Origin of the sequence: Aestuarium sp., assembly GCF_023253315.1 — a bacterium.
Lineage (GTDB): Bacteria > Pseudomonadota > Alphaproteobacteria > Rhodobacterales > Rhodobacteraceae > Marivivens > Marivivens donghaensis.
The window spans coordinates 1-106,767 of record NZ_JALRGW010000004.1; the positions used below are offsets into that span (position 1 = coordinate 1).

113 protein-coding genes, 2 tRNA genes, 1 other RNA gene and 1 pseudogene are annotated in these 106,767 nt (G+C 56.2%); 83 read left to right on the forward strand and 34 right to left on the reverse strand.

Features of this window, described 5'->3' with window-relative positions; genetic code table 11:
- Positions 1-32: 32 nt before the first annotated feature.
- Positions 33-632 carry a ferric reductase-like transmembrane domain-containing protein gene (locus AC1QQ2_RS03685; protein WP_479712125.1) on the reverse strand — a complete coding sequence of 200 codons (600 nt, stop codon included), beginning with the start codon at positions 630-632 and terminating at the stop codon, positions 33-35.
- Complete coding sequence (locus AC1QQ2_RS03690) at positions 629-856, reverse strand: FAD:protein FMN transferase (protein WP_479712126.1); 228 nt, start codon at positions 854-856, stop codon at positions 629-631. Before AC1QQ2_RS03690 ends, AC1QQ2_RS03685 begins: the two co-directional genes overlap by 4 nt.
- Positions 857-877: 21 nt before the next feature.
- Here AC1QQ2_RS03690 and AC1QQ2_RS03695 point away from each other — a divergent pair.
- The 5 genes and pseudogenes from AC1QQ2_RS03695 to AC1QQ2_RS03715 all read left to right on the forward strand — a co-directional run.
- Positions 878-1,972 (forward strand): annotated as a pseudogene (locus AC1QQ2_RS03695) (ribonuclease E/G); the annotation flags it as partial.
- A gap of 135 nt (positions 1,973-2,107) precedes the next feature.
- Entirely contained in the window at positions 2,108-2,872 is a 765-nt protein-coding gene (locus AC1QQ2_RS03700; protein WP_479712127.1) for a cytochrome c biogenesis CcdA family protein, read from the forward strand.
- Positions 2,873-2,929: 57 nt separating this feature from the next.
- Positions 2,930-4,171 carry a hypothetical protein gene (locus tag AC1QQ2_RS03705; RefSeq protein WP_479712128.1) on the forward strand — a complete coding sequence of 414 codons (1,242 nt, stop codon included), beginning with the start codon at positions 2,930-2,932 and terminating at the stop codon, positions 4,169-4,171.
- Entirely contained in the window at positions 4,168-5,520 is a 1,353-nt protein-coding gene (locus tag AC1QQ2_RS03710) for a cytochrome P450 (protein WP_479712129.1), read from the forward strand. Before AC1QQ2_RS03705 ends, AC1QQ2_RS03710 begins: the two co-directional genes overlap by 4 nt.
- A gap of 173 nt (positions 5,521-5,693) precedes the next feature.
- Positions 5,694-5,918 carry a hypothetical protein gene (locus AC1QQ2_RS03715; protein ID WP_438988053.1) on the forward strand — a complete coding sequence of 75 codons (225 nt, stop codon included), beginning with the start codon at positions 5,694-5,696 and terminating at the stop codon, positions 5,916-5,918.
- On the opposite strand, the gene AC1QQ2_RS03720 is transcribed toward AC1QQ2_RS03715, so the two are convergent.
- The 5 genes from AC1QQ2_RS03720 to chrA form a co-directional block, all read right to left on the reverse strand.
- A complete protein-coding gene (locus tag AC1QQ2_RS03720; protein ID WP_067545352.1) occupies positions 5,903-6,121 on the reverse strand; it encodes a ribbon-helix-helix domain-containing protein in 219 nt (72 codons plus the stop codon). The genes AC1QQ2_RS03715 and AC1QQ2_RS03720 overlap by 16 nt on opposite strands.
- Complete coding sequence (locus tag AC1QQ2_RS03725; RefSeq protein WP_479712130.1) at positions 6,118-6,297, reverse strand: DUF4169 family protein; 180 nt, start codon at positions 6,295-6,297, stop codon at positions 6,118-6,120. The genes AC1QQ2_RS03720 and AC1QQ2_RS03725 overlap by 4 nt, the downstream gene beginning before the upstream one ends.
- Positions 6,298-6,394: 97 nt before the next feature.
- The gene (gene fumC / locus AC1QQ2_RS03730) at positions 6,395-7,789 is read right to left on the reverse strand and encodes a class II fumarate hydratase (protein ID WP_249945645.1); all 1,395 of its coding nucleotides are present in this window, start codon (positions 7,787-7,789) and stop codon (positions 6,395-6,397) included.
- 118 nt (positions 7,790-7,907) lie between these two features.
- Positions 7,908-8,378, reverse strand: coding sequence for an SspB family protein (locus AC1QQ2_RS03735; RefSeq protein WP_197498061.1), 471 nt, complete (start codon positions 8,376-8,378; stop codon positions 7,908-7,910).
- 64 nt (positions 8,379-8,442) lie between these two features.
- The gene (gene chrA, locus AC1QQ2_RS03740) at positions 8,443-9,684 is read right to left on the reverse strand and encodes a chromate efflux transporter (protein WP_479712131.1); all 1,242 of its coding nucleotides are present in this window, start codon (positions 9,682-9,684) and stop codon (positions 8,443-8,445) included.
- Positions 9,685-9,823: 139 nt separating this feature from the next.
- On the opposite strand from chrA, the gene AC1QQ2_RS03745 reads away from it, so the two are divergent.
- A complete protein-coding gene (locus tag AC1QQ2_RS03745; RefSeq protein ID WP_479712132.1) occupies positions 9,824-10,207 on the forward strand; it encodes a hypothetical protein in 384 nt (127 codons plus the stop codon).
- A gap of 6 nt (positions 10,208-10,213) precedes the next feature.
- On the opposite strand, the gene ssrA is transcribed toward AC1QQ2_RS03745, so the two are convergent.
- Positions 10,214-10,567, reverse strand: a transfer-messenger RNA (tmRNA) gene (ssrA, locus tag AC1QQ2_RS03750).
- An 88-nt stretch (positions 10,568-10,655) separates the two neighbouring features.
- Here ssrA and acuI point away from each other — a divergent pair.
- The 9 genes from acuI (at position 10,656) to AC1QQ2_RS03795 (ending at position 20,306) form a co-directional block, all read left to right on the forward strand.
- Complete coding sequence (gene acuI, locus AC1QQ2_RS03755; protein WP_479712133.1) at positions 10,656-11,645, forward strand: acryloyl-CoA reductase; 990 nt, start codon at positions 10,656-10,658, stop codon at positions 11,643-11,645.
- Positions 11,646-11,695: 50 nt separating this feature from the next.
- Positions 11,696-13,117 (forward strand): cryptochrome/photolyase family protein, encoded by a 1,422-nt coding sequence (locus AC1QQ2_RS03760; protein WP_479712134.1) that lies wholly within the window; start codon positions 11,696-11,698, stop codon positions 13,115-13,117.
- A gap of 79 nt (positions 13,118-13,196) precedes the next feature.
- Positions 13,197-14,405: a class I SAM-dependent methyltransferase gene (locus tag AC1QQ2_RS03765; protein WP_479712135.1), complete on the forward strand. Its 1,209-nt coding sequence runs from the start codon at positions 13,197-13,199 to the stop codon at positions 14,403-14,405.
- Positions 14,406-14,445: 40 nt separating this feature from the next.
- A complete protein-coding gene (locus AC1QQ2_RS03770; protein ID WP_479712136.1) occupies positions 14,446-14,889 on the forward strand; it encodes a TrgA family protein in 444 nt (147 codons plus the stop codon).
- Positions 14,889-15,989, forward strand: a complete 1,101-nt coding sequence (locus AC1QQ2_RS03775) for an NUDIX domain-containing protein (RefSeq protein ID WP_479712137.1) — start codon at positions 14,889-14,891, stop codon at positions 15,987-15,989. The genes AC1QQ2_RS03770 and AC1QQ2_RS03775 overlap by 1 nt, the downstream gene beginning before the upstream one ends.
- Before the next feature lie 51 nt (positions 15,990-16,040).
- On the forward strand, positions 16,041-17,072 hold the full coding sequence (locus AC1QQ2_RS03780) for a cysteine synthase A (RefSeq protein ID WP_479712138.1): 1,032 nt from the start codon (positions 16,041-16,043) through the stop codon (positions 17,070-17,072).
- Positions 17,072-19,423 carry a DUF3772 domain-containing protein gene (locus tag AC1QQ2_RS03785; RefSeq protein WP_479712139.1) on the forward strand — a complete coding sequence of 784 codons (2,352 nt, stop codon included), beginning with the start codon at positions 17,072-17,074 and terminating at the stop codon, positions 19,421-19,423. The genes AC1QQ2_RS03780 and AC1QQ2_RS03785 overlap by 1 nt, the downstream gene beginning before the upstream one ends.
- 1 nt (position 19,424) lies before the next feature.
- Positions 19,425-20,141, forward strand: coding sequence for an alanyl-tRNA editing protein (locus AC1QQ2_RS03790; RefSeq protein WP_479712140.1), 717 nt, complete (start codon positions 19,425-19,427; stop codon positions 20,139-20,141).
- Positions 20,142-20,216: 75 nt separating this feature from the next.
- Positions 20,217-20,306: transfer RNA gene (locus AC1QQ2_RS03795), tRNA-Ser, on the forward strand.
- 29 nt (positions 20,307-20,335) lie between these two features.
- Here AC1QQ2_RS03795 and AC1QQ2_RS03800 read toward each other — a convergent pair.
- Positions 20,336-21,025, reverse strand: coding sequence for a TetR/AcrR family transcriptional regulator (locus tag AC1QQ2_RS03800; protein WP_479712141.1), 690 nt, complete (start codon positions 21,023-21,025; stop codon positions 20,336-20,338).
- Between the two features lie 78 nt (positions 21,026-21,103).
- Between AC1QQ2_RS03800 and AC1QQ2_RS03805 the strand changes: the two genes are divergently transcribed.
- From AC1QQ2_RS03805 to rnd, 10 genes are all read left to right on the forward strand, one after another.
- The gene (locus AC1QQ2_RS03805) at positions 21,104-21,835 is read left to right on the forward strand and encodes an SDR family NAD(P)-dependent oxidoreductase (RefSeq protein WP_479712142.1); all 732 of its coding nucleotides are present in this window, start codon (positions 21,104-21,106) and stop codon (positions 21,833-21,835) included.
- A 10-nt stretch (positions 21,836-21,845) separates the two neighbouring features.
- The gene (locus AC1QQ2_RS03810) at positions 21,846-23,054 is read left to right on the forward strand and encodes an acyl-CoA dehydrogenase family protein (RefSeq protein ID WP_479712143.1); all 1,209 of its coding nucleotides are present in this window, start codon (positions 21,846-21,848) and stop codon (positions 23,052-23,054) included.
- Positions 23,054-24,634, forward strand: coding sequence for an AMP-binding protein (locus AC1QQ2_RS03815; RefSeq protein ID WP_479712144.1), 1,581 nt, complete (start codon positions 23,054-23,056; stop codon positions 24,632-24,634). Before AC1QQ2_RS03810 ends, AC1QQ2_RS03815 begins: the two co-directional genes overlap by 1 nt.
- On the forward strand, positions 24,634-25,626 hold the full coding sequence (locus AC1QQ2_RS03820) for a phosphotransferase family protein (RefSeq protein WP_479712145.1): 993 nt from the start codon (positions 24,634-24,636) through the stop codon (positions 25,624-25,626). Before AC1QQ2_RS03815 ends, AC1QQ2_RS03820 begins: the two co-directional genes overlap by 1 nt.
- 154 nt (positions 25,627-25,780) lie before the next feature.
- Complete coding sequence (locus AC1QQ2_RS03825; RefSeq protein WP_479712146.1) at positions 25,781-26,719, forward strand: HlyD family secretion protein; 939 nt, start codon at positions 25,781-25,783, stop codon at positions 26,717-26,719.
- Positions 26,716-27,639: an ABC transporter ATP-binding protein gene (locus tag AC1QQ2_RS03830; RefSeq protein WP_479712147.1), complete on the forward strand. Its 924-nt coding sequence runs from the start codon at positions 26,716-26,718 to the stop codon at positions 27,637-27,639. Before AC1QQ2_RS03825 ends, AC1QQ2_RS03830 begins: the two co-directional genes overlap by 4 nt.
- Positions 27,636-28,760 (forward strand): ABC transporter permease, encoded by a 1,125-nt coding sequence (locus AC1QQ2_RS03835; protein ID WP_479712148.1) that lies wholly within the window; start codon positions 27,636-27,638, stop codon positions 28,758-28,760. The genes AC1QQ2_RS03830 and AC1QQ2_RS03835 overlap by 4 nt, the downstream gene beginning before the upstream one ends.
- A gap of 107 nt (positions 28,761-28,867) precedes the next feature.
- Positions 28,868-29,911 carry a phosphoribosylformylglycinamidine cyclo-ligase gene (purM, locus tag AC1QQ2_RS03840; protein ID WP_479712149.1) on the forward strand — a complete coding sequence of 348 codons (1,044 nt, stop codon included), beginning with the start codon at positions 28,868-28,870 and terminating at the stop codon, positions 29,909-29,911.
- Positions 29,908-30,504 carry a phosphoribosylglycinamide formyltransferase gene (purN, locus tag AC1QQ2_RS03845; RefSeq protein WP_479712150.1) on the forward strand — a complete coding sequence of 199 codons (597 nt, stop codon included), beginning with the start codon at positions 29,908-29,910 and terminating at the stop codon, positions 30,502-30,504. The genes purM and purN overlap by 4 nt, the downstream gene beginning before the upstream one ends.
- A gap of 60 nt (positions 30,505-30,564) precedes the next feature.
- Positions 30,565-31,722: a ribonuclease D gene (rnd, locus tag AC1QQ2_RS03850; RefSeq protein WP_479712151.1), complete on the forward strand. Its 1,158-nt coding sequence runs from the start codon at positions 30,565-30,567 to the stop codon at positions 31,720-31,722.
- Here rnd and AC1QQ2_RS03855 read toward each other — a convergent pair.
- Positions 31,719-32,207 carry a hypothetical protein gene (locus AC1QQ2_RS03855; RefSeq protein ID WP_479712152.1) on the reverse strand — a complete coding sequence of 163 codons (489 nt, stop codon included), beginning with the start codon at positions 32,205-32,207 and terminating at the stop codon, positions 31,719-31,721. The two genes, rnd and AC1QQ2_RS03855, sit on opposite strands and share 4 nt — an antisense overlap.
- Before the next feature lie 120 nt (positions 32,208-32,327).
- On the opposite strand from AC1QQ2_RS03855, the gene AC1QQ2_RS03860 reads away from it, so the two are divergent.
- A complete protein-coding gene (locus tag AC1QQ2_RS03860; protein ID WP_067545281.1) occupies positions 32,328-32,735 on the forward strand; it encodes a SufE family protein in 408 nt (135 codons plus the stop codon).
- A 54-nt stretch (positions 32,736-32,789) separates the two neighbouring features.
- Here AC1QQ2_RS03860 and ssb read toward each other — a convergent pair whose 3' ends face one another.
- A complete protein-coding gene (ssb, locus tag AC1QQ2_RS03865; protein WP_479712153.1) occupies positions 32,790-33,287 on the reverse strand; it encodes a single-stranded DNA-binding protein in 498 nt (165 codons plus the stop codon).
- Positions 33,288-33,521: 234 nt separating this feature from the next.
- Here ssb and AC1QQ2_RS03870 point away from each other — a divergent pair, with 234 nt between their 5' ends.
- From AC1QQ2_RS03870 to AC1QQ2_RS03885, 4 genes are all read left to right on the forward strand, one after another.
- On the forward strand, positions 33,522-33,767 hold the full coding sequence (locus tag AC1QQ2_RS03870; RefSeq protein WP_105235004.1) for a PepSY domain-containing protein: 246 nt from the start codon (positions 33,522-33,524) through the stop codon (positions 33,765-33,767).
- Positions 33,768-33,836: 69 nt separating this feature from the next.
- Entirely contained in the window at positions 33,837-34,364 is a 528-nt protein-coding gene (locus AC1QQ2_RS03875) for a cytochrome b/b6 domain-containing protein (protein WP_479712154.1), read from the forward strand.
- Between the two features lie 3 nt (positions 34,365-34,367).
- Positions 34,368-34,922: a helix-turn-helix transcriptional regulator gene (locus AC1QQ2_RS03880; protein WP_479712155.1), complete on the forward strand. Its 555-nt coding sequence runs from the start codon at positions 34,368-34,370 to the stop codon at positions 34,920-34,922.
- 44 nt (positions 34,923-34,966) lie between these two features.
- Positions 34,967-35,548 carry a lytic transglycosylase domain-containing protein gene (locus AC1QQ2_RS03885; protein WP_479712156.1) on the forward strand — a complete coding sequence of 194 codons (582 nt, stop codon included), beginning with the start codon at positions 34,967-34,969 and terminating at the stop codon, positions 35,546-35,548.
- Here the strand turns inward: AC1QQ2_RS03885 and AC1QQ2_RS03890 are convergent.
- Both AC1QQ2_RS03890 and miaA read right to left on the reverse strand, forming a co-directional pair.
- Complete coding sequence (locus tag AC1QQ2_RS03890; protein WP_479712157.1) at positions 35,545-36,330, reverse strand: helix-turn-helix domain-containing protein; 786 nt, start codon at positions 36,328-36,330, stop codon at positions 35,545-35,547. The genes AC1QQ2_RS03885 and AC1QQ2_RS03890 overlap by 4 nt on opposite strands.
- Positions 36,331-36,472: 142 nt before the next feature.
- The gene (gene miaA / locus AC1QQ2_RS03895) at positions 36,473-37,339 is read right to left on the reverse strand and encodes a tRNA (adenosine(37)-N6)-dimethylallyltransferase MiaA (RefSeq protein ID WP_479712243.1); all 867 of its coding nucleotides are present in this window, start codon (positions 37,337-37,339) and stop codon (positions 36,473-36,475) included.
- Between the two features lie 126 nt (positions 37,340-37,465).
- On the opposite strand from miaA, the gene pyrH reads away from it, so the two are divergent.
- The 14 genes from pyrH to AC1QQ2_RS03965 all read left to right on the forward strand — a co-directional run bounded on the left by pyrH (position 37,466) and on the right by AC1QQ2_RS03965 (position 49,855).
- On the forward strand, positions 37,466-38,191 hold the full coding sequence (pyrH, locus tag AC1QQ2_RS03900; protein ID WP_105235009.1) for a UMP kinase: 726 nt from the start codon (positions 37,466-37,468) through the stop codon (positions 38,189-38,191).
- Positions 38,192-38,240: 49 nt separating this feature from the next.
- Positions 38,241-38,801, forward strand: coding sequence for a ribosome recycling factor (gene frr / locus AC1QQ2_RS03905; RefSeq protein WP_067545256.1), 561 nt, complete (start codon positions 38,241-38,243; stop codon positions 38,799-38,801).
- Positions 38,802-38,828: 27 nt separating this feature from the next.
- A complete protein-coding gene (uppS, locus tag AC1QQ2_RS03910; protein WP_479712158.1) occupies positions 38,829-39,560 on the forward strand; it encodes a polyprenyl diphosphate synthase in 732 nt (243 codons plus the stop codon).
- A gap of 3 nt (positions 39,561-39,563) precedes the next feature.
- The gene (locus AC1QQ2_RS03915) at positions 39,564-40,349 is read left to right on the forward strand and encodes a phosphatidate cytidylyltransferase (RefSeq protein ID WP_479712159.1); all 786 of its coding nucleotides are present in this window, start codon (positions 39,564-39,566) and stop codon (positions 40,347-40,349) included.
- Entirely contained in the window at positions 40,346-41,515 is a 1,170-nt protein-coding gene (gene dxr / locus AC1QQ2_RS03920; protein ID WP_479712160.1) for a 1-deoxy-D-xylulose-5-phosphate reductoisomerase, read from the forward strand. Before AC1QQ2_RS03915 ends, dxr begins: the two co-directional genes overlap by 4 nt.
- Before the next feature lie 3 nt (positions 41,516-41,518).
- Positions 41,519-42,832 (forward strand): RIP metalloprotease RseP, encoded by a 1,314-nt coding sequence (gene rseP / locus AC1QQ2_RS03925; protein WP_479712161.1) that lies wholly within the window; start codon positions 41,519-41,521, stop codon positions 42,830-42,832.
- A gap of 75 nt (positions 42,833-42,907) precedes the next feature.
- The gene (locus AC1QQ2_RS03930) at positions 42,908-43,042 is read left to right on the forward strand and encodes a hypothetical protein (protein WP_479712162.1); all 135 of its coding nucleotides are present in this window, start codon (positions 42,908-42,910) and stop codon (positions 43,040-43,042) included.
- A gap of 125 nt (positions 43,043-43,167) precedes the next feature.
- On the forward strand, positions 43,168-45,492 hold the full coding sequence (gene bamA / locus AC1QQ2_RS03935) for an outer membrane protein assembly factor BamA (RefSeq protein ID WP_479712163.1): 2,325 nt from the start codon (positions 43,168-43,170) through the stop codon (positions 45,490-45,492).
- Complete coding sequence (locus tag AC1QQ2_RS03940) at positions 45,492-46,055, forward strand: OmpH/Skp family outer membrane protein (protein ID WP_479712164.1); 564 nt, start codon at positions 45,492-45,494, stop codon at positions 46,053-46,055. The genes bamA and AC1QQ2_RS03940 overlap by 1 nt, the downstream gene beginning before the upstream one ends.
- A gap of 77 nt (positions 46,056-46,132) precedes the next feature.
- Positions 46,133-46,594, forward strand: a complete 462-nt coding sequence (gene fabZ, locus AC1QQ2_RS03945; protein ID WP_479712165.1) for a 3-hydroxyacyl-ACP dehydratase FabZ — start codon at positions 46,133-46,135, stop codon at positions 46,592-46,594.
- Positions 46,594-47,379 (forward strand): acyl-ACP--UDP-N-acetylglucosamine O-acyltransferase, encoded by a 786-nt coding sequence (gene lpxA, locus AC1QQ2_RS03950; protein ID WP_479712166.1) that lies wholly within the window; start codon positions 46,594-46,596, stop codon positions 47,377-47,379. The genes fabZ and lpxA overlap by 1 nt, the downstream gene beginning before the upstream one ends.
- Entirely contained in the window at positions 47,379-48,290 is a 912-nt protein-coding gene (locus AC1QQ2_RS03955) for an LpxI family protein (RefSeq protein ID WP_479712167.1), read from the forward strand. Before lpxA ends, AC1QQ2_RS03955 begins: the two co-directional genes overlap by 1 nt.
- The gene (gene lpxB / locus AC1QQ2_RS03960; RefSeq protein WP_479712168.1) at positions 48,287-49,426 is read left to right on the forward strand and encodes a lipid-A-disaccharide synthase; all 1,140 of its coding nucleotides are present in this window, start codon (positions 48,287-48,289) and stop codon (positions 49,424-49,426) included. The genes AC1QQ2_RS03955 and lpxB overlap by 4 nt, the downstream gene beginning before the upstream one ends.
- Positions 49,427-49,855, forward strand: coding sequence for a YqaA family protein (locus AC1QQ2_RS03965; protein ID WP_479712169.1), 429 nt, complete (start codon positions 49,427-49,429; stop codon positions 49,853-49,855).
- 3 nt (positions 49,856-49,858) lie between these two features.
- Here AC1QQ2_RS03965 and mnmA read toward each other — a convergent pair whose 3' ends face one another.
- Entirely contained in the window at positions 49,859-50,998 is a 1,140-nt protein-coding gene (gene mnmA / locus AC1QQ2_RS03970) for a tRNA 2-thiouridine(34) synthase MnmA (RefSeq protein WP_479712170.1), read from the reverse strand.
- Positions 50,999-51,137: 139 nt separating this feature from the next.
- Here mnmA and sciP point away from each other — a divergent pair, with 139 nt between their 5' ends.
- The 5 genes from sciP to AC1QQ2_RS03995 all read left to right on the forward strand — a co-directional run bounded on the left by sciP (position 51,138) and on the right by AC1QQ2_RS03995 (position 56,882).
- Positions 51,138-51,416: a CtrA inhibitor SciP gene (sciP, locus tag AC1QQ2_RS03975; RefSeq protein ID WP_105236343.1), complete on the forward strand. Its 279-nt coding sequence runs from the start codon at positions 51,138-51,140 to the stop codon at positions 51,414-51,416.
- Positions 51,417-51,507: 91 nt separating this feature from the next.
- A complete protein-coding gene (gene ctrA / locus AC1QQ2_RS03980) occupies positions 51,508-52,221 on the forward strand; it encodes a response regulator transcription factor CtrA (RefSeq protein ID WP_479712171.1) in 714 nt (237 codons plus the stop codon).
- 90 nt (positions 52,222-52,311) lie between these two features.
- The gene (ligA, locus tag AC1QQ2_RS03985) at positions 52,312-54,564 is read left to right on the forward strand and encodes an NAD-dependent DNA ligase LigA (protein WP_479712172.1); all 2,253 of its coding nucleotides are present in this window, start codon (positions 52,312-52,314) and stop codon (positions 54,562-54,564) included.
- The gene (gene recG, locus AC1QQ2_RS03990) at positions 54,561-56,651 is read left to right on the forward strand and encodes an ATP-dependent DNA helicase RecG (protein WP_479712173.1); all 2,091 of its coding nucleotides are present in this window, start codon (positions 54,561-54,563) and stop codon (positions 56,649-56,651) included. Before ligA ends, recG begins: the two co-directional genes overlap by 4 nt.
- Positions 56,652-56,759: 108 nt before the next feature.
- Positions 56,760-56,882, forward strand: a complete 123-nt coding sequence (locus tag AC1QQ2_RS03995; protein WP_290245694.1) for a hypothetical protein — start codon at positions 56,760-56,762, stop codon at positions 56,880-56,882.
- 198 nt (positions 56,883-57,080) lie between these two features.
- Here the strand turns inward: AC1QQ2_RS03995 and AC1QQ2_RS04000 are convergent, their stop codons facing one another.
- Positions 57,081-58,490, reverse strand: coding sequence for a methyl-accepting chemotaxis protein (locus tag AC1QQ2_RS04000; RefSeq protein ID WP_479712174.1), 1,410 nt, complete (start codon positions 58,488-58,490; stop codon positions 57,081-57,083).
- Between the two features lie 44 nt (positions 58,491-58,534).
- A complete protein-coding gene (locus AC1QQ2_RS04005; RefSeq protein ID WP_479712175.1) occupies positions 58,535-58,984 on the reverse strand; it encodes an iron-sulfur cluster assembly scaffold protein in 450 nt (149 codons plus the stop codon).
- A gap of 71 nt (positions 58,985-59,055) precedes the next feature.
- On the opposite strand from AC1QQ2_RS04005, the gene hisI reads away from it, so the two are divergent.
- From hisI to AC1QQ2_RS04020, 3 genes are all read left to right on the forward strand, one after another.
- Positions 59,056-59,415, forward strand: a complete 360-nt coding sequence (hisI, locus tag AC1QQ2_RS04010) for a phosphoribosyl-AMP cyclohydrolase (protein ID WP_479712176.1) — start codon at positions 59,056-59,058, stop codon at positions 59,413-59,415.
- 100 nt (positions 59,416-59,515) lie between these two features.
- Positions 59,516-60,961, forward strand: a complete 1,446-nt coding sequence (gene guaB / locus AC1QQ2_RS04015; protein ID WP_105235029.1) for an IMP dehydrogenase — start codon at positions 59,516-59,518, stop codon at positions 60,959-60,961.
- Positions 60,961-62,109, forward strand: coding sequence for an RsmB/NOP family class I SAM-dependent RNA methyltransferase (locus AC1QQ2_RS04020; RefSeq protein WP_479712177.1), 1,149 nt, complete (start codon positions 60,961-60,963; stop codon positions 62,107-62,109). Before guaB ends, AC1QQ2_RS04020 begins: the two co-directional genes overlap by 1 nt.
- A gap of 49 nt (positions 62,110-62,158) precedes the next feature.
- Here the strand turns inward: AC1QQ2_RS04020 and AC1QQ2_RS04025 are convergent, their stop codons facing one another.
- On the reverse strand, positions 62,159-62,572 hold the full coding sequence (locus tag AC1QQ2_RS04025; RefSeq protein WP_479712178.1) for a hypothetical protein: 414 nt from the start codon (positions 62,570-62,572) through the stop codon (positions 62,159-62,161).
- On the opposite strand from AC1QQ2_RS04025, the gene AC1QQ2_RS04030 reads away from it, so the two are divergent.
- Positions 62,562-64,238, forward strand: coding sequence for an ATP-binding protein (locus AC1QQ2_RS04030; RefSeq protein WP_479712179.1), 1,677 nt, complete (start codon positions 62,562-62,564; stop codon positions 64,236-64,238). The genes AC1QQ2_RS04025 and AC1QQ2_RS04030 overlap by 11 nt on opposite strands.
- On the opposite strand, the gene AC1QQ2_RS04035 is transcribed toward AC1QQ2_RS04030, so the two are convergent.
- Together AC1QQ2_RS04035 and AC1QQ2_RS04040 are read right to left on the reverse strand one after the other, a co-directional pair.
- Complete coding sequence (locus AC1QQ2_RS04035) at positions 64,235-65,206, reverse strand: glucokinase (protein ID WP_479712180.1); 972 nt, start codon at positions 65,204-65,206, stop codon at positions 64,235-64,237. The two genes, AC1QQ2_RS04030 and AC1QQ2_RS04035, sit on opposite strands and share 4 nt — an antisense overlap.
- A gap of 89 nt (positions 65,207-65,295) precedes the next feature.
- Entirely contained in the window at positions 65,296-66,327 is a 1,032-nt protein-coding gene (locus AC1QQ2_RS04040) for a LacI family DNA-binding transcriptional regulator (protein ID WP_479712181.1), read from the reverse strand.
- Between the two features lie 254 nt (positions 66,328-66,581).
- Here AC1QQ2_RS04040 and AC1QQ2_RS04045 point away from each other — a divergent pair, with 254 nt between their 5' ends.
- The 5 genes from AC1QQ2_RS04045 to AC1QQ2_RS04065 all read left to right on the forward strand — a co-directional run bounded on the left by AC1QQ2_RS04045 (position 66,582) and on the right by AC1QQ2_RS04065 (position 73,345).
- Positions 66,582-67,934, forward strand: a complete 1,353-nt coding sequence (locus AC1QQ2_RS04045; protein ID WP_479712182.1) for an ABC transporter substrate-binding protein — start codon at positions 66,582-66,584, stop codon at positions 67,932-67,934.
- A gap of 76 nt (positions 67,935-68,010) precedes the next feature.
- Positions 68,011-69,255: a carbohydrate ABC transporter permease gene (locus AC1QQ2_RS04050; protein WP_479712183.1), complete on the forward strand. Its 1,245-nt coding sequence runs from the start codon at positions 68,011-68,013 to the stop codon at positions 69,253-69,255.
- Entirely contained in the window at positions 69,255-70,583 is a 1,329-nt protein-coding gene (locus AC1QQ2_RS04055) for a carbohydrate ABC transporter permease (protein ID WP_479712184.1), read from the forward strand. The genes AC1QQ2_RS04050 and AC1QQ2_RS04055 overlap by 1 nt, the downstream gene beginning before the upstream one ends.
- An 11-nt stretch (positions 70,584-70,594) precedes the next feature.
- A complete protein-coding gene (locus tag AC1QQ2_RS04060) occupies positions 70,595-72,238 on the forward strand; it encodes an alpha-glucosidase (RefSeq protein ID WP_479712185.1) in 1,644 nt (547 codons plus the stop codon).
- 15 nt (positions 72,239-72,253) lie between these two features.
- A complete protein-coding gene (locus AC1QQ2_RS04065; RefSeq protein WP_479712186.1) occupies positions 72,254-73,345 on the forward strand; it encodes an ABC transporter ATP-binding protein in 1,092 nt (363 codons plus the stop codon).
- Between the two features lie 52 nt (positions 73,346-73,397).
- Here the strand turns inward: AC1QQ2_RS04065 and AC1QQ2_RS04070 are convergent, their stop codons facing one another.
- From AC1QQ2_RS04070 to AC1QQ2_RS04080, 3 genes are read right to left on the reverse strand one after another with little or no spacing between them, the layout of a single operon-like run.
- A complete protein-coding gene (locus AC1QQ2_RS04070; protein ID WP_105235037.1) occupies positions 73,398-74,450 on the reverse strand; it encodes a methyltetrahydrofolate cobalamin methyltransferase in 1,053 nt (350 codons plus the stop codon).
- A gap of 11 nt (positions 74,451-74,461) precedes the next feature.
- Positions 74,462-75,388: a methylenetetrahydrofolate reductase gene (locus tag AC1QQ2_RS04075; RefSeq protein ID WP_479712187.1), complete on the reverse strand. Its 927-nt coding sequence runs from the start codon at positions 75,386-75,388 to the stop codon at positions 74,462-74,464.
- 26 nt (positions 75,389-75,414) lie between these two features.
- On the reverse strand, positions 75,415-75,711 hold the full coding sequence (locus AC1QQ2_RS04080) for a virulence factor (protein WP_249945698.1): 297 nt from the start codon (positions 75,709-75,711) through the stop codon (positions 75,415-75,417).
- A gap of 170 nt (positions 75,712-75,881) precedes the next feature.
- Here AC1QQ2_RS04080 and AC1QQ2_RS04085 point away from each other — a divergent pair, with 170 nt between their 5' ends.
- Both AC1QQ2_RS04085 and AC1QQ2_RS04090 read left to right on the forward strand, forming a co-directional pair.
- Entirely contained in the window at positions 75,882-76,994 is a 1,113-nt protein-coding gene (locus tag AC1QQ2_RS04085; protein WP_105235039.1) for a Ppx/GppA phosphatase family protein, read from the forward strand.
- A 37-nt stretch (positions 76,995-77,031) separates the two neighbouring features.
- Complete coding sequence (locus AC1QQ2_RS04090) at positions 77,032-77,790, forward strand: RlmE family RNA methyltransferase (RefSeq protein WP_438988004.1); 759 nt, start codon at positions 77,032-77,034, stop codon at positions 77,788-77,790.
- Positions 77,791-77,815: 25 nt separating this feature from the next.
- Here AC1QQ2_RS04090 and msrA read toward each other — a convergent pair whose 3' ends face one another.
- Complete coding sequence (msrA, locus tag AC1QQ2_RS04095; RefSeq protein ID WP_105235041.1) at positions 77,816-78,313, reverse strand: peptide-methionine (S)-S-oxide reductase MsrA; 498 nt, start codon at positions 78,311-78,313, stop codon at positions 77,816-77,818.
- Positions 78,313-78,759, reverse strand: coding sequence for a peptide-methionine (R)-S-oxide reductase MsrB (gene msrB / locus AC1QQ2_RS04100; protein ID WP_249945701.1), 447 nt, complete (start codon positions 78,757-78,759; stop codon positions 78,313-78,315). The genes msrA and msrB overlap by 1 nt, the downstream gene beginning before the upstream one ends.
- 145 nt (positions 78,760-78,904) lie before the next feature.
- Here msrB and AC1QQ2_RS04105 point away from each other — a divergent pair, with 145 nt between their 5' ends.
- The 6 genes from AC1QQ2_RS04105 to AC1QQ2_RS04130 all read left to right on the forward strand — a co-directional run bounded on the left by AC1QQ2_RS04105 (position 78,905) and on the right by AC1QQ2_RS04130 (position 84,680).
- Positions 78,905-79,612: an SH3 domain-containing protein gene (locus AC1QQ2_RS04105; RefSeq protein ID WP_479712188.1), complete on the forward strand. Its 708-nt coding sequence runs from the start codon at positions 78,905-78,907 to the stop codon at positions 79,610-79,612.
- A 224-nt stretch (positions 79,613-79,836) separates the two neighbouring features.
- Positions 79,837-81,120 (forward strand): tyrosine-type recombinase/integrase, encoded by a 1,284-nt coding sequence (locus AC1QQ2_RS04110; RefSeq protein WP_479712189.1) that lies wholly within the window; start codon positions 79,837-79,839, stop codon positions 81,118-81,120.
- Between the two features lie 83 nt (positions 81,121-81,203).
- Positions 81,204-81,521 (forward strand): hypothetical protein, encoded by a 318-nt coding sequence (locus AC1QQ2_RS04115; protein WP_479712190.1) that lies wholly within the window; start codon positions 81,204-81,206, stop codon positions 81,519-81,521.
- Between the two features lie 74 nt (positions 81,522-81,595).
- Positions 81,596-81,811, forward strand: a complete 216-nt coding sequence (locus AC1QQ2_RS04120) for a helix-turn-helix transcriptional regulator (protein WP_479712191.1) — start codon at positions 81,596-81,598, stop codon at positions 81,809-81,811.
- A complete protein-coding gene (locus AC1QQ2_RS04125; RefSeq protein WP_479712192.1) occupies positions 81,808-84,132 on the forward strand; it encodes a phage/plasmid primase, P4 family in 2,325 nt (774 codons plus the stop codon). The genes AC1QQ2_RS04120 and AC1QQ2_RS04125 overlap by 4 nt, the downstream gene beginning before the upstream one ends.
- A gap of 197 nt (positions 84,133-84,329) precedes the next feature.
- On the forward strand, positions 84,330-84,680 hold the full coding sequence (locus AC1QQ2_RS04130; RefSeq protein WP_479712193.1) for an SH3 domain-containing protein: 351 nt from the start codon (positions 84,330-84,332) through the stop codon (positions 84,678-84,680).
- 1,176 nt (positions 84,681-85,856) lie between these two features.
- Here the strand turns inward: AC1QQ2_RS04130 and AC1QQ2_RS04135 are convergent.
- A tRNA-Ser gene (locus AC1QQ2_RS04135) sits at positions 85,857-85,946 on the reverse strand.
- A 147-nt stretch (positions 85,947-86,093) separates the two neighbouring features.
- Here AC1QQ2_RS04135 and AC1QQ2_RS04140 point away from each other — a divergent pair.
- From AC1QQ2_RS04140 to AC1QQ2_RS04170, 7 genes are all read left to right on the forward strand, one after another.
- A complete protein-coding gene (locus AC1QQ2_RS04140) occupies positions 86,094-86,918 on the forward strand; it encodes a DUF2059 domain-containing protein (protein WP_479712194.1) in 825 nt (274 codons plus the stop codon).
- Positions 86,919-87,078: 160 nt separating this feature from the next.
- The gene (locus tag AC1QQ2_RS04145) at positions 87,079-87,666 is read left to right on the forward strand and encodes a 50S ribosomal protein L21 (protein WP_292250560.1); all 588 of its coding nucleotides are present in this window, start codon (positions 87,079-87,081) and stop codon (positions 87,664-87,666) included.
- Positions 87,667-87,686: 20 nt separating this feature from the next.
- On the forward strand, positions 87,687-87,956 hold the full coding sequence (rpmA, locus tag AC1QQ2_RS04150) for a 50S ribosomal protein L27 (protein WP_067545143.1): 270 nt from the start codon (positions 87,687-87,689) through the stop codon (positions 87,954-87,956).
- Positions 87,957-88,092: 136 nt separating this feature from the next.
- Complete coding sequence (locus tag AC1QQ2_RS04155) at positions 88,093-88,635, forward strand: GNAT family N-acetyltransferase (RefSeq protein ID WP_479712195.1); 543 nt, start codon at positions 88,093-88,095, stop codon at positions 88,633-88,635.
- An 82-nt stretch (positions 88,636-88,717) separates the two neighbouring features.
- On the forward strand, positions 88,718-89,755 hold the full coding sequence (gene obgE / locus AC1QQ2_RS04160) for a GTPase ObgE (protein ID WP_479712196.1): 1,038 nt from the start codon (positions 88,718-88,720) through the stop codon (positions 89,753-89,755).
- Positions 89,743-90,852 (forward strand): glutamate 5-kinase, encoded by a 1,110-nt coding sequence (gene proB / locus AC1QQ2_RS04165; RefSeq protein ID WP_479712197.1) that lies wholly within the window; start codon positions 89,743-89,745, stop codon positions 90,850-90,852. Before obgE ends, proB begins: the two co-directional genes overlap by 13 nt.
- A gap of 14 nt (positions 90,853-90,866) precedes the next feature.
- Positions 90,867-92,123 carry a glutamate-5-semialdehyde dehydrogenase gene (locus AC1QQ2_RS04170; protein WP_479712198.1) on the forward strand — a complete coding sequence of 419 codons (1,257 nt, stop codon included), beginning with the start codon at positions 90,867-90,869 and terminating at the stop codon, positions 92,121-92,123.
- On the opposite strand, the gene AC1QQ2_RS04175 is transcribed toward AC1QQ2_RS04170, so the two are convergent.
- Positions 92,120-92,701, reverse strand: coding sequence for a histidine phosphotransferase family protein (locus AC1QQ2_RS04175; protein ID WP_479712199.1), 582 nt, complete (start codon positions 92,699-92,701; stop codon positions 92,120-92,122). The two genes, AC1QQ2_RS04170 and AC1QQ2_RS04175, sit on opposite strands and share 4 nt — an antisense overlap.
- A gap of 20 nt (positions 92,702-92,721) precedes the next feature.
- Here AC1QQ2_RS04175 and AC1QQ2_RS04180 point away from each other — a divergent pair, with 20 nt between their 5' ends.
- From AC1QQ2_RS04180 to olsA, 3 genes are all read left to right on the forward strand, one after another.
- Positions 92,722-92,907 carry a DUF3553 domain-containing protein gene (locus AC1QQ2_RS04180; RefSeq protein ID WP_105235051.1) on the forward strand — a complete coding sequence of 62 codons (186 nt, stop codon included), beginning with the start codon at positions 92,722-92,724 and terminating at the stop codon, positions 92,905-92,907.
- A 111-nt stretch (positions 92,908-93,018) separates the two neighbouring features.
- Positions 93,019-93,786: an L-ornithine N(alpha)-acyltransferase gene (gene olsB, locus AC1QQ2_RS04185; protein ID WP_479712200.1), complete on the forward strand. Its 768-nt coding sequence runs from the start codon at positions 93,019-93,021 to the stop codon at positions 93,784-93,786.
- Positions 93,783-94,619 carry a lyso-ornithine lipid O-acyltransferase gene (olsA, locus tag AC1QQ2_RS04190; RefSeq protein WP_479712201.1) on the forward strand — a complete coding sequence of 279 codons (837 nt, stop codon included), beginning with the start codon at positions 93,783-93,785 and terminating at the stop codon, positions 94,617-94,619. Before olsB ends, olsA begins: the two co-directional genes overlap by 4 nt.
- A 1-nt stretch (position 94,620) precedes the next feature.
- On the opposite strand, the gene AC1QQ2_RS04195 is transcribed toward olsA, so the two are convergent.
- Positions 94,621-95,244, reverse strand: a complete 624-nt coding sequence (locus tag AC1QQ2_RS04195; RefSeq protein WP_479712202.1) for a thiamine phosphate synthase — start codon at positions 95,242-95,244, stop codon at positions 94,621-94,623.
- Between the two features lie 140 nt (positions 95,245-95,384).
- On the opposite strand from AC1QQ2_RS04195, the gene AC1QQ2_RS04200 reads away from it, so the two are divergent.
- From AC1QQ2_RS04200 to AC1QQ2_RS04210, 3 genes are read left to right on the forward strand one after another with little or no spacing between them, the layout of a single operon-like run.
- On the forward strand, positions 95,385-96,125 hold the full coding sequence (locus AC1QQ2_RS04200) for an RNA methyltransferase (RefSeq protein WP_479712203.1): 741 nt from the start codon (positions 95,385-95,387) through the stop codon (positions 96,123-96,125).
- A 57-nt stretch (positions 96,126-96,182) separates the two neighbouring features.
- The gene (gene ctaA, locus AC1QQ2_RS04205; RefSeq protein WP_479712204.1) at positions 96,183-97,337 is read left to right on the forward strand and encodes a heme A synthase; all 1,155 of its coding nucleotides are present in this window, start codon (positions 96,183-96,185) and stop codon (positions 97,335-97,337) included.
- 1 nt (position 97,338) lies between these two features.
- The gene (locus AC1QQ2_RS04210; protein WP_479712205.1) at positions 97,339-98,808 is read left to right on the forward strand and encodes a carboxypeptidase M32; all 1,470 of its coding nucleotides are present in this window, start codon (positions 97,339-97,341) and stop codon (positions 98,806-98,808) included.
- Here the strand turns inward: AC1QQ2_RS04210 and AC1QQ2_RS04215 are convergent.
- Positions 98,799-99,587 (reverse strand): enoyl-CoA hydratase, encoded by a 789-nt coding sequence (locus tag AC1QQ2_RS04215; protein ID WP_479712206.1) that lies wholly within the window; start codon positions 99,585-99,587, stop codon positions 98,799-98,801. The genes AC1QQ2_RS04210 and AC1QQ2_RS04215 overlap by 10 nt on opposite strands.
- A 57-nt stretch (positions 99,588-99,644) precedes the next feature.
- Here AC1QQ2_RS04215 and AC1QQ2_RS04220 point away from each other — a divergent pair, with 57 nt between their 5' ends.
- Complete coding sequence (locus tag AC1QQ2_RS04220) at positions 99,645-100,064, forward strand: PaaI family thioesterase (RefSeq protein ID WP_479712207.1); 420 nt, start codon at positions 99,645-99,647, stop codon at positions 100,062-100,064.
- Positions 100,065-100,109: 45 nt separating this feature from the next.
- Here AC1QQ2_RS04220 and AC1QQ2_RS04225 read toward each other — a convergent pair whose 3' ends face one another.
- Positions 100,110-100,337, reverse strand: a complete 228-nt coding sequence (locus AC1QQ2_RS04225) for a DUF1127 domain-containing protein (RefSeq protein WP_479712208.1) — start codon at positions 100,335-100,337, stop codon at positions 100,110-100,112.
- 90 nt (positions 100,338-100,427) lie between these two features.
- Between AC1QQ2_RS04225 and AC1QQ2_RS04230 the strand changes: the two genes are divergently transcribed.
- The 3 genes from AC1QQ2_RS04230 (at position 100,428) to rpsI (ending at position 102,896) form a co-directional block, all read left to right on the forward strand.
- Positions 100,428-101,804: an aminotransferase-like domain-containing protein gene (locus AC1QQ2_RS04230; protein WP_479712209.1), complete on the forward strand. Its 1,377-nt coding sequence runs from the start codon at positions 100,428-100,430 to the stop codon at positions 101,802-101,804.
- A 150-nt stretch (positions 101,805-101,954) separates the two neighbouring features.
- On the forward strand, positions 101,955-102,413 hold the full coding sequence (rplM, locus tag AC1QQ2_RS04235) for a 50S ribosomal protein L13 (RefSeq protein WP_067545108.1): 459 nt from the start codon (positions 101,955-101,957) through the stop codon (positions 102,411-102,413).
- A gap of 3 nt (positions 102,414-102,416) precedes the next feature.
- Entirely contained in the window at positions 102,417-102,896 is a 480-nt protein-coding gene (rpsI, locus tag AC1QQ2_RS04240) for a 30S ribosomal protein S9 (protein ID WP_067545105.1), read from the forward strand.
- A 56-nt stretch (positions 102,897-102,952) separates the two neighbouring features.
- Here rpsI and AC1QQ2_RS04245 read toward each other — a convergent pair whose 3' ends face one another.
- The 5 genes from AC1QQ2_RS04245 to AC1QQ2_RS04265 all read right to left on the reverse strand — a co-directional run.
- Complete coding sequence (locus tag AC1QQ2_RS04245) at positions 102,953-103,570, reverse strand: TetR/AcrR family transcriptional regulator (RefSeq protein WP_105235060.1); 618 nt, start codon at positions 103,568-103,570, stop codon at positions 102,953-102,955.
- On the reverse strand, positions 103,563-104,432 hold the full coding sequence (ppk2, locus tag AC1QQ2_RS04250; protein ID WP_479712210.1) for a polyphosphate kinase 2: 870 nt from the start codon (positions 104,430-104,432) through the stop codon (positions 103,563-103,565). The genes AC1QQ2_RS04245 and ppk2 overlap by 8 nt, the downstream gene beginning before the upstream one ends.
- An 89-nt stretch (positions 104,433-104,521) precedes the next feature.
- Positions 104,522-105,445, reverse strand: coding sequence for a homoserine O-succinyltransferase (locus tag AC1QQ2_RS04255; RefSeq protein WP_249943947.1), 924 nt, complete (start codon positions 105,443-105,445; stop codon positions 104,522-104,524).
- Between the two features lie 42 nt (positions 105,446-105,487).
- A complete protein-coding gene (locus AC1QQ2_RS04260) occupies positions 105,488-106,351 on the reverse strand; it encodes an ATPase (protein ID WP_479712211.1) in 864 nt (287 codons plus the stop codon).
- Positions 106,352-106,374: 23 nt separating this feature from the next.
- A partial coding sequence (locus AC1QQ2_RS04265; protein ID WP_479712212.1) for an EamA family transporter occupies positions 106,375-106,767 on the reverse strand: 393 nt, incomplete at its 5' end.

Here is a 106,767-nt window from a genome sequence, read left to right on the forward strand (position 1 = left end):
CTCACGGCTCAAGTATTACTCACGAGCACAAGTTATGCGTTCACACTTGCTTTAGGTTCAGTCGGAGTTGCAGGAGCAACCCGAGGCTTACGCGCTGCAGGTGGAACAAATGCACGGGCGAGCAACATGAACACAATCACGGCGCTACCAGCGATGAGAGCTGCAATCGACCACTGAGACATTGCATCCGTGCCAGCGAAGACGTAGTGGGCGGTGGCAAATGGCCAGGCAAAGTAGGCCATGAGGTGAGAGCGCTTGAAGAACACATTGCCCTTCTTGCCCAATTTCGTGCGAATCCGGCCAATGAGTGAGACAGGCAGCATGAGCCACAGCGAAATCGTTCCCAGTGCCACAGCGAATGGCTCCCAAGGTGCGGTGAACGGAATCAGGATCTGGGTCACGGAGAAGTGAACAACCGGGTCCACCAGCAGCGCGACAAGGTGAACAGCGAGTGCGCCCAGTGCTAGCGCACCCAACCAGCGGTGCATGTGTAAGAGTGCGACGGGACTTGCCTTTGATCCTAAGAGTTTGGTGCGCAGCAACAGACCCCAGACGATGACCGCGGTGAGCAATCCCCATGCGGTGACCCCACTGGCACGGATCAGTAACCAACTCCAAGCGATGTCGTTCATGCCGCACTCCCCACTAATTGATTCGAAACAAGCAAATGCTCAATGTTCATGGCGTCAAGAAACTGCTCGCCATCTCGGTGACCCAAGACCATGGCCGCGGTTGCAAGCGCTTCAGCTTTCCAGCCCGAGTCAGCAACGACAGTTGCCTGAATCAGGTCGGTTTCTGAGACCGTTCCGGTGCGGGGGTCGATCACGTGGTGCACTCCTGCCCAGCGCTTACGCATGACTGAACTTGTTGCCACGGCAAAGGTCTGCTGCGGTCGGATGATAACGTTGCACTGTCGATCCTGCGTCAGTTGGAAGAAGAGGGCGTTCGTGGCCGTTCCAAAGAGGTACTGGTCCGCGCACCGATTGCGATTGCAAACTATCTGATGAACCAGAAGCGCGAACACATCGCTGCGATTGAAGCCACCTACGGTATGGCTGTTCGCATCGAATGTGACCCGACGCTGGTTTCGCCTGATTTCGCGATTGAGAAGTTCAAGACCGCAACCCGTATCGTTCCTGAGGCCGCACCTGTTGTGTCCGCGTCGAGTGTTGTGATCGACGATCTTGAGGATGATATCGAAGATGCAGAAATCCTCGAAGAGGATGAAGCAGATGTGGACGCTTCCGATGCAGAAACTGCAGAGGGCGAAGGTGATGGCGATGATAAGCCGAAGAAACGCCGCCGCCGTCGTCGTCGTCGGAAGAAGCCTGGTCAGGGTGAGGGCGAGCAATCGACCGAGTCTGGTGACGAGGCCGAAGGTGGTGACGCGGATGCAGAGGGCAATGCGCCCGAGGCTGAGGCTGATGCTGCAGAAGCTGCTGCTGAGGTTGAGGCCGAAGCGCCTGTAGAGGCACCGAAACCGAAACGGACTCGTACGCGCCGCAAACCCGCCGCTGCTGCGGAGGCTGCTGAAGGTGAGGCTACTACGACCGAGGCTGAAGCGGCTGAGGCTCCTGCTGAGGAAGCGCCGAAACCGAAGCGCACTCGCACCCGTAAGAAACCCGCTGCGAAAGCTGAAGAGGGTGAAGCGGTAGAAGCGGCACCTGCGGAAGAGGCAGAGGAAGCACCGAAGCCGAAACGCGCACCTCGTGCTCGTAAGAAACCCGCTCCAAAGGCTGAGGCTGTTGAAGCACCTGCTGAGGTGGTCGCTGAACCTGTTGCAGAGGCGACGCCTGAGGCACCTGTTGAAGCAGCGATTGAGGTAGCAGCACCTGCACCTGAACCTGTGGCAGCGCCTGAACCTGCTCCGGTGGCGGAACCTGCGCCAGCGCCTGTAGCCCCAGCGGCTGAGGTCGAAGAGCCGAAAGACGATAAACCCAAACGCCGCGGTTGGTGGTCACTGGGTCGCTAAATTGATCAGGCCGTCCTTCGGGGCGGCCTTTTCTTTCAGCCCTTCGCTAAACTGTGACGATCAGCGCAGGACATCGGGGGTGACGCGCGCTATCTGGCACGGTATCGAAGGGCAAAGATCAAAGGGCCAGACGACATGGGCGAACTTCTCTCAACGCAGATTGTGATGGATGCAGGGCTTTTAACGGCCATGGGTGTTGCCCTGTTTGCGGGCTTTTTGTCGTTCCTCAGCCCCTGCGTGCTGCCTGTTGCGGCGCCGTATCTTGCTTATATGGGCGGGGTTACGGTTACTGATATGGATGGGTCCGCATCTGCGCGGGGCAGGGTGATCCTTGCGGCTGTGTTCTTTGTCCTCGGTCTGTCGACGGTTTTTGTGTTCCTTGGCTACGGGATGTCCACGATTGGGCGGCTTTACTGGTCGGTGATAGAGTGGGTGAACTACGTCGCAGGTGCGCTGGTGATCCTTTTTGGTCTGCATTTCATGGGCGTGTTCCGCATCCCGTTTCTGATGAAAGAAGCGCGGATCGAGGTGAAGGATCAGGGCGGCTCTGCCTTTGGAGCTTATCTCTTGGGCCTCGCTTTTGCCTTTGGGTGGACGCCGTGCTTAGGCCCGATCTTGTCGACAATCCTGACCCTCGCCGCCCAAGAAACCCAAGCCGCCCGTGGCGCGATCCTTCTTGGCACTTATGCAGCGGGGCTCGGGATACCATTTCTGCTTATCGCGATTTTCTTCCCGCGGCTCAAAGGGCCGATGGCGTGGATGAAACGCAATATGGGGGTGATTGAAAAGGTTTCGGGCGCGTTGCTGGTCGTGATTGGCCTTCTCCTGATCACAGGTCGGTTCGCTATGCTGTCGGGTTGGTTGTTGGATACCTTCCCCGTGCTTGGCACCATCGGCTAGGTCTTACTCTCGCCCAAATTCCGCGTTAGGCTGGTCGAAACAGTCGCGGAATAGCGCATGACGGAAACGACCCATGAACAGGTGAAACGGCGTCGGGTGTTTTACATCCCCGGCTACGACCCGATTCATCCGCGTCGCTATCGTGAACTTTACCGCAAAGAAAGCGCCGATCAGGCCCGCGTGTCGGGCTATGAGATCGCGCTCAAGCCCAAGACAACGGGTGGTGCCTATGGGTGGCACGTCACAGCGATCATCGACGGGCAGTGCGTGGACGCAGATGTCGATGTGCTGGTGTGGTCTGACATCGTGCGCAATTCTATGTCGCAGAGCATTCCCGCGACCTACGGTCAATTGGTGCGCACAGCGTGGGAATATATCTCGACTGGTGCGCTGTTCCGTTTGATGCGCCTGCGCAAGGGGCCCGTGATTGCTGCGCTTTATCCTGTCGGGATGCTCTTGTTGCAGTTGGCCGTGGCCGTGGGGATTGGGGCGTTACTGGGTAAGGCTGCCGTGTTCGGCGCTAGTTTGATCGGTTTGCCTGTGTGGATCGGAGCCGCGATTGGCTTGGCCATCGGTGCAGTCAGCGCGGTCCAATGCCTCCAATTCTTCAAATCCAAAGACGGGAAGCTCTTTGCCTATTACCTCATGCACGACTACGCCTATTCGGCCCGTTGGAAAGGCGCGAACCCGCCTGAGTTAGAGACGCGGATGGCGGAGTTTGGGGACCAGATCGCGGCCGCGTTTGGCGATGGCTACGACGAAGTTCTCGTGGTCGGTCATTCTTCTGGCGCGCACCTCGCTGTTTCGATCCTCTCCGACTTGATCCGTGACGGGCGAGTGCCTGAACAAGGGGCGAAACTGTCGTTCCTGTCGCTTGGTCAAGTCGTCCCTATGGTGAGCTTCCTGCGTGATGCGTGGCGGTTGCGTGCTGATTTGGCCTATCTGTCGACGCGGGATGAATTGACATGGGTGGATGTCACGGCACCTGGGGATGGCTGTGCTTTTGCGCTCTGTGATCCTGTTGGGGTGACGGGCGTGGCGCCCGAGGGTCAGAAATGGCCGCTGGTGATATCGGCGGCCTTCACGCAGTCCTTGTCGGCGGAACGGTGGAAAGAACTGCGGTGGCGGTTCTTTCGACTTCATTTCCAATATCTCTGCGCCTTTGATCGGCCCAAAGACTATGACTATTTCCAGATTACGGCGGGGCCGCTCACGCTCGGCGACCGATACGAGGGACGCCCGCCATCGCGGAGCCGTAAAACGGCCGCTGCATCGCGTTACAGATCGGTGGCCCCATGATCCCGCCCAAGCCCAAATCCCGCGCTGATAAAGTGTCTCTTTGGCGATATCTCAAACTCTTTCGCGAGGACATCCTGAGCGCGCAGCCCGCACGCCTCTATCGGGCGTGGATGGCAGAGTTTAAGACGCCGTTTTTCCGCAGCTACCTCTGCAATGATCCCGAACTCGTGCGGCAAGTTCTCAAAGAGCGGCCCGATGATTTCCCGAAAAGCGACCGCATTGGTGCGGGGCTACGACCGCTCCTTGGCAATTCAGTGTTTCTGACCAATGGTGAGACGTGGAAACGTCAGCGCCGCATCATTGATCCCGCATTTGAGGGCGGTCGTTTGCGCGACACCTATCCCGCGATGTGGGAGGCGGGCGAGGCCGCTGTCGCGCGCCTTTCGGCCCATGCTGATGGCATCCCGATAGAGATCGAGGCAGAGACGAGCCATGCTGCGGCCGATGTGATATTCCGCACGTTGTTTTCGATCCCGATCGAGCACGAGACCGCCTCGGCAGTGTTTTCAGAGTTCAAGGCTCATCAACGCAGCCAGCCGATCCTGAACCTCGCGGCGTTTATTCGCGGACCGAAATGGATGCCGCGGTTCTTTCGTGCGGAGACCAAACGCACGGCAGACGTCATTCGAAAGCTCATCGGTGATCTGACCACGGAACGTTTGGCGGCGATTGAGGCCGGCACCGCGCCAGATGATTTGGCGACCAAGATCATGACCACCACTGACCCCGAAACGGGGGATCAGTTCGATGTGGACGAGATGATCGATCAGGTCGCGATCTTTTTCCTCGCGGGGCATGAAACGAGTGCCTCTGCCTTGGCGTGGACATTATATCTGATGGCCACCAATCCAGAGTGGCAAGAGCGTGTAGCAGAGGAAGCCAGAGAGTTGAGTTCCGATTTCAGCTCTGTCTCACGTCTGAAACTGTCGCGGGATGTGTTCCGCGAGGCGCTACGCCTCTATCCACCTGTGCCGATGATGGTGCGCGAAACCACCTGTCCCGAAACCTTCCGTGGTCGCGATGTGAAAACTGGATCGCAGATCGTTTTGTCACCATGGCACCTCCATCGTCACGAACGGCTATGGGAGCGGCCTGATGAATTCGATCCGACGCGGTGGGGCACTGAGAATGGCAAACAGTGCCAGCGCGACGCCTACATCCCGTTTTCCGCAGGGAGCCGCGTTTGCACGGGCGCGGGCTTTGCCATGGTCGAAGGGCCGATGTTGCTATCGTTGATTCTGCGGAACTTTGTCATCGAGCCAGATGAGATTCGAAAACCCGTTCCAGTTGCGCACCTTACGGTTCGTTCATCTCAGGGCATATGGTTGCGTCTGCGAAAACGTGATTAGAGCGCAGAATTATCCGAACGGATAATAAAAATTTCTGAAATTTTATGTATATTTCTCAGTAAGTTAATTCGTAAATAACCCTATAGTTTAGTAGCTATTTTCACTTACAGCTAGCTGGTCAGATTTAAATATATACTAAAGGTCATCGGGGGCTAAGCCGAATGGGTGTCGGTATGGCTATGATTGACTTTTCTACTACTGACGGTGGGCTCCGTCAGTCTTTGGATCGGGTAAAGGGCTTGATGCTGCGGGGGCGTTTGTCGCGTCCTGTCCGTCAAACTCCGCAAGAGGTGCTGCGCGAACGTAAACGCGCGCCCTATGCGCAAATACTCGAATCCGAGCTTCGTGAATTGCAGGATCTCGCGCGGGTGCGTGCGTCGCTCTACGCGTCGGACTGAAGGCGTTTCAGGATCCAAACGCGGATTGCGGACGCGAGGCCAACGTCGCCACGGGCCTCGTCGATTTCAACGGCAAGTTCGTTGATCGCCTTGCCGTCCTCTTTGGCAGCTTTTGTGAAGGCTGCCCAAAACTCAGGTTCGAGAGACACCGATGTGCGGTGTCCCTGAAGTGTCAGGGAATGTTTTTCGGGCCGTGTGGTCATTCGTCCTCGAACTTCTGCTGATCGAGCCGCTGGCGCGCCTTTTCTTCCCGCGCTGCCGTTAACAAACGCTCCGCTTTGGTGCGGCCAAATTTAACAGCATTCGCATCAGCCTGCGCTTTTTCTTCGGCGCGTGTCTTTTGTTTACGGGCTTTGTTTAGGTTGATGATGTCACTCATCTTGCGACTCCAAATGTTGGAAGGTTGGAGTATCGCAAAGCGTGTATCCCTGCCAAGAGGGAAAGAAAAAGGCCGCCCCGAAGGGCGGCCCGTTTGATTAGCCTTTCGGGCCGATCATGTCTTCTGGACGCACAATCCGATCGAACGTCTCTGCATCCACAAAGCCGAGCGCGATGGCTTCTTCTTTGAGGGTGGTGCCATTCTTATGTGCGGTCTTCGCAACCTTGGTTGCGTTGTCGTAACCGATGGTTGGAGCCAGCGCTGTGACGAGCATCAGCGACTCTTTCATCAGTTTGTCGATGCGTGCGACGTTTGCCTGCGTGCCAACAACCATGTTGTCAGTGAAGGCCGAAGCCGCATCACCGAGCAGCTGCATGGACTGCAGAACGTTGTAGGACATCATCGGGTTGTAGACGTTGAGTTCGAAATGACCTTGCGAACCCGCGAAACCAATCGCCGCGTCGTTGCCCATGACGTGTGCGCAAACCATGGTCAGTGCTTCGGCTTGGGTCGGGTTCACTTTACCCGGCATGATCGACGAACCAGGTTCGTTTTCAGGTAGGATCAGTTCGCCCAGACCCGAACGCGGGCCAGAGCCCAAGAGACGCATGTCGTTTGCTATCTTGAAGAGCGAACCAGCAACGGTTTTCAACGCGCCCGAGAACATGACCATTGCGTCGTGTGCTGCCAGTGCTTCGAACTTGTTCGGCGCGGTGACGAAGGGCAGGCCAGTGATGTTCGCGATTTCTGCCGCGACCTTTTCAGCGAAGCCAACGCGAGTGTTCAGACCAGTGCCCACAGCGGTGCCGCCCTGTGCCAGTTCGTAGATGTCTGGCAGGCACATCTCAACGCGTTTGATGCCTTGGGCAACCTGATGCGCGTAGCCACCAAATTCCTGACCGAGGGTCAGAGGGGTCGCATCCTGAGTGTGGGTACGGCCAATTTTGATGATGTCTTTGAACTCTTCCGACTTCGCAGCCAGAGCAGCGTGCAGTTTCCGCAGGCCCGGAAGCAGAACGTCGCGTGTGTGCATGCCGATTGCGACGTGCATAGCAGTCGGGAAGGTGTCGTTCGACGACTGACCCATGTTGCAGTGGTCGTTCGGGTGAACAGGCGATTTCGATGCCAACTGACCGCCGAGGATTTCAATGGCGCGGTTCGAGATCACTTCGTTCGCGTTCATGTTCGACTGCGTGCCAGAGCCAGTCTGCCAAACAACGAGCGGGAAGTTGTCGTCGAATTTTCCTTCGATGACTTCGGTCGCGGCCTCTTGGATCGCTTTGGACAGGGTTGCGTCCAGATCGCCAAAGCCTTCGTTGACGATTGCTGCAGCTTTTTTGATCACGCCGAGTGCGCGGATCACCGGCACGGGCTGACGTTCCCAACCAATTGGGAAGTTCATGATCGAACGCTGGGTCTGTGCGCCCCAGTATTTGTCTGCGGGGACTTCAAGCGGGCCGAAGCTGTCGGTTTCGGTGCGGGTTGCGGTCATCTGGACTCTCCCTGTTACGACTTGGGGCTTGTCATACCCCATGCGCACGGGAAATCAATGCAGTATACCGATGCATACCGCGATGTTATCGCTACCAAGGGGAACGAATTGCCGCAGCTTACTTGCGGAATTGGTCCAGACTGACGACTTCGGCCTCTTTGCGGGGCTTCGGTTCTTCTTCGGCCATTTCGACCATTGGGGCTTCGTCGTCGTCATCCTCGTCGTCGAAATCGTCTTCTTGGGTTTCAAACCGAAGGCCGAATTCAACGGATGGATCCACAAAGGTGCGGATCGCATCGTAGGGGATGTAGATGGGTTCTGGATTGTCACCAAAGTTCAGCGTGACGCTGAACCCTTCGTCGGTGACGGTCAGGGCGTCAAACCAATGTTCCAACACGATCGTCATTTCGCCCGGATACCGATCCGACAGCCAATCGGCCAGTTCGACATCGGGGTGCATCGTGTCAAAGGTGATAAAGAAGTGGTGCTGTCCGGGCAGACCTTCGTCCGCGACGCGGGCCAATACTTTTTGAATGAGGCCACGCATGGCCTCGTGCATCAGATTGCCGTAGTCGATCTTCTGGCTCACGGTCGTTCCTTTCGCCCTGTTACCCCCAACATACGGGATTCGGAGCGGGATAAAAGAGGGATAGTCACGTTGCCGCTATGACAAATTGCACTAGCCAACTGGCACCGCCCGTGAGGCCAAGCACCATTGGCAAACCGTGGGATTTGCGGAGCAGTAAAAATCCCGCAAAGAGCGCAAGGCCGAGGGCAATTGGGTCGAGTGATGCAGCCTCGGGCAGGATGAAATGGGCTGGGCCAAAGGTGATGGTTTGCGCCGAGCCAAAGAATAAATGCAGCGCGAACCAGATGGACAAGTTTGCAATAACACCGACAATTGAGGCCGTAACGCCAGCGAGCGCCGCCGACAATCGAGGGCGCGAGGCGAGCCAGTCGATGAGCGGTGCCCCTGCGAAAATCCATATGAAGCAGGGTACAAACGTCACCCAGAGCGCCATTAACCCTGCCGCGACACCCGATAGCCCCGCGTTGGTGCCAGCAACGATGGCCACGAACTCGGTCACGAGGATCAGTGGGCCGGGTGTGGTTTCAGCAAGCCCCAAGGCATCCATCATTTGGTCCGTCGAAAGCCAGCCGTAATTCGCGACGACGTCCTGGGTCATATAGGCCAGAACGGCGTAGGCCCCGCCAAAGGTGACAACAGCGAGTTTGGAAAAGAACACGCCGATGTCGCGCAGCAGGCCGTCACCCACCAATAGGATCGGAAGGCCCCAGAGGATGCCTCCGATCAGGATGACTATGAGTGGAGTGCTCCAGTTGATGGAGACCTTGGGAGCGTCCTCTGATGTTGTGCAGAACGCGCCGCCAACTATCGCGGCTACGGCGATCACGAGCGGAAAGGGCAGGGCGAAGATGTAAAGGCTGACGAAGGCTCCGACTGCCAAGAGCCAATGCACCTTGAGTTTCAGCGCTTTCTTGGACAGGCGAAGGATGGCTTGGATCACGATCACGACGACCGTGGCTTTGACGCCGAGAAATACCGCCTGAACCCAGTTCAACGCACTATACTGCCCATAGAGCAGCGCCAGCGCCATGATCACAATTGCACCCGGCAGGACAAAGAGCCCGCCGCCGATTAATCCCCCGATGATGCCGCGTTGTTTCCAGCCTGCATAAGTGGCGAGCTGCATTGCTTCGGGGCCGGGAAGAAGCATGCAAAAGGACAAGGCGCGGAGGAATTCTGTTTCCGACAGCCAAGGGCGTTCTTCGACCAATTCACGGTGCATTAGGGCGATCTGCGCCGCGGGGCCACCAAAGGACAAAAGGCCAATGCGGCCAAAGATGCGGAAGAGGTCAGCGAACTGGGTCATGGGCGCAATTGGCCATTGTTTTATGCCCATTGCAATTCATTCCAACGGCTGTCGTTAAATCTTCATCCACTACAACTTTTCGTTTCAATGTCGTTATTTATAGGTATCCTGAGAAGAGACTATCATAAGGGGTCAGGGGATGGAAAAACTGTTAGGGGCCGTTGCGATCCTCGTGTTGTCCGTTTTGGGCTACATGGGCGCTAAATCATTGGGTCTCTTTGGTAATCCCGACCGGCAGGCAGTTGAGTTGCAATTGGCGCTTATTGATCAGGCAAAGCAGCTTGAGGCCGAAGGATATTTGCCGTGGGACTCCACCGATATTGTGGCGTCGACACGTGTGACGGGTATGAAGCTGTCCGTTGAAATTACGCATGTCGCCCCATCAGAAAGCATGGTGCAGGCAACGGTCTGCAATTACCGCCGTATGCGCCTTTTGATCCAGGGCGGCGCGACCATCGAGTTTATCTGGAAGCCAGAACCAAACGGCACTGTCATGGCGGTTTCAACGGTCAATAAATGCTAGGGATGAAGTGGAGGTTTCTGTTGCCAGGTACCTCCGAACCCCGCCTGAGGCTGCTAGGCGTCAGGACTTAATTTCGGCGACCCGAACTGCTTACGCAGCCAGAGCCATTGCCGGAGCACGATTGTCATTTGCAATTGTACAGTTTGAACCGATAACGGTGGTATCTCACCGAGACAAAGCATAACCCCTTTAGACGTTCGTCGATCCTATTTCGACCCCATGATCCCCAAATGAAGGATGTTTGGTGGAGTCGCCGGGTACCGCCCCCGGGTCCGATCCGCTTATTACGAGCGCGTTTATGTCCATAGTCCCCGAAGAGACATCTCGAATATAGGCGCGACCTTTGGCGAACTCAAGTGGCCTCGCACAAAAGGTCAGGATGAACGGGTTGCGTTTGACGGCGCGGCGCGTGCCGCTATCCTCAAGTGATACACATGAGGGAGAGAGCATGTTCAAGGCATTGATCGTCGACAAGGATGAAGCGGGTACTACCAGTGCATCGGTTCAGGATATCAGCACCGACCGTTTGCCAGAAGGCAATGTGACGGTCGCGGTGGAGTATTCGACTGTGAACTACAAAGACGGGCTGTGCCTTGGGTCAGGGGGCGGTCTTGTTCGGAATTATCCGCATGTGCCCGGTATCGATTTCGCTGGAACGGTCAAAGCTTCTGAAGATCCGCGCTATGCGGTGGGCGATAAGGTCGTTCTGACGGGCTGGCGCGTGGGCGAGGTACATTGGGGTGGTTATGCGCAAAAGGCGCGGGTCAACGGTGATTGGCTGGTGCCGCTGCCTGAGGGGCTAAGCACCCGACAGTCGATGGCGGTAGGGACCGCAGGGTTTACCGCAATGCTCGCCATTATGGCGCTTGAGGATCATGGCCTAACCCCAGAAAAAGGCGAGGTTTTGGTCACGGGCGCTGCGGGTGGCGTCGGGTCTGTTGCGACGGCGATTTTGGCGCATTTAGGGTATCAAGTGGCTGCCGTCACAGGGCGCCCAGAGACCGAAGGCTACCTGCGTGAACTCGGTGCGACCCGTATCGTTGCCCGCGAAGACATCGCTGAAACGGTCAAGCGTCCGCTTGAGGCGGAAACGTGGGCTGGCTGCGTTGACGCTGTTGGTGGCGCGATGTTGGCCCGTGTGTTGGGGCAAATGAAATATGGTGCAAGCGTCGCGGCGGTTGGTCTGGCGGGTGGTGCCGCCTTGCCCGCGACCGTTGTTCCGTTCCTGTTGCGGGGGGTGAACCTCTTGGGCATCGACAGCGTGATGCAACCCTACGACAACCGCGTTCGAGCATGGCAGCGGATCGCAACTGATCTGCCGATGGACAAGCTTGAAGCGATGGTTCAGCCCGCAACCCTGACTGATCTGCCGAAATTGGGGGCCGATATCCTAAAGGGGCAAGTCAAAGGGCGTGTTGTCGTTGATGTAAACGCTTGACCTTTAGTAACGGGCGCTAGTTTCGCTGCAATTGTTAAATAGGACTATGCATGACTGACCAGCGCCCTATCCTCCTTTGGTTCCGCCGTGACCTTCGGCTTGCCGATCACGAAGCACTCACCGCGGCCTGTGAGACGGGGCGTCCGATCATTCCTGTCTTCATTTGCGATGACATTGTGGACGGAACAGGTGCAGCGCCAAAGATGCGTTGGGGGCAATCTGTTGGGGCTTTGGCGGATAAGCTTGCTGAGATCGGGAGCCGCTTGATCCTGCGCCGTGGGGCCGCTTTGGACGTGCTTCAGCAATTGATCGCAGAGACGGGCGCTGGGGCGGTCTATTGGTCGCGTCTCTATGATCCCGCCTGCAAAGCGCGGGATACGGCGATCAAATCGACGCTAAAGGATCAAGGCATCGATGCGCAAAGTTTCGCGGGTCATCTGTTGTTCGAACCATGGACGGTCTCGACAAAGGATGGCGGGTATTACCGCGTCTATTCGCCGATGTGGAAAGCCGTTCGGGATCGCCCCGTTGCCCCGTGTCTGCCCGCGCCCGAAAACATGCTGGCACCAGTGGTTTGGCCAGCGTCGGATCGACTCGAGGACTGGAACCTCAGTGCTGCGATGCGTCGCGGAGCCGATGTTGTAACCACCCATCAAGCGATCGGCGAAAAGGCTGCTGCCGCGCGGTTGGATGATTTCATCGAACATCGGATCAATGATTACAAAACCAATCGGGATTTTCCTGCGGTCGAAGCGACCTCACGCCTGTCCGAAAACCTCACCTATGGCGAAATCGCGCCTCGGGCTCTGTGGCACGCTGGGTGGCGGGCGATGGAAGATGGTGCGGCGGGAGCCGAGCATTTCCTAAAGGAAGTCGTCTGGCGTGAGTTTGCATATCACTTGCTTCATCATACGCCTTATATTCTCGATGCGAATTGGCGGCCTGAATGGGATGCGTTCCCGTGGAATACTGATGAGGACACACCCGTGGTCATCGCATGGAAGCAGGGGCGCACAGGCGAGCCATTCGTTGATGCCGCAATGCGCGAAATGTATGTCACGGGCACGATGCATAATCGGTCTCGCATGATTGTGGCGTCCTATTTGACGAAACATTTGATGACCCACTGGAAGGTCGGCCAGAAATGGTTCGAGGACTGCCTTACCGATTGGGACCCTGCAGCGAATGCGATGGGATGGCAATGGACGGCAGGGTCGGGGCCAGATGCCGCACCCTATTTCCGTATCTTTAATCCCGAAACCCAGCTTGAGAAGTTCGATGGGGATCGCATCTACCGCAAACGCTGGATCGCGGAACGTTACGCCACGCCGACTGAAACGGCTCTGAGCTATTTCAATGCCGTCCCGTTAAGTTGGGGGCTGACACCTAATATGGACTACCCTGAACGAGTTGTTTCTTTGGAAGCGGGACGAGCGCGAGCGTTGGATGCATATTCTGCACGCGAAAAATAATCCACTCTGGTCAGATGTGCGTAACCCTACATAAGATAACAAATAATTCGGGCGAAGTTCCGTTGAAATGGGGAAATAAATGATACTGACCAGCACCAAAGGGCAATCCAATCTTCCGCGCTATTTTGGTCCGGTCTTCGACATCCTGTGCAATATTCCGCGTGGTCGGATCGATATCGAGCTCCCTGATGGCCGCGTGTTTCGTGCCGAAGGCAGATCTGCTGGCTATGTCACAGCGATCACCATTCACAACAAGGATATCTTTGCGCGTCTGATCCGCGAGGGCGACCTTGGGTTTATGGAATCCTATATGGAGGGTTGGTGGGATACGCCGGACCTGATGACCTTTATGGATTTCGTACACGACGCCGAAGATGAAGTTTTCGACGGGTTCCCTGGTCAGGGTTTGGTGCGCGCCTATGAAAAATTGCGGTTTTGGCTGCAGTCGAATTCGAAACGACAGGCCAAAAAGAACATCAGTTACCATTATGATTTAGGTAACGATTTCTATGGCTTATGGCTCGACGATACGATGACATACTCGTCGGCTTATTTCAAAACGGGTCAGGAAAGCCTCGAAGCGGCGCAAATTCAGAAGTACGCGGCGATGGTTGACGCAATGGGCGTGAGCGCTGGTGATCATGTGCTCGAAATCGGCTGTGGTTGGGGTGGTTTTGCTGAATACGCAGCCAAGGAGCGTGGTCTGCACGTAACGGGCCTTACCATCAGTAAGGAGCAGTTGAATTACGCGCGTGAGCGTATTGAAAAGGCAGGGCTTTCTGATCGCGTCACGCTAAAGATGCAGGACTATCGCGATGAGACGGGCACCTATGATGGCATCGCGAGCATTGAGATGTTCGAAGCGGTCGGTGAGAAATACTGGCCCGTTTATTTCGAAACGGTTCGCAAATGTCTGAAGCCGGGGGCAAAGGCGACGCTGCAGATCATCACTGTGCAGGATCGTCGGTTCGAGGTTTATCGCAAGGGTGTTGATTTCATTCAGAAATACATTTTCCCCGGTGGGATGCTACCGAGCCCCTCTGTACTGCGTAAAGAGGTTGAAAAGTCTGGTATGACCGTCGACGGCTCAATCGAATTTGGCGAAAGCTATAGCCAAACCCTGCGGCGCTGGTCGGATGTGTTCAATGACCGATGGGACCAAATCGCGGCGTTGGGGTTTGATGATCGTTTTCGGCGAATGTGGAATTTGTATCTCTCCTCTTGCGCGGGAACATTCCATAGCGGAAACTGCGACGTGACCCAGATAACGGTGTCGCGCCCGACCTGAGCGCGTGAGTAGGCACCGATGTTCAAAAGGACCGGTGTCTATGCCCACTTTTGCAAAACTCTTTGGCGCAGTTGGATTTGCGGCGCTCATTATTGGGGCGTCTTTCCTGATGGTGCCGTTGTTCCCGTTCGGCCTGACGCCTTGGTATTTCACAGAGTTCAACGGCGGGATCGCTTTGATCCTCGGTTGGCAGATCGCGGGTGGTCGTGCGGGTTTGGGCACCATGAGCGGGATCAGCAACGGTATTACGGCACTTGTAGCGATTGCGTTTTGCACCCTAGCGCTGCACGGCTTCACCCAGATGCTGCTACGGTCGGCGGAGTTGCGGTATAATGGTTTGATGCAAGCGATGATGTCGGGGATCGGGATTTCCTTCGATCTCGCCGTGGTACTGGCAAAGCCGACAGTCATTGCGGTTCTGTTGGCTGGATCGATTGTGATTGGGATCGTGACTGAATTTGTCGCTGATAAAATGGATTCCTAATGGATTTGTTTGTGTTCGGGTCGCTCCGCGATCCACGGTTGTTCCACCTGATCGCGGGCGAGGGTGGCACACCGACTGAAACGGTTTTGCCTGATTACCGCGTTGAACGGGTCGCAGGCACGACTGTGCCGATGTTGGTGCCTGCCGTGGGTGAACTGGCCAAAGGTGTGCTTTGGCGTGGGTTGTCTGAGGCGCAGATGGAGCGTCTGGACGCTTATGAACTGCCCTGGGACTACAGCCGTGGCTCTGTCGTGATCGACGAGATCGAAGCGGGCGTGTATTTTGCGGACCTTCCAAATGTTTCGAGTGGCGAGCTTTGGTCGCTAGAGACGTGGGAACGGGAAGATGGCGATGTGTCGCGTATGGCGGCCAAAGAAATCGCACTTCATTCACCGCCGCTCAGTGGTGAGGCCCTTCGTCAGCAATGGAAACCCTTGCGGGCAAGGGCGGCGGCTCATGTGCGGGCAGGGCGCGAAACAGGGCCGAACGAAGTGCGTCGTACAGCGGGGCATGCGGCAATTGTAAAGAACCGCGTGCTGTGCGGAGACTTTTATAAATTCCGTGGTGTCGACTTAGAGCGTGAGACGTTTAACGGCGTGATTGCGGAACCGATGGCAAGGGAAACCACAGTCGGTTTCGATGCGTCGCTGGTTTTGCCGTATGATCCTGTGCGTGATCGGGTGCTTTTGACGGAACAGTTCCGCACGGGACCGTTTTTCCGCAGAGACGGGAATCCGTGGATGCTAGAGCCAGTCGCGGGCATCGTAGACGACTACGAAACACCCGAGGACGCCGCGCGCCGCGAAGCCGTCGAAGAGGCGGGTTTGACCATTGGTGAGCTGCTCCCTGTGGCGAATGCTTACCCAACCCCAGGGAACTGCACGGAATTTTTCTACTGCTACGTCGGTATCTGCGATTTGCCCGATGATTTACCGCGTTTGGGCGGGCTAGACACAGAGGCGGAAGATATTCGTCTTCACCTTCTGGATCGCGAACGGGCGTTGGGTTTGGTGGACAGTGGCGAAATCACAGTTCTGCCTTTGATCATGATGTTATACTGGCTTGACCGAAACCGCTCTGGGATCACTGCACTGGCTTGAGTTATCGGCTCGTCGCCCCTACACAGGGATGACAGACAGAAAGGCCAAACCATGCAGTTCAAAGAAGACCTCGCCGCCGCAATCGGGAACACCCCACTGATCAAGCTTCGTGCCGCGTCAGAGGCAACTGGCTGCACCATCTTGGGCAAGGCTGAATTCATGAACCCCGGTCAGTCGGTCAAAGACCGTGCTGCGCTTTACATCATCAAGGACGCGATTGCGCGTGGTGATCTGAAACCAGGTGGCACGATTGTCGAAGGCACCGCAGGGAATACAGGCATTGGCCTCGCTCTGGTTGGGGCCTCGATGGGCTTTAAGACCGTGATTGTTATTCCTGAGACCCAGTCGCAGGAAAAGAAAGACATGCTGCGCCTCGCGGGTGCGGAATTGGTTCAGGTGCCTGCTGCGCCCTATAAGAACCCGAACAACTACGTGCGCTATTCTGGCCGTCTGGCCGAAGAGCTTGCGAAAACCACGCCAGAGGGTGTGATCTGGGCGAACCAGTTCGACAACACCGCAAACCGTCAGGCACATATCGAAACCACTGGGCCTGAGATTTGGGAACAGACGGGTGGTAAGGTTGACGGCTTTATCTGTGCGGTAGGGTCGGGCGGCACGCTCGCAGGCGTTGGTATGGCGCTCCAGCCTAAAGGCGTGAAGATCGGCCTTGCTGATCCAATGGGTGCTGCGCTGCACAGCTTCTACACCACGGGCGAATTGGCGTCCGAGGGCACCTCGATCACCGAAGGCATCGGTCAGGGCCGCATCACAGCGAACCTTGATGGCTTTACGCCCGATATGTCCTACCAGATCCCTGACGAAGAGGCGCTGCCTGTTGTCTTTGACATGCTCGAACACGAAGGGCTCTGCCTCGGTGGGTCGTCGGGTGTGAACGTCGCGGGTGCGATCCGTATGGCCAAAGAGATGGGTCCGGGCCACACGATCGTTACGATCCTGTGTGACTACGGCACGCGCTACCAGTCGAAACTCTTTAACCCTGATTTCCTCAAATCGAAGGGCCTTCCGGTTCCCGGATGGATGGAGCACGGACCGTCCTCAATCCCAGGCGTGTTCGAAGATTGATGTCAGCGCTTCGGGCTATTGTCGTAGCATTGGTGGCATGGTTGGCCGTTGTGCCAGCCCTGTCCTATGCTCAAGTCATTGGCCCGCAGCTTCCTGATACAATTGTCGAGGGTGCGCCAGATTACACCGCGTGGGACCGTGTTGCGACACGGGCAGAGCGGTCGTTGGAATCGGGCGCGGTATCAACCTTTGCATTGGACAGACTACGCGCTGAACTCGCGGGATGGCGCGATCAGTTTTTGGACGCGCAATCGCTGAATGCGTCGCGGATTGCGACGGTTCGTGCTCAGCTCGATGCGCTGGGTGCGGCTCCTGCGGATGGAGAGACAGAGCCGCTCGCCATTTCGACACGTCGGACCGAGTTGAACGGCCAGTTGAATCGGCTTCGGTCGCCTGTGATCCTCGCCCAAGAGGCACACACGCGGTCAAATGGTTTGATTGGTGAGATCGACGCCGTGATGCGCATGCGTGAAGCCGAACGTCTAACGACCCGCGGCGCAACGCCCGCCGACCCCGCGAACTGGTCGCTGGCGATCACTGCGATTTGGCAGGGTCTTTCGGCAGTGGTGGTAGAGAGCAAAGCCAAATTCGCCACCAGCTTTAAGAACGGCACCATTTGGAGCGATCTTTTCGGCGCGGCTGGCCTCATGATCCTTGTGTCGGTCGGATTGTTCTGGCGGTCGCGGTCATGGGTTATGGCTCTGAACCGTCAGGTGACAGAGCGGAACCTACGTGGCGCGGATGTTTGGAAATTCGTTGTATCGCTTGGCTTGATTGCGCTGCCCTATATCGCGGTTTTGCTGCTGACAGAGGCCCTCGCCGCGACGCAAATCTTAGGGTTTCGCGGGACGACGATTTTGTCGGCGCTTCCTAGTGCGGCAATGTATGTGATCGTTGGGCGCTGGCTGTCGATGCAGTTCTTTAGTGTGATCGAAGGCGAAAAAGGCCCTTTGTGCATGTCCGCCGACGACCGTCTGCGCGGCCGTCGTATCCTTCAACGGTTGTTCTGGGCATTGGCTATCGGTGCGGTCATGGTCGCTGTGGTCGGAGTGGGCGATACCACCGGATTGGCCGGCACTGTAGTCTTGTTCCCGATCGAACTCGTGGCCTCGGTTTTCCTGTTCCAATTCGGTCGACTGATCGTTCATCATTGCAAAGATGGAGACGATCCCGAGGTCTATCGCAATCGCATTATATCGGTGCTCGGTCAGGCAGTGACGATTGTCGCGGTTCTGTCGCCGCTCCTCGCTATTGCTGGCTATTCGAGCGGCGCACAGGCGCTGTTATATCCAACGGTGAACACGCTCGCTGTTCTAGCGGTGGTTCTATTGCTGCAGCGGTTGGTGCTCGACCTCTATGTGATGCTGACGGGTGCAGTAGATACCGCAGCCGAAGCCTTGATCCCTGTCCTAATCGGCTTTGCGCTACTTCTTCTCTCTGTTCCGCTCTTGGCTTTGATTTGGGGCGCGCGCGAGGCGGACCTTCTCGAAGTGTGGACCCGTTTCCGCGAGGGCTTTACCCTCGGTGATACGCGGATTTCACCGACAGACTTCTTAACTTTCGTTGTGATCTTTGGCGCGGGCTACGCGATGACGCGTTTTGTTCAGGGAACGCTGCGGTCCACAGTTCTGCCAAAAACAAAGCTGGATATCGGCGGGCAGAACGCTGTTGTCTCAGGGCTTGGGTATCTGGGTATCTTCCTCTCTGCCGTGATTGCGATCACGACTGCAGGCATTGACCTATCGAGCCTCGCGATCGTTGCTGGTGCGCTCTCTGTCGGTATCGGTTTTGGCCTGCAGACCATCGTGTCGAACTTTGTCTCTGGCATCATTCTTTTGATCGAACGTCCGATCTCTGAGGGGGATTGGATCGAAGTGAACGGCCAGATGGGTATCGTTCGAGACATCTCTGTGCGTGCAACGCGGATTGAGACCTTTGATCGTCAGGACGTCATTGTGCCAAACGCTGATCTCGTGAGCGGTCAGGTGACGAACTGGACCAGAGGGAGCCTAGCTGGTCGTATCACCGTAAGTGTCGGCGTGGCCTACGGCACGGATACCAAACGGGTTGAGGCGATCTTGCGCGAAATCGCAGAAGCCCATCCGATGGTTGTCATTTGCCCAGCCACCAATGTGTTGTTCGTAGGATTCGGGGCAGATAGCCTTGATTTCGAAATTCGGGCCGTGTTGCGGGACGTCTATTTCTCGGTCGTGACAAAATCCGAAATTCACCATGCGATCGCCGAACGCTTTGCCGCCGAAGGTATCGAAATTCCATTTGCGCAGCGCGACATCTGGCTGCGTAACCCCGAAGCCCTACATCCCCGATCGGACCAAGACCCGGAGACCTGATATGACCCAGCCGTTGTTTCGTGATGATGCCTATTGCCGTTCCACAACTGGGACCGTGACGTCATTGACCGAAGAAGGCGGGATCGTTCTGGATGCGACGATTTTCTATCCAACCGCGGGCGGTCAGCCGGGGGATAGCGGGCAGCTGACGTGGGATGGCGGTCAGATGAAGATCGCGACCACGATCAAAGGGGAGGGCGATGATATCGTTCTGGTTCCCGCAGAGCCTGCGCCATTGCCACCCGTTGGTACCACAGTCACGCAGGAAATTCAGTGGGACCGTCGGTATCGTCTGATGCGGGTTCACACAGCGTTGCACCTTTTATCTGTTGTGATTCCGCTCCCTGTGACGGGCGGGTCGATTGGCGTGGACAAAGGGCGGCTCGATTTCGATATGCCCGAAGCGCCGAGCGATAAAGAGGCGCTAGAGGCTGAGTTGAATGATCTGATCGCGGGGGATCATCGGGTAACGGACGAATACATCACAGATGCAGAACTCGACGCAAATCCTGAACTGGTCAAGACGATGTCGGTCCAGCCGCCGCGTGGGTCTGGGCGCATCCGATTGGTGCGGATCGGTGAGGGCGAACAGACCGTCGATTTGCAGCCCTGTGGCGGCACTCATGTTGCGTGGACCTCGGAAATCGGGGCCGTTCGGATCGGGAAAATCGAAAAGAAAGGCGCGCAGAACCGTCGCGTTTCCATTCACATCGAATAAGACGCCGATTCAGTGCGGAATTTTTGCAAGAGGCTCTTGCATTCCCTAATCCGTTGCGGCTAAACCCCGCGTCACGGACAGGTGGCCGAGTGGTCGAAGGCGCACGCCTGGAAAGTGTGTAGGCGGGAGACCGTCTCCAGGGTTCGAATCCCTGTCTGTCCGCCACTTCCCTTATATTTCAAATTGATGCGGTTTCAGGCCGTCAGTTTGGCGTGGATCATCGCCGTTACGCGCTCCGCATAGGCCTCTGGTATGAGCCCACGTTTGCGCCATTTGCCGCGTTTGACATACCAGTCTTGAAGCAGTGGTTTCAGCAGCGCCGCGTCGAGTTGCGCGTCGTCTGTTTGATAAATCCTGTCATTAGCTCCTTGTTCGATGACTTTCGCGAACACGGTTTCGGTTTCCGCCTCACTCTGAACCGCGCGGGCGCGTTGTTCGGGCGGAAACGATTTGGCCTCAAGGTAAGCGAAAACGAACCAGTCCGTCATAGCTTCGGTCATGAGGATGTGGCGATGAATAAGCCACGCTAGCTGGTCTTTGACAGGCAGGGCGGATGGTAGGATCAGTTGCGCGGTGGCCGTGGAAATCACGGTCTCTAGAACCATGGAGAGAAGCGTCTCTTTGCTGTCAAAATAGGCGTAAAGGCCGCCCATGCTCAGGCCGGTATCATTTGCGATGTCGCGCATGCTGGTGGCGTGAAATCCGTTGCGGTTCGATAGGCGCAGCACCGAATCCACAATCCGAGAAAGTTTCGCTGCGGCCACATCTGGTTTGCGAACCTTGATCGTGTCGGCATGCCGTTCCAGCATCAGCCGACAAAGGGCATCCATCGACAAATCGTCGGTGATGCGGGCGTCAGGGGTGGTCGATGTCCGTAGCGTCATGGGGTCTTTTCATAGGTGAAGTCTTGTGTATTGTAAATCTATCGAACGCTCGTTCGAAATATCTTTGGGGAGGAAGATATGCTGAAAGGACGCAAGGCGCTGGTCACTGGCGCATCAAGCGGGCTTGGCGCGCACTTCGCGCAAGTGCTCGCGGCGCAGGGGGCGGAAGTCACGCTGGGCGCACGTCGTTTGGCGGAATTGCAGGGCGTTTGTGAGAAGATCACCAACATTGGGGGCAGGGCCAAAGCCGTGCGGTTGGATGTCACCGATGCAGCTAGCGTTGCCGAAGTTTGCGCAGAGCCGTTCGATATTGTCGTGAATAACGCGGGCATTTCCGCAGCGGGGCCAGCGATGGACTATTCGGAAGCGGATTGGGACCGCACGATGGATATCAATCTCAAGGGTGCCTTCCTCGTGAGCCAAGCCGCTGCCCAAAAGATGAAAGACAACGGCGGCGGGTCGATTATCAACATCGCCTCTATCCTTGGCCTTCGGGTTGCTGGCGCGGTTGCGGCCTACGCCACGTCCAAGGCCGCATTGGTTCAATTGACCAAGGCCACCGCTCTTGAATGGGCGCGGTATGGCATCCGTGTGAATGCGCTGTGCCCTGGGTACATTGAGACGCCGTTGAATACCGATTTCTTTGCGACCGATGCAGGGCAAGCGTTGATCAAACGTATCCCGCAACGGCGGCTTGGTCGGTTGCAGGATTTAGATGGGCCGCTCTTGTTGCTCGCGTCAGATGCGGGGGCCTACATGACGGGGTCCGAGATAGCTGTGGACGGCGGGCATCTGGTTTCATCGCTTTAAGGAGGGACACATGGATTTCACGATTACAAAAGAGGTCGAAACCCTCCGCCAAGAGATCGCAGCGTTTGTGAATGATCGGATCATCCCGCTTGAGGGAGATCAGGCGAACTATGACGAACACGGCAATATCCATCCCGACCAGTTGGAGCGTTTGCGCGCCGAGGCCAAGGCTCAAGGTCTGTGGTGCCTCCAACTGCGCCCTGAAACGGGTGGGCGCGGTTTGGGTAAAATGGGCATGGCGGTGTGTTATGAGGAAATGAACCGTTCGATCTTTGGCCCCGTGGTGTTCAATTCCGCTGCACCCGATGACGGGAATATGATGGTGCTAGAGGCGCTTGGCACGCCTGAGCAAAAGGCCAAATGGCTTGCTCCTATTGTTGAGGGTAAGGTTCGCTCTGCCTTTGCGATGACCGAACCGCATCCGGGCGGTGGGTCTGATCCGGGGATGATGCTGACCTGCGCAGAACGGCAGGGCGATCACTATGTTGTTCATGGCCATAAGTGGTTCATAACAGGGGCCGAAGGGGCGGAGCACTTCATTCTCCTTGCTCGCACCTCTGACGATGCCCGCCGTGGCCACACAGCGTTTCTGTTCCACAAGGATCAACCCGGTTGGGAAATCACTCGCCGAATCCCGATCATGGGGCCAGAGGAACATGGTGGCCATTGCGAAATCCGCTTTGACGGTCTGAAAATCCCTGTTGAGGATGTTCTGATGGAGGAGGGTCGCGGGCTCAAAGTCACGCAAACCCGTCTGGGGCCTGCGCGTTTGACCCATTGTATGCGGTGGCTCGGTCTATCGAAACGGTGTCTTGAGATCGCGACCGAATACGCTGAGCGGCGTGAGGGGTTCGGGCAGCGGCTTATCGACCGCGAAAGCGTGCAGTTGATGCTCGGTGATCTCGCGATGCGGATCGAAGTGGGCCGTATGCTGGTGATGAAAGCAGCATGGGAGATTGATCGCGGGAACTTTGCCAAGAAAGAGATTTCGATGGCGAAGATTCAGGTGGCAAACATCCTCCATGACGCAGCGGACCGTGCGATCCAGATTAACGGTGCGCGTGGATATTCAAAGGATACCGTCCTCGAATGGATTTACCGCTACGCCCGTCAGGCGCGTTTGGTTGATGGTGCGGATGAGGTGCATAAGATGGTGCTGACCCGTGACCTGATCGCCAATGGTCGTGATTTCTGGAAATGGTCGGTGGAGGGCGAATGATGTTTTCGGCATCACACCTTAGACCATCGCAGGCGAACCATGTGCCGATGACGCCGCTCGATATGCTTGACCGAACGGTGGCAGAGCAGCCAGACGCCTTGGCCATCATTTGGGGCGAACAGCGGATCACGTGGGCAGAGTTCGACGCGATGGTGCAGCGCTTTGCAGGGCGGTTGTGTGATTTGGGCGTCGGCAAGGGCGACGTGGTATCGGTCATCGCGGGCAATATCCCCGAAATGCTGGCCGCGCATTTTGCAGTTCCGACCTTGGGCGCGGTTCTGAACGCGATCAACACGCGGCTCGATCCTGAAACGGTGCAATTCATCGTCCGTCATTGCGAGGCGAAGGTCCTGATCACGGACGCACCGCGTGCCGATCTGGGGCGCGCGTCGGACACGCCACCTGTTTATGTGTTTGGACAGGATTTTAACATCGCGTCAGGGTCATTGCCCGAACGGATCGATTGGCGCGGCGTCGTGACTGATGATTGGCAGCCGATAGCCTTGAATTACACGTCGGGCACGACGGGCAACCCCAAGGGTGTCGTTCTGCACCATCGGGGCGCTTATATGAGCGCGCTTGGTAATGCGGATGCCTTGGGGTTCGACCGCGATACGGTCTATCTATGGACGCTGCCCTTGTTCCATTGCAACGGATGGTGTCACGGTTGGGCTGTGACCTCTGCGGGCGGGACGCATGTGTGCCTTGATGGGGTAGACCCGTTTCAGGTCTACAGCGCGATTGAGGATCATGGCGTCACGAATTTCTTCTGCGCACCTGTTGTACTCTACATGCTGCTCGACCATCCAGATCGGGAAAAACGGTCGGCTGCGTCGCGTCCTGTTAAGGTCGGCACGGGTGGTGCAGCTCCGACCTCGTCGTTGATCGAACGGATGGATGCCTTGGCGTTCGATCTGTCTCACCTCTATGGGCTGACCGAGTGTTATGGCCCTGCGACCGTGAACCATTTGCCACATAAATTGCGTGAGGCAGAGGCGAGCGTTCGGGCTAAATACCTTGCCTCGCAAGGGAAGCGCCACACGACGGCCTGTATCCTCAAAGTCTTTGATGAGGCCGATCAAGAGGTTCCGCACGACGGTGAAACGACGGGTGAGATCGTTTTGCGCGGGAACACCCTCATGGCAGGTTATCTGAAAAATCCCGATGCGACGGCCGAGGCGTTGCGCGATGGTTGGTTCCGCACGGGCGACCTCGCCGTCGTGCTGCCAGATGGTCGCTTGATGATAAAAGACCGTGCAAAGGACATCATCATTACGGGTGGGGAAAACGTATCGTCGATTGAGGTCGAGGATGTTTTGCATCGCTGCGAGGCTGTTGCGCTGGCGGCAGTGGTCGCGGCGCCTCATGAAAAATGGGGCGAAACGCCTTGTGCGTTTATCGAATTGCGGAACGGTGGAACCATTGAAGAGGTCGAGGCGCATTGTCGCGAACACCTCGCAGGGTTCAAGCGGCCACGGTATTTTGTGCCGCGTTCGATCCCGAAAACAGCGACAGGCAAGGTTCAGAAGTTCATCTTGCGCCAAGAGGCCAAAGAGCGATTTGGCGGAGAGGACCTGTGATGGATCGGTCGACCTTACACGGATTTCTCGACGCCACATTTGGCTCTGCGGATTTGTCGGAACTGACCAAGATTTCAGGCGGCCAATCAAACCCGACATACTTTGTCACCCATGGCGACCGTCGCATGGTTTTGCGAAAGCAACCTGATGGCCCGATCCTAAAAGGCGCACATGCGATTGATCGTGAATATCGGGTGATGAATGCACTGGGCGCCCAAGGCGTGCCAGTGCCCAAAACGATCCTATTTCATGAGGACGCCGAAACGCTCGGTACACCGTTCTATTTGATGGAGCGTTTGGATGGGCGTGTGTTCGAGGATTGTAGCCTGCCTGACATGACGCCTGATGAACGCCGTGCGATCTATCTGGGCATGGCGGATGCGATGGCGAAAATGCATAGCGTTGTGCCGTCAGAGGCGGGTCTTGGCGATTATGGTCCGCCGGGAAATTACTTTGAACGGCAAGTGCGTCGGTGGTCGAAACAGCTCTTTGTATCGACTGGGGAGCCCATCCCTGATCTAGAGTTCCTCGCCAATTGGCTGACGGAAAACCAGCCCGACGATGACGGCGAACTGGCTGTGGCGCATGGGGATTTCCGTCTGGGGAACCTCATGTTCCATCCGGCAGAGCCACGGGTGATTGCGATCCTTGATTGGGAGCTGTCTACGCTTGGTCATCCGATGGCAGATTTGGGGTTCTGTTCGATGACATGGCATTCCGCGCCAGAGGAATACGGGGGGATCTTGGGCCTCGATTGGGCGGCTCAGGGCATTCCAACCAAAGAAGAGTTCGCTGCGCGGTATTATGAAACCGCGCGAACCTCATCGCGGTTGAACGATTTCCATGTAATATTTTCTTTGTTCCGCTTTGCCGTGATTTTTGTCGGTATTCGGGACCGCGTGGCCCAAGGTACGGCGACGGCGTCGAATGCCGCAGAGATGGCGCCTCTGGCGCGTGCATTCGCTAAGCGGGCGCGTGATTTGGTTGGTTAAACCCTAACGTAATATCAATTGGTTAAATGGCACCTTTAAACTGATCGAGGTCAAAGCGCCTCGGTCGGATGATGAATTAGGTCTTGCACATAAGCGACCTGAGGAGATCACTGGTCGTAGGGCTAACTGAGCCGCATTCCGAAAGGACGTCACCTTGAGCATTCTATGTAGTCTACCGATCATTGCTGGTTTGCTATCGGGCTGTAGCGACGGGGCGTCTTTCGCTACGGGTTATGTCGAAGGGGACTACACCCTTGTTGCGCCTGTGAGCGTGGCGCAGGTCCGCGAGATTACGGTCGCACGGGGTGATCACGTTGAGGCCGATACGGTGATGGTCGCGATGGAGCGCCACGATGCCGAGATTGCGTTGGCTGAGGCGCAGGCGAATGTGGCGCAGGCAGAGAGCCAGCTTGCCAACTTGCAAGAAGGCGCTCGGCCAGAGGAAATCGCGGTGATCGAGGCGAACCTTGCCTCGGCGACTTTGCAAGCGGACGAGGCGATCCGCGAACGGGATCGGTTAGAGCAGCTTTTCACCCGTGGCGTGATCACAGATGCCCAGCGCGACGATGCGATTACGGCGGCACAGGTTGCTGCGTCCAAAGTTGCTGTCGTTTCCGCTGAATTGGCGGTGGCGCGACTTCCCGCCCGTCCGCAAGCCATCGCGCAGGCGGAGGCAGTCGTGGCCGCGGCCAATGCGGCCTTGGATCGGGCCGAATGGCAGCTAGAGCAGCGCGAGTTGTCCTTGTCGGTGCCTGTCACCGTGGTCGATATTCTGCGCCAAGAGGGCGAGATCGCAGGCCCAACTGCGCCTGTGTTATCGGTGCTGCCACAGGGCGCCGTGAAGTTGCACCTCTACGTGCCTGAAACGTCGTATGCGCTGATTTCAGTCGGGGATACGCTCACGGTCGAATGTGATGGTTGCGCTGAGGGTCTGACCGCCACGATTAGCTATATCGCCAGCGATCCAGAGTTCACGCCGCCTGTCATCTACTCGATCGAGAACCGTCAAAAGCTGGTCTATTTGATCGAGGCTCGACCAACATCGGATCACGACCTCAATCCGGGGCAGATCGTGAATGTGCGGTTGCCATGAGTGACCTCGCCATATCTGTCAGTGGCCTGACCAAGCGGTTCGGTGAAAAGACCGTCGTTAACAACGTCAGCCTTGATGTTCGCAAGGGAGAGATCATGGGGTTCCTCGGCCCGAACGGGTCAGGCAAGACGACGACCATTCGGTTGATGTGTGGGCTGTTGGAGCCAGACAGTGGCGATGGCCGCGTTTTAGGCCATGATATCCGAACCGAGCGTCGCGCTATCAAACGCAAGGTCGGTTATATGACCCAAAGGTTTTCGTTTTACGAGGACCTGACGATTGCAGAAAACCTGAGCTTTGTCGCGGGGCTCTATGGGATGTCGCCCAAACGGCAAGTCGTGCGCGATACGATTGCCGATCTCGGTCTGACGGCGCGCAAGGATCAGCTGGCGGGGTCGCTCTCGGGTGGGTGGAAGCAACGGTTGGCTTTGGCGGCGTGTATCATGCACAAACCTGCGCTCTTGATGTTGGATGAACCGACGGCGGGCGTTGACCCAAAGGCGCGGCGCGAGTTTTGGGACGAAATCCATGCCTTGGCCCATGGTGGGCTGACCGTGTTGGTGTCGACCCACTACATGGACGAGGCGGAACGCTGTCACCGCATTTCCTACATCTCTTACGGTGATCTGATTGCCCAAGGCACCGTGCCAGAGGTCGTCCAAGGGGCGGCGCTCACCACCTATGTTGTGACGGGTGGCGACACGGCACAGGCCGCGCGGCTTTTGCGCGGCGCTGCTGGTGTCGATCAGGTGGCGCCTTTTGGCGCAACGCTGCACGTCGTTGGGCGGGATGCGATGGCCCTGAAAACCAGCGTGGATACGGTCGCGTCCCAAACAGGCAGCCTCGCTGAATTGTCCGACACCAGCCTTGAGGATGTGTTTATCCAACTCATGGGCGCGGCGCAGGACAATATGCAATGAACAGGTTTTTTTCGCTCCATCGGCTTGTCGCGCTTTTGATAAAGGAAATGATCCAGATGCGGCGGGATCGTGTGACCTTTGCGATGATGCTGGGTGTGCCGTTGATGCAGTTGATGCTCTTTGGCTTTGCGATCAATACCGATCCCAAGGCGCTTCCTGCCGCGCTCGTGTCGCCGACCCAAGACCGCTATACTCGCGCGATGGTCACGGCATTGGAACTGACGGGCTATTATCGCTTCGTCGCCCCAAATGCGACGGAGGGTGAGGCCGAGGATATGATATCCCGTGGCGAGGTCGCCTTTGTCGTGACGGTGCCGTCTGATTTCGGGCGTCGGATTGAGCGGGGCGACCATGCGAGCATTCTGATCGAGGCGGATGCGACGGATCCGTCGGTGGCCTCTGGTGCGATCTCAACACTTAGCACGGTCGCGAATTCGGCGCTCTTGCGGGAGGCAGGGCAGGGTCAGGCCTCGTCGAATGGGTTAGAGATCATAGTTCACCGCCGCTACAATCCCGAAGGCATCACGCAGTATAACATCGTCCCAGGATTGCTCGGGGTGATCCTGCAGTTGACGATGGTGATGATGACCGCGATGGCGCTGACGCGGGAGGTAGAGCGAGGCACGATGGAGAACCTCCTGTCCATGCCCGCAAACCCGCTCGAGATCATGTTGGGCAAGGTGGTTCCATATCTCATCGTAGGCGCGGTGCAGGTCGTCGTCGTGCTGGTGTCCGCGAAACTGGTGTTCAACGTGCCGTTCGTTGGATCGCTGTCACTCGTGCTTGCGGGGGTGTTGGTGTTCGTTTTGGCACTGGTGATCTTGGGGTATCTGTTGTCCACGGTGTCACGCACGCAGATGCAAGCGATGCAGCTTACCTTCTTTTTCTTCCTGCCATCGCTTTTGCTCTCTGGGTTCATGTTCCCATATCGTGGGATGCCAGATTGGGCGCAGGTGATAGGTGAGATATTCCCGCTCACTCATTTCTTGCGGCTTATTCGTGCGGTGATGCTTAAGGGTGCGGATTTTTCAGCCGTGGCGGGGCCGTTCTTTGCGTTGGTCCTCTTTGCCTTTGGTCTGGCCGTTCTGGCGCTCTTTAGGTTCCGCAAGACGCTCGACTGAGGATAAAACCCGCAGGCCAGTGTGATTAACCTAAATGGGGTGTTGATGGACGTTGCCCCCGTAGCCCGAATAAGCTATCGCAGCGGCAAGCTAGCTAGGGGACTCTCATGACCAAGAAAAACGGCCTGACTTACGCAGACGCGGGTGTAGATATCGACGCAGGCAATACGCTTGTTGAACGGATCAAACCCGCCGCGAAACGCACGGCCCGTTCGGGTGTTATGGCGGGTCTGGGCGGTTTTGGTGCTCTGTTCGACCTCAAGGGTGCGGGTTACGTGGATCCGATCCTCGTTGCGGCTACCGACGGGGTTGGCACGAAACTCCGCATCGCGATTGATACGGGCAACGTTGATACCGTTGGTATCGACCTCGTTGCGATGTGCGTGAACGACCTCGTGTGTCAGGGTGCAGAGCCTCTGTTCTTCCTCGACTATTTCGCGACGGGTAAACTGGACGTGGATAGCGCGACCCGCATCATCAACGGCATCGCTAAAGGCTGTGAAGACAGCGGTTGCGCGTTGATCGGTGGTGAAACCGCTGAAATGCCCGGCATGTATCATGATGGCGATTTCGACCTCGCTGGTTTTGCCGTTGGTGCGATGGAGCGTGGCGCTGATCTGCCCGCTGGCGTTCAGGTCGGTGACGTTCTGTTGGGTCTTGGCTCGAACGGTGTGCACTCGAACGGCTATTCCTTCGTGCGCAAGGTTGTTGAACTCTCTGGCCTCGGCTGGGACGCGGCGAGCCCGTTTTCTGACGGCACTCTGGGTGAGGCACTTCTCGCGCCGACCCGTCTCTATGTGAAACAAGCACTGGCGGCTGTGCGGGCAGGGGGCGTTCACGCTCTCGCTCACATCACAGGTGGTGGTCTGACTGAAAACCTGCCGCGCGTTCTGCCTGACGATATGGGTGCAACGATCGACCTGTCGTCGTGGGAGCTTCCTGCGGTGTTCCGTTGGTTGGCTGAAACCGCCAACATGGAAGAAAAAGAACTGCTGAAAACCTTCAACTCTGGCATCGGCATGATCGTTGTCGTTGCAGCAGACCGCGCGGACGATATCGCTGCGCTGCTGACTGCTGAAGGCGAAGCTGTGACCCGCATTGGTACCGTTACCAATCAGACTGGCGTGGCTTACACAGGCAAACTTCTGTGACCAAACGCGTTGCAATCCTGATTTCTGGCGGCGGCTCAAACATGGTGTCGCTGGTAAAGGATATGCAATCGGGCGATCACCCTGCGACGCCTGTTTTGGTTGTCTCAAACGTCGCTGATGCTGGCGGTCTGCAAAAGGCCGCTGATCTGGGCGTGGCGACCGCTGTCGTCGATCACAAACCATTCGGCAAAGACCGCGAGGCGTTCGAAGCTGAACTGACCCGCGTATTGGAAGAGGCCCAGCCCGACATCATTTGTTGTGCGGGCTTTATGCGTATCCTGACCGAAGGGTTCACGAGCCACTGGGGCGGACGGATGCTCAATATCCATCCGTCGCTTTTGCCGAAATACAAAGGTCTGCACACGCATCAACGCGCGCTTGAGGCGGGCGATACGGAACATGGCTGTTCCGTGCATGAGGTGACGGCAGAGCTGGATGGCGGTCCGATCCTTGGTCAGGCAAAGATCGCGATTGAGGCAGGCGACACCGCCGATACCCTCGCGTCACGTTTGCTGACATGGGAACACAAACTCTATCCCGCGGTCCTGCGTCGCTATGCGGTTGGGGATCGTACCCCTCTGTTTCTAGGGTAACTTTCCTTTGTTGGTGAATTGCCTTAAAGATATCGATCAAGAGCAGTTTACGGACCTAGAATGAAGACGATCACCACGACCGAGGCGCTGGCCGCCTTTTGCGCAGAAGCCGCCAAACGTCCCTATGTGACTGTCGATACAGAGTTTTTGCGTGAACGCACGTATTACTCCAAACTTTGCCTTCTGCAGATGGCCTATCAGGACGACGCCGGGTCGGATGCTGTGCTGGTCGATCCGCTGGTTGATGGTCTGTCGCTCGAACCCGTCTATGACCTTTTCCGTAATACGGATGTGGTGAAGGTGTTCCACGCGGCGCGTCAGGATCTCGAGATTTTCTTTGTCGAAGGTGGCGTGATCCCTGAGCCCCTGTTTGATACCCAAGTTGCTGCGATGGTTTGCGGCTACGGCGAACAGGTCGGGTATGAGACATTGGTGCGCAAGATCGCCAATGCATCGCTCGATAAATCGTCACGTTTCACCGATTGGTCGCGCCGTCCGCTGACCGATGCGCAGTTGACCTATGCGCTGGCCGACGTGACGCACTTGCGCGACATTTACGAGGTTCTGTCCAAACGCCTTGCCAAATCGGGACGTGAACGTTGGGTGTCCGAGGAAATGGCTGTCCTCAAGGACCCAGACACCTATCGCACCCATCCCGAAGATGCGTGGATGCGCGTCAAAACCCGCACCAATTCGGGCAAGTTCCTGTCGATCGTCAAGGAACTGGCACGTTTCCGCGAGGAATTCGCCCAGACCCGTAACATCCCGCGCAGTCGTGTGTATAAAGACGATGCGTTGGTGGAATTGGCCTCGACCAAACCCGAGAACGAAAAAGACCTCGCGCGGTCGCGTTTGTTGCTGCGCGAAGCTCGCAAGGGCGAGATTGCCGATGGTATCTTGGCCGCTGTGAAAGCGGGTATTGCGACCCCGCCCGAAAAGGCGCCAAAGCCCGATCTGACCCGTGAAAAGCTACAGGTGAACCCTGCGATCGCGGACCTTCTGCGTGTGCTGTTGAAAGCAAAAGCCGAAGAAGAAGGCGTTGCGCAAAAACTGATCGCGACCTCTGCGGACCTCGATGCGATTGCAGCGGGTGAGCGTGATGTGCCTGCCTTGTCCGGCTGGCGGCGTGAGGTCTTTGGCGAAGAGGCACTGCTCTTGTGTCAGGGTAAGGTTGCTCTGGCGACCAAGGGCACCAATGTGGTGACGATCCGCCTTTAACGGCGGGCCGTCAAAGTATTCCCAGCACCTTTGACGATTACGGATCGGATACCTGTTAGGTCACCCGCCGACAAAACCGTTGCGGCTGTGATAGTGCGGGACGCCGTAGTGCCTTCGATTTCAAAACGGGCAGGGCGTTCGACGCGGAACGCATAGGTCGCTGTGCCGTTCTGGATACTCTCCAAAACCAGTTCCGCGTTGAAATAGCCTTGGGTCGGGGCAACGCCAGTTGCACGCAAGATCGCGCCCGATGGGGTTTGTGCGATTTCGGCAAAGATCACCTGCGCGATCAGATCGCGGCTATCCACGACAATCACGTCACGTTTGGTCGGGACCAAGGGCTGTGTGGCTTGCGGTGCGGTGGCGACCGGGGCCTCACGATCTTTGTTGAACCAATTCATCGGGTTCACGGGCGATCCTGCCAATCGGGAACACCCCGAAACTGTCAGAACCAGACAAGCAGCCATCCCGATGGGTCGCAACATTGGAATTTCCTTTCCCGTATCGTTGCCAAAGGGATAACGGGATTGAACCGAGTTGAAAAGCACCCTCTGGACGTTTCATGTGATGCCACCTAAGTCATGGGGCAACAGAAAGGACGCACTATGGCCACGCAAGCATTCGAAGACATCGCGGATACCTTTGATTTCCTAGACGACTGGGAAGATCGCTATCGTCATGTCATCGAATTGGGCAAGGCGATGCCACCGCTTGAGGATGCGTTCAAAGTGCCCGCAACCAAGGTTGAAGGCTGCGCGTCGCAGGTTTGGCTCGTGCCTGAGATTTCAGATGGCGTGTTTCGGTTCCGTGGGGAAAGCGACGCGATGATCGTGCGTGGTCTCGTGGCGATCCTTGGGGCGCTATATAACGAAGTGCCTGTGTCTGAGGTGCTCTCGATTGACGCTCATGCAGAGTTGGGGCGGCTTGGCCTGAATGACCACTTGTCGGCGCAGCGTTCGAATGGTGTCCGCGCGATGGTCGAACGTATTCGGGCTGTCGCTGCTGCGGCCTAATCCAACGCCGATCGCCCAAAGAAAAACCCCGCCAGTGGCGGGGTTTTGTGTTTCTTAGAACGGGATCTCGTCGTCGATGTTCGATCCACCGCCTTGGCTGCTGGAGCCACCAGACGAACGGTCGTCGTAGCCACCGTAACCACCATCAGCGGGCGGGCCATCGTAGCCACCGCCAGCACCGCCACCGCTGCCGCCATCACCACGACCGCCAAGCAGGGTCAGGTTGCCGCCGTAAGGGCGCAGAACGACTTCGGTCGAGTAACGGTCGGCGCCAGATTGGTCCTGCCATTTGCGGGTTTCCAACTGGCCTTCGATGTAAACGGTCGAACCTTTGCGCAGATATTGCTCTGCAATGCGGCCCAGCGCTTCGTTAAAGATCGCGACAGAGTGCCATTCGGTGCGTTCGCGGCGTTCGCCAGTGTTGCGGTCTTTCCAGGTTTCCGACGTTGCGATGCGCAGGTTCACAACCTTGCCGCCGTTGGAAAAGGTGCGAACCTCTGGGTCACGACCAAGATTGCCGATGATGATAACTTTGTTCACGGATCCGGCCATGCCGCGTCCCCCTCGAATCTGAAAATACCGTTTCAGACGTTACATCACTCCAGCGGCGTTAATGAAACCCCAATATCGGGGCGGACGACCTAAACTTCGGTCATAGGAGCCTCTAACCGCAGGTCTAAGACGGGCATCTGCAACCGCAGTGCAATACCAATGGCTGAGAGGGCAGGGCAATTGATCAGCAACGGATCACGGTGATCCGTTCACATCAATTTCGGAGATTACCCTATGACCTTCAAATCCATCCTCGCTGCATCTGTTCTCTCGTTCGCTGTTGCTGGCGCGGCAGTCGCTGGTTCGCCCGTTTCTGACGAAGTCAAAGCACAGGCAACCGCTGCCTTGACCGCGCAGGGTTACGAAGTTCGTTCCGTGCAAATGGAAGACGGCATGATCGAAGCCTACGCGATCAAAGATGGCAAAGCGTTTGAGGTCTACCTCGATGCAGACATGAACATCATCGAAGTCAAAAACTAGTCACCTGCGGTTGGACGGCGCGAACTCTCTCTCGCGCCGTCCCCGTAATTCCAGCATCAGGAGGCCGCTATGAAAAACGTCAAAGTTTGGGACCCGCTCGTCAGGATATTTCACTGGTCCTTGGTGATCTGTTTTACCTCGAACGCGTTGATCACCGATCCAGAGTCCCAACTTCATCGCCAAATTGGCTATGTGGTCGCTGGGCTGGTCGCATTTCGGATCATCTGGGGCTTCGTTGGATCGCGTCACGCGCGGTTCCGTGACTTTCCCCCGAGTATCTCTGGCTCTATGGGTCAGCTATCTGACATGGCGACGGGTCGGAAGCGGATTCACGTTGGCCATACGCCCCTTGGCGCGCTGATGATCTATAACTTGATTGTGACCCTGATCGGCATCGCGATTACTGGATATATGATGACAACCCTGCGGTTCTGGGGCATCGAGTGGGTCAAAGAACTGCATGAGATTTGCGTGACATGGGCGGAATTTTCCGTCGTTGCACATATCGCCGCAGTTGTCTGGGAAAGCCGCCGTACCGGTGTCAACCTTCCTAAAGCTATGGTAACTGGATCAAAGACGCTCCCGACGGAAGTTTAACGAATGTCGTCAAAGACCAAGCCCGATAAAACGACCATCGGCCTTTTGGCTCTCATCGTGACCCAGTCGGCCTGTAGTGTGTTTTTCCTCTCTGACGCGGTTGCTGATATCATCGCTGACGGCATGGCGGCCCTAAATGACGTGCATCTTCATGTCGAAATGATCGCCACATTGTCGCTGATCGTGGCGGTGATATTAGAGGGGCGGTTTCTGGTTCGGTTGTTGCGCAGAAATGCCCATGCCGAACGGGGGCTATCGATCGCCTCTGGTGCGCTCCATGATTTGATGGAGCAGTATTTCCACGAGTGGGGGCTTACACCGTCCGAGGCGGATGTCGCGACTTTTGCGATCAAGGGGCTGGATATCGCCGAGATTGCCCTAGTGCGCGGAACAGCTGAGGGAACGGTCAAGGCGCACCTCAATGCAATTTATCGCAAATCTGGGACCTCTGGGCGCGGCGCGTTGTTGGGGCTTTTGGTTGATGACTTGCTTGCGCAACCTCTTATCGAACGCAAAGAACCGCCGAAGGACATGCCAAAAGCTAGCGGACTTGCCTAAAATGCACTAAGTTACGCAGCGGATTGGATGAGCCGAGGCCATTTATGCGTAAATTGAGTGTGTTAGCCGCTTTTGTCTTGTCAGGCCTGAGCGGAATTGCAGGTGCGGATAGTGTGTCCACATCGTCCCGAATGGCGTTGTTTCAAAGCCAAACCGCGATCCTCGATGGTCGTGCGTCTGAACAATATTCCAACTCTATCCGCCTCCAACCCGAAGAGTTCCGCGTTCCGACGATCAATGGGCCCGAATTTCTGGGCAGCTATAGCGGTCCTTACCTGCAAATGGCGCGGGCGGCGGCGAACCGTTATGGGATACCGTCAGGACTTTTCCTGCGTTTGGTCCAACAAGAAAGCGGTTGGAACCCTGGCGCTGTGAGCCCCAAAGGTGCGATTGGGCTTGCTCAATTGATGCCACAGACAGCGCGTCTCTTGGGCGTTGATCCACATGACCCTGCTGCAAACCTAGAGGGCGGGGCACGGTATCTGCGGCAGCAATACGATCGGTTCGGGAATTGGCGGCTTGCTCTGGCGGCGTATAACGCGGGGCCTGAGGCCGTTGAACGGCACGGTGGTATTCCGCCTTATCGCGAAACCCGGAACTATGTTCGCGTGATCTACGGCAGTTAAGCCTGCGACGCCTTGCGGAATGCGCTCGGCGTCAGTTTGGTTTCGCCTTGGAAACTGCGGGTGAAATAGGCCGCGGAAGAGAAACCCAAAAGTGCCGCAATATCTTTGACCGGGATTTTCGTCGTTTGAAGGAGCGTACGTGCCTCAAACAAGATGCGGTCTTGTAATAGCGCGATGGCCGAGCGACTGCAGGTTTGGTTGCAGCAGCGGGTGAGGTGGGTCGCTGTCACCCCCAATGCGGCTGCGTAGTCCGATACACCTTTGCCCGTCGCGAAATCCCGTTCAACCAAATCCGTGTAGGCAGCGACAAGACGTGCCGATGTCGTTGCCGCCCGCGCCATGGTGTCCTTCGGCGGATTGTCGGTCAGTTGCCGTTCGATAAACACCGACAGAATACCCAGCAAATAGAGCGCCGCGCGATTATGGCCTTCTTTATCCGACTTGAGTTCCCGTTCGAGCGCATCGACATGCGAAATCAGTTCTTTCTGTGCCACCACATCCCGCAGACGCATGTGCACAGGTTCCTCGGGCCAATCCCCCGCCATGGCCGACGGAATCGACAGCATGTAGCCAAAGACGGTGGGGCCGATCTCATAGCCAAAGAGCGTGTGGGCAGGGATGAAGATTACGTTATTAGGTCCATACCCACTGGTCAGACCAGCAACAGTGATGCGGCCCTGACCTTTGGTGAAGATCAACAGGCGCGGTGTCGGGTGGCTGTGCAGGCATTCGGTCTTCCACCGCGTCGCAGGCGTCGGTTGATGCACCGCTGACAGAGCCAATCGATTTTCCAAATCGCTGAGATGGGAAAATTGGTGGCTTTGCATTGCGACTCCGAATGTTCGAATTGTGAAACAATATCGGATTTCGCAATCACCTCAAGGTTGTTCTTGTGCCATTACGGAAACATATTGTTGCCAATGCCTAGCAAGGCAATGAGATCGGTGTCCAGAGTTTCATGCGATTTCTGAACCATGTTCGTTGCCGTTTTGCATACTGGCGGCTCGCGATAATCGCGGCTATTCGGGCCTCTGCGAGGGTCATTTCCCCATTGAGATGGGCGATAAGCTCGGGCGCGCCAATGGCCTTGGATGATAGATAGGCTGGGTCCCAATCAGGCAGGATCGCGCGTGCCTCGTCCAGTGCGCCTTGGTCCAGCATGATGTCAAACCGCCGCTCAATCCGATCGTTGAGCCATTCAACATCGGGCCGCAAAACAAGTGCGGTGCTCTGTTCGATGGGCAGCAGCGGCGGCGGCGTATCGTCTTGCCAATCGGCTAATGGTCTGCCAGTGGTCCGCAGTACTTCCCATGCTCGTTGCACTCTGGCGCGGTTATTTAGGTCGATCCGCGCCTTTGTTTGGTCGTCCAAGGTCGCGATGAGATCGGGCAGGGCGATTGTGTCGGCTTCGTCACGGACCTCTTGCGGTGTTGATGGGATTTCGACCAACCCTTCAGTAAGTGCCATGAAATACAGACCGGTCCCACCGACGATGATTGGCCGTTCCTCACCAGTGAGCAGAGGCGCGACATCGCGCAGCCAATGACCTGCCGAATAGGCGCCATCAATCGGCACATGACCGTAAAGCCTATGCGGTGCCCTCGCCAAATCGCTGTCATCAGGTCGTGCTGTCAAAATCCGCCAGCGATCAAAGATCTGTAACGCGTCCGCGTTAATAATGACACCGCCACCCGTTTCCGCGATTTCCAAGGCCAAGGCAGATTTCCCAGATGCCGTCGGTCCAGCGATCAGTACGGGCTGTTGGTCGGGAATGTCTTTGGGATCAAACACCACTCAGGGGTCCTTTTGCGGATTTATAGGCCTAGGCGCGGTTTTTCGGGTATTCGCCCATTGCACCTTTTCGCCTTTTGCGACATTTTCGCGCCCAATCAAAGACCAGTCAAAGAGGATGTCACGATGGGCGAGGCCAAACAGGTAAAGTTCAAGCGGGTCATGCTCAAGATATCAGGTGAAGCCCTGATGGGCGACACCCAGTTCGGTCTGAACCCTCCGACCGTTCAGCGTATCGCACAAGAGATTAAATCGGTTCACGATCTTGGCGTTGAAATCTGCCTCGTTATCGGTGGCGGCAACATCTTCCGCGGTCTGTCTGGTTCTGCCCAAGGCATGGAACGAACCACCGCTGACTACATGGGTATGCTCGCGACGGTGATGAACGCACTCGCTATGCAATCCGCTCTCGAAGGTTTGGGCGTGTTCACCCGCGTGATCAGCGCAATCCCGATGGATCAGGTGTGCGAACCCTACATTCGTCGCCGTGCGGTGCGTCACCTTGAGAAAAAGCGCGTTTGTATCTTCGCTGCTGGGACAGGTAACCCGTATTTCACAACCGATACTGCTGCCGCGCTTCGCGCGACCGAAATGCACTGCGAAGCGATCTTTATGGGCAAGCAGGTTGATGGCATTTACGACAGCGATCCGAAAACCAATCCAGATGCTGAGCGGTTCGATCGGGTGTCTTATGACGAAGTGCTGCGTCGCAATCTGAAGGTCGCAGACGCCTCGGCGATCGCGCTTTGCCGCGATAACAAGATGCCGCTCATTGTGTTCAACTTGAACGATGCAGGCGGTTTCTGTGGTATTCTCGCTGGTGAAGGCACCTATACAACTGTGCACGCCTAAGGCTATAGCGGTTCAAACCTACTAAGAACCCGCATGGGGAGCAGAAAATATGTCCGACGATTTTGAACTCGATACCGATGACCTGAACCGCCGCATGGAAGGCACTCTTTCGGCGCTGCGCACCGAATTTGCGTCTTTGCGCACGGGCCGTGGCTCTGCGTCGATGCTCGAACCGGTGATGGTCGATGCTTATGGTCAGATGACTCCGATTAACCAAGTTGGCACTGTGAACGTTCCAGAGCCGCGCATGGTGACGATCAACGTCTGGGACAAGGCGATGGTTGGTAAGGTCGAAAAAGCGATCCGCGAGTCGGGCCTCGGCATCAACCCGCAGCTCAACGGCACAATCATTATGCTGCCGATCCCGGAATTGAACGAAGAACGCCGCCGCGAACTTACGAAGGTCGCAGGCAGCTACGCCGAACACAGCCGTGTTGCGATCCGCAACATTCGTCGTGACGGCATGGACCAGATTAAAAAGAACAAAGACGGCATGTCCGAAGATGACCAGAAATTCTGGGAATCCGAAGTTCAGGGCATGACCGACAAATTTATTAAAAGTGTTGATGAAATGCTCGAGTCTAAACAGGCCGAGATTATGCAGGTCTAATCACCTGCACTGTGCCGGGGGGCCGAAATGACGACGCTGAATGAACCCAGCCAAGACCAAGGCCCGCGGCATGTCGCGATCATCATGGATGGCAACGGGCGGTGGGCGCAGATGCGCGGCCGCCCGCGGCTTTTCGGGCACCACGCAGGTGCGCGCCGTGTTCGAGAGATCGTCGAAGCCTGCCCTGAGAATAACGTCAAATACCTGACGATTTTCGCCTTCTCGACCGAAAACTGGAAGCGGACCCAGACCGAAGTTGCGGGTCTGATGAAACTGTTCCGCCGCTATATCCAACGCGAGGCTCGCGAGTTGTTCGAGGCTGGCATCCGTGTTCGTTTTATCGGCGATCGGATCAAGCTTGAGGACAAGCTGGTCACGCTGATGGACGAGTTGGAGCTTCTCACCTCTGGAAATGACCGCGTGCACCTCACCATTGCTATCAACTACGGTGGTCGGGATGAGGTGACCCGTGCGGCGAAACGATTGGCCTATGAGGTCGAACAGGGGCGACTGTCGCACAAAGATGTGGATGCGGAAACGCTGTCGCGCTTCCTTGATACGCATGTTTTACCTGATCCCGATTTGGTGATCCGCACCAGTGGCGAAGCGCGGATTTCGAACTTTCTTTTGTGGCAGTCGGCCTATTCCGAATATGAATTCGTCGACACCCTGTGGCCCGATTTCACAGCCGCCGAATTTGGCCGCGTGATGAAAAGTTACGGAAAACGTGAACGCCGATTTGGCGGCGTAAAGGTCTGACCCTTGGCTGGATTTAGAGATAATTGGCAGGACCTCGGTCCGCGCGTCGCCTCGGGCGTTGTGATGGCGGTCGTCTTTGTGGGGGCTGTCGTTTGGGGCGGTCTGCCCTTCGCTCTGCTCGTGATTGTAGCTGGTGGACTTCTCATTTGGGAAGTCGCGCGGATGGCCCGCATTGCACTGCCCGAGGTCATTGGCCTCGTCGCAGCTGGGCTGGTCGCTGTGGCGTTGCGTCTGCCTGAATGGGCCGATGTTCTTCTCTTTGCGCTTGTTGCAGGTGTGATCTTCCTTCGTGGCAAACATGACCGCAAGGTTCTCGCCATCTATGGATTTCTGGCACTTCTGGCGTGCGATGCCTTCTGGCTCATTCGTGGGGAAAGCCTGCGTCTCGCACTTTGGCTCGCGCTGGTCGTCGTGGCCTCTGACGTGATGGGCTATATCGCGGGTCGCATGATCGGCGGTCCGAAATTCTGGCCCGCTGTCAGCCCCAAAAAAACATGGAGTGGAACTGTTGCTGGCTGGATCGGCGCGGCTGTCGTTGGTGTTCTCATCATGCCGCAAGCCGGTTGGATCATCGTACCAGTGTCGGTTCTCATGTCCTTTGCGGGACAAATGGGCGACGTTGCGGAAAGCGCGCTGAAACGTCGGGCAGGGGTTAAGGATAGCTCGAACCTGATCCCTGGGCATGGTGGCGTTTTGGACCGCTTTGACGCCCTGATGGGTGCCGCTTTGGTTGTTGAAGCCTTTATTTATATTGTTGGGCCGCAGTTCGGGGTTCATGGGTGGCGATGAGGCGTGTCTCTATCTTTGGCGCGACGGGTAGCATCGGCCAGAACACAATCGATCTTATTGCTCGCGATCCCCAAAGCTACGATGTGGTGGCTTTGACGGGCGGTCGCAATGTGGCGCAGCTTGCCCGCGATGCCATTCGACTGAGTGCTGACGTCGCTGTTACCTGCTTTGACGATGAACTCCCCGCGCTGCGTGATGCGTTGTCGGGGTCTGGGGTCGAGGCTGCGGCGGGTGAGGCCGCGTTGCATGATGCGGCCACGCGCCCTGCGGATTGGGTGATGTCCGCAATTGTGGGCGCGGCGGGTCTAGCACCGGGATTGCGGGCGTTAGAGCAGGGCGCGACACTCGCGCTGGCCAATAAGGAATCCCTCGTTACTGCTGGGCCGCTGCTGATGAAGACAGCGCGAGATCATGGCGGTCGTGTTCTGCCCGTCGACAGCGAACACTCTGCGATTTTTCAGGGTCTCGTTGGCGAAGACATCAATGCGGTTGAACGGATCATCATCACCGCCTCAGGCGGTGCTTTCCGCGATTGGCCGATGGACGAACTGGCGAAGGCTACCGTTGAACAGGCCTCGACCCACCCGAACTGGGATATGGGTCAGCGGATCACAATTGATAGCGCCTCCATGTTTAATAAGGCGCTAGAGGTTATTGAAACCAAAGAGTTCTTTGGTGTTTTACCCAATCAAATTGAAGTCGTCGTTCACCCTGAAAGCATGATCCACGCGCTCGTTGGGTTCCATGATGGGGCGCTGATGGCCCACGTTGGGGCGCCAGATATGCGCCACGCAATCGGCTACGCGCTTCATTGGCCTGACCGCAAACCGTTGCCTGTAGAACGTCTCGATCTGACAAAGATCGGACAATTTACGTTCCGTGCGCCGGATCCTGACCGTTATCCCGCACTGCCGCTCGCATGGCGGGTGATGGAAGAGGGCGGTTTGTCTGGTGCGATTTTCAACGCAGCCAAGGAACGCGCCTTGGACCTGTTTATTGACCGTCAAATCGGGTTCCTCGATATGGCACGCGTTGTTGAACGGACAATGGACGCGATTTCGCCACGTCAGGGGCTGCAAAATGACATTCCGGACCTAGATACGATCCGAGAAGCAGATAAAGAGGCCCGCCGCGTGGCTTCGCAGATGATAGAGCAGTTGGGATAATTTATGGCCGATTTTCTTCCATTTTTCGGAAGCGCAGGGTTTACGATTGCGGCGTTTGTGGTCGCTTTGTCGATCATCGTCGCGATCCATGAATATGGTCACTACATTGTTGGCCGCTGGTCTGGGATCGGGGCAGAGGTGTTCTCGCTCGGGTTTGGCCCTGTTCTGTTTTCGCGGGTCGATAAACGCGGCACACGTTGGCAAATCGCGGCGATCCCTCTGGGCGGTTATGTAAAGTTCAATGGCGATGCGAATGCTGCCAGTGTCGGTGGCACGGTCGGCGGGCGTGATACGATGCTGGGTGCGCCTCTTTGGGCGCGGGCCGCAACAGTTGCTGCTGGCCCCGTGTTCAACTTTATCCTGACGATTGTGATCTTCACGGGCCTCGGACTTTGGGTCGGTAAGGCCACTGATCCGCTAACCTTGCGCAGCGTTCCTGATCTGCCCGCAAGCTTTATCCAGGACCTGCAGGTCGGTGATCAGATCATTGCGGTTGAGGACATGGATGCGCGGTCCGTGGCCGATTTCAGCATCGCGTTGGATCAACTGCCTGTTCAGCCGTCGCTGACCTACACAGTTCTACGGGATGGTGTCGAACAGCAGGTCGAAGGTCCATTCCCCGAAACCACTCGGGTTCTCGCGGTCAACCATGACAGCGCGGCAGCCGTTGCAGGTGTGAAAGAAGGCGATGTAATCACCGCCATAGACGGTGCGCCTGTTTATGCGTTTTCACAGATGGTCGAGATTGTCGGGGCGTCTGACGGGAAGGTTCTGACGCTCGATATTTGGCGGTCGGGTGAAAGCCTTCAGATCGAAGTTGCGCCACGCCGTACGGATTTGCCGACCGCAGATGGTGGCTTTGAAACCCGTTGGTTGATGGGTGTTTCTGGCGGTATCTTCTTTGATCCAGAGACCACCACGCCGAATGTTGTGACGGCGTTTACTGATGCCGTACGTCAGCTTTGGTATGTGCTGCAGACCTCAGTTTCGGCCCTGTGGCATATGATTGCGGGGCAGATTTCGACCTGTAACCTGTCGAGCCCTGTCGGTATCGCTCAGGCATCTGGCGCGATGGCTGCGGCTGGCCTGACGGACTTTATCAGTTTCATCGGGTTCCTGTCCGCAGCGGTTGGGCTTTTGAACCTGTTCCCGATTCCTGTTTTGGATGGTGGGCACCTTGTGTTCCACGCTTATGAGGCCATTACGGGCCGTCGTCCCAGCGACGGTGCAATGCGTATCCTTATCGCGCTAGGGCTATCGGTCATTCTGACACTGACACTGTTTGGCCTTCTGAACGATTTGGTGCTCTGCCCATAATTTCGCGTCTGACGTCATTATTTCGCCCCATTTATTGTTTAGGTTGAGCCTACGCATGGCAAGGGAGCCGAAGAAATGCATACGATCAACGCGAGCTATCGCAGCCTGTCTTTTCTGGTGAACCTCAACTGGGACCGGATCTTCTATTTTGTGGCTATTGTTGCCGCACTGTGGATCGGGTCTTTGATTGGCACCTACGGAATGCACTAACACCGGTTAACCCTCGATGAGCAATGGATTGCACGCACCCCACGGGGTGCGTTGTTCGTTTTGACAAGACCCCTCAATCTGGTTAGGTCATAGTCCAAACGGGGCTGTTCGAATTGGCTGGATTCATGCGATTTACTTCTTTCTCTGAAAACGGGCCTTCGGGCAAAGCACTCTTGAAACTCACGGCGGCCGTTGGGCTTTCGCTTTTGACGTTTCAGGGGCTACCGGTTGAGGCGCAGTCCTTTACCGTGAATACCGTCTCGATCGAAGGGAACCAGCGGATCGAAACCGCAACGATCCTCAGCTATCTGGGCATCGCGCAGGGTGAGACAGTATCGGCCGCTGAACTTAACGATGCGAGCCAACGTATTCGCGCAACAGGATTGTTTGAAACGGTAGAGGTAGAGCCTCGCGGTGGCCAGCTGGTCATCACCGTATCTGAATACCCGACCGTGTATCGGATCAACTTTGAAGGCAACAGCCGCCTGAAGGATGACGAACTCTTTGCGCTTCTTAGCTCGCAAGAACGCCGCATTTACAGCCCAAGCAGCGTTGAGGCTGACGTTGCCGACATTACGGCAGCCTATGCAGATAAGGGGCGGATCAACGCCATCGTAACGCCGCGCATCATCCGTCTGCCCGACAACCGCGTTAACGTTGTTTTCGAAATTGCAGAAAATGGCGTGACCGAGGTGGAGCGGATCGGCTTCTCGGGTAACCGCAGCTTCTCGGATCGTCGCCTGCGCGGTGTCCTCGCTACAAAACAAGCAGGTATCCTGCGCGCAATTATCGGCCGCGATACTTACGTTGCTGATCGTATTGATTTCGATAAACGGGTTCTGACCGACTTCTATCAATCGCGTGGCTATGTCGACTTCGCGGTTCGTGATGTTAACGTTGAACTGACCCGTGAACGTGACGCCTATCTGATTACCTTTGACGTTGAAGAGGGGCAGAAGTTCGATTTTGGCGCGATTGATGTCATTTCGGAAATCCCCGAAGCGAACCTCGAAGAATTCCAAGAGGCCGTTCGGACCCGTTCGGGCTCGACTTATACGCCGCTCGATATCGAAAACGACGTTGCCCGTTTGGAGCGTCTGGCGCTTCAGCGCGGCCTTCAGTTTGTTCAGGTCGAACCGCGCATTACCCGCAATGACCGTGACCTGACGCTTGATGTGACCTATGCGCTGGTGCGTGGAGAACGCATTTTCGTGGAGCGTATCGACGTTGAAGGTAACAACACCACGCTCGACCGTGTGGTGCGCCAGCAATTCCGCGAAGTAGAGGGCGATCCCTTTAACCCGCGTTCCATTCGTGAAACCGCTGAACGTATCCGTGCGCTTGGCTTCTTTGCCAACGCCGATGTTCAGGCCCGTCGTGGGTCGACCGATGATCAGGTTGTCATTGATGTGAACGTCGACGAAGCCCCCACTGGGTCGCTGTCCTTTGGTGCGAACTTTAACACCGATACTGGCCTCGGTCTTCTGGCGTCGTTCCGTCAGCAGAACTTCCTTGGCCGTGGTCAAGCGTTGAGCCTACAGTTCTCGACCGCTGAGACGAACAAATACTTTACGCTGAATTTCGATGAGCCTTACCTGCTCGGCCGCGACCTCGCGTTTGGGTTCGATATGAACTACGGCCAAACGAACAACGAGTCAGCGAACTACGATACCGAGAGCTTCACCATCCGTCCGTCCCTGACCTTTAGCGTCAGCGAAAATGGCCGTTTGCAGACATACGTCCAGAGCCGTTATTCGGACCTGACTGATGCTGCGACCACGCTGTCTCCAATTATCGCGGCTGATGTCGCGTTGGATGGGCAGTGGACCCATTCTCTCGGCTATACCTACACATGGGATACACGCCGGTCTGGTCTTGACGTCAATCGTGGAGCGATCTTGCGCTTTGGACAGGAATTCGGGTTCGGGGACACCACCTTTATCAAGACGACCGCGACCGCAGGGGCGGAGTCGAAGGTGCTGAACGAAGAGGTAACCCTTCGTGCGACGCTCGAAGGCGGGTATTTGCACTATTCGGGTAGCGACAGCACCATTTCTGACCGCTTCTTCTTGTCTGGTCGCCAGATGCGCGGCTTTGATTTGTATGGCATGGGGCCGCGTTATTACGACTCTGCGAACGGCTTTAACGATCCGCTTGGGGGTAACGCCTACGCCGTTGCTCGTGTTGAGGCGGAGTTCCCAATTGGTTTGCCCGATGAATACGGCATCCACGGTGGCGCGTTCATGGATTACGGATCACTTTGGGATCCAGGCATGACCTGTGGCACGAATTACTACTACTGCGATTTCACGCCTCGCGCGGTCGCTGGTGTATCGCTGTTCTGGGATACGCCAGTTGGTCCGCTGCGGTTTAACTTTACCGATACGTTGCTGTCCGAGGACTTGGATGAAGCCAAATCCTTTGACGTGACCATTTCGACAAGCTTCTAATGCGTTGGGTTCATGCTCTGACCGTTGCGATTGCGCTGACCTTTGGGGGTTGGGCGGTCGCGCCGGTTCAGGCGCAGGACGCTGCTGCGGTTGTTCGATCACCTGTCTTGTTGATCGACATTGAAACGGTGTTTTCGGGGACACAATACGGTCAGCGGATTTTGTCCGAAATCCAATCCGCTTCTGAAACATTGAAGGCGGAAAACCAGCGTATTGCGGATGCGTTGACCGCCGAAGAACAAGATATTGCAGCACGCCGTCCGTCGATGGAGCCATCGATGTTTCGTGCTGAGGCGGATGCGTTTGACGAAAAGGTTGTCGGTATTCGTCGTGCGCAGGATGCCAAAGAACAAGAGCTTCAGGACCGTCTCACAGCGGCGCGTTCAAACTTTGACACGGCTATCCGGCCCGTTTTGGGCAAACTGATGCAAGACCGTGAGGCTGCCGTTCTCATGGCCCGCCGCGATGTGATCCTCTATTTCGGAGCTATCGATATCACGGATGCCGCCATTGCGCAGATTGATGCAACATTGGGTGATGGCACCCAAGCCCCTGAGAACTAACGCGACCTTGCCCCGTTGCGGGCGAATTGCTACTCAATAGACGAAGTGCCCAGGATGGGCTCGATAAGGACCACGACATGACTGACGCTGTAACCACCGCCGATATCCACCTGATCCAGCGGATCATTCCGCACCGCTATCCGTTTTTGCTGGTGGATAAGGTTGTCGATATCAACGGCACTCAGTCTGGTAAGGGCATCAAAAACGTCACGATGAACGAACCGCATTTCACAGGTCACTTCCCTGATCAGCCTGTCATGCCTGGCGTTCTGATCGTCGAGGCAATGGCTCAAACGGCTGGCGTTATGGTCGGCGTGTCGCTTGGCATGGCTGATAAAAACATGAAGGTTTACTTCATGGCGATTGATGGCGTGAAGTTCCGTCGCATGGTTGTGCCGGGTGATGTTCTAGAAATGCAGATCGAAACCACGCGTGGCAAACCTGGTGCAAAGGTTTGGAAATTCAAAGGTGTTGCGACCGTTGATGGTGAAATGGCTGCTGAAGCTGAATTCACCGCAATGATGGACACGAGCGCCTAATGACTGCGCAAATTCACCCCAGCGCCGTTATTGAGGATGGCGCCACCATCGGACCCGATTGTGTGATCGGGCCGTTTTGCATCGTCGGCTCAGAGGTTGTTCTGGGCCGTGGTGTGACGCTGAAATCTCATGTGGTGATTACGGGCGACACATACATCGGTGATGACAGTACGGTGTTTTCGTTCGCCGTGATTGGTGAAATCCCGCAGGATAAGAAATTCGGTGGCGAAAAGACCTCGCTCCGTATTGGTGCACGGGCGCGTATTCGCGAACATGTGACGGTGAACACGGGGACTGCTGGTGGCGGTGGTCTGACCTCGATCGGTGACGATTGTTTGTTGATGGCGGGATGCCACATCGCTCATGATGCGCACATCGGTAACCGCGTGATTGTGGTGAACAGCTCTGCGGTGGCAGGTCACTGCATCGTCGAGGATGACGTTATCATCGGTGGTCTTTGTGGTATTCACCAATTCGTTCGCATTGGACGCGGCGCAATCATCGGCGCGTTGACCATGGTGACGAACGACGTGATCCCGCACGCTTTGGTTCAAGGTCCACGCGGCAAACTCGATGGCCTCAATCTGGTAGGATTGAAACGTAAAGGCGTTGATCGGTCGGACATTACAGCGCTGCGTGCTGCGTTTCAGGCGCTCAAAGACGGTGAGGGCACGTTCCTCGACCGTGCAAAACGGTTGGGTGACGAAGCAGAGAGCGAATATGTCCGCGAGATGGTCGGTTTCATCCTAGGTGAAAGTGACCGTAATTTTCTGACACCGTCCTGATGCTTGCACTGATCGCAGGGACAGGTGCGTTGCCTGCTGCGCTTGTGACAGAATTACAAGCGCAGGGGGAAACCCCACTGATCTGCGTCTTTGGCGACTTTGAACCTGAAGTATCGTCTGACCTGCCACGGGTGCGATTTCGGTTAGAGACGCTCGGGTCGTTCATTTCCGAATTGCAACGTCGTGGCGTGACAGAGGTTTGTCTCGCTGGTGCGGTGCGTCGTCCTGACGTTGATCCCAGTTTGATTGATGCCGAAACAGCGCCATTGGTGCCGCGTTTGATGGCGGCCTTGGGGCAGGGTGATGATGGTGCGCTGCGCGTGATCCTGTCGATCTTTGAGGAGGCCGGCATCGCCATTCGCGCCGCCCACGAGATTGCGCCCACGCTATTGCCGCCCTCTGGCGTCTTGACGGTTGTTCGTCCGTCAGAACAGAATAGCACCGATGCTGAGATCGGTCAGTCCTTTGTCGCCGACATGGGACGCCGTGACAGTGGGCAAGCCTGCGTTGTCCGTGCGGGCGAGGTGATCGCCGAAGAAGGCCCAGATGGCACTGACGCGATGATTGGTCGCCTGTGTTTGCCTATTGAAAATTCCGATCCGATCGGCCTTGGGATTGGGGTTATTGGTGTTGCGGTCAGTGCTTTTCGTGGCGTGAAGGGACTGTTGACGGATGATGTGCCAACGCCTCTGTTGGGCGACGGTGCTATCCTTTTCAAAGCACCAAAACCAAACCAAGACCGCCGCGCGGACCTTCCTGTAATTGGTCCGAAAACGGCGCTTGGCGCGGCTGAGGCGGGGATGGACGGTATCGTGATCGAGGCAGGCGGCGTGATGGTCATGGACTTGCCGCAGGTCATCGCCACATTGGACGCGCATGGCATGTTTCTGTGGGTGAGGGCGCGGGGATGAAGGTCTTTCTCTTAGCGGGTGAGGTGTCTGGGGATCGCCTTGGTGGAGCGCTGATGGCGGGCCTCAAGGAGTTGCGCGACGACATCGAATTCCACGGCATCGGCGGCGAACAGATGCAGTCGCATGGTCTGACCAGCCTGTTTCCGATGGAAGAACTGTCCATCATGGGCTTGGCTGAGGTTCTGCCAAAGTATTTTCACCTCAAACGCCGTATTCGTGAAACGGCCGATGAAATCTTGCGTCTCAAACCCGACGTGGTGATTACCATCGACGCGCCCGATTTCTCGCTGCGGGTGGCCAAACTGGTCAAAGAGGCGTCTAACATTCGGACCGTCCACTATGTTGCGCCCTCTGTTTGGGCGTGGCGTCCGAAGCGTGCGGCGAAAATGGCGAAGGTGATTGATCACGTTCTGGCACTTTTGCCGTTCGAGCCGCCCTATATGACGCCGCATGGGATGGAGTGTGACTTTGTCGGGCATCCCGTCACGACAGAGATTCAGGCGACTGAGGCGGAGGCTGCCGATTTCCGTAGGCGTTTTGGCATTGGAGATGCGCCTTTGATCTTGGCTTTGCCGGGGTCGCGCCGTGGGGAGGTGTCCCGTTTGGCGAGTCGCTTTGGCGCGGCATTGGCACAGGTGGTTGCGGAGAAACCTGACGCAAAGATTGTTTTGCCCTGCGCCGCACCTGTCGCCCAGTTGGTGCGTGAACTGACCGCAAATTGGTCGGTGCAGCCCATTCTGCTCGACCCAAGCGAAACAACGGCAGCAGACAAACGCGCGGCATTCAAGGCTGCGGATATTGCTTTGGCGGCCTCTGGCACTGTCTCTCTCGAATTGGCAGCAGCGCGGACACCGATGGTAATTGCTTACGATTTTAACAAAATCACATGGGCGATCATGCGGCGCATGGCGTTGATTGATACGTTTACCCTCGTGAACCTCGTCAGCGAAACGCGGGCTGTTCCTGAGTTCCTCGGGCCTGAGTGTCGCCCTGAGTTGATCGCGCCTGCGATGCTCACTGTCCTCAATGACCCTACCGCGCAGCGCGCTGCCATGGATATGACCATGCAGCGGCTTGGTGAAGGGGGCGAAGCACCGGGCCTTCGTGCGGCACGTGCGGTGCTTGCGCGGCTCTAGATGTTGGGGCTGACGGGGTTATTCCTTGCCGCGTTTCTGGCTGCTACGATTGTCCCCGCGCAGTCAGAGGCTGTCTTGGTCGGGCTTATTATCGCGGGCGATCATGCGGTTGGCACTCTGCTTTTTGTCGCGACTGTTGGAAACGTGGCTGGATCTTTGGTCAACTGGATCCTCGGTCGCTATCTAGGCCGACTGTTCGGTCATCCCCGATTTCCGTTCTCGCCCGAGCAAATCGAAGGTGCGCAGCGGGGCTATCACAAATGGGGTTGGGTGAGCCTCTTTGCATCATGGGTGCCCATTATTGGGGACCCGCTCACCGTTGTTGCTGGCACGATGAAAGAACCGCTTTGGCGGTTTTTGACCGTGGTCACGGTTGCAAAGTTTGGGCGCTATGCCGTGCTCGCTTGGGTCACGGTTGGTTTGATGTAAGGCTTAGTTGCCCTTCCAAATCCAGCCGCCGCCTAGAATGCGGGTGCTCTCTGGATCGTAGAACACACAGGCCTGACCGGGCGAGACACCTTCCTCGGGGGTTAGCAATTCAACCTCTCCTTCCGTGTCCGAGATCGCCCGCAAAATCGCAGGTGCAGGTGGACGGGTCGACCGCACCTTGACCGAGATTTCGCGTTCAGCGACATCAGTGAATGCCCCATCGCCTAGCCAGTTGATCTCGCGGATCGGCACGCGGCGGGTTGCGAGCAGCTCTTTGGGGCCGACGACGACCTGACGATTGTCCACGTCGAGTTTCACAACATAGAGCGGGTCAGCGAGGCCGCCGATGCCCAAGCCACGACGTTGGCCGATCGTGTAATGGATCACGCCGCGATGATCACCCAAGACATTGCCGTCCATGTCGACGATCTTTCCAGGCTCTGCTGCGCCTGGACGCAGTTTTTCGATGACGCTCGCGTAGTTGCCATTCGGGACAAAGCATATATCCTGACTGTCGGGCTTATCCGCGACAGCCAAACCGTATTTCGTCGCCAAAGCGCGCGTCGCGTCTTTGGACGGCAGGTGGCCGAGAGGGAAGCGCAGGTAATCCAACTGCTCTGGCGTGGTCGAGAACAGGAAATACGACTGGTCGCGGTTCGCATCGGCAGCGCAATGCAGTTCCGCACCATTCGGCCCCATCATGCGTTGTATATAGTGACCCGTCGCCATGCAGTCGGCATCTAGATCCTTTGCCGTCTGCAAGAGGTCTTTGAACTTCACGCGTTCATTGCAACGGATGCAGGGCACAGGGGTCGCACCCGCCAGATAGCTATCAGCGAATTCGTCGATCACGGCTTCTTGGAAGATGTTTTCGTAGTCTAGCACGTAATGCGGGAAACCCATTTCCTCGGCCACGCGGCGGGCGTCATGAATGTCACGACCCGCACAGCACGCGCCTTTTTTCGCAAGCGCCGCTCCGTGATCATAAAGCTGGAGGGTCACGCCCACCACGTCATAGCCTTCTTCGGCGAGCTGCGCGGCGACTACGGATGAATCCACACCGCCTGACATAGCGACAACCACGCGGGTTTCCGAGGGCGGCTTGGCAAAGCCAAGAGAGTTCAGTGGGTGATCAAGCGACATGTCAGCCTCCGGCAACTGGGTAGGGCAAGTCCGAGGGAATATATGAAAATGCTAACTACTCTCAAGGGGCGGTTTCACTCCTCGTTAAATGATCACGGCACAGTGTTTGTGCATGACGTGTCTTTATGAGGATGAAATCATGTACCTTAGGAAAATTGATGGTCCGCGTGCGGTGACCTTACCCGATGGGACGCACATGACGGTGGCGGACCTGCCGCCGGAGGGAACAAACCGTTGGGTTGCATCCCGCAAAGCAGCCGTTGTGCAGGCGGTATTCTCGGGATTGTTAACTAAGAACAACGCCTTGGATCGGTATGATCTCTCTGAAGAAGAGTTTGATGGATGGGTTTCGGCGATCCGTTTGCACGGGAAATCAGCCTTAAAAGCTACGGCTGTACAAAAATATAGACAACTTTAGGTAGAATGTGTGAAGGTAGCCTTAGCGGTAACGTGTAATTAACCATTGTGCATCAAGGTTAACGTCAGAACACAAAATGCGGAGGCTGCAGATGCGAGTGCTGCTGGTTGAAGACGACCCGACGACATCGAAAAGCATTGAAATGATGCTGACCCATGCGAACCTTAATGTCTACTCGACGGATTTAGGTGAGGAGGGGATCGATTTAGCAAAGCTATATGATTACGATTTGATCCTTCTGGACCTGAATTTGCCAGATATGAACGGTCACGAGGTGCTGCGCCAGCTGCGTCTATCGCGGGTAGAAACCCCGATTTTGATCCTCTCGGGCGACGATGGAACTGAAAGCAAGATCAAAGGGTTCGGCTTTGGTGCCGATGACTACCTGACCAAACCGTTCCACCGCGAAGAACTTGTGGCGCGTATCCATGCGATTATCCGTCGGTCCAAAGGCCATTCGCAGTCGGTGATTAACACGGGCCGAATTTGCGTGAACCTCGATGCCAAAACGGTCGAGGTTGAAGGCTCGCCTGTTCACCTCACGGGCAAAGAATATCAAATGTTTGAACTTCTTTCTTTGCGCAAAGGGACCACGCTGACGAAGGAAATGTTCCTTAATCATCTTTATGGTGGCATGGATGAGCCTGAACTGAAGATCATCGACGTGTTTATCTGTAAACTGCGGAAGAAATTGCAGTCGGCAACGGGTGGTGAGAACTACATCGAGACCGTTTGGGGCCGTGGCTATGTGCTCCGCGATCCTGAACCGATGCGTGCCACGACCAAAATCGCGGTCGGCGCCTGAGAATTGGCCAACCAATCTAGACGATTGCAAGGTGGACCCCTAGAACATTGCTGAGGCTGATTTCAGCCTTGGCAGACGATGGGGAAGAGCGTGACGAAATCGGCCACAGCGACAATCGCGGTAGAGCAGCTTACAAGTGATCAAGCAGCCGAGGAACTGGCGCGTCTTGCCGATGTTTTGGCGCGGGCGAATGCGGCTTATCATACTGAAGATGCTCCAGATATTTCGGATGCGGAGTATGACGCGCTCAAGCGGCGCAATGCTGCCATTGAGGCTCGTTTTCCTGATCTGAAACGTTCCGATAGCCCGTCCGAACAGGTTGGTGCGGCTGTCGGCGATGGGTTTGGCAAAGTTGCGCATGCTGTTCGCATGCTGTCCTTGTCGAACGCGTTTGACGACGATGATGTTGCCGATTTTGATGAACAGGTGCGCAAATACCTCGGTACGAACGAGGCGATCTCTTACACCGCTGAGCCTAAGATTGACGGGCTTTCACTTTCGCTAAGGTATGAAAACGGGATTTTGGTTCAGGCCGCGACACGTGGCGACGGCGAGGTCGGTGAAAACGTCACCGAAAACGCAAAGACGATTTCAGATATTCCGCATCAGATCACTGGCGCACCAGCCGTGATCGAAGTTCGCGGCGAAGTTTATATGAGCCACGCGGATTTCGCCGCGCTGAACGAACGCCATGCTGCGACAGGTGGGAAAACCTTTGCGAACCCTCGAAATGCGGCCGCGGGGAGCCTCCGTCAGCTAGACGCAGAGATCACACGCGCACGACCGCTCCGGTTTTTTGCCTATGCTTGGGGCGAGGTCAGTGAGCCGCTTGGTGAGACTCAATTTGATGCAATTGAGCGATTTAAAGCATTGGGATTTCAAGTAAATCCTTTAACGCGTCTATGTGCGTCCACCGCAGAAATGATCAGCCATTACCGAGATATTGAAGCGCAGAGAGCAACGCTCGGCTACGATATCGACGGGGTGGTGTATAAGGTGAACGACCTAAATCTTCAGCGCCGTCTCGGGTTCCGATCCACGACGCCGCGTTGGGCGATTGCGCATAAGTTCCCTGCTGAACTGGCGTGGACGCGGCTTGAGACGATTGACATTCAGGTTGGTCGAACAGGGGCTTTATCGCCCGTGGCACGCCTCCAGCCCGTGACGGTCGGCGGGGTCGTTGTGTCGAACGCGACCCTCCATAACGAGGATTACATTGCGGGCCGTGACAGCAACGGTCACCCCATTCGTGATGGCAAAGACATTCGTATTGGGGACTGGGTGCAGGTCTACCGCGCGGGCGATGTGATCCCCAAAATTGCCGACCTTGATCTGTCAAAACGTCCCAATGATGCTGAGCCTTTCGCGTTTCCGCATGTTTGCCCAGAATGTGGGTCCGAAGCGATCCGCGACGAGGGCGACTCCGTGCGGCGTTGTACCGGCGGATTAGTATGTCCCGCGCAGGCTGTTGAACGGCTCAAACATTTCGTATCGCGAGGGGCATTTGATATCGAAGGCCTCGGCGCAAAACAGATAGAAATGTTCCACAATGATCCGGTGCTCCCGATCAATGAACCTGCCGATATTTTTACGCTCGCGAAACGTGACGCACAGAACTTGGCGCGTTTAAAAAACCGTGATGGCTTTGGCGAAAAGAGTGCGAATAAGCTGTTTGAAGCGATTGAGCAAAAACGGAAAATACCGTTTGGAAAATTCTTGTTTGCTCTCGGCATTCGCCACCTAGGTGAGGTCGCAGGTGCCGATCTTGCTCGTCATTTCGTTACTTGGAATGCCTTGGTTCAAACGGCGGATGCCGCCCGCGTGGCCGCGCAATGCGAAGTCATGGCTGAGGAGGCAGAAGCCCAAGAACGCGCGTTGGCTGAGGCGCAAGGCCGTCGGGCGAATATTAAGAAGTCGCGCGAAACAGCTTGGGCGAATTGTCCTGCTGAGGCACTTGCAGCATGGAATGAGTTTACGTCAATCGATGGGATCGGGGCTGTCTTGGCGGTGTCCTTGATCACCACGCTGTCCCAACCCGAAGAGCGGGCCGTGATTGACCGATTGGTGGCCGAGCTTGACATTCAAGCGCCAGAACAACGTTCAAACGATAGTCCTGTTGCGGGTAAAACGGTCGTCTTTACCGGTTCGCTCGAGAAGATGACACGGGCAGAGGCAAAGGCGCGAGCTGAATCGTTGGGCGCGAAGGTCGCGGGGTCGGTGAGTGCAAAAACCGACTTGCTGGTGGCAGGACCAGGTGCAGGGTCCAAGGCAAAAAAGGCCGAAGAGCTGGGCATTGAGACCATCGACGAAGACGGTTGGCTCGCGTTGATTGGGGACGCATGAGCGGTCGGCCCGAAATACTCTGGCCGCTGTTCGGCGATTTGACTGGGTTAGACGGGATCGGTCCGAAAACGGCTGCGCATCTTGAAAACCTTGCAATCAAAACGCCGCGCGATTTGCTGTTTACCTTACCGCAATCGGGGGTGGATCGGCATCGGCGTCGGTCTATCCGGGATGTGACGCCGCCAGCGACAGTGACCGTTGAGGTAGTGGTCACTGGCCACACGCCGAACCGTCAAAAGGGCCGTCCGTATAGGGTCACGGTCGAGGATACCGAGACCTCGTTTCAGATCGTGTTCTTCCACGCGCGTGGCGATTATGTGACTAAAATCTTGCCCGTTGGGTCGCGGCGGATCGTGTCAGGCAAGATCGAGTTCTTTGACGGTGTGGGTCAGATGGTTCATCCCGATCACATTCTTGCCGCCGATGACGCCGACAGCATTCCCGCCTTTGAACCTGTTTACCCGCTGACCGCTGGCATCACGCAAAAGCTGATGTTCAAAGGCAGTCGTGCCGCATTAGCTCTATCGCCCGTTTTGCCAGAGTGGATTGATCCTGCGCTTAAGGCCCGCGAAAATTGGCCAGATTGGCGTGATGCGGTCGAGGCGGCGCATAATCCGCAATCTACCACAGATCTGTCGCCCTTTGATAAATCCCGCCAGCGGCTCGCCTATGACGAGGTTCTAGCGCATCAGCTGACATTGGCTTTGGCGCGCGCGCAGGTGCGGCGTGGCAAGGGGCAAGTGAACAAAGGGAATGGAGCGCTGCGGTCCAAGGTTTTGGCGGCGTTGCCATATCGACCGACTAATGCGCAGCTCCGTTCAATTGACGAGATCGCCGACGATATGGGGCATGCCGCGCGTATGAACCGCTTGCTTCAGGGTGATGTCGGGTCAGGGAAAACGCTTGTTGCGTTGATGGCGCTGTTGATCGCGGTTGAGGCGGGCGGGCAGGGCGTCATGATGGCCCCGACCGAGATTTTGGCGCGTCAGCACTTAGAGGGGTTGCGCCCCTTGGCCGAAAGCGCGGGTGTCGTTCTTGAAATTCTAACGGGCCGCGACAAGGGCAATGAGCGTAAGGCCAAACTCGCCGCGCTAAGGAATGGCGACATTGGGATTTTGGTTGGCACCCATGCGGTTTTTCAAAAGGATGTGCAGTTCGCGGACCTTAGGCTCGCGGTGATCGACGAACAGCACCGTTTCGGCGTGGCGCAGCGGATGGAACTGGGTGCCAAAGGCACGGCTGTCGATGTTCTGGTGATGACGGCGACGCCGATCCCGCGCAGCCTCGCGCTCGCGCAATATGGCGATATGGATGTGTCGGTGCTTGATGAAAAGCCACCGGGGCGGACGCCCGTGCAAACGGCCTTGGTCAGCACGCAGCGGATGGATGAGGTCGTGGATCGTCTGCGACGCGCGGTGGCTGAAGGACGGCAGGCCTATTGGGTTTGCCCCTTGGTCGAAGAGTCCGAGGTCAGCGATATGACCGCCGCCGAAGAGCGGTTCAAACGGCTACGCGCAGCCTTGGGCGACGGCGTTGTCGGGCTTGTGCATGGTCAGATGCCACCGTCCGAAAAGGATGCCGCAATGGCGCGATTTGTGGCGGGCGAGACCAAAGTTCTGGTTGCGACGACCGTAATTGAGGTGGGTGTGAACGTGCCGAACGCGTCGATTATGGTGATCGAGCGGGCAGAGAGCTTTGGCCTCGCGCAGTTGCACCAATTACGAGGGCGGGTAGGGCGCGGCTCTGCGGCTTCGACCTGTCTGCTGATGTATCAACCGCCCCTGACCGAGAGCGGCAAACGGCGTTTGGAAATTTTGCGCGAGACAGAGGATGGGTTCCGTATTTCCGAAGAGGACCTAGCCATTCGGGGTGCGGGTGACATGATCGGGACCGCGCAATCGGGTTTGCCACGGTTTCGGATAGCTGATCTGGAACGGCAGGCGGCGCTGATGCAGACTGCGCAGGCGGATGCGCGAAAGCTGTTGCTGGATGATCCAAAACTGGAATCGGATCGGGGACGGGCCGCGCGTGTTCTCCTTTGGCTCATGGAACAGGATAAAGCGATCCGTTTGATTTCAGTGGGTTAACTTGATGTTCTCCTAAATGTTCGCAAATGTTCTCAAAAAGTTCTTGATTGAATCGGAATCTTGTGAGAACAAATAAGCAACAAGGTTAACGCAGCAGGAGAAATCAACATGGCGAAAGACATCAAAGCCGTACTGAGCCGGTCGCCCGTGACTGTTCTGTCCGATCTGATTGGCGCGGTGTCGCTGGTTGTGATCCTCTATGCTGGTCTCACGCTGCCTGCGTTCTTGTAACCTGCCTATCAACTGCCCTCGTGTTCCGCGCCGTTCCGGTCTGTCGTCCTGTCCCAAACTTCTGACGTCGACCACTGCCTGTCCAAATTGGTCAAACGGAGTCCTGCCTCTTTTCCGTTTTCACCGGATACGGGTCCCACGCGAAACACCGCTCTCCGCCGCCGTCCATTGTGACGTGCGGCGGTTTTCTTTTGGTCGTCAGATTTTATAGGCGAGGCGGAGGCCACCCCAATGACGACCGTTGATGGTGATCGGGGCAGAGAGGTCTTTCATCATCTCGAACTCACCGCCGCCCATATCACGGCGATAGACCTGCATAAGGAAAGGTTCGCGGCTCTGACCAGCCTTTAGGCCGACACGGTCGTCGAAAATTCTGCGGTTTCGGCTGTTCGCAGTGTTCCAAACAACGTCAGGTCCTTGCGGGAACGAGAATTTGAGGTTGTGCGTTGGCAAGTAGCCACGATCGTCCACAGCCGCGCTGAATACCACTCTTGGATCGAGTTTCAGCGCAGGCTCTTGGAATTTCGGCAGAACGGCATCCGTGAACCGCGTAAATCGCGACATGACTTGCTGTGGATTGGTTGCAGGGATCGGAAGGTATGTTCGATCAAAGAGTTCCGCTTCGGAAATGACGCGCTTCTTGATCGCGTCTTCAAAGGCCGCACTGATCTCTTTCGCGGTTTGAACCACGTGATCAATGAACTTCTGATCCTCAGAGGCGCCCCCCGCGAGAACGCTCAGGCGCACAACGGTTTCGCTATCATCCACCAAGGCATGTAGTCGACTGCGTGTTTTCTGCACTCCATCCGTCGTCGTTTGGGCCGATCCCGCGATTTTTTCAAATGCGGGACCAAAGGTGTCAATCGCATCCGCGATAACTTCGGCATCGGCCTGCATGGTCCCTGCCGTGCGAACGGTTTCCTGCATTTGTTCCGCAACGGTCGTGATCTTTTGGTTGGTGTCTTCGGTGTCCGCAATCACCTTTGCCGCGGTGGTCTGCATAGCGGTGGTTTCTTTGCTGAGTTCGTCAAAGTTCTTAGCGAGGACTGTGACACCTTCGCTGACCGACTCTGCGGCCATCCCAGTGTTACGGGACAGCTCGTTGATGGCCTCTGCTACGACAGCAAAGCCACGGCCATGCGTGCCCGCACGGACGGCCTCGATCTTGGCATTGATGGCGAGGATATTCACCTGACGGGCAATCGACGTGATCTCGCGGTTCAGGCTTTCCACCGATTTCAGCGTTTGAACCACTGCCGTCATGCGGGTTTCAACGGAACGCACCCAGTTTGCGACCTGTTCACTGCTTTCACGGCTGGTGCGGAAACTCGCGATGCCAAGCTGAAGCGCTTCAGAGTTGGCCTCGGCCATTGTCGCGACATGCCTGATTGCTTCTTGCATAGCGCTGTTGGAATGCATGATGTGATTGACCCGCGATTGCAGACCTTCCATTTCACCTAGCTGTTGGCTGGACAATTCGCCAACGCTGTCGAGGAAGCCTGCGATATCTACGACATCAGACGCCATTTTGGTGCCGACGCGGGTGATTTCATCAAACCCCGTCGATGGTGTGTCAGCGAACTGCGCTGAACTCTTTCGGTGCAACATGCGTCCTCCCGGTGCCCGAACCGACACCCAAGGAAGTCGGCTAATTACTCTTTTTGTGCTTGCGCCAAATGCGCCGCTTCGACGACAGCGTCGAAGGCCAGAATGATCGACGCGTGCCTGTTTTTGTAATCCCGTGCTGGCAGCAGCGCCTCCAACCCATCAAAAGGCGCTTGCGGAACGGGACCATCATTTTTCAGCATTGCGCGCAATTCGTCCCGTGCGGCCTCTAGCTCCGCGACGGTCCGCCCTATGACCGCACCCCCAAGGATCGCGGCAGAGGCTTGACCCAATGCACAAGCTTTAACGTCCTGACCGAAGGAACTTATAATGCCGTCCTGCATTTTTATGTCCACAGTGACCGTCGACCCGCATAAAGGCGCACGTTTTTTTACCGTGGCATCTGCATCGGGCAGGCGGTCCGTGAACGGCATGTCTGCCGTGAGCGCCAAAATGCGCGAGGAATAGAGTTTCACCAATTCTGCATTATCGGACACGGGCGGGTTTTCCTTTTCAACGTCTGTGCAGTAAATAGGGCGCGAACCGCGACAGCAATAGGATACCTGCGATGAAATTCGATCCATCCCTTCTAAAGTATGATGATCGCGGGCTTATTCCTGCGATTGCGCAAGACGTGGATACTGGCGACGTGCTGATGATGGCGTGGATGAACGCTGAGGCCGTTGCAAAAACGCTTGAGACGGGCAAGGTCACCTATTGGTCGCGGTCGCGCCAGTCGTTCTGGATCAAGGGCGAAACCTCTGGCCACCATCAAGAGTTGATAGAGTTCACCTTTGACTGCGACAAAGACTGCATTTTGGTCAAAGTCCGCCAGACGGGTCCTGCCTGTCACACCAACCGTCGGTCGTGTTTCTACACCGCCGTCCGTGACGGAGACACGGTTGAACTGATGACCCCGATGGCCTGACACACATTTTTGCGGTCACTCTCGGGCCTTTGCCCTTTTCCCCGTGGCGCATCCATGTAATAGGGAAGCGCCAAACGAAGCTATTCCATGGAGCACCCTGATGGAGATTCGCGAGGCCCTCACTTTCGACGACGTACTACTGGTTCCAGCGGCCTCATCGGTGCTGCCGGCGACCGCTGATACGCGCACTTTCGTGACACGTGGGATCAAAATGAACATCCCGCTTTTGTCCTCTGCAATGGACACCGTTACCGAAGCACGCATGGCAATCGCGATGGCGCAAGCGGGCGGTATCGGCGTGATCCACAAGAACCTGTCGTCCGAAGAACAAGCTCGCGAAGTCCGCCGTGTGAAGCGTTTTGAATCTGGCGTTGTCTACAACCCCGTCACGCTACGCCCCGACCAGTCGCTCGCCGATGCAAAGGCACTGGTGGAGCGGTATAACTTCACTGGTTTCCCCGTTGTTGACGACAAAGGCCACGTTGTCGGTATCGTGACCAACCGCGACATGCGCTTTGCCTCTGAAGAGACAACGCTGGTCTCTGAAATGATGACCTTCGACAACCTCGCTGTTCTGCGTGAACCCGTTGATCGGGACGCTGCCATCGACATGATGAAACAGCGCCGTATCGAAAAACTATTGGTTACCGATGGAAACGGCAAACTGACGGGTCTTTTGACGCTCAAAGACACAGAGAAATCTGTTCTGAACCCAACAGCATGCAAAGATGAGCTTGGCCGCCTTCGTGTTGCTGCGGCGACCTCTGTTGGTGACGCTGGTTTCGAACGGTCGATGATGCTGATCGATGCGGGTGTTGATATTGTCGTCGTCGATACAGCACACGGTCACTCTGCTGGTGTTCTGGATGCCGTGCGCCGTATCAAAGCAGAAAGCAACGTCCAGATCATCGCGGGTAACGTTGCAACCGCAGACGCGACAAAGGCATTGATCGATGCAGGTGCTGATGCTGTAAAAGTTGGCATTGGACCAGGTTCGATCTGCACCACCCGTATGGTGGCAGGTGTTGGTGTCCCTCAGCTGACTGCGATCAATGATTGCGCCAAAGCGGCAGGCGATGTGCCTGTCATCGCTGACGGTGGTATCAAATTCTCTGGCGACTTTGCCAAAGCGATCGCAGCAGGTGCATCTTGCGCGATGGTTGGCTCGATGATCGCAGGCACCGATGAATCCCCAGGTGAAGTGATCCTGTATCAGGGCCGTTCGTTCAAATCCTACCGCGGCATGGGCTCGCTCGGCGCAATGGCGCGTGGTTCGGCGGATCGTTACTTCCAAAAGGACGCGGCAAACGACAAGCTCGTCCCCGAAGGTATTGAAGGTCAGGTTCCCTACAAAGGATCTGTTGCAACGGTTCTGCACCAGATGGTCGGCGGTCTTCGTGCTGCAATGGGTTACACGGGTAACGCCACCGTTGCTGAGATGAACAAGAACTGTTCCTTTGTCAAAATCACGGGCGCAGGTCTGAAAGAGTCGCATGTTCACGACGTTCAGATCACCCGTGAAAGCCCGAACTACCGGATCGGCTGATGACACCGGCAGCCCGCGTTGCTGCGGCGATTGAAGTTCTGGATAAGATCCAAGAGGGGCAGCCTGCTGAGGCTGCCCTGATCGCTTGGGCGCGTGGGTCGCGCTTTGCGGGATCCAAAGACCGCGCAGCCATTCGTGACCACGTGTTCGATGCTCTCCGTCGTTGGCGGAGTACGGCCGCACTTGGTGGCGCCGAAACGGGGCGTGGTCGGATGATCGGCCTCTTGCGTCAGCAGGGCGCTGATCTGGCTGATGTGTTTTCGGGCGAGGGACATGCTCCGCAGAGCTTGTCCGACGACGAACTGGCCTACACGCCGACGGAAATGTCACCAGACGCTGAAGCGGACTGGCCAGAATGGCTTTGGCCGCAGTTGGTGGCCGATTACGGGGCTGATGCGCAGAGCATCGCGACCGCCCAACAGGAGCGTGCACAGGTATTTCTGCGCGTGAACCGTAAGCGGAGCACGGTTGAAAAGGTCCTTAGCGCTCTGAAAACCGACGACATCGACGCTCATGCGCATCCAGATGTCCAGGGCGCGATCATCGTCACCGGCAATGCGCGCCGTATTCAACAAACACGGCTGTGGGATGACGGGCATATCGAGCTTCAAGACGCAGCATCGCAAATGGCTATGGCGCGTTTGGGCGTAACTGCTGACCAAACCGTTCTGGACTATTGCGCTGGTGGCGGCGGTAAATCCCTCGCGCTTGCCGCGTTTGGTGCGCACGTGACAGCTCACGATGCCGACGTTGGTCGGATGAAGGATATTCCTGCCCGTGCTGCACGCGCTGGAACTCGCATTAAGACCACAAATCGCCCGAACGGGACATTTGATCTGGTTCTCTGCGATGCACCGTGTAGCGGGAGCGGGACGTGGCGTCGGACTCCCGATGCGAAGTGGCGTCTGACTGAGAGTCGTTTGGCAGAGTTAACAACGATTCAACGGTCGATTTTGGAAACTGCGATGACACATGTCGGGCAGGGTGGTCGATTGGCTTATGCGACATGTTCAGTTCTCAGCGCTGAAAATCGCAGGGTCGTTGACGGGTTCCTCGCCGACCATCCCGAGTGGTCTGTCGTTGACGAGATGCAATTGCGTCCGACCGAACTGCACGATGGTTTTTACCTCGCTACACTGTCGAGATAACCACTAAAGGTTGTATTAAATGCAACCTCGCTGCACAGTCTTTCTCGTATTAAGGGTGCGTTAACCAAGTTTCGACATGGTGCACCCGACTATTAGGAGAAATCGGTGTGTACACAGGTTCCGCACGCATTGATGGTCCCATTGGGCTATCCGCTTTGGCGTTTACTGCAATCATCTCAGTCTCTTTGGCGGGCTGGGTCACTGAGCCGAAGGTAATCTTATTTGGGTATTTATGCGGTGGCGCGATAGGTCTAACCGCCATTTTTTTGTTTTTTCGGAACACTATGAGGCGGTATGCGCAACGTCGGACTTTGGCGGCAATAGAGCCAATTGTAGCGTCAAACACCGAACCGACGTGGGTGATTGGGATGGACGGTTCGATTTTGTTGTCAAACGGCGCCGCGCGATCAATCGACTTTTGCCAGATATTTGCGAGCCCTAAAGCGACGATTTTGCGTTTCAATGTTGAGGCTCGGCAGTTTGGGCGCGCTCAGCATGAATTTCAACTCAAGGATGAAGTCGTGCGGCTTTCAGTGACCGCTCTGCCTGAGAACGTTTTCCTATGGGTCCTTTCGACTGAACGCAGAGTTCAAAAGTCTGATCAACCAAATCGAACCGAACATGACCACGACAGCCTAGCCGATATTGGTGAACTCGACGCGCTGCCTGTACCGATCCTCAAGGTCGCTCAAACCGGAGAAATCCTATTCGCCAACCAAGAAGCGCGCACGTTGCTAGGTGGGCAGATCACCAATGGTACGCGGCTGTCTGATCGGCTCGAGGGGTTAGGGCGCCCGATCACAGATTGGCTGGCTGATGTCGCGGCATCGCGCAGCCTCAACACCCGTGAATTTTTGCGCGGCAAGGGCGATCGGCAGGACTTCTTTGTGCAGGTTGCGTTGCATCCAACGGGGCGCGAGCCTGATAGTCCGTTGATTGCGGTTCTGAACGACATGACAGAATTCAAATCGCTCGAAGCCCAGTTTGTTCAGAGCCAAAAAATGCAAGCCATCGGTCAGTTGGCGGGCGGTGTCGCACATGACTTTAACAACCTTTTAACAGCAATTTCAGGACACTGCGAGTTACTCCTCATGCGACATCGTGAGGGCGATACGGATTTCTGCGATCTAAGTCAGATTAAAGAAAACACCACCCGCGCGGCGCGGCTGGTGTCGCAACTCCTCGCGTTTTCGCGCAAACAGACGCTGCTTCCTGAAGTTTTTGACCTATCAGGCGTTCTCTCGAATATGACGCAATTGCTGGATCGTCTGGTCGGTGAACGGATCAGGTTGGTCTTGTCCCAAGAGGACAATCTCTACCCCATTCGAGCCGATAAACGTCAGCTTGAACAGGTTATCATGAACCTTGTTGTGAACGCTCGGGATGCGATGCCGGGTGGCGGGGATATTCGGGTTGAAAGCCAGAACGTGACGCTGGCGGAACGGCTTGAACGCGATCACGCGCGTCTGCCGGCAGGTAACTACGTGCTGATCAAGGTGATCGATGAAGGTCATGGGATTGCGCCAGAAAAGATCGGAAAGATATTTGAGCCGTTCTATTCGACCAAGAAACCTGGCGAAGGCACGGGGCTAGGGCTTTCGACGGCATATGGGATTGTGAAGCAATCTGGTGGGTTCATTTTCGTTGAAAGCGAACCTGACGTAGGATCTATTTTCTCGCTCTATTTTCCCCATTTCGATGGGGCGGTGCTCGACCCTCAACCCGCTCAAGCCACGGAAAAGCCAACGATTACCCCTCGAAAGGGCGTCGTTTTGTTGGTCGAAGACGAAGCCCCAGTCCGCGCCTTTGCGACGCGTGCCTTGCAGATGAAAGGGCTGACCGTGTTGGAGGCCGAAAGTGGTGAGCAGGCTCTGACGCTTCTCGAAGACCCAGAATTGGTCGTTGATGTCTTTGTCTCAGACGTTGTGATGCCCGGAAAAGATGGACCAACGTGGGTCAAAGAGGCGCGTAAAATGCGCCCTAAGACCCGCGTTGTGTTCGTCTCTGGCTACGCCGAAGATGCCTTTACTGACCATCTTGCTGACGTTGGGCAATCGGTATTTCTGACGAAACCGTTTTCTCTGGCTGATCTCACACGCACCGTCGAGGCAGAGCTCGCCGCGCGTTAACCGAAGTGCGAAACGAGGTGTGCGGCGCAGCCTGTGAGCGCCGCATAGTCGTCTTCGATCACGTGGACAGTGAAGTTGCTCATAAAGCCCGCAAAGCGACCTTTGTCGCGGAACGCAGTGTCGAACCCGAACTGATCAAGGTAGGGTTTGAACGCCCGCGCAACACCACCGGACAGATAAACACCGCCAAAGGGCAAGTGGATCAGAGACAAGTTACCAGCCACGGTGCCCAGAATGCGGGTAAATTGCTGGGCTGCCGCAATGGCGCGAGGATCACTGCCATCGGCACAGGCGGTCATGATTTCAGCGGCGCTCTTTTCGACAGGGGTGCCGGCTTCTTGACCCAGCCACATGTAAACGCGCTCTAGACCACGACCAGAGAGCACGTCCTCGACTGCGGGGAAGCCGTGTGCGTTGGAGACGAAGTTGCAAAGCCGCAATTCGGCGTCGGTGCGAATGGGTAGGTTCGCGTGACCAGCCTCTGACGGGGTGACTAGTCGACCTGCCTCGGTTTCAAATACTGGCGCACAGTTAAACCCAGTGCCTACGCCGATCACGAGTTTCGCGGCGTGTTCATTGCCTTTGGCACCATCCAAAACAATCGGAACATTGGCGTCGTCGATATATCCAATTGCATGACCTTGGGCCTGCAAGTCATTCAGAATGGCTACATTTTCGGCCTGAGTGGCGCGCGTAAGAGTCGGCTTATCGATCGTCCAATCGAGGTTGGTCATCGTCGCTTTTCCATCGCGAACGGGACCAGCGACAGCGACACAAGCGGCCTTGGGATCGACGCCATTTTCGTCTTTGACGTATTGGCGGATCACCGTTTCTAGTCCTGGAAATTCGGCATTCGAATAACGGCGGATCGTTTCGGGCAGGATTGTTCGACCATCAGCCAATGCCACGCGGGTATTGGTGCCGCCAATGTCAGCGACGAGTGAAAGCGTATCAACCGGATGAGCCATAGGGCACCTTTTCTAAGACGAGATATGAGCGACTGCGTTCCCGCGTGCGCTGCTTTTAGTGTTCAAAGCGATTAGGCTGCAAGTTTGAATTAAGCCCGAACCAGTGCGGGACCTGTGGACTGACCCAAAACCAATTCGGCTTCAAAAAGGACAGTTTCAGGATCGCGGGTCGGATCATTGATCATTTGCAGCAGGATTTCGGCAGACTTTCGGCCAGCCTCACGAACAGAGGATCGCGTGGCTGTAAAGATCGGCACATCACCGCCGTTCCGTAGGTAGGACAACACGTCGTCGTGTGTGACGACAGACACGTCCTTGCCCATGATCAATCCGCGTTCTTCAATTGCGCGACGGACACCCAAAGCGCAGATCATTGAGGACACGAGGAAAGCCGTCGGTGGGTTGGGCTGGCCGAGCAGGGTCGCCGTCGTGTCATGCGCGAAAAGTTCGGTCATTTCGTGGCTACACATCAAAATCGGGTCGGGGGTCAGTCCGCGATTGTAGTGCGCGGCCTCATACCCCTCGCGACGACGGAAGGCGAAATCCATCCTCTCAAGGCCATTTATCAAAGCAATTCGACGGTGACCGAGATCTAGCAAAAGTTCGGTCGCACGCTCAAACGCACGGCGGTTGTTCATGTCGACCCAAGAATAGGGATCAATCGCATTGGTGGCGCGACCGTGCACGACGAATGGGAGACCGATCTTTTTCAGCAGAGGAATACGGGGTTCATCCATCAGGGGGCCGTGGACCACAACGCCATCGACGGAGCCGCGAGATTTGATCTGACGGTAGGCCGCTTCCTCATTGTTATCCTCAACGAGGGTCAGAACCATGTCGTAGCCTTCACGGGAATAAACTTCACCAGCGCCTGCGATAAAATCGCCGAACACCGGGTTCACCATCTCATGCTTTGTCGATACAGGGATCACGTGACCAATCGCCATTGTGCGACCCGTGGCGAGGCTGCGGGCACGGGTGTTCGGGCGGTAGTTATGTTCTTCTGCAGCGCGGCGAACCTTTTCGCGCGTTTCTTCGGAAACCTCGGGGTAGCCGTTCAATGCGCGACTCACCGTGGTTTGGCTCAATCCGAGTTTTGTGGACAGCTCTTTGAGGTTCATTCGGTTTCCAAAGCGGTTTTAAATTTCATAGCTCAGACTATCTGCGCCGCTTATTAACGTCAATTTAATGTGTATTTATTAATTTTCTGCAGATGCGAAGGTGATTTTAGGTATGTTAGCGCTATATCGGTGAATCATTGACAGTGCCTTTTGAATGAGGCAATCGTTACACCAATCAAACCGCTTTGGATAAATTTGATAGGCGGACTTGATCACATTCAAATCGTCGAGAGGCGGACTTGGGAGGAGAAACCATGAAGAAATTTTACACCGGTGCTGCAGTTATCGCGCTGACCGCCACGATGGCGCACGCAGATGCACACCTGATTTTCGCTGAGGGCGAGGGCGCGTTCAGCTGGGATAGCTACGCAGACTTCGCTGCTGGCCACGACTACGCAGGTCAGACCGTGACCATCTCTGGTCCGTGGATGTCGCCAGAAGCTGACTACTTCAACAACATGGTTGCATACTTTGAAGCAGCGACCGGCGCAGACGTATCTTACGTTGGCTCTGACAGCTTTGAACAGCAGATCGTAATCGACGTTGAAGCAGGCGCTGCACCGAACCTCGCAGTATTCCCGCAGCCGGGTCTTGCCGCTTCGCTCGCAAGCCAAGGCAAACTGTCCCCGCTCGGTGCTGATGCACGTCAGTGGGTTCTGGACAACTACGCTGCTGGTCAGTCGTGGGTTGACCTCGGCACCTATGACAATGCTGGTGCTGGCGACGACTTCTTTGGCTTCTTCTTCAACGTGAACCTGAAGTCGCTCGTTTGGTACGTCCCTGAGAACTTCGAAGATGCTGGCTACGAAGTGCCAACCTCGATGGAAGAACTCAAAGCACTGACCGATCAGATCGTTGCTGACGGTGGCACCCCGTGGTGTATCGGTCTGGGTTCGGGCGCAGCGACTGGCTGGCCGGCAACTGACTGGGTCGAAGACCTGATGCTCCGCACGCAGCCTGCATCCGTTTATGACGCATGGACCACCAACGAACTGCCATTCAACTCGCCTGAAGTTATCGGTGCAATCGAAGAGTTCGGCGCATTCGCGAAGAACGACGCATATGTTGCTGGCGGCGCTGGCGCTGTAGCAACCACCGACTTCCGTGATAGCCCGAAAGGCCTGTTCGACGCTCCGCCGGCTTGCTACATGCACCGTCAGGCTTCGTTCATTCCGGCGTTCTTCCCAGAAGGCACCGAAGTGGGCACCGATGCTGACTTCTTCTACTTCCCGTCCTACGCTGACAAAAACCTCGGCAACCCAGTTCTGGGCGGCGGTACTCTGATGGCTGTAACCAACGCATCTGATGCGACCAGTGGCTTCATGGAATTCCTGCAGACCCCGTTTGCACAAGAAGTCATGATGGCTCAGGGTGGCTTCCTCACACCGCACCTCGGCGTGAACAACGATGCATACGCATCGGCAGCGCTGAAATCGCAGGGCGAGATCCTTCAGGGCGCAACCACCTTCCGCTTTGACGGTTCCGACCTGATGCCGGGCGCTGTTGGCGCAGGTTCGTTCTGGACTGGCATGGTTGACTACGTTGGCGGCGCTTCCGCAGAAGACGTAGCGAATGCGATCCAGACGTCTTGGGACGCAATTAAGTAATCATCGCTAGATGATCTATGGGGCAACCTTTGCGTAAGGTTGCCCCTATTTTCTACCGCTCAGGGGAGGGGCTGCCATGAGTCCGGCGTTACAGGGTTTAATCACCATTTTTATCGGCGTTGGCGGCTGTTTGGCCTATTTCTACGGCTCGAACATCTTTCTCGATAAGGTTCTTTTTCCAGCCAAAGGCATTCACGCAGGGCGCAACATCAACCGTGCCAATATGGTACGTCCATGGCTGTTTCTGATGCCCGCGCTCTTGGCGCTGGGGCTTTACCTTGCTTATCCCGTGGTCGAAACCTTCCGTTTGTCGCTGAGCGAACGCCTACCGGGCGGGGCCTCCCAATACGTTGGTTTTGACAACTACCGTCGCATGTTTGCCGAAGATAAATTCTGGGAAGCGATGCGCAACAACCTTCTTTGGCTCCTTATCGTTCCCGCCGCGGCGACCGCGCTGGGGCTGTTGGTTGCGCAACTGACCGACCGGATCAAATGGGGCAGCTTTGCAAAATCCCTGATTTTTATGCCGATGGCGATCTCTTTCGTCGGCGCGGCTGTGATCTTTAAATTGATCTATGACGCACGTCCTGCGGATCAGAACCAAATCGGTATCTTGAACGCGCTTTGGCTGCAGTTCGATGGCGGTTTCGGGTCTGTGCTCATACTTCGCGTTCTTCCCGCCCTGATGTTCGCTGGTTTCGCCGCTGTTGTTGGCTATGCCGCCTACCTTGTTGGTCGACCGATTGTGAAACCTGCAGCGCATGTTGTGGAAGGGATTGCCCTCAAACTCCTGCGTGTCGTCGGTGCCGTTCTGCTGACTTGGGTTGCTGTTCTATCGGCGCTCAACGTGATTGATAGTGCGACCCTCGCGATGCCTTATGGTGAACAGCAAACGTGGCTGACCATTCCGTTCTGGAACAACTTCTTCTTGATGGTTGTGCTGATCTGGATCCAGACGGGCTTTGCCATGGTGATCCTCTCGGCGGCCCTTCGCGGTATTCCCGAGGATACGATTGAGGCCGCAATCATCGACGGCGCAAACCCGTTCCAGATCTTTTTCAAGATCAAAGTTCCGCAGATCATGAATACGATCGTCGTCGTGTGGACCACGATCACCATCGTTGTGCTCAAGGTGTTCGATATCGTTTTCGCTATGACCAACGGTCAGTGGGAGACGCAGGTCCTCGCCAATTACATGTATGACAAACTCTTCCGCTCGAATGACTGGGGTGTTGGGTCGGCCTCTGCGATGATCATTATGCTGCTCGTCACACCGATCCTCGTTTGGAACGTCTACAATGCTCGCAAGGAGATGCGCTGATGGACAACATCGCAGGCACCAAATCCTCGCTCAACTGGGCGGTCCATATTTCAGTCGTTCTGCTGGTTGTTCTGTGGATTTTCCCGACTGTTGGTCTGTTCGTTTCGTCTTTCCGTACGGCAGATCAGATTTCGACCTCTGGTTGGTGGAAAGCTCTCTTCCCTAGCGAACAGAGCTTGACGCTCCGTGCGGCAGACCCAGATGATTTCGCCGTTCAGCAGGCGGACGGAACTTGGGTCGTATCGGGGAACCTTTTTGAGGGTGGAACTGAAGCAGAGATTTCCCGTTGGGGATCGTCGTCCCGCGAAATTTCCGCTTATGCGGTAGGTGAAACTGCTGATTTAGGTGATGGCGAAAGCTTTGCTGTTGAGGCCAATGGCGATTACGTTTGGTCCTCTGTGGATCAACCTTCGGGCCGTGGTCAGCGCGTCTTTGTGACGGCTGTGACGCCACCTGAATTCACATTGGAAAACTATGACACCGTTCTGGGTCAAGGCGTAGTTCAATCGCTGCTGGTCTATATCGTGGCTGCAGTTATCGTGGGGACAGTAGCTGGATTTTCCGCCCGTTCGCTACGTCCCGATCACACGCGGTCGGCGGTTATCGTGTTCGGGTTTGGTACTCTGATCCTGTTGTCGGTCATTTTTGGTCTCGGCACGGGGCAGGGTGGCGGACAAGCCAGTGATGACATGGCAAAGGCGTTCTTTAACACGCTTACCGTGACCATCCCCGCAACGATCATCCCGATCACTATCGCTGCCTTTGCGGCATACGCGCTGGCTTGGATGGATTTCCCTGGGCGAGCCCTCTTGATCGCAGCAATCGTGGGTCTACTGGTCGTGCCGCTACAGCTTGCGCTGATCCCGCTCTTGCGTCTGCACCTCGAGATTGGGATCGGCAAAGGGTATCTGGGTGTTTGGTTGGCCCACACGGGCTTTGGTATGCCTCTCGCGATTTATCTGCTGCGGAACTACATGGCTGGCCTTCCGCGGGATATCATTGAAAACGCTCGTGTAGACGGTGCGACCGATTTCCAGATCTTTACCCGTATCATCCTACCACTTTCGTTCCCTGCGCTCGCATCCTTCGCGATCTTCCAGTTCTTGTGGACATGGAACGACCTGCTCGTGGCTCTCGTGTTCCTGATCGATAGCTCAGGCAACACCACTGTTATGACGCGCCAAATCGTAGAGCTCTTGGGCACACGCGGCGGCAACTGGGAAATTCTTGCGACGGCGGCCTTTGTGTCGATCTCTGTGCCGCTGATCGTCTTCTTTGCTATGCAAAAATACCTCGTGCGAGGCCTCCTCGCCGGGTCCGTGAAATAAGGACTACTGAAATGAGCAAGGCACCTATTGTGTCGAACATGCAGGACAAAGACTGGTGGCGTGGGGCCGTTATTTACCAGATTTATCCCCGCAGCTATCAAGACAGCAACGGCGACGGCATTGGCGATCTCTTGGGCATCGTCCAGCGTTTGCCCTATATCGCGTCGCTCGGCGTTGATGCGATCTGGATTTCGCCATTCTTTACGTCCCCGATGAAAGACTTCGGTTATGACGTTTCAGACTATTGCGACGTTGATCCGATGTTCGGATCGCTCGCTGATTTTGATGCGGTGATTGAGACTGCGCATAGCCTCGGCATTCGCGTGATGATCGACCTTGTTCTGTCGCATACTTCGGATGTCCACCCGTGGTTCGTCGAGAGCCGCCAGAGCCGCGATAATGATAAGGCCGATTGGTATGTCTGGTCTGACCCGAAACCAGATGGCACCGCGCCGAACAACTGGTTGTCGATCTTCGGTGGATCCGCGTGGCAGTGGGATGCGCGTCGCGAGCAATATTATCTGCACAACTTCCTAGTGTCGCAGCCCGACCTGAACTTCCACAATCCAAAGGTTCAAGAGGCGCTTTTGGACGTGGGTCGGTTCTGGCTGAACCGTGGTGTCGATGGTTTCCGCCTCGACACCATTAACTTCTATATGCACGATGAGCAGCTTCGCGATAACCCGCCGCTGCCCAAAGAGATGCGAAATGCGACCATCGCGCCGTCGGTGAACCCGTATAACCACCAAGAGCACCTTTACGATAAGAACCACCCGAAGAACCTTGATTTTCTTCGTAAACTTCGCGCCGTGATGGAGCCGTTTGGCGCCGCTGCGGTAGGTGAGGTTGGTGATGCGCAGCGTGGTCTAGAGATCATGGGGCAATATACCCGTGGCAATGACGTCATGCAGATGTGTTATGCGTTCGAACTACTGTCAGGTGCACGCCCGTCCGCACAATACGTGGCTGACGTTATGGCGAAAGTCGACGAAGTTGCCGCTGACGGCTGGGCCTGCTGGGCCTATTCGAACCACGACGTTGTGCGCCACGTCACCCGTTGGGGCCTGACACCTGCTGCATCCCGCCTCTTCACAACGATGATGATGTGTCTGCGCGGATCGGTCTGTATCTATCAGGGCGAAGAACTGGGTCTTCCAGAGGCTGATGTTGCGTTTGAAGATTTGCAAGACCCTTACGGCATCGAATTCTGGCCTGAATTCAAAGGCCGTGACGGTTGCCGGACGCCGATGGTATGGGAGCAGGATAATGCCAGCGGTGGTTTCACCAATGGTAAACCGTGGCTTCCGGTGTCCAGCGAACACCTTGGCCTGTCGGTTGAGCCGCAGGAAAAAGATCCGGCAGGCTTGATCCATCACTACCGCAAAGCGATCGCATTCCGTCACGCTCATGAAGCGCTGAAATCTGGCGCGTCGACACCACTCGAAGTGAACGGCGATATTGTCAGCTTTACACGATCTGCGGGTGACACGACGATCTATTGCGCGTTCAATATGAGCGACACGCCGTCTGATTTGGCAGCCCCGTCTGGGGAATGGTTGCCAATTGGTGGCGAACTGGGTGGTGCTCATGTTGCACCCGACGGCGCGCTGCACTTGGGGCCTTGGCAGCCCTATATCGCGCTCAAGCGGACCTAAGGGGAGGGGAAACACATGGCCGATCTCAAACTTACGGAAGTTGCCAAGGTCTATGGTGGCGGCGTTGAGGTTCTAAAGAACATCAACCTCGACATCAAAGAAGGCGAGCTAATCGTTTTCGTAGGCCCATCTGGCTGCGGAAAATCCACGCTTCTTCGTATGATCGCAGGTCTGGAAAAGATCAGCGGGGGCACGTTGGAAATCGGTGGTCAGGTCGTGAACGACATTCCGCCTGCGCAGCGCGGGATCGCCATGGTGTTCCAATCCTACGCGCTCTATCCGCATATGACGGTGCGCGATAACATGTCCTTTGCGCTGAAAATCGCAAAGAAATCTGCGGAAGAGATTGATGCGGCTGTGAATAAGGCTGCGAAAATCCTTCAGTTGGAGCCGTATCTTGATCGCCTGCCTAAGGCGCTCTCGGGCGGTCAGCGTCAGCGTGTCGCCATCGGTCGCGCGATTGTTCGCGACCCGCAGGTTTATCTCTTCGACGAACCGCTTTCGAACCTTGATGCGGCGCTGCGCGTGGCAACACGGATTGAGATCGCTCAGTTGAAAGAGGCGATGCCTGAATCGACGATGATTTACGTGACCCACGATCAGGTCGAAGCGATGACGCTCGCGTCGCGTATCGTGGTGCTCGCAAACAAAGGCATCGCGCAGGTCGGCACGCCGCTCGAACTCTATGAGCGGCCAGAGAACGAATTTGTGGCGCAATTCATCGGCTCTCCTGCGATGAACCTTTTGGCGGGCGAAATCGTTGGGACGGGTGCGCAGACCACTGTGAAACTGGCAACGGGCGGCACGGCTATCTCTGCGGTTCCAACCAGCACTGCGGATATGGGGCTCAAGGTGAATATCGGTGTCCGTCCAGAGGACATGGTTCCTTGTGATGACTGCGATGCGATTTACACGGGCAAGGTCGATATTCTCGAAGCTCTGGGCGAGGTCACCTTGCTCTATTTCGAAAAGAACGGCGCAGCTGAACCTGTGATTGGCAAACTTCCCGGTATTCACGCCGATATGCGTGGTCAAACGGTCAGCCTACGGGCGGTGCCTGAAAAGGTGCAGATCTTCCACAACGGAAAATCGCTTTACTACCGCTAAACGAAAAACGGGCCCACAAGGGCCCGTTTCTTTTGGGTGTGTTCGCAGAGCGTTAGCCGCGACGGCGACCACCGCGACGACGGCCGTCGCCTTCAGCTCCAGCAGCCGACGGAGGCTTGTTAAAGCGGATCCAGTCACCACCGTGCGGATCGTTGTTGGTCAGCAGGTTTGCAGCGCGGATTGCTTCCATTTCTTTACCTGGACGCGATTGAGTCGAACCCAGACCAGTCAATTGGCAGAAGGTTTCCAGATCGATGTCATCAGGAACGATGATGCCAGCGGCAGCCAGCTCCAGTTTCTTTTCCTCGATCTTCGATGCCGCGACGGGCAGGGCGCATGGGTTCATGATCGCAGAGGTCATGCCTGCACCCATTGCCATCGGCAGGAACGCGTTGTTGATGCCGTGACGGTTCGGCAGACCGAACGAGATGTTCGATGCGCCGCAAGTCGTGTTCACGCCCAGCTCTTCGCGCAGACGACGGACGAGAGCGAATACTTGGTTACCAGCGGTCGCCATAGCACCGATCGGCATAACGAGCGGGTCAACAACGATGTCGTAGGCAGGGATGCCAAAGTCAGCAGCGCGCTGAACGATTTTCTTTGCTACTTCGAAACGAACGTCTGGGTCTTCGGAGATACCAGTGTCGTCGTTCGAGATCGCAACAACAGGAACGTTGTATTTCTTAACGAGCGGCAGAACGAACTCCAGACGCTCTTCTTCACCCGTGACCGAGTTCAAAAGCGGACGGCCTTTTGCAGCCTGCAGACCCGCTTCGAGAGCAGCAGGAACCGAGGAGTCGATGCAGATCGGGCAATCGGTCAGGCCTTGAACCAGTTCGATCATTTTGACCATGAGCGGCGGCTCGGTCTCGTTCGGGTTCGGGTTGGAGTTGTAGACAACGCCAGCGTTGATATCGAGGATGTTCGCGCCAGCAGCAACCTGTGCCAGTGCGTCCTTTTCAACGGTCGAGAAATCGCCTGCTTCCAGTTCAGCAGCTAGTTTCTTGCGGCCCGTAGGGTTGATCCGTTCACCAATCACGCAGAACGGCTGGTCAAAGCCGATAATGGCGGTTTTCGATGCGGATTCGACGATAGTGCGGGTCATACTGACTGTCCTTAGGCTTGATTTACGGGGGTGGCAGCGTCGCCACCATTTTTGATTGCCCATTCGGCGTTGGTCTTAATGCCACCGAGTGGGAAGAAGTGAACCTGTTCAATGTTGAAATCAGGGTTCGCAGCTTTGTGTGCTGCCAGCTCTTCGAGGATTTCATTCGGCTCATAGGGCAGGACGAGTTTAGTCACATCCATCGCGCGTTTCTGAAGAACACGCAGCGACGGGCCAACGCCACACGCGATTGCGAATTTGATCAGGGTCTGCAGTTTTGCCGGACCTGCGATACCGATGTGGATCGGAATATCAACGCCAGCCGCCTTAAGCGCGTTTGCCCATTCGATAACGGGTTGTGCCTCAAAGCAGAACTGGGTCGCCATCGCGATTTTCGCATCGGTCGAGTTCGCGAACTTCTGTTTCCAGCGCAGCGCGTCCATGACGTTTTTGTCCGACCCATCGGGGTCAATGTCGCGGTTGCCTTCAGGGTGACCTGCGACGTGCAGACGTTTGAACCCAGCGCGGTCAAAAATCCCAGTCTCAAGAAGCTGCATCGACGAGTGGAATTCGCCAACAGGCTGATCAACGCCACCCGCGAGGATGAGACCTTGGTTCACGCCAGCTTCAGAGGAATAGCGGTTCACCCAATCTTCGAGCGTTGCTGCGTCTTTGATGATGCGGGCAGGGAAGTGTGGCATCGGGTCAAAGCCTTCGTCGCGCAGACGGGCAGCGGTCGCCACCATGTCTTCGATCGGTGTGCCATCGATATGTGCGATGTAAACGCGGGTGCCAGCGGGCAGCAGGTCGCGGAAGTTCTCAACCTTTTCTGCGGTGCGCGGCATCACTTCGATCGAGTAACCTTGGAGGAATGCTTCCAGATCAGCATTGGCCGTGGTCACATTTTCTTTTTTACGCATAAACGGAAGCAGTGCCATCATGGCCTCCTTGAAAGAGCGGGTGGTCACGCGTGACCTTTGTTTTCGATCAGCGCCTTTAGACGCTCTGGTGTGTATTCGGCATCGAGACGCGCAGCTTCGGCATTTGCGACCTCTGCATCGTCACCTTCGACAGAGTAGGGCTCTGCCTTGCGCCATTCGGAGAGGTAATCATCGGTGCCCGCCATATCCGCCTTCATTGCGGCGCGGTCGATCGCTTGTTCAAACCGTTCGGGCAATTGCACTTTGTGGCCACGGCGACCTTTGCCGACGATGACCTGTGCTGGGATATCCCGCCAGTAAACGATAGTGACATCTGCCATTTGTGATTCCCTTTTCCTCTTGGCTTCCTTCATACGCTCGGCATTTTCCGACACGAGGTCGGTTTTCGACATGCTGCCACTTTCCTGCGACTAGGTTTCGTCCAGAGAGGCTTGCGCGGCGCCGCTCGGGGGCATAGGTTGGAGGTAACTTGAAATGGAGGGCGTATCCTATGGCGCCCAAGCGTCCCCGTGGTGCGGGCGCGTTCCCGAAGGCGGTAGAGACCCCCGCGCCTGTAATGCCTGATCCGGCCTCGCTTTACGCTGCGCTGGATTTGGGTACAAATAGCTGTCGCATGCTGATTGCCCAACCAAAGGGCAGCCAGTTTCATGTGATTGACAGCTTTTCGAAGTCGGTCCAGCTGGGCTACGGGCTTGAAAGTTCAGGCCGGCTAGGTCGTGGGTCGATGAACCGCACGATTGCGGCATTGCGGATCTGTAAGCAAAAGCTACAGCGCCATAAGGTCGGCCATATGCGGCTGGTCGCAACAGAGGCGTGTCGGCGCGCGAAAAACGGTAAGCAGTTTATCAATCAGATCAGACGCGAAACGGGTCTGCGGCTGGAGATTATCAGCCCAGAGGAAGAAGCGCGTTTAGCGGTTATCTCCTGCGCGCCACTCGTCAGCACCAAAACAGAACAGTTGCTGGTTGTTGATATCGGCGGCGGCTCGACCGAGCTTGTTTGGATCGACCTCACGAACGTGCCGCATCGCGAACGCCCTGGTGCGATCATGCGGCTTCATCGTGGCTTTGTGCAGGACCCTGGTCCGTTTGCGGCGGCGAAAGTCGTCGACTGGATTTCGGTGCCATTAGGCGTCGCGACCCTGCGCGATCAGTTCGAGGACGTAGAGGACGACGCGGCGCGGTTCGCTCTGATGAGCTGGTTCTTTGAAGAACAACTGTCGAAATTCAGCCCCTATACCGCCGAACAGACCCGCGAGGGGTTTCAGATCGTTGGCACAAGCGGCACCGTGACGACTGTGGCGGCCAGCCATTTGGGGCTGAAACGCTATGATCGGACCAAGGTCGATGGGCTTCGGATGACCAGCGATCAGATTGATGCTGTCATTCGGGACTACCTATCGCTTGGCCCTGATGGGCGCCGCAATGACCCGAGGATCGGTCGCGATCGTCAGGCCTTGATTATGTCGGGGTCGGCTATCCTTCAGGCCCTTATGCGGATTTGGCCGACGGATCGTCTGTCGGTCGCGGACCGTGGTCTGCGCGAGGGTCTGCTTTATGCACAAATGAGCGCGGATGGCGTGCTTGAGGATACTCCGTTTTAGGGGTAGAGGAACGCTCTGCTAAGATCGGACTGGAAGAATGGCTAAGAAACCCGGGACCAAAAATACCAGTGGACGCGGACAGCGTGACCTTTTCGTTAAGGTGAAAACCGCCCGTGGTCGCAAGACCTCGTCGACCCGTTGGTTGCAGCGGCAGTTGAACGATCCTTACGTGAAACGTGCGCAGGCCGAAGGCTATCGCGGTCGCGCGGCGTTCAAAATCCTCGAACTCGACGACAAATATCGGTTCCTCGTTCCGGGGGCTCGGATCGTTGACCTTGGCTGTGCACCGGGTGGCTGGATGCAAGTTGCGGTGAAACGTGTGAATGCGCTGGGAGAAAAGCAGGGCAAGCGGATAGGGACCGTTTTGGGCGTCGACCTTCAAGAGGTTGAACCGCTGGCGGGTGCTGAAATTCACCAGCTCGATTTCCTGTCCGACGATGCAGACCTTTTGGTTAAAGAGTGGCTGGGCGGTGAAGCAGACGTTGTGATGTCAGACATGGCTGCTGCGTCCTCTGGTCACAAACAAACCGACCACCTTCGCATTATCGCGCTGTGTGAAGCAGCCGCTTATTTCGCGTTCGACGTTCTCGCACCCGGCGGCACCTTTGTTGCCAAAGTCCTTGCTGGTGGGGCGGAAGGCGAATTGATGAAAACGCTGAAGAAGAACTTCAAATCGGTCGCAAACATCAAACCCCCTTCGTCACGTGCGGATAGTTCCGAAAAATTCGTAGTGGCTCGCGGTTACAAAGGGCGAGATGGTAACTACGACGCCGATCTGAACGACGAAGAAGAATAAGAGAAGGGGCCAGACGGCCCCTTTTTCATGTGCGCGGCAGGGTCCAATTCGGACGCGGGAAATGGCAGGTGTAGCCATTCGGGTGCCGCTCTAGATAATCCTGATGTTCAGGCTCTGCTTCCCAGAAGTCGCCAACAGGTTCGACTTCGGTCACGACCTTAGCGGGCCAAATACCTGAGGCATCCACATCTGCAATCGTGCGCAGTGCTTCGGCCTTTTGATCTTCATCGACATAGTAAATCGCCGAACGATACGACAACCCAATGTCATTGCCCTGACGGTTCTTTGTCGTCGGGTCATGAATTTGGAAAAAGAACTCCAGCAGGGCGCGATAGCTCGTCTGGGTATCATCAAAGATGATCTCGATCCCCTCGGCATGGGTGCCGTGGTTGCGATAGGTCGCGTTCGGCACGTCACCGCCCGTATAACCGACACGTGTCCGCAATACGCCCGTTTGTCGGCGGATCAAATCCTGCATTCCCCAGAAACATCCACCTGCAAGAACCGCACGTTGCTCAGCCATCAAATTTCCTCCACTTGATCAATGAACGCGCCATAACCTTCGGCTTCCATATCGTCACGATGGATAAAGCGTAACGCAGCGGAATTGATGCAATAGCGCAGGCCACCGCGATCGCGCGGTCCATCTGGGAACACGTGCCCTAAATGGCTGTCTCCATATTTTGACCGCACCTCGGTGCGGACCATCCCATGCGACACGTCTGTAAGTTCGACTACATGGTCGCTGACAATCGGTTTAACAAATGAAGGCCAGCCGCAGCCAGATTCATATTTCGCGGATGAGGCAAAGAGAGGTTCGCCCGAAACCACGTCGACGTACAGACCTGGCTCCTTGTTGGAGAGGTATTTCCCCGTGCCCGGACGTTCAGTGCCGGATTCTTGGGTCACATAATATTGTTCGGGATCGAGCGCTTCGATCACCTCGGGTCGGCGTTCATACTGTGTCATGTCACCTCCTAATTTGAAGCTACGATATGGCGTGTCTTGCGTCGAAATCAAAGGAAGGTTGTCGATGATGTGATCGGTTCCGAAGTGGGCTGACGAAACTGCCGATCGGTGATAATTTAAAACGGTAAGAAGTAAGGGGTGAATTATGCTAAAGGTTGTAGCGGCGTCTTTGATGATGTTCGGGGCTTTTTCGACCGCAGGTCATGGTCAGGGCAGTGATCGTTCCGTTGACGTTGAATTTGCAGCGGGAACGACAGGGACCGTAATTTCGGATCGAATTGTTGGGCGAGAAGCGGTTTTGTACCATCTTGGCGCCGAAGCTGGGCAAGTGATGGATCTCTCACTTCAATCGTCGAACGCGGCCACCTATTTCAACGTTTATGCACCGGGGGCAGGCCCAGGTGATGCGGCGCTCGCCGTCAGTAGTTTGACCAGCGACAGCGTACCAGACCTCAACCAGTTTAGCGCCACCTTACCAGTTTCGGGTGACTATACGGTTATGGTCTATCTGTATCGCGCAGCAGCGCGACGCAACGAGGTTGCAGAGTATACGTTGGACATATCGATCACGGGTAAGCCACAGGGTATTGTCCAAAATGACTATGCTGATGGGTTGATGGGCGGGCCAGATTTTTGGGCTGTTGTCGCTAGTGGCGGTTTGAACCTGCGCACGGGGCCTAGCCAAAGTACAAACAAAGTTGCGGTCTTGCACGCCGACGATGTCGTTCGAAACTTGGGGTGCCGCATGGCAGAAGCGCAACGCTGGTGTCAGGTCCAAACCGTCACGGAGCCTAAATTGACCGGATGGGTTGCAGGACGTTTTCTAGCCGAGGCTGTGGAACCCGCACGTTAAAGCGCCAATGAAACGCGAAACGCGCCCGAGTGGGGCGCGTTTTCGTAAGTGGTCGTGTTTGGATTTTTATGGCGGAGAGACAGGCCGCCAATTTATTGTTTCATCCGGGCTCACAGAGATCGAATGTGTATTGTTTGCCAATGAATTGCATAATTTTACTTGCACACCCTGCCTAAGCTAGTCTCAGCTAATTGCAACCATTTAGGTAGGTAGGAAGGTCGGTTATGCCAAAGCTAGCGAAGGAACTGACAGCGCTTGAGGTGAAGCGGCTGGAGCACGACAGGGGCAAGTCTAACAAGGTCATATCGGTCGGCGGGGTGCAGGGTCTGATGCTGCAGATCACGCCGAGAGGGTCCAAGTCATGGCTCCTCCGTACGCCAGTGGGCGGCAAGCGCAGGCATATCGGCTTGGGAAGTTATCCCACCGTGACGCTGGCGCAAGCGCGTGAACGCGCGCGTGCAGAGCTGGAGAAGGTCTGGCAGGGGCTCGACCCTGTCGAGGAGCGCAAGGTGCTGCGCTCCCGGCTGCAGGCCGAGCAGAAACGCGGGCTGAACTTCGAAAATGCGGTTGAGAAGTACCTTGAAAGCAAACTGACTGAGTTCAAGAACCCCAAACACTGCGACCAGTGGCGCTCGACCCTGCGCACATACGCAAACCCGAAGTTGGGCAAGATGCTGGTGGGTGACATAGGCGTCCCGGACGTACTGCGCGTATTGGAGCCGATGTGGCAGACGAAGACGGAGACGGCGACCCGGGTGAGGGGGCGTATCGAGGGGGTGTTGGCATGGGCGACCGTGGCGGGACACAGGGAGGGTGACAATCCGGCCCGGTGGAAAGGGAACCTCGACGCGATCCTGCCCAAGCCCTCGAAGGTGGCGAAGGTCAGTAACCAACCGGCGTTGTCGATCAGTGACGTGGTGTCGTGGTTTGCCGATCTGCAGAAGCGCGACGGTATGGCCGCGCGGGCGCTGGAGATGATGACTCTGACGGTTGCGCGGTCGGGCGAGATCAGGGGTGCAACGTGGGCAGAGATCGACCTCAAGGCTAAGCTTTGGACCATACCTGCGCAGCGGATGAAGGCTGGAAAGGAGCACCGAGTGCCGCTCACCTCGCAGGCGGTCGCGCTGTTGCAGGCGCTGCCGCGCGATTTGGGCTCGCCTTACGTCTTTCCGGCGGTGAGGGGAGGGATGCTGTCGGACATGGCGCTGAGCGCCTGCATGAGGCGCATCAACGAAGATCGGGATGGACGATACCTAGACCAGCGGTCTGGGCGTCCTGCCGTGCCCCACGGTCTTCGATCGACCTTCCGAGACTGGGCCAGTGAGAAGGGCGTATCACGTGATCTAGCAGAGCGCGCGCTGGCGCATACGATCCGTAACGCCGTCGAAGCAGCCTATCACCGGACGGATTTAGTAGAGCAACGGCGTGGCGTAATGGACGCATGGGCGGCACATGTCACGGGAGTGGCTGCTGGTGGGAATGTCGTGTCGCTGACTGAGAGGGCTTGAGGATGTCGACTGACAAAAGGAAAGCCAGAGAGCGTGAACTCGCGGCTGCGCGGGCGGCATGGGACCGGCAATTCAGCGTTCAGATGCCTACGCATTTACTGTGCAAGGTAGGCTCGCAGTCGGCATTGCGGGACGCGCTGGCTGCCGCAGGCACGGCCTATGCATGGAATGGTGTCCGATACGACGACGAGAGTGGAGAACCTTACCAGAACCCTGCGCCTAATGATCTCGGGGCAAACGTCGAACGAAAGGAAGCGGCGCAGCTAACTGCGGAGGAACTGCGGCGCAAGTACGCTGACCTCTGGCACATCCGTGGTGGTGCCAAGCGGATAGCTGCCGCTGAAGGGATCGGGCTATCAACAGTCTATGCGCACAAGAAGCGACTGCGGATTACGAAGTAAGTTTCTAGGGCCACACGGTGCCCACCCCAAGGACGTGCACAAGCGGTGTCATCCAAAACCAACTGGAGGGCACCATGGCCATACCGCAAAGACTTGAAGCACTCACCAGCATGCCTGCCGAGGCGCTGGTTTCTACAAAAGAACTATCGATCCTCTCAGGGCGCAGCCGCGCCTCGATCTGGCGTGACGTGCAGGCTGGGCGTTTGCCGCAGCCCATTGCTATCGGACCGCAGGCGCGCCGGTGGCGCGTGTCCGATGTTCGTGCCTACTTGAACGGAGGCGTGTCATGAAACGCGACTATTTTAATCCACCCTCGGTATGCATGGGCGACGTCGTTCCTTATGAACTCAAGGCGCAGAAGCTCTGGTTACTTTGGAAAGCGGTCATAAAGGCCGACAAACCCAAGCCCGATAAGGTACCGTACTATGCGAATGGCGCAGTGCGGAGCGGCTCTCTTGGTAAACCGGAAGACGTGGCCAATCTTGTGACCTTCGACGAAGCTTTGGCGGCTTATAACGCCGCTCCGCTGCATTACGCGGGCATGGGCATCGCGCTCCTGTCCAGTACGGGTATCGGTGCACTCGACCTCGACAACTGCATCGACGCGAGCGGCAAGCTCATCAACGATTTGGATGTTCGGCGCATAATGAAGGCGTGTAAGGACTGTTATATTGAACGCAGCCCATCGGGGCGCGGTCTAAGGGTAATTGGATCGACGGGCGGATTCGCCCAAATCGCAGACAAGGGCACAGGGTTCGAGGCTTATGCTCAAGGCCGGTTCGTGACCGTTACCGGGGAAGTGCTTATGAACGCCGGAGCATGGGTGTCGGTAGACGCTGGCGTAGCCGCCATGCGTCTTGCGGTGCAGGCTAAAGGCGGCGTGTCCGGAGCACCCGTAAAGAGCGCGGGTGCAAAGGCCGTAAACTTCGGTGCCCATGGCCCCGACCCAGAGACACCCGCGAATGTCGAGCGAGTGCGCGGTGCCTTGGCAGTGCTTGACCCCGATATGCTCCACCCGGAGTGGGTAGCCGTGCTGATGGCGATCCGTTCCACGGAGTGGGCGTGTGCCGAAGGTCTCGCACGTACATGGTCAGAGGGGGGTGAGAAATATAGCGACGCCGCTTTCGACAAGGCGTGGAATAGCATCGAACCGGCGGGTGGCATAACCCTCGGCACACTGTTCGGCATGGCGAAGGCGGCAGGCTGGGAAGACCCTCGGCGTGTACGGCTTTCGACGGTGCTTTTGACTGATCAGGTCGAGGAGCGGGACGTTCTCAATGGCAGTATATTCGCAAAGGTCTGGCGGGGGCGGTTGCTGCGTGTGGACCAGACCGGCGATGTGCTCAGGTTCGACCCGCACGCCGGGTGGAGCAAGGCAGGTGACCCAACGAATATGATCCGGCGGGCCGCCCGCACAACCATCGCGTATATCCACGAGACCGGTGCGGCCTTCATGGAGAAGGGACAGGTCGAGAAGAGCCAGAAGGTCGCGAAGCACGCGGCGGCCAGCAGTACTCTGCCGCGCATGGACGCAATGGCATCCGTGGGATGGACGCATGACGGCATGACGGTGGCGGCTGCCGACCTCGATGCTCAGCCAGACCTCTTGGGCGTAAGGAACGGCGTGCTCGACCTGCGCAAGCGTTCGCTTATCGGGTTCCGCCCTGATTATCTAATCACAAAGCGAGCAGGCGTCGAGTTCGCTCCAGAAGCCGCTGCACCGCAGTTCGAGGCGTTCCTAGCTCGTGTCCAGCCCGATGCTGCTGTGCGCAGATTGATCCAGCAAGTTGCTGGGCTGACCCTTTGGGGCAAGCCGGGCGAACAGCGTCTGTTCTTTTTTCACGGTGGTGGTGCAAATGGGAAGACCACCTTCGTTGACGCCCTGATGTTCATACTTGGCGATTACGCTGTGAGTATACAAGCCGAGGCCCTTATGCGGCAAGATCGGTCCTCCCAAGGACCAAGCGCCGACACCCTTCGCTTACAGGGCGCAAGGGGCACATTCGCTAGCGAGGTACGGGAGGGGCGCTTGGACGAAGAACGTGTCAAGCTCTGGACCGGTGGCGATGTGCTGACTGCGCGGCCGGTATACGGGAGGTCATTTATCGACTTCGCTCCGTCACACACGTTCATAATGGCCGGGAATCACCGCCCAGCCATTCACGACACGAGCCTGGGCATATGGCGCAGGGTGACGCTGATCGACTGGAGCGTCCAAATACCCGAGCATGAACAAGATTCGAGACTTCAGGAACGTTTACGCCGTGAAGGCAGTGGCATTCTGAACTGGGCGCTCGACGGGGTGAAGGACTATTGGGCACACGGGCTGGCCGTGCCCGAATCTGTAAAAACCGCGACGGAAGGCTACCGGACCGATGAGGACATCATAGGTCAGTTTATAAACGACCGGTGCCGCATGGGCGCAGACCTGAGTTGCCCGACAGGTGATCTTTACGCCGCATATGTTAGTTGGGCGGCCGAAAACGGCAGCCGGGCTGCCACTAAAAACACCTTTACACGCCGTCTGAGCGACCGGGGGCATCCAAAGGTTAATTCGGGTCGCGAATATGCCCGGATAGCGCTGCAGCGTGATACGATACACTTGAAATAAAAACATACACGGGCTGCCCCACGGACTACCGGGGCAGCTCCTCGCATGTGTGGTTATGCGCACTTTGCTCAGTTTCAGAGCTCATCCCGAAACTTTTTCTATAGAGCTTCACATAGGGACTTTATGGGAAATGGACCCAAACCGCGCAAACAGCACAGAACTGTACAGCCGCCGCCCCCATCGAAAGGAAACAAGACATGGAAAAGAAGAAGCTGACCTTCATGCCCGATGGAAACAATACATACGCCGGGTTCGATGGAGATGAAATTGTTGCCCTAGTTACGCCCCTCGATCCAAAAGCAATATTTGGACCTACAACATGGCAATGGTCCGCGCGCAGTGAAGGTGACCGGTATGGGCGCGCGGGATGGACCTTCCCAGACAGAGAAGGCTCTTGCGCGCAGCGAGAGGGTGAGCTTGAGGATGCAGCGCATAGGGCGGCGCAACACGTTGGCCACGGGTTCATCAGACCCATGAATCTTTGTCCTGAAGACTGCCCTTTATGCCCGGAAGTCGTCATCCTGCCACCACAGGAAGTTGACACATGAAACGCTACATCGACCATCTGCGCTCCGAATCTGAACGTATACGGGCAGAATCCAAAGAGGCTATCCGTGCAGCGGAGCGCAAGCGTCTTCGTGACACCCGCATCCAGTGCGATACGCCCCTCACCAAACAGATCGAAGCTCTGATGTGCTCACTGCCGCCCGCACAGCGCAACCGTCGGTGGACGATGGATGAACTCTTGGCGCGGCTACATGGCCGGTACCATGCCCGCCCGTGTGCAGGTAGTGTAGGCATAGCGCTAAGGCGACTTGGTTGGACACGAATCAGAGATTGGTCGCAAGATGGAGGCGGGAGAAGAGTATGGGAGAAAAATAAACAGAATGCGTAGGTTTGCTTGTTCACTTTTAATTGGCTGGTTTGTTAGCATCTGCTTGCCGACCTTAGGCGTTGGGCAAACTCTAACGAATTGCGGCAGCCAAGAATGCTACAATGAACAGCTGAACGCACAGCGGGCTGAAGCTTTGGATAGGATTATTGAATTAGGAAATTCGCCACAGCTGGTGGCAGATCAGGCGCCAATCATCGCAGTTGCATATTACAATTCACTAACCGATGAGTTTTTTGTGGGTGATCGGACATTCCACCGAGATGACCATGAAGCTGCACTTGATACGCAAGGAATAAGAAATACGGCGATCCCGGTCGGGATCGGATGGCGACCGATAGCTGAAACGCAGTACATCGGATATATGAGGATGGTAATGGGTCTCGATACCCCCATCGACCATATAATTTATAACAATTGCGTTGTTGCGAGGTCCCGCGAGTTGTCTGACAGCGTGACAAATGAGGTTCGGACCTCGTGCCGAGAAACTGCACGTAACCCAAGTATGCTTGATCGTTGGCGTTGGGGTGATTGACTAGTGTGCGGCGGCTTAATTGCCAAAGTTTACACCTTTCCCAAACTACCCCGTACAATGAAAGGCAACTCCTTTTACCGGGGGGCGGGGCCCGTCCTCTTGCCATGTGGTAGGGGGGTACCTCCAATAGTTTGCTCACGTCGCAATTAAAATGCCATACGTAGCGCAAGCCGAGTGTACTTCCTTGCTGAATATCAACGAAATACAGTACCGCGTTTGGCGTGAGTTGGTTGGTGGATGGGTAGAACTAACCGTCGAACTGATTGTTTAAATAAATCAATTAGATACTGGGTTTAATGGCGGAGAGACAGGGATTCGAACCCTGGGAACCCGTGAAGGCTCAACGGTTTTCGAGACCGCCCCGTTCGACCACTCCGGCACCTCTCCGCGATGAAGGGGCGTTTAATGTGACTTCGAATGGCGTGCAATAGCAATTTCACAAAAATCTTTTGCAAAGATCGATCAACTGACTGCGATGGCAATTGGAACATGCACAGACGGCCTATATGTAAAGGCACAACAGAAGGGTGTCTCATGCGCGCTAAGTCGTTTGTTTTCGTGTCCTGCCTTACGGCGATCACTGGTCCTGCCATGGCAGAGCAGTCACAAAGTGCCGAGCGCGCTTTGTTTGAGGCTTTGATGCAGCCTGACGTGATTGCGATTATGTCGGCAGAGGGTATCGATTACGCAGGTCAAATCGCGGACGAAATGCTGATGGGGCATGTGAGTGAACATTGGTCGACCGTGATTTCACAACTCTATGATCCGCAACAGATGGAAGAAGCCGCGTTTGCCGCCTTTGAACGGTCGCTTGCAGGGCAAGACGTGGATGCGATGTTGGCGTTTTATGCAACTGATCCAGGTCGCCAATCGGTGCTTCTAGAGGTTGATGCGCGCCGCGCGGTCTCTGATCCTGATATTTTGGACGCGGCGACGGCGGCAGCGATTGATGCCCATGGCACCCCTCGTTTCGACCAAATCACGGCATATATCGAAGTCAATGACCTGATTGAGAAGAACATCAGCGCCGCGTTGAACGACAACTACGCGTTCCTGCTAGGGCTATACGATGGCGGGGCAATGGACGGGCAAACGTCGCCTGAGAGTTTGATATCAGATGTCTGGGCCCAAGAAGCCGAATTGCGGTCCAGCACCTCTGAATGGGTCTATGGGTTTATGAACATGGCCTACCAACCACTGTCTGATGCGGATTTGGACAGGTTGATCGCGTTTTCACATACCGAGGCGGGGCAGGGCGTGAATAGAGCCCTTTTCGATGCCTACTCGACCCTCTACGAAGAGATCAGTAGAGCCCTCGGCCTTCAGGTCGCACAAATGATGATGGTTTCTGAACTCTAGCTTGACTTTCCACAGGGTTCTGACGATAAGCCCGCATCTGGGGCGGATTCTGCCCTGGTTTTTGATTCAATACAGCCCAAAACAGGGCGCGCAGTTCACGGGCGGCATAGCCAGCAACACGAAAGTGGCCCCAGCGACGCGGTAGATGAAGGAAGATACTATGTTTGCGGTTCTCAAAACCGGCGGCAAGCAGTACAAAGTTGCTTCGGGCGACGTTCTGCGTGTCGAAAAACTGGCAGCCGATGCAGGCGAAAAAATCCAGTTCAACGAAATTCTGATGGTTGGTTCGACTGTTGGCGCTCCCTTCGTGGCAGGCGCTGCTGTTCAGGCAGAAGTCATCGACCAGATCAAAGGCGACAAGGTTATCAACTTTGTTAAGCGTCGTCGTAAGCACTCGTCGAAGCGCACCGTTGGTCACCGTCAGCAACTGACCCTCGTTCGCATCACCGACATCCTTGAGTCGGGTGCAGACAAATCGGGCGTCAAAGCTGCGATCGGTGCTGGTTCTGCTCCGAAAGCTGCGGCACCTGCTGCTGCTCCGAAAGCTGCAAAGGCTGCTCCGGCTGCCGCTGCTGCTGGCGCAGACGACCTGACCGCAATCACCGGCGTTGGTCCGGCTGCTGCTAAAAAACTGAACGAAGCTGGTATCACCACCTACGCTCAGCTGGCTGCTGTTGACGCTGCATCGTTCGAGGCTGTTAAAGTGAAACCCGAGTGGGTTGAGCAAGCCAAAGAACTGGCTAAGTAATTTAGGCATAGGAGAGACACATGGCACACAAAAAAGCAGGCGGTTCCTCCCGTAACGGTCGCGACTCCGCGGGTCGTCGCCTTGGTGTAAAAAAATTCGGTGGTGAAGTTGTCGTAGCAGGCAACATCATCGTTCGTCAGCGCGGCACTAAAATGTGGGCTGGCGAGGGCGTTGGTATGGGTAAAGACCACACCCTCTTTGCAACTGCAAACGGCAACGTGAAGTTCTACACCGGTCTTAAGGGCCGCACCTTTGTAAAGGTTCTCCCAGTGGCGGAGGCCGCCGAGTAAACCGATACCTTAAAGGTTTGATATTTAGGGGGATCGGGTTTTCCGGTCCCCCTTTATTATTTGGTGATTGTTATTAAGTCATTGTTGGGGTGAGGAAGAGGAGCCAAAGCCCGACTCGGTTTCTAGGAGGAAGCCAATGATGTTAGATCAAGTGACACCACAGCCCACCATTCAGGCTGACCGTTTCGTTTTGCGCCCGCTGCGTAAATCGGATGCTGGTTTGATCAGCATGTATGCCGCTGATGATCGTGTCGCGCGTGGAACGCGGTCGATCCCACATCCGCTGCCACCCGGCACGACTGAGGCGTTTATTGACCGTTCGACCAAAGCTGATCGCACCGAAGACGTGTGGGTCATCGATGGGAAGGCGACCGATCTGGGCGAAATGCTAGGCATTGTGAGTCTCGAACGTATGGACCGTGGGCAGAGCGAGATCTTCTTTTGGGTCGCGCCTGCGTTTTGGGGCACGGGCATCGCGTCTGGCGCTGTCAAAGCCCTGATTGATGCAAACCCACATGATGCAAAAACACTCTTCGCGGAAGTGTTCCAAGATAACCTTGGCTCTGCGCGTGTTCTGACGAATTGCGGTTTCACCTACCTTGGTGACGCCGAAGCCTATTCTGTCGCTCGTAAGTCCACTGTGCCCACTTGGACCTATACGCTTAAAATCAACAGCTAAAGGGGGCGGCTTTCGGGCTCCCTCTTGAGCAATGAGGCGTGATCGCATAAGCGAGGCGCTGTAAAACCTGAAAGCCGTTCCGATGAAATTCCTCGACCTTGCCAAAGTTTATATTCGCTCCGGTAGTGGGGGGAATGGCGCCGTGTCGTTCCGCCGTGAAAAGTTCATCGAATACGGTGGACCTGACGGAGGTGACGGTGGTCGCGGCGGTGACGTGATTGCAGAAGCGGTTGAAGGTCTGAACACCCTGATCGATTTCCGCTACCAGCAGCACTTCTTTGCGCAAAACGGAACGCCCGGTATGGGCCGTGCACGCACGGGTCCGTCGGGTGACGATATCATTCTGCGCGTTCCCGTCGGAACCGAGATTATTGACGAAGATGAAGAGACCCTGATCGCGGACATGACCGAGGTCGGTCAGCGCGTCATCCTTGCCAAAGGCGGCAATGGCGGTTTCGGCAACCTTCACTTTAAATCTGCTACGAACCAAGCACCGCGCTCTGCGAACCCGGGTCTTGCTGGCATCGAACGCACGATTTGGCTGCGGTTGAAGCTCATCGCGGACGCGGGTCTTGTTGGTCTGCCGAACGCAGGTAAATCGACCTTCCTTGCGGCAACCTCGAACGCGCGTCCGAAAATCGCGGATTATCCGTTCACCACGCTGGTTCCGAACCTTGGCGTTGTTGGCGTTGACGGTCACGAATTCGTTGTCGCTGACATTCCGGGGCTGATTGAGGGCGCGTCCGAGGGCCGTGGTCTAGGCGATATGTTCCTCGGCCACGTAGAACGTTGCGCGGTGCTTTTGCACCTTGTTGATGGGTCGTCAGGTGATCCGATCAAGGATTACGAGATCATTCTTGAAGAACTTGAAGCGTATGGCGGCGATCTCGCCGATAAGCCGCGCGTTACCGTTTTGAATAAAATCGATACGCTCGACGAAGAAGAACGCCAGTTCATCAAAGAAGAACTCGAAAAAGTGACGGGCGAACCTGTCATGCTGATGTCGGGTGTCTCGAACGAAGGCGTTCAAGACGTTCTGCGTGCCCTGCGTCGCGAGATTGATGACCGCAATGCCGAAGAGTTTGAGGCCAGTCAGGAGGATGAACCGTGGCGACCCTAAGCAGCGCAAAACGCGTTGTTGTCAAAATTGGTTCGGCGCTTCTCGTTGATCGGGATAGCGGTTCGCTGAAATCTGATTGGCTACGGTCCTTGGCAACTGATGTCGCGTGGCTCCGTCATTCTGGCATTGATGTTGTGCTAGTGTCCTCTGGCTCTATCGCGCTTGGCCGCGAGGTTCTGGGACTGCCGCGTGGACCGCTGCCCTTGGAACAGAGCCAAGCTGCAGCAGCCGTTGGGCAGATTAAACTTGCCCGTGCCTACGAAGAGGTGCTGGCACCTCACGGCATTCACACGGGGCAGGTGCTGGTTACGCTTGAGGACAGCGCGGATCGTCGCCGTTATCTGAACACGCGTGCCACGATGGAAACCCTGATTTCGTTGGGCGTGACGCCGATCGTGAACGAAAACGATACGATTGCGACCGATGAGATCCGTTATGGTGACAACGATCGTTTGGCGGCCCAAGTTGCTGTAACCTGCGGTGCGGATCAGTTGATCCTGCTGTCGGATGTGGATGGCTTCTACAACGGTAACCCGAACCTCGATCCAACGGCCACGAGATACGATTTCATCGACCGCATCACGCCCGAGATTGAGGCGATGGCGGGGGATGGTGTCTCCGGCCTGTCCAAAGGCGGCATGATTACCAAACTCCTTGCCGCGCGAATGGCGACCGAAGCGGGGTGTGCGATGGCGATTACGCTGGGATCACGGATCAATCCGCTTCGTGCGCTGGAGGATGGCGCGACGGTGACATGGTTTACCGCGCATGATGACCCACAAGCCGCGCGGAAACGCTGGATTGCCGCGATGAAGCCGAAAGGCGAACTCGTTGTTGATGCAGGGGCAGAGACGGCGTTGTCGGCTGGCAAAAGCCTCTTGCCCGCTGGCGTTCGGATCGTGCGCGGCGCTTTTGGTCGCGGTGAACCCGTCGCGATTGTGACGGATACGGGTAAAGCGATCGGCATTGGCCTCACGCGATACACAAGCGCAGAAGCGCTTCAGATCATTGGTAGGCGTAGCGCTGATATCGAAGAAATTTTAGGATATAAGGGCCGCGCAGCTCTCGTTCATCGGGACGATATGGTGGTTCAATAAAGGGACGTAAGGCTATGACAGATATCGTAAACATTGCAGAAATGATGGCCGATATCGGTAAGCGTGCCCGCGCTGCCAGTGCAGAACTCGGTCACGCGTCAGCGGAACGTAAACACGCTGCGTTGATTGGTGCGGCCTATGCTGTTTGGGACAACCGCGCAAAGATCATTGAGGCGAACGCCAAAGACCTAGACTACGGTCGCGAAAAGGGTCTGAGCCCTGCGATGATGGACCGCCTTATGCTGAACGAAGATCGCATTCGCGGTATCGTTGACGGGCTTCGTTCTGTTGCGGAGCAGGCAGATCCCGTGGGGGCCGTTCTTGCCGAATGGGACCAGCCCAATGGCCTTCATATCAAACGTGTGCGTACTCCGTTGGGCGTGATTGGCGTTATCTACGAAAGCCGCCCGAACGTGACTGCCGATGCGGGCGCGCTTTGTTTGAAATCGGGCAATGCGGTGATTTTGCGCGGCGGGTCCGAGAGTTTCCATTCGTCACGCGCCATCCACGAATGTTTGGTTGCGGGCCTGAAAACCGCGAAACTGCCCGAAGATGCGATTCAACTGATCCCGACCCGTGACCGTGAGGCCGTGGCCGCAATGTTGCGCGCTGTCGACTATATCGACGTGATCGTCCCGCGTGGTGGCAAGGGCCTTGTCGGTCTCGTCCAGCGTGAGGCTCGCGTGCCTGTCTTTGCCCACCTCGAAGGCATCGTTCACATCTACATTGACAAATCTGCTGATCCCGAAAAGGCGCTTCGCGTTGTTCTTAACGCGAAAACCCGCCGCACTGGGATTTGTGGTGCTGCGGAATGTCTGCTGATCCACAAAGACGTCGCGCAATCACTGGGCGCTGATCTGATCAATGCGTTGATGGACAAAGGTGTTCGTGTTCATGCAGGCGAGGGGCTGAACGGTACTGACGTTGCGACCGACGACGATTGGGGCCGCGAATACCTCGACATGGATATCGCGGCTAAGATCGTCGATGACGTTGACGGCGCGATTGCGCATATCCGTCAATACGGGTCGAACCACACCGATTGCATCATCACCGAGGATGCGGCGGCCGTGGCGCGGTTCTTTGAGCGGCTCGATAGCGCGATCTTGATGCACAACTCGTCGACGCAATTTGCCGACGGCGGTGAATTCGGGATGGGTGCAGAGATCGGTATCGCAACGGGAAAGATGCACGCGCGTGGACCTGTTGGGGCCGAGCAACTGACCAGCTTTAAATACCTTGTGACATCGGACGGTGCGGTTCGCAGTTAAACCGCGACCGTTAGCTCAGTGTCTGTCGCCGTATAGGTTACAGTGCGGTTCAAACTCTGCGCGACACGAGGCAAGAGCGCGAACTGCACCTGAGCTGCGGACAGTCCAACGCCTTCAAACGACCAGAGGGCAGTGTCGATTGCGATTTTGCGCCCTCTGCCTTGGATCTCGAACCCTGCGGACGTTTGCCTGAATTCAACTTCAGCGCCCAATGGCGTCGCAGTTTCGATGCAGAGCGCGGCGAGGATCAACAAACGCACCTCAGAACGTTTCAGGTCTTGGGCAATCTGCCAGTCAAAGCTCAATCGACCTGATTTCGAGACATCGCTCAGCAGGGTGATTACCTCTGAACGTGATATCGTTTGCGCACAATCCGACGGACCAAACGCGAGGCGAAACAGCTTTACCCGCGCCATAGCTGCCGTGACGCTTTCCGCGATCAACGCCATTTCTGGCGTTTGCGGTGCACCCGACAGTTCGAGGAGTTCCACACCGTTGCTGATTGCGCTAAGGGGGTTCACAAGATCATGGCAAATGCGCGATCCGATCAATGCGGCGATGTCTGTGTCGTTGGTCATTACGGTCCGAAAGGTAAAAGATGGATTTGAATTCAGTATTAGAGCCAGGAATGCTCGTGCGTCATCCTGGGCAGCCGGATTGGGGCGTTGGGCAGGTGCAGTCCAATATCGCTGGCCGTGTGACCGTAAATTTCCCTGACCAAGGCAAAGTGGTGATCGATGGCAACCGCGTCATGTTGATGTTGGTCTCCGTTGATCCAAGTTAATTCGGGGATAGGCGGCAAAGGTTAACAGAAGGTAACCATGCCGCCGCCCTTGATTTTGCGGCAACAAACCGCCTAAAAGTCGTGCACCCTGACCTAACCGTAAACGCAGCCATGACCGCAACCATTGATTGTTTGACCGTTCGGCTGGCCCAGACCGAAGACGACGTTCGCGCGGCGCAACATTTACGGTATCGCGTCTTTGTTGAAGAGCTCGGCGCCACAGGTCCGATGGTGGACCACGATGCAAAGATTGAAGCGGATCACTACGATCCCTTTGTCGATCACCTGCTGCTCATTGACGAATACAAGACGGGCCATGAACGCGTTGTCGGTGTTTATCGGTTGCTCCGTTCGGACATGGCAGATGCTGCGGGCGGTTTCTATTCGCGGAGTGAATATGACCTCACGCCCTTGATTGCCTCGGGGCGAAAACTGCTAGAACTTGGTCGGTCGTGCCTCGCAGCAGACTATCGCGGTGGACAGGGTATGATGCTGATGTGGAACGCGCTGTCCGACTACGTGGTCGAGCATGGGATTGAAGTTCTCTTCGGCGTTGCGTCGTTTCATGGGACAGACATCGAACGCCTTGCGCCCGCTTTATCGCTGCTTGCCGATCGCCACATGGCGCCCGAAAGTCTACGTGTGCGGTCGCAAATTTATCAGCCAATGACACTCATTGATCCGAAGCAGATTGACCGCGTGGCCGCTATGCGTGACGTGCCTGCGCTGATCAAAGCCTACCTAAAGATCGGCGGTTTTGTTGGGGACGGGGCCTTTGTTGATCATGAATTCAACACGACGGATGTTTGCCTGATCCTCGACACGGAACGGCTCAATGCATCGCAAAAAGCGCTCTATGATCGGGGTGCGCGCCGATGATCACCAATTGGTCGCCAGAGTTACCGCCGCCCGATATCAAAATCACACCGCTCGGTTGGCTGCGATTTGCCTTAAAGGCCCCTTTGATCGGAATATTGGTCTTTGGCGGGCTATTTGTTCTTTTGCTGGTGCGGTTGGTTGAACGTCCGCTGTGTGGAATGGATCGTCCTGTCACGCCCTTTATCACGCTGTTTGTTTGTCGGAACACGCTGCGCCTGATCGGTATTGATTACCGTGTTATTGGTGAACCGATGAAAGGGCCGGGCGCTGTGGTCGCGAACCACGTGAGTTGGATGGATATTTTCATCCTGAATGCCAGCAAGCGCATCTACTTCGTCTCCAAAGCCGAGGTCGCGAATTGGCCCGGCATTGGGTGGCTGGCACGGGCAACGGGCACGGTGTTTATCCGTCGCGATCGTAAGGATGCCAAAGCGCAGATCACGCAGTTCCAAGAGCGCATATCACACGGTCACAAATTGCTGTTTTTCCCCGAAGGGACGTCGACCGATGGGCGCGTTCTATTGCCGTTCAAACCGACGCTGTTTGCCGCTTTCCTTGCCGATGAAATGCGCGAGACGCTATCCATCCAGCCTGTGACGATGGTTTATCGCGCCGCCGATGGTGCCGATATTCGTCAATATGGTTGGTGGGGCAACATGGATTTCGGCCAGCATTTTTTGGCTGTTCTGACCGCCCCGAAACAAGGGTCGGTCACTGTGGTTTATCATGATCCTGTAAAGGTCGCGGATTACTTAGATCGCAAAGCTCTCGCTCGCGATCTAGAGGTTATCGTTCGTAAACCTTTGGCCGAGGCAGGTATCCTCGACGCCTGAGTTAGGACATCGCAGCGACAAGAGTGCGCAGCGCTGCAACTGGATCGTCGCTGGTCCAAATCTCATCACCGATGCCAAAGAAATCAGTGAAGGGCGTCAGTTGGCGGATCAGATCAACGTCGAGCGACCCTTCGGCGACCACAGGTACTTCGATCATTTGCGACCACCACTGGAACAGGTCGAGCGGGGCTGTTTCACCAGAAAACAGCGGGCTTTTCCCAACGGGTCCAAAGCTGACGTAATCCGCGCCCAACTCACCCGCCGTCATACCGTCATGATTGCTGTTGCCACAGAACGCGCCGATGATTGCATCCTCGCCCAGTTCCTTGCGCATCTTTTTGACCGACCGTGCTGCATCTGTCAGGTGCACACCATCAAGGCCGAGCCGTTCAACGAGCATCATATGCGTGTCGATCACCAGTGCGACGTCACGTTCCATCGTGACAGAACGCAGGGCGTCCGCAGCACGCGCAATGCGATCCTCATCGCGGGTCGCAAGGGTCAGACGCACGCAGGCGATTTCTTGGGCGTCGAGGACAGAACCAAGGATGTCAGGGTAGGTCGACAGTTCAAAATCGGTCGGTGTGATGAGGTAAAGCTGCGGAAGGTCGGCTGCGTCGGTCATCATGGTCCCCAATTCTGGCCCGTTAACATCGGTTTGTGGTCATATAACGATGCTTTTGCGCCTTAGGAAGAGGGTGCTTTGGCTTGTCTCGGGGAACCGCCTTGCGTATCAGGCACAGGAAACCTGAAAGGATGATCCCGATGCCCACTGGCCAGCCTCAGCCCGCCTTTGTTCTGATCCGCCCACAGATGGGTGAAAATATCGGTGCTGCGGCGCGGGGGATGTGGAACTTTGGGCTCGATCTGATGCGCCTGACGACACCACGTGATGGGTGGCCGAACCCGAATGCGGTCGCGATGGCATCTGGGGCAGGGCGTTTGTTGGACGAAGCGCAGGTGTATGAAACCACCGCTCAGGCCGTTGAGGATTGCACATACGTTTATGCCACGACCGCACGACCGCGTGGTTTGACGAAACCCGTCATGTCGCCAGAGGCTGCGATGCAGGACGCCGCAAGACGGATCAACGACGGCCAGAAGGTCGCTGTGATGTTTGGTCCTGAACGGGCGGGGATGGAAAACGAAGATATCGCTCTTGCCAACGCGATCATCAACGTCCCTGTGAACCCAGAGTTTTCGTCGCTGAACCTCGCGCAATGTGTTTTGCTCGTGGGATATGAATGGCGTCGCGCCTCGACTGAAATTGTTCACGAACGGCTGGATAACCCGAACGAATGGGCGACCCAGCTCGAAGTTGAAAAACTTGCTGAGAATTATGAGACTCACCTCGAACAGGCAGGGTTCTTTTTCCCCGAGGACAAAGCGCCTCATATGAAGACCAATCTACGTAACCTTTGGAGCCGTATGCCGCTCACCCGTCCGGATGTGCAGATCCTACATGGCATCATGCGTCAGATGGTCCGCTGGAAGGACCGCGGCTAGCCCTTGCCGTGATGCCTCCTGCGACTTAGGTTCCCCGCAACATCGAAGGAGGCCGGCATGGCGCAAACACCGCGCAAATTGTTCGAGGACGTGGGCGAAGCCCCGAAACAAACCGCAGCACCGGGACAGATCGACGCCAAACGGCGCGGCGCACGTGGTGCTATCCGCGTTTGGCTCATGGTGATTTTCGCGCTCGTCGCGTCGATGATCGTCGTCGGTGGCCTCACACGTTTGACCGATAGCGGTTTGTCGATCACGGAATGGAACCCTGTCATGGGGGCTATCCCGCCGCTGAACGAGGCCGATTGGGCGGTCGAGTTTGAAAAATACCAAACGAGCCCCGAATACCTTTTGCAGAACAAAGGCATGAGCTTAAGCGAGTTCCAGTTCATCTATTGGTGGGAATGGGGCCATCGTCAGCTTGGTCGCTTTATCGGCCTCGTTTGGGCGCTCGGCTTCTTTGGATTCATGCTGACAAAAAACATTCCGACAGGTTGGACAGGACGTCTGTTCCTCTTGGGCGTGCTTGGCGGTCTTCAAGGCGCTATTGGCTGGTGGATGGTTCATTCAGGCCTTGACCAAACAGCTCAAGAAATTGGCCGCACCGATGTGGCGTCCTATCGTCTTGCGACGCACCTCGGCCTTGCCTTCGTGATCCTCGGGTTCACTGCGTGGTTTACGTTCCAGATGGGCCGCACTGAGGCTGATTTGATGCAGGCGCGTCGGTCCGCAAATGCGAAACTGTTTGGGATGGGCACGGGCCTGATGCATTTCGCGTTTCTGCAAATTATCCTTGGTGCGTTGGTTGCAGGTATTGATGCGGGCCGCGCCTTCCCAACATGGCCGCTAATGGGCGATGGGTTCCTGCCGCCCGATCCCTTCCAGCTGACCCCGATGTGGCGGAACTTCTTTGAGGACGCAGGCCTCGTGCAGTTCATCCACCGGATGTCGGGTTATCTGTTGTTCATTTATGGCATCGTCGTTTGGCTTCGTGCGCGCAAATCGCCGAACGGTAAGACCCGTTTTGCCTATAACGCCGTGATGGCGATGATGGTGGTGCAGATGGTTCTCGGCATCATGACCGTGCTGTATCAAGCGCAATTGCATGTCGCGATCACCCACCAGATCGGTGCGATTGCACTTTGGGTTCTCATCCTGCGTGGCCGTTATCTGGCGCGTTACCCGCTGGCCCAATCCATTCGTGAGGCGTGACATGACTGCTTATGATGAACTGATCGCCTTTGATCGCGAAACCCAAGCTCTCGCTCAAATCGCGGGGCGTCTGGGCTGGGATCAGGAAACGATGATGCCACGCGGATCGGCTGATCAGCGGGGTGAAGAATTCGCAGCGATTGAAGGTGTCCTGCACGCGCGCCGCACGGACCCTCGGGTTGGTGAATGGCTGGCAACCGCAGAGGCAAAGGACGAGGTCGCAACTGCCATGTTGCGTCAAATCCGTCGCAGCTATGACCGCGCGATGAAAGTGCCTGCGAAACTCGCCGCTGAAATTGCAAAGGTCACGTCGAAATCCCAAGGCATCTGGGCCGAGTCACTGTCTAACAATGACTTCGCCGCCTTCGCGCCGACCTTTAAAGAGGTGCTGCGCCTGAAACGCGAAGAGGGTGCCGCGCTCGCCAATGGCGGCGATATCTATGACGCGATGCTCGATGATTACGAACCGGGTGCGAAAGCTGCTGATCTGGTTGCGATGTTTGATGCGATGCGTCCGCGTCTCGTCGCGCTGCGCGAGGCCGTTCTGGCCCAGCCGCAGCCAGCGGGCGTGACGGGCACTTTTGATGAGGTCGCACAGTTAAAACTGTCGACACTTCTCGCGGAAACCTTTGGCTACGACATGTCCCGTGGCCGCATCGATAAGGCTGTGCACCCGTTCAGCTCTGGGTCTGGCAATGACGTTCGTATCACGACCCGCACAGCTGCTGACGATCCGTTTAACTGCTTCTATTCAACGATCCACGAGGTCGGGCACGCCTGTTACGAACAGAACATTGATCAGGCCTACCTTTTGTCCCCACTGGGTGGTGGTGTGTCGATGGGCGTCCACGAAAGTCAGAGCCGTATTTACGAAAACCAACTCGGGCGCAGCCGTGCGTTCACGGGCTGGCTCTTTGGTAAAATGCGCGATGCGTTCGGTGATTTCGGGATCGCGGACGAGGGCGGATTTTATGCCGCCGTGAACCGTGTGAACCGTGGCTACATCCGCACTGAAGCCGACGAATTACAATATAATCTGCATGTTCTTCTGCGGTTCGATCTCGAACGCGCATTGATCAGCGGTGACCTAGAGATTGACGACCTAGAGGCTGCATGGAACGACCGTTTCAAAGCGGACTTTGGTTATGCGGTCGATAAGGCATCGAATGGCGTTCTTCAGGACGTGCATTGGCCTGTTGGTCTGTTCGGCTACTTCCCGACCTATTCGCTGGGCAACGTCTATGCAGGCAACCTACATGCGGCATTGCGCAAGGCTGTTCCCAACCTCGATGATGATCTGTCACGGGGTGATTTGGCGGCGGCGACGGGGTGGCTCCGTGACAACCTGCAACAGCACGGTGGCCTCTATGAACCGCGCGACACGATCCGTCGCGCGATTGGAGCAGAGCCAACAGAGGCTCCGCTCCTTGATTATCTCGAAGCTAAATTCTCTGACCTGTATCAGCTCTGATCCCAGTCTGGTTTGCGTTTCTCGATAAAGGCCGTGATGCCCTCGTTGGTGTCACGGTCTAGCATATTGCGCACCATAACGTCGCCCGCAAAGGCATAGGCGTCTTGGGTCGTCATCTGGGCTTGATCATAGAACGCACGTTTGCCGATCTGAACCGCGCTCGCCAATTTCGACGCGATGGTATTGGCCAATTCATCAACCGCCGCATCAAGGTCGTCATGCGGAACAGCGCGGTTGATCAGACCATACTCTACGGCTTCATCACAATTGATGAATTTACCAGTGGTGAGCATCTCGAACGCTTGTTTGCGATGAACATTGCGGGTGAGGGCGACCATTGGGGTCGAACAGAACAAACCGATATTCACGCCATTCACGCCAAAACGTGTGCCCTCGGCAGCAATAGCGAGGTCGCAGGTCGCAACCAATTGACAGCCCGCAGCGGTCGCGATGCCATGCGGTTTGGCGATGACAGGCTGTGGGATCTGCTGGATGGTCAGCATTAGTTTCGTACAGCGATCAAAGAGGTCCTTGAAATACGCCGCACCGCCGTCTGCAGCAGCGCGACCCGCTTGCATCTGTTTCAGATCATGACCCGCGCAGAACGCTTTACCTGCACCGGCCAGTGTGATGACGCGAATGGAACGGTCCATCGCGACCTCATCCAGCGTCGATTGCAGTTCCGCCAACATCTCGTCCGAGAGCGCGTTGAGCTTTTCCGGTGCATTCATAGTCAGGTTCAGCACCGCACCTGTGACGCTACGTTCTAGCAAGGCCATCTTGTTTCCTCCTCTTCCCTGCGGTCACCTTAGGGCAGACGAGCGAGGGAGGAAACTATGCCGTTGGCCATGGACAAAGACGCATTGACGCAGTTCTTAGCGTCGGATTTTTCCCAAGTGGACGGGATGTTTACCATTGAATCCATTGGTGAAATGGAAGCCGTCATTCGCCTGAACGTTCGCGAAGAACATTTGCGACCCGGTGGCACCGTCTCTGGCCCGTCAATGTTCGCACTGGCCGATGTGTCGGTCTATTTGGCGATCCTTGCGATGATCGGACCAAAGGCGTTGTCGGTTACCACGAATTGCAGCATTGATTTCATGCGCAAACCCGAAGCAGGTCGTGATCTACTGTGCCATGTTCGGCTTTTGAAACTGGGCCGTGTTTTGGCTGTGGGTGATTGTTTGCTGTTCTCGGAAGGCAGCGATCAGGCTGTAGCACGTGCCTCGCTGACCTATTCGATACCGCCGAAATAAAAAGGGGCGGGGAAGTCCCCGCCCAGGTACAGGAAGAGCCGGGGATTAGGCCCTCCAAAAGTATTTCGCAGCCTCAAGCTTTGCCTGCTCGCGGGTGAGGCCGATATCGAACAGAACATGTTCAGGCAGGTCGCGCAGATGTTGACGGGTTTGGCGTCGCATCGACCACGTCTCTACCTTGACCGCGATGGATACCAGCGCACGTGCCGCGAGGGTCGTGGGAGCAGGAATAATCATCGTGTTCAGCGGGAGGTGGTGGGATACCAGTGTCATCATCTTTCTCTTTACTTGTATTGATACAATGTGGCATTGTGCCGTATATAATCGATACAAAACCACGCTATGCGTGTCGAGGAATACATTGTGACCGATACAATTTGGCTACCCGATTTAACACAAGCCGACGGACCGAAATATCGCGCGATTGAGGTCGCCATTCGTCAGGCGGTGCGGGGTGGAACGTTAAAATGCGGTGATAAACTGCCACCTGTGCGTGACTTAGCGTGGCAGGCCAAGGTCACTCCGGGCACAGTGGCGCGGGCATATAAGAACCTTGTTGACGCGGGTTTCCTCGATGCTGCGGTAGGGCGTGGGACATTTGTACCAGAGCAGAAAGTGGTACAATTCGAAGAAGTCACCGATATGGGGGCGACGCTGCTTAGTCCGCGGCTTCCTGACCTTGGTCAGACAGACCTTATTCGGGACGGGTTTCACAGATACGCCGACACAGCGGCCTCTGAATTGCTGCTTCGCTATCCCGTGCGTCAGAACCATCGGGATGCGCATGTGGCCTTTTATAACGCGAGCAAAGATTTTCCGATTGGCAAATTCTCTCCTGACAACGTGGTTATCACTCATGGTGGTCAGCATTCGATCGTGATGATTTTCCAGACCGTGCTTAAGGGATCGTCGCCTGTCGTGATGGTCGATGAACTGACCTATGCTGGATTCCGTCGCGCGGCGGAGCTCTGCCGTGCGCCCACAGTTTCGGTCGAATGGGACGAGGAGGGACCTCGGCTCGATAAATTTGAACGGCTGGTGATCGACCACGGCGTTCAGGTTTACGCGACTTGTTCCGATGTGATCAATCCAACTGCGATGACGACCTCACTCAAACGGCGCCAAGAAATTGCAGAGCTTTGCCGTCGCTATGGTGTACACATCATCGACGACGACAGCTATCGCAATGGTCCCTTCATCGGGCCGAGCTATCGCCAATATGTGCCCGAACTGGCGTGGTATACGACATCTCCGTCTAAATCGATCTCTGCGGCCCTTCGGATTGGGTTCGTCGTACCACCCGAAGGACACCTGAACGCGTTTATCCGCTCGGTCACGTTTAACTCGTTCGGCGTACCAACCGCGATCACCTCGGTTTATGCTTATGTCCAGAACCACCCCGAAATGCCTGCGATTTTGAAATCGACACGTGCACACATGGCGGACCGTATGCGCATGGCGCTGAACGTTCTCGGTGGATATAAAGTGCGGTGGCAAGAAAACGTGCCGTTCATTTGGCTTGAACTCCCTGATGGGTGGCGGAGCGGTGAATTTTGCCGAAGCTCAGAGGCGCAGGGGATCTTCCTCAAATCCGCCGAAGAATTCGGGCCGCGCGACGGGCGACGGGTTCAAGCGGTGCGGATTGCCCTGAACGGAGGAATCGCTATCGAACGGTTTGAGACGGCCCTAAGGGGGCTTAGAGACCTTTTGGACCATCCACCCGAGAGAATTACGGTCTAAATCATGGGGTAAAATAATACCTTAATTTTAAGTAACTGATTTTACGTATTTATTTCGTGTAAATTGCTGTTGACTGGATTTTCGCGGCCTATATAACCCGCCCATCCGAATGAACGGGGCCGTAATGCCCCCAACCAGCAATGGTGTAATATGAAAACCTTCTCTGCTACTCCGGCAGATATCGATAAAAAATGGATCCTGATCGACGCTGAAGGCGTTGTTCTGGGCCGTCTTGCTTCGATCATCGCCATGCGCTTGCGCGGTAAGCACAAGCCGTCCTTCACCCCTCACATGGACATGGGTGACAACGTGATCGTTATCAACGCTGACAAAGTTCAGCTGACTGGTAACAAGCGCGAAAAGCCGAACTACTGGCACACTGGCCACCCGGGCGGCATCAAGTCCCGCACCACCGGTCAGATCCTCGAGGGCGCACACCCCGAGCGCGTCGTCATGCAAGCTGTTAAGCGCATGCTGCCGGGCAACCGTCTGTCGCGCAAGCAAATGACCCACCTGCGCGTCTTCGCTGGTGCCGAACACGGCATGGAAGCTCAGAAGCCTGAAGTTCTCGACGTTAAGTCGATGAACAAGAAAAACACGAGGGTCTAATCGATGGCCGATCAAATCAACTCGCTCGAAGATCTCGCAGCAGCCGCTGGCACCGCTGTAGAAGTAGACGCACCGCGTGAACCTGTTCGCGACGAACTGGGCCGTTCCTACGCAACCGGCAAGCGTAAAGACGCTGTCGCTCGCGTTTGGGTTAAACCGGGTTCTGGCAAAGTGATCGTAAACGGCAAAGAAATGGCTGTTTACTTCGCACGTCCGGTTCTTCAGCTGATCCTGCGTCAGCCGTTCCAGATCGCTGGTGTTGAAGGCCAGTTCGACGTAATGGCGACCGTTAAAGGTGGCGGCCTGACTGGTCAGGCTGGCGCTGTTAAGCACGGTATCTCCAAAGCTCTCCAGCTGTACGATCCGTCGCTCCGTGGTGCTCTGAAAGCTGCTGGCTTCCTGACCCGCGACAGCCGCGTTGTTGAACGTAAAAAATACGGTAAGCGTAAAGCTCGTCGTTCGTTCCAGTTCTCGAAGCGTTAATTCGTTTCTTGCGACTTACGGAAAAGGGCACCCTCGGGTGCCCTTTTTCATTTGTGTCAGCTGTCAGGCGGTAGAAGTCCCAGACCGCGTAAATAGACCCCAATACCCGTTTCGAGCAGGTCCTCAGGTGGGAAGGGTGATTTGGTCCCAGGGGACCCCCGCGCGAATAGCTCAACAACGCCGTGGCTCATGGCCCAGATATGTGCGCTGAACATCTGCGGCGGTGGGCGGCGGTCAGCGGGGATGTGCTGGCTTAGGTCCTCGGCGGCTTTCTCCATCACACCCAACGCACGTTTAGAGGCTGCAGCTAGTGCGGGATCACGCTGGATTGATACGCCGCTTTCGAACATCGCGATGTAGTGGCCCGGGAATTTGCGTGCAAAAGCGAGGTAGGCACGTCCCGTCGTTTCAAACGCAGCCAACGCGGTAGGCTGACCTTTATTATAGGCGTGCTCCATCAGATCGCCGAAAATCTCATACCCTTGACGGGCTGCTTCCGCGATCAATGCTTCGCGACCGTCAAAGTGACGGTAAACGGCAGCAGGGGTTACACCTGCCTCACGGGCGGCCTCGGACAGGGTAAAGCCTGTCGGACCCCTTTCCTCAATCAGCTTGAGACAGGCGTCGACCAACGCACTGCGCAGGTTTCCGTGATGATAGCCGCGTTTAACCATTCCAGATGTCAGGACCGCCTGCGATTTTCGGGTCAATCTGCCCGATGTTGTTCGTGTCTTTGCGGTGATAGTCGATTTGGGTCAAGACTGCACGGATCGCATTCAATCGGGCGCGTTTTTTGTCGTCAGAGCGAACAACAGTCCACGGAGTCTGTTCGGTGTGGGTTCGGGTCAGGGTTTCACCGATCGCCTCGGAATATTCATCCCATTTCTTTAGACCCTCAACGTCAATCCATGAGAGTTTCCATTGCTTTAGCGGGTCTTTCTCACGTTCGAGGAACCGCTGAAGCTGCGCGGCACGACCAACATTCAGCCAAATTTTAAAGAGCTTGATCCCTTCGTCGACGAGCATCTGTTCAAACGGAACAACCTGTTCGAACCATTTGTCCCGCTGCTCATCGGTGCAGAACCCAAAGACCTTTTCGACGACGCCACGATTATACCAACTGCGATCAAAGAACACGATTTCGCCAGCGGTCGGCAGTTGTTCAACGTAGCGCTGGAAATACCATTGGCCGGCCTCAACCTCGGTCGGTTTAGAGAGCGCAACCACACGCGCGCCACGGGGATTCAGATTTTCGCGGAACCGTTTGATGGTGCCACCTTTGCCCGCGGCATCGCGCCCTTCGAACACGATGGCAATACGATCACCGCTTTCCTTAATCGCGTTCTGCAAACGGACGAGTTCGATCTGGAGGGCTTCCATCTCGTCCTCGTAGTCCTTTTTCTTCATTTCCTCATCGTAAGGAAAAGAGGCGTCTAGAATTGCGTTTTTCTCAGCGGTTTCAATGGCTTTGCGCACCTCTTTGGGGGCGTCGTTGTTGAAAAATGCGCTGATGGCTCCGTCGAAGGGTAGTTCCATGTCTTGCTCCGTCTTTTGAACCACTATGGCGGGCACAGCGACGTAGTTCAATCGACACAAAAAAGGCGGCCACAGGGACCGCCTTTGGATTATTTGCCGATATCGTTCAGATCATATGGCGTCGACTGGTAAACTTCGTTGATCCAGTTGCCATACAGCAGGTGAGCATGGCTCCGCCAACGGTTCTGCGGCGCCCGCGACGGATCATTGTCGGGATAGTAGTTCGCAGGCACGTTGATAGGCTTGCCAGCTGCAACATCGCGGTCATATTCTTCTTTGAGCGTCCCACTGTCGTATTCGAAGTGGTTAAAGATATAGAGCGCGCGATGCGCAGGGTCCTCGACCAATGCAGGTCCCGTTTCTGCGCTATCAAGCAGAATATTGAGCCCATCGATCGGTTCAATTTCATCACGGCGCATTTCCGTCCAGCGGCTCACTGGCATCACCAGATCATCAGAGAACCCACGCAGGTAGGGCGAGGCAGGCTGACAATTGGTGTGACGCACGCAGCCGAAAGCCTTATCCGACAGGATGTGTTTTTGCACACCGTGGAAATAGTTGATCATCGCCATGCCACCCCAGCAGACGCCAAAGGTGGATTGAACGCTGGTCTGGGTCCATTCAAAGACCTCTTTCAGTTCGTCCCAATAGGTTACCTCTTCGAACGGGAGGTGTTCGATGGGCGCACCAGTGATGATCAAACCGTCGAATTTTTCGCCGCTGGCCTTCACCTCTTGGAAGGGGCGGTAGAATTCAGCCATGTGTTCGGCAGCGGTATTGCGCGTCTCGTGTTCTGACATCCGGATCAGCGACAGTTCGATCTGAATCGGGGTTGCCCCCAACAGACGCGCAAACTGGTTCTCTGTCTGGATTTTCTTGGGCATCAGGTTCAACAGCCCAAACCGCAAAGGACGAATATCCTGTTTTGCAGCCCGCTCATCCGACATGACCATCACACCTTCGTTCGTCAGAACGTCGAAGGCAGGAAGGTTGGCGGGGAGTTTAATAGGCATTGGTCTGGTCCTGATAGTGTTGAGAGGCGGTATGTAGTCCCGTTAAGCGCGAGCCTCAAGGGTGCGGGCGATAAGCTCTTGGAAATCTCCGGCAGAGCGGACGGCGTAGATATCTTCAGCCTTCACCGTAATGCCCCAGCGATTAGCCATGGCCCGATACCGCGGCTGACGATGATCGAGAGCTTTGCGGTAGGTCCAGCGGATGAAATCATCGGGGTTCACATCGTCAGGCGACACCGATTTTTCAGCCAGATAGTCGGCCCACGCCTTGATCAGAAACTCTGGCTGATAGGACATCGGTTTTGGCGCTTTGTCGAACCGACGGCAAAGTTCATCGATATGCGCGTCAGAGCCCTCAATCCATACGCAGAGGCATTCTTTGGCCAGCGCGGTCATGATCGGATCATTCGCGTCATCCGGATCAACCCATTCGCAGATCGATCCACCCGTATCGCAAATGAAATTCGGATAGCCATAAAGAGACTGCGCACGGCGGATGAAATAGCTCGTGTCCATCAGGGCGTCGATTTCGGCGCGGCGGAACTGATCCTGACGGCGGCGATATTCATCGATCGGAACGCCACCTTTGTTCGGATCACCAGGTTTGCCGAGGTAAGAGGCCACAGGCGACAGGTTCTCGAACGTGATGTTTGACCCGATGTAAATCGAATCCGACATCAAGAGATCCCGTAAGAACGGTACCTTCATCGCCTCGGCCTTGGCGTTGTCAGCGATATATTCGCCCATATACCGCGTGCCGATGCGGTAATCGACGCTGTAATGGAACCACTCCCCCTGATCTCGCAGAAGGTTAGACACATATGTCTTGCCCAGTCCGGACATGCCAAACAGGAGGATGTGTTTGTTGGGCGCGTTGCGCCAATCGTCTGCGGTTTCGTAAATCATGGTGTCCGGTTCGTTGATCGGGCTTAATGCTTTGGGGTTTTGCCGATCGGCAGCCGCCCGTCAAGAACGACCAACCCCAGAGTCAGCACCATAAAGCCCACATAGGCGTGCCAGTCTAGTGTTTCTCCGTAAACCACGGCACCAAGGCAGATCGCAAAGGGGATGATCAGAAGGGTTACGAGGCTCAGGTTGCCAGCGCCTGCGGTCGTTAGGACGATGTAGTAAAGCCGATAGGCCACCGCACTCGCCATAATCGCGAGATAGAGAACCGCTGCGATGCTGCGACCACTGTAGGAAAAGTCAGGCACGCCGTCTGTCCACAAGGCGAGGGGGATCATTATGAGGCCAGCACCCGTCAGCATGCCTGCACTCGCAACCTCAGGCTGGAGCCCACGTAGGGTGCGGCGCGAGATGAT

Bases quoted from the DNA above. Each gene is read 5' to 3' on its own strand.
- AC1QQ2_RS03685 (WP_479712125.1), bottom strand. From the start codon at position 632: ATGAACGACATCGCTTGGAGTTGGTTACTGATCCGTGCCAGTGGGGTC.
- AC1QQ2_RS03690 (WP_479712126.1), bottom strand. From the start codon at position 856: ATGCGTAAGCGCTGGGCAGGAGTGCACCACGTGATCGACCCCCGCACC.
- AC1QQ2_RS03700 (WP_479712127.1), top strand. From the start codon at position 2,108: ATGGGCGAACTTCTCTCAACGCAGATTGTGATGGATGCAGGGCTTTTA.
- AC1QQ2_RS03705 (WP_479712128.1), top strand. From the start codon at position 2,930: ATGACGGAAACGACCCATGAACAGGTGAAACGGCGTCGGGTGTTTTAC.
- AC1QQ2_RS03710 (WP_479712129.1), top strand. From the start codon at position 4,168: ATGATCCCGCCCAAGCCCAAATCCCGCGCTGATAAAGTGTCTCTTTGG.
- AC1QQ2_RS03715 (WP_438988053.1), top strand. From the start codon at position 5,694: ATGGCTATGATTGACTTTTCTACTACTGACGGTGGGCTCCGTCAGTCT.
- AC1QQ2_RS03720 (WP_067545352.1), bottom strand. From the start codon at position 6,121: ATGACCACACGGCCCGAAAAACATTCCCTGACACTTCAGGGACACCGC.
- AC1QQ2_RS03725 (WP_479712130.1), bottom strand. From the start codon at position 6,297: ATGAGTGACATCATCAACCTAAACAAAGCCCGTAAACAAAAGACACGC.
- fumC (WP_249945645.1), bottom strand. From the start codon at position 7,789: ATGACCGCAACCCGCACCGAAACCGACAGCTTCGGCCCGCTTGAAGTC.
- chrA (WP_479712131.1), bottom strand. From the start codon at position 9,684: ATGACCCAGTTCGCTGACCTCTTCCGCATCTTTGGCCGCATTGGCCTT.
- AC1QQ2_RS03745 (WP_479712132.1), top strand. From the start codon at position 9,824: ATGGAAAAACTGTTAGGGGCCGTTGCGATCCTCGTGTTGTCCGTTTTG.
- acuI (WP_479712133.1), top strand. From the start codon at position 10,656: ATGTTCAAGGCATTGATCGTCGACAAGGATGAAGCGGGTACTACCAGT.
- AC1QQ2_RS03760 (WP_479712134.1), top strand. From the start codon at position 11,696: ATGACTGACCAGCGCCCTATCCTCCTTTGGTTCCGCCGTGACCTTCGG.
- AC1QQ2_RS03765 (WP_479712135.1), top strand. From the start codon at position 13,197: ATGATACTGACCAGCACCAAAGGGCAATCCAATCTTCCGCGCTATTTT.
- AC1QQ2_RS03770 (WP_479712136.1), top strand. From the start codon at position 14,446: ATGCCCACTTTTGCAAAACTCTTTGGCGCAGTTGGATTTGCGGCGCTC.
- AC1QQ2_RS03775 (WP_479712137.1), top strand. From the start codon at position 14,889: ATGGATTTGTTTGTGTTCGGGTCGCTCCGCGATCCACGGTTGTTCCAC.
- AC1QQ2_RS03780 (WP_479712138.1), top strand. From the start codon at position 16,041: ATGCAGTTCAAAGAAGACCTCGCCGCCGCAATCGGGAACACCCCACTG.
- AC1QQ2_RS03785 (WP_479712139.1), top strand. From the start codon at position 17,072: ATGTCAGCGCTTCGGGCTATTGTCGTAGCATTGGTGGCATGGTTGGCC.
- AC1QQ2_RS03790 (WP_479712140.1), top strand. From the start codon at position 19,425: ATGACCCAGCCGTTGTTTCGTGATGATGCCTATTGCCGTTCCACAACT.
- AC1QQ2_RS03800 (WP_479712141.1), bottom strand. From the start codon at position 21,025: ATGACGCTACGGACATCGACCACCCCTGACGCCCGCATCACCGACGAT.
- AC1QQ2_RS03805 (WP_479712142.1), top strand. From the start codon at position 21,104: ATGCTGAAAGGACGCAAGGCGCTGGTCACTGGCGCATCAAGCGGGCTT.
- AC1QQ2_RS03810 (WP_479712143.1), top strand. From the start codon at position 21,846: ATGGATTTCACGATTACAAAAGAGGTCGAAACCCTCCGCCAAGAGATC.
- AC1QQ2_RS03815 (WP_479712144.1), top strand. From the start codon at position 23,054: ATGTTTTCGGCATCACACCTTAGACCATCGCAGGCGAACCATGTGCCG.
- AC1QQ2_RS03820 (WP_479712145.1), top strand. From the start codon at position 24,634: ATGGATCGGTCGACCTTACACGGATTTCTCGACGCCACATTTGGCTCT.
- AC1QQ2_RS03830 (WP_479712147.1), top strand. From the start codon at position 26,716: ATGAGTGACCTCGCCATATCTGTCAGTGGCCTGACCAAGCGGTTCGGT.
- AC1QQ2_RS03835 (WP_479712148.1), top strand. From the start codon at position 27,636: ATGAACAGGTTTTTTTCGCTCCATCGGCTTGTCGCGCTTTTGATAAAG.
- purM (WP_479712149.1), top strand. From the start codon at position 28,868: ATGACCAAGAAAAACGGCCTGACTTACGCAGACGCGGGTGTAGATATC.
- rnd (WP_479712151.1), top strand. From the start codon at position 30,565: ATGAAGACGATCACCACGACCGAGGCGCTGGCCGCCTTTTGCGCAGAA.
- AC1QQ2_RS03855 (WP_479712152.1), bottom strand. From the start codon at position 32,207: ATGTTGCGACCCATCGGGATGGCTGCTTGTCTGGTTCTGACAGTTTCG.
- AC1QQ2_RS03860 (WP_067545281.1), top strand. From the start codon at position 32,328: ATGGCCACGCAAGCATTCGAAGACATCGCGGATACCTTTGATTTCCTA.
- ssb (WP_479712153.1), bottom strand. From the start codon at position 33,287: ATGGCCGGATCCGTGAACAAAGTTATCATCATCGGCAATCTTGGTCGT.
- AC1QQ2_RS03870 (WP_105235004.1), top strand. From the start codon at position 33,522: ATGACCTTCAAATCCATCCTCGCTGCATCTGTTCTCTCGTTCGCTGTT.
- AC1QQ2_RS03875 (WP_479712154.1), top strand. From the start codon at position 33,837: ATGAAAAACGTCAAAGTTTGGGACCCGCTCGTCAGGATATTTCACTGG.
- AC1QQ2_RS03880 (WP_479712155.1), top strand. From the start codon at position 34,368: ATGTCGTCAAAGACCAAGCCCGATAAAACGACCATCGGCCTTTTGGCT.
- AC1QQ2_RS03885 (WP_479712156.1), top strand. From the start codon at position 34,967: ATGCGTAAATTGAGTGTGTTAGCCGCTTTTGTCTTGTCAGGCCTGAGC.
- pyrH (WP_105235009.1), top strand. From the start codon at position 37,466: ATGGGCGAGGCCAAACAGGTAAAGTTCAAGCGGGTCATGCTCAAGATA.
- frr (WP_067545256.1), top strand. From the start codon at position 38,241: ATGTCCGACGATTTTGAACTCGATACCGATGACCTGAACCGCCGCATG.
- uppS (WP_479712158.1), top strand. From the start codon at position 38,829: ATGACGACGCTGAATGAACCCAGCCAAGACCAAGGCCCGCGGCATGTC.
- dxr (WP_479712160.1), top strand. From the start codon at position 40,346: ATGAGGCGTGTCTCTATCTTTGGCGCGACGGGTAGCATCGGCCAGAAC.
- rseP (WP_479712161.1), top strand. From the start codon at position 41,519: ATGGCCGATTTTCTTCCATTTTTCGGAAGCGCAGGGTTTACGATTGCG.
- AC1QQ2_RS03930 (WP_479712162.1), top strand. From the start codon at position 42,908: ATGCATACGATCAACGCGAGCTATCGCAGCCTGTCTTTTCTGGTGAAC.
- bamA (WP_479712163.1), top strand. From the start codon at position 43,168: ATGCGATTTACTTCTTTCTCTGAAAACGGGCCTTCGGGCAAAGCACTC.
- AC1QQ2_RS03940 (WP_479712164.1), top strand. From the start codon at position 45,492: ATGCGTTGGGTTCATGCTCTGACCGTTGCGATTGCGCTGACCTTTGGG.
- fabZ (WP_479712165.1), top strand. From the start codon at position 46,133: ATGACTGACGCTGTAACCACCGCCGATATCCACCTGATCCAGCGGATC.
- lpxA (WP_479712166.1), top strand. From the start codon at position 46,594: ATGACTGCGCAAATTCACCCCAGCGCCGTTATTGAGGATGGCGCCACC.
- AC1QQ2_RS03955 (WP_479712167.1), top strand. From the start codon at position 47,379: ATGCTTGCACTGATCGCAGGGACAGGTGCGTTGCCTGCTGCGCTTGTG.
- lpxB (WP_479712168.1), top strand. From the start codon at position 48,287: ATGAAGGTCTTTCTCTTAGCGGGTGAGGTGTCTGGGGATCGCCTTGGT.
- AC1QQ2_RS03965 (WP_479712169.1), top strand. From the start codon at position 49,427: ATGTTGGGGCTGACGGGGTTATTCCTTGCCGCGTTTCTGGCTGCTACG.
- mnmA (WP_479712170.1), bottom strand. From the start codon at position 50,998: ATGTCGCTTGATCACCCACTGAACTCTCTTGGCTTTGCCAAGCCGCCC.
- sciP (WP_105236343.1), top strand. From the start codon at position 51,138: ATGTACCTTAGGAAAATTGATGGTCCGCGTGCGGTGACCTTACCCGAT.
- ctrA (WP_479712171.1), top strand. From the start codon at position 51,508: ATGCGAGTGCTGCTGGTTGAAGACGACCCGACGACATCGAAAAGCATT.
- recG (WP_479712173.1), top strand. From the start codon at position 54,561: ATGAGCGGTCGGCCCGAAATACTCTGGCCGCTGTTCGGCGATTTGACT.
- AC1QQ2_RS03995 (WP_290245694.1), top strand. From the start codon at position 56,760: ATGGCGAAAGACATCAAAGCCGTACTGAGCCGGTCGCCCGTGACTGTT.
- AC1QQ2_RS04000 (WP_479712174.1), bottom strand. From the start codon at position 58,490: ATGTTGCACCGAAAGAGTTCAGCGCAGTTCGCTGACACACCATCGACG.
- hisI (WP_479712176.1), top strand. From the start codon at position 59,056: ATGAAATTCGATCCATCCCTTCTAAAGTATGATGATCGCGGGCTTATT.
- guaB (WP_105235029.1), top strand. From the start codon at position 59,516: ATGGAGATTCGCGAGGCCCTCACTTTCGACGACGTACTACTGGTTCCA.
- AC1QQ2_RS04020 (WP_479712177.1), top strand. From the start codon at position 60,961: ATGACACCGGCAGCCCGCGTTGCTGCGGCGATTGAAGTTCTGGATAAG.
- AC1QQ2_RS04035 (WP_479712180.1), bottom strand. From the start codon at position 65,206: ATGGCTCATCCGGTTGATACGCTTTCACTCGTCGCTGACATTGGCGGC.
- AC1QQ2_RS04040 (WP_479712181.1), bottom strand. From the start codon at position 66,327: ATGAACCTCAAAGAGCTGTCCACAAAACTCGGATTGAGCCAAACCACG.
- AC1QQ2_RS04045 (WP_479712182.1), top strand. From the start codon at position 66,582: ATGAAGAAATTTTACACCGGTGCTGCAGTTATCGCGCTGACCGCCACG.
- AC1QQ2_RS04050 (WP_479712183.1), top strand. From the start codon at position 68,011: ATGAGTCCGGCGTTACAGGGTTTAATCACCATTTTTATCGGCGTTGGC.
- AC1QQ2_RS04055 (WP_479712184.1), top strand. From the start codon at position 69,255: ATGGACAACATCGCAGGCACCAAATCCTCGCTCAACTGGGCGGTCCAT.
- AC1QQ2_RS04060 (WP_479712185.1), top strand. From the start codon at position 70,595: ATGAGCAAGGCACCTATTGTGTCGAACATGCAGGACAAAGACTGGTGG.
- AC1QQ2_RS04065 (WP_479712186.1), top strand. From the start codon at position 72,254: ATGGCCGATCTCAAACTTACGGAAGTTGCCAAGGTCTATGGTGGCGGC.
- AC1QQ2_RS04070 (WP_105235037.1), bottom strand. From the start codon at position 74,450: ATGACCCGCACTATCGTCGAATCCGCATCGAAAACCGCCATTATCGGC.
- AC1QQ2_RS04075 (WP_479712187.1), bottom strand. From the start codon at position 75,388: ATGGCACTGCTTCCGTTTATGCGTAAAAAAGAAAATGTGACCACGGCC.
- AC1QQ2_RS04080 (WP_249945698.1), bottom strand. From the start codon at position 75,711: ATGGCAGATGTCACTATCGTTTACTGGCGGGATATCCCAGCACAGGTC.
- AC1QQ2_RS04085 (WP_105235039.1), top strand. From the start codon at position 75,882: ATGGCGCCCAAGCGTCCCCGTGGTGCGGGCGCGTTCCCGAAGGCGGTA.
- AC1QQ2_RS04090 (WP_438988004.1), top strand. From the start codon at position 77,032: ATGGCTAAGAAACCCGGGACCAAAAATACCAGTGGACGCGGACAGCGT.
- msrA (WP_105235041.1), bottom strand. From the start codon at position 78,313: ATGGCTGAGCAACGTGCGGTTCTTGCAGGTGGATGTTTCTGGGGAATG.
- msrB (WP_249945701.1), bottom strand. From the start codon at position 78,759: ATGACACAGTATGAACGCCGACCCGAGGTGATCGAAGCGCTCGATCCC.
- AC1QQ2_RS04105 (WP_479712188.1), top strand. From the start codon at position 78,905: ATGCTAAAGGTTGTAGCGGCGTCTTTGATGATGTTCGGGGCTTTTTCG.
- AC1QQ2_RS04110 (WP_479712189.1), top strand. From the start codon at position 79,837: ATGCCAAAGCTAGCGAAGGAACTGACAGCGCTTGAGGTGAAGCGGCTG.
- AC1QQ2_RS04115 (WP_479712190.1), top strand. From the start codon at position 81,204: ATGCCTACGCATTTACTGTGCAAGGTAGGCTCGCAGTCGGCATTGCGG.
- AC1QQ2_RS04120 (WP_479712191.1), top strand. From the start codon at position 81,596: ATGGCCATACCGCAAAGACTTGAAGCACTCACCAGCATGCCTGCCGAG.
- AC1QQ2_RS04125 (WP_479712192.1), top strand. From the start codon at position 81,808: ATGAAACGCGACTATTTTAATCCACCCTCGGTATGCATGGGCGACGTC.
- AC1QQ2_RS04130 (WP_479712193.1), top strand. From the start codon at position 84,330: ATGGAAAAGAAGAAGCTGACCTTCATGCCCGATGGAAACAATACATAC.
- AC1QQ2_RS04140 (WP_479712194.1), top strand. From the start codon at position 86,094: ATGCGCGCTAAGTCGTTTGTTTTCGTGTCCTGCCTTACGGCGATCACT.
- AC1QQ2_RS04145 (WP_292250560.1), top strand. From the start codon at position 87,079: ATGTTTGCGGTTCTCAAAACCGGCGGCAAGCAGTACAAAGTTGCTTCG.
- rpmA (WP_067545143.1), top strand. From the start codon at position 87,687: ATGGCACACAAAAAAGCAGGCGGTTCCTCCCGTAACGGTCGCGACTCC.
- AC1QQ2_RS04155 (WP_479712195.1), top strand. From the start codon at position 88,093: ATGATGTTAGATCAAGTGACACCACAGCCCACCATTCAGGCTGACCGT.
- obgE (WP_479712196.1), top strand. From the start codon at position 88,718: ATGAAATTCCTCGACCTTGCCAAAGTTTATATTCGCTCCGGTAGTGGG.
- AC1QQ2_RS04170 (WP_479712198.1), top strand. From the start codon at position 90,867: ATGACAGATATCGTAAACATTGCAGAAATGATGGCCGATATCGGTAAG.
- AC1QQ2_RS04175 (WP_479712199.1), bottom strand. From the start codon at position 92,701: ATGACCAACGACACAGACATCGCCGCATTGATCGGATCGCGCATTTGC.
- AC1QQ2_RS04180 (WP_105235051.1), top strand. From the start codon at position 92,722: ATGGATTTGAATTCAGTATTAGAGCCAGGAATGCTCGTGCGTCATCCT.
- olsB (WP_479712200.1), top strand. From the start codon at position 93,019: ATGACCGCAACCATTGATTGTTTGACCGTTCGGCTGGCCCAGACCGAA.
- olsA (WP_479712201.1), top strand. From the start codon at position 93,783: ATGATCACCAATTGGTCGCCAGAGTTACCGCCGCCCGATATCAAAATC.
- AC1QQ2_RS04195 (WP_479712202.1), bottom strand. From the start codon at position 95,244: ATGACCGACGCAGCCGACCTTCCGCAGCTTTACCTCATCACACCGACC.
- AC1QQ2_RS04200 (WP_479712203.1), top strand. From the start codon at position 95,385: ATGCCCACTGGCCAGCCTCAGCCCGCCTTTGTTCTGATCCGCCCACAG.
- ctaA (WP_479712204.1), top strand. From the start codon at position 96,183: ATGGCGCAAACACCGCGCAAATTGTTCGAGGACGTGGGCGAAGCCCCG.
- AC1QQ2_RS04210 (WP_479712205.1), top strand. From the start codon at position 97,339: ATGACTGCTTATGATGAACTGATCGCCTTTGATCGCGAAACCCAAGCT.
- AC1QQ2_RS04215 (WP_479712206.1), bottom strand. From the start codon at position 99,587: ATGGCCTTGCTAGAACGTAGCGTCACAGGTGCGGTGCTGAACCTGACT.
- AC1QQ2_RS04220 (WP_479712207.1), top strand. From the start codon at position 99,645: ATGCCGTTGGCCATGGACAAAGACGCATTGACGCAGTTCTTAGCGTCG.
- AC1QQ2_RS04225 (WP_479712208.1), bottom strand. From the start codon at position 100,337: ATGACACTGGTATCCCACCACCTCCCGCTGAACACGATGATTATTCCT.
- rplM (WP_067545108.1), top strand. From the start codon at position 101,955: ATGAAAACCTTCTCTGCTACTCCGGCAGATATCGATAAAAAATGGATC.
- rpsI (WP_067545105.1), top strand. From the start codon at position 102,417: ATGGCCGATCAAATCAACTCGCTCGAAGATCTCGCAGCAGCCGCTGGC.
- AC1QQ2_RS04245 (WP_105235060.1), bottom strand. From the start codon at position 103,570: ATGGTTAAACGCGGCTATCATCACGGAAACCTGCGCAGTGCGTTGGTC.
- ppk2 (WP_479712210.1), bottom strand. From the start codon at position 104,432: ATGGAACTACCCTTCGACGGAGCCATCAGCGCATTTTTCAACAACGAC.
- AC1QQ2_RS04255 (WP_249943947.1), bottom strand. From the start codon at position 105,445: ATGCCTATTAAACTCCCCGCCAACCTTCCTGCCTTCGACGTTCTGACG.
- AC1QQ2_RS04260 (WP_479712211.1), bottom strand. From the start codon at position 106,351: ATGATTTACGAAACCGCAGACGATTGGCGCAACGCGCCCAACAAACAC.